Source organism: Shewanella donghaensis (genome assembly GCF_007567505.1).
GTDB classification, from domain to species: domain Bacteria; phylum Pseudomonadota; class Gammaproteobacteria; order Enterobacterales; family Shewanellaceae; genus Shewanella; species Shewanella donghaensis.
Genome location: NZ_CP041783.1, coordinates 3287273 through 3402615, shown reverse-complemented (window position 1 = coordinate 3402615; position 115343 = coordinate 3287273). Strand labels below are relative to the sequence as shown.

The window sequence follows — 115343 nt, the reverse complement described above, 5'->3', positions numbered from 1 at the left end:
GAGTGGGTTTTACCACGGTCATGATCAAAGAATACACCAGGAGAACGGTGTAACTGAGACACGATAACACGCTCAGTACCATTGATTACAAAAGTACCATTGTCAGTCATTAATGGGATATCACCCATGTAGACTTCTTGTTCTTTAATGTCTTTAACTGTGCCTGGTGCAGCTTCACGGTCATATAGAACCATACGCAATTTAACGCGTAATGGAGCTGAGTATGTAATACCGCGGATCTGACACTCTTTCACATCAAAAACTGGCTCACCTAGCTTGTAACTGACATATTGCAGTTCAGAGTTGCCAGAAAAGCTCTTGATGGGAAAAACGCTACGGAATGCGGCTTCGAAACCACGTTCACCCGTAGGATCTTGATCTGTGAACTTTTTAAATGAGTCTAATTGAATAGACAACAGATACGGAATATCCAAAACTTTTGGACGTTTTCCAAAGTCTTTACGAATACGCTTCTTTTCAGAATAGGAGTAAACCATGGGTTTCCTCTACTTACGAGATGTGACCAAGACTGAATTAATACAAAGATTAAAACAGCACGTTTGCCCATCACCGTTGATGGCAAGAACCTAACCAGTAATCTCTGCTAGGAACTGCTAAAACTGGCGACAAACGGTGAATAAAAAATCGCCTGCGCATATAGCGCAAAAAAGGCCGACGGTTAAAAAACCGTCAGCCTCCACCCGATCACTCGGGAGGTGGTAAGTTAAAGTATAACTTACTTAACTTCTACTTCAGCGCCAGCAGCATCTAGATCTGCTTTAAGTGCATCAGCTTCTTCTTTAGATACAGCTTCTTTAACTGCTACTGGAGCAGATTCAGCCATAGCTTTAGCTTCTTTCAGGCCAAGACCTGTAGCAGCGCGAAGTGCTTTAATTACAGCAACTTTGTTAGCACCGAAAGACGTCATTACAACGTCAAATTCAGTTTGCTCAGCAGCAGCGGCTGTATCACCACCACCAGAAACTACTGCAGCTGCAGCAGAAACGCCGAATTTTTCTTCCATTGCTTCGATAAGTTCAACAACTTCCATTACAGACATTTCTGCGAAAGCTTCTAAGATTTGGTCTTTTGTGATAGACATAACAAAAAATTCCTATTGTACTGAATTCAATTTAATTAAGCGGCTAATAAAATATTAAGCTGCTTCTTTTTGATCGCGAAGAGCGGCCAAGGTACGAACAAACTTGCCAGCAGATGCTTCTTTTAGAGTCATCATTAACTGAGCTAGTGCTTCGTCGTAAGTTGGTAATTTCGCTAAACGATCAATATCTGCTGCAGGGATTAATTCCCCTTCAAAGGCTGCTGCTTTAATTTCAAACTTTTCTTGCGTAGCAGCGAAGTCTTTTAATAGACGTGCTGCAGCACCTGGGTGCTCGTTAGAAAAGGCAATTAAAGTAGGACCTGTAAACGTTTCGCTAAGACACTCAAAATCAGTGCCAGCTACAGCGCGTTTAACTAATGTATTACGTACTACACGTACAAATACACCAGCTTCGCGAGCTGCTTTACGCAAACCGGTCATATCACCTACAGTTACGCCGCGTGAATCGGCAACAACTGCAGATAAAGCACCTTTGGCTGCTTCGTTGACTTCAGCAACAATCGCTTTTTTGTCTTCGAGTCTTAATGCCATTGGCTTTACTCCTGGATTCTACCTAGGGATATCCCTAGAATTTACCATGTTAAACACAAAGTGTTTAACGACTTACGGTGCAGATTTTCCAGCAGAACAAATCTATCTGGGGGGTCTGACACCGTCTACGTAGGAAATTAAGTAAGGATTAAGTCACACCTACGGTCTTGGACGGAAATCTAATTAATAAATGAACTAATAAATTAGTAACACATTTAGAAAAAAGACCTCAACCCACAAAGTGCGCGCATTATAGACTAATGCGCGAGCTTTGTATATTACTTAGCTTCTTCTAAGCTACCTTGATCGATAGTTACGCCTGCACCCATAGTGGTAGAGATAGTAACTTTCTTCAAGTAAACGCCTTTAGCAACTGCAGGCTTAGCCTTTTTCAGTGCCGCTACAAGCGATTCTAAGTTTTCTTTAAGCTGAACTGGTGTGAAATCCACTTTACCAATAGTAGTGTGGATAATACCGTTCTTGTCGTTACGGTAACGAACTTGACCAGCTTTGGCATTTTTAACTGCTTGAGCAACGTTAGGCGTTACTGTACCAGTTTTAGGGTTAGGCATTAAACCACGAGGGCCTAAGATTTGACCTAGCATACCAACAACGCGCATTGCATCAGGAGATGCGATAACAACGTCAAAGTTCATTTCACCAGCTTTAACTTGTGCAGCTAGTTCTTCCATACCAACAAGTTCTGCACCAGCTTCTTTAGCAGCTTCTGCATTTGCGCCCTGTGTAAACACAGCAACACGAACTTCACGGCCAGTACCATGTGGCAATACTGTAGCGCCACGAACGTTTTGATCTGATTTACGAGGATCGATACCCAAGTTTACAGCAACGTCAACACTTTCTACGAACTTAGCAGCTGCTAATTCTTGTAATAAAGCTAATGCTTCATTGATTTCGTAGCTCTTAGTTCCGTCTAATTTTTCACGGATTACGCGCATGCGCTTAGTTAGCTTTGCCATTATATTAGTCCTCTACTACCAAACCCATTGAACGTGCAGTACCTTCAATTGAGCGAGTCATCGCTTCAATATCAGCGCCAGTCATATCAGTAGCTTTTGATTCAGCAATTTCTTGAACTGCGCTACGCTTGATAGTACCAACTTTCTCGGTATTCGGACGACCAGAACCAGACTTGATGCCTGCAGCTTTCAATAATAAGAAAGATGCTGGAGGAGTCTTAGTTTCGAACGTGAAAGAACGATCGTTGTATACAGTGATAACAACAGGAATCGGCATACCTTTCTCGAACTTTTCAGTACGAGCGTTGAATGCTTTACAGAATTCCATGATGTTCACACCTTTTTGACCTAAAGCAGGTCCAACTGGTGGAGACGGGTTTGCAGCGCCGGCTGCTACTTGTAGCTTAATATAAGCATCAATCTTCTTTGCCATGTCGACATTTCCTCAGTTTGGGTTCAGACGCGTATCAGTTAAATACTGATAAGCTCCCCTTGAAAATTACGGGTGCGAATTATACTAAAATCCGCACCCGCAAACAAATACTATTTGTATTTAATTTAATCAGCTCTTTTCAACTTGATCGAAATCAAGTTCAACAGGAGTAGAGCGACCGAAGATCATTACTGAAACCTTAACGCGGTTCTTATCGTAATCAACTTCTTCGATAGTGCCATTGAAATCAGCAAATGGACCATCGTTAACACGAACAACTTCACCAGGTTCATACATAACGCGATGAGTTGGAGACTCAACAGTGTCTTGTAAGCGCTGAAGAATTGCATCCGCTTCTTTATCTGAAATAGGCGCTGGACGGTCTGAAGTACCACCGATAAAGCCCATTACACGTGGAATACTTTTCACTAAATGCCAGCTTTCGTCGTTCATTTCCATTTGGACTAATACATAGCCTGGAAAGAATTTACGTTCGCTTTTGCGACGCTGACCTGCACGCATTTCAACGACTTCTTCAGTAGGTACTAAAACCTCAGCGAAGTAATCTTCCATGTTATGCATTTTGATATATTCAAGTAGAGTCTTGCAAACACGGCCTTCATAGCCTGAAAATGCTTGAATCACATACCATCTTTTTTTAGCTTCTGTTGCTTCAGTCATGTAAATGCCTATACGCCAGTAATTAGGTTAACAACGCGCAATAGTACCCAGTCGAAACCCCAAAGGATAACGGCTACGACAGCTGTTGCAGCAAGAACAATGAATGTTGTGTTTAGCGCTTCTTGACGAGTTGGCCAAACCACTTTACGAACTTCAATGTGAGCTTCACGAGCAAAAGATAAAGCTTCTTTACCTTTCACAGTTTGCAGTGCAATAAACGCTGCAATAACAAAGGCAACAATTACGCCTAACGCGCGTACCACAACACTGGCTTCGCCAAATGCTTGGTTGCCAATAACAGCGGCGGCAACCAAAATAGCTGCTATGCCCCACTTAACAATATCCAGAGGATTAGTCTGGTTTTCAGTATTTGTTGTCATCGGTTGGTTCCGTTACTCACTAGACCTGAGCTTAAATTTGATAAAATGTACTATTATCAACCAGTACTTCCGAATTAATCCACGAAAAGCATCAGCTCAGGGTCAAAAATCGGCCATAGATTGTATTCTTATTCTACCCAGTTCGCAAGGTTGTCACCAGAGAACATCAGTAAAACAAGCAAAAAAAAACTAAAACAAAAAAAGGAAGCCGAAGCTTCCTTTTTAAAGTGTTAACTAAAGCGGCTATTAAGCAACGATTTTAGCTACAACACCAGCACCAACAGTACGACCACCTTCACGGATAGCGAAACGTAAACCGTCATCCATTGCGATTGGGTAGATTAGTGTAACAACCATTTTGATGTTATCACCAGGCATTACCATTTCTACGCCTTCAGGAAGCTCGATTGTTCCAGTTACGTCCGTTGTACGGAAGTAAAACTGTGGACGGTAGCCTTTGAAGAATGGAGTGTGACGTCCGCCTTCTTCTTTCGAAAGTACGTATACTTCTGATTCGAAAGTTGTATGCGGAGTGATTGTTCCTGGCTTAGCAAGAACTTGACCACGTTCAACATCTTCACGCTTGATACCACGTAGAAGAACACCACAGTTCTCGCCAGCACGACCTTCGTCAAGAAGCTTACGGAACATTTCAACACCAGTACAAGTAGACTTAGTTGTGTCTTTAACACCAACGATTTCTACTTCGTCACCTACTGTAATGATACCGCGCTCTACACGACCAGTAACAACAGTACCACGACCTGAAATTGAGAATACATCTTCAATAGGAAGTAGGAATGGCTTATCGATATCACGCTCTGGCTCTGGGATATAAGTATCTAGAGCTTCAGCTAGTTCAAGAACTTTAGCTTCCCAATCAGCTTCGCCTTCAAGGGCTTTAAGCGCTGAACCTTGGATAACTGGTAAGTCATCACCTGGGAAGTCATATTCTGAAAGAAGTTCACGAACTTCCATTTCTACTAATTCAAGTAGTTCTTCATCGTCAACCATGTCACATTTGTTCATGAATACGATGATGAAAGGTACGCCAACCTGACGTGAAAGCAAGATGTGCTCACGTGTTTGTGGCATAGGACCATCTGTAGCAGCAACTACTAAGATAGCGCCATCCATTTGAGCAGCACCAGTAATCATGTTTTTAACATAATCGGCGTGACCAGGACAATCTACGTGTGCGTAGTGACGGATAGGTGTGTCATATTCGATGTGAGAAGTATTAATTGTAATACCGCGCTCACGCTCTTCAGGAGCGTTATCGATTTGTGCGAAGTCACGAACGTCGCCACCGTATGTTTTTGCCAATACTGCTGAGATTGCTGCAGTTAAAGTAGTTTTACCATGGTCGACGTGACCAATTGTACCCACGTTTACATGTGGTTTGTTACGTTCAAATTTTTCTTTAGCCATGATATTGCCTCAACTGAGCGTCTTGGTAATGAAACACATATAGAAAAAATCCGATGCATAAATGTCATCGAATCGATTATTTAAATATTAGGTGATTAGTTTAGCATAAGACAGGAAGTGCTGATTTATTAGATTTGAATGACTCAATAATTCGCAATGAATTATTGAGTCACCAATTCGTACAGCAATTTGGAGCGGATGGCGGGAATCGAACCCGCGTTATCAGCTTGGAAGGCTGGAGTAATACCATTATACGACATCCGCGCAACCTGTTTAAGGCTACACAACTACCTTTTAAAAATGGTGGAGGGAGAAGGATTCGAACCTTCGAAGGCTGAGCCGTCAGATTTACAGTCTGATCCCTTTGGCCACTCGGGAACCCCTCCAGAAAAATGGTGCCGGCACCAAGAGTCGAACTCGGGACCTACTGATTACAAGTCAGTTGCTCTACCAACTGAGCTATGCCGGCTAATCATTTCGGAAACGGATATTAGGTAAATGTCGGCACAAGTGCAATAGCTAAATCATAAAAAAGCTAAAAAAAGTGTCAAATGTCGTTTTTTTCGTCTTAATTTAACAACTATGTCCAAAAAAAACTCTATTTATTGTAGCGCTATAACTAAGAGTACATTTGCTATTGTTCATTATAAAATGTTGGTGTACTGTGCCTGACCTAAGGTAAGGACGTTATGACAACAAATAAATCTATACATCAAGCTCTCTATTTTTCTTTTCAGCGCCAACAATGGTCTGAGTTGCGTAATTCAGTACCACTGACACTCCAACAAGAAGAATTAGAAAATCTTAGAGGGATGAATGAAAAGCTCTCTCTTGATGAAGTAACCGATATTTATTTGCCTTTAAGTCGGTTGTTAAACTTAATTATCAGCGCAAAACGTCAGCGTAGTGAAGTACTTGATCAGTTTCTAAATCATAAACCGACTAATACACCATATATCATCAGTATTTCTGGCAGTGTGGCTGTTGGTAAAAGTACCACTGCGCGTATCTTACAAACATTATTACAACGTTGGCCTGAACACCCGAAGGTTGAATTAGTGACCACTGATGGCTTCTTATACCCATTAGCTGAGCTCAAAGAACGAAATCTGCTTAAAAGAAAGGGATTTCCTGAAAGTTATGACATGAAAATGTTAATCGACTTTATTTCGGATATTAAATCAGGAGAAGAATGCGTCAAAGCACCTCTGTATTCACACGTCACTTACGATAGACTGACTGATTCAGTTCAAGAGATTAAACAGCCCGATATTTTAATCATCGAAGGTTTAAACGTTCTGCAAACATCGCTTGATTTGTCATCAGATAACAAAAGTAGCTTCTTATCAGACTTTGTTGATTTCTCGATCTATGTGGATGCTAACGAAACCTTATTAAAACAATGGTACCAACAACGTTTCTTACAGTTCCGTAAAGGTGCGTTTAGCGATCCAAATTCATTCTTTCATCATTATTCAGAGCTTTCAGACACAGAAGCTAATGAAACAGCGGCCAATATCTGGGATACGATAAACGGACCTAATTTACAAACCAATATTAAACCAAGCCGTGAACGCGCAAATCTTATTTTGAAGAAGGCGCAAAATCACTTAGTGGACCAAGTGCTTTTACGCAAATAACACATTTATTGTGGTCGTAAACTAATTTCCCCACCAACATGTGCAGAAACAGTCCCATCTATATCGAGTAAGACTGCACCTTGTTCATCAATGCCTCTATAAACACCTGATATCGATTTCGGCGACATAATCAAGTCCACTTTTTTATTGATAAATAAGTCATGCTGTTCCCATTGAGAAATAAAAGGCGCTAAGCCTTCTGCTTCAAATAAACTCAGATCTTTTTTTAATTGTTGATGTAAGTCGATTAACAAATCCGTTTTATTCGGCATTTCGCCGAGAGTACTTAAATCATTCCAAGGTTGATCGATATCTTCAGCATGCTTGTCTGACATGCTCATATTAATGCCAAAACCGATAACTAAATTACATTCATCAATCGAATGACCCGAGAGCTCAATTAGAATTCCGGCTAATTTTTTATTGTCTTTATAAATATCATTTGGCCACTTAAGACCTAAGTTTTCGACGCCATATTCCTGAAGTGTTTTCACAATAGAGCATCCCACTACCAGACTTAGTCCCATAGCAGCACCCATCCCTTGATTAAGTCGCCAAAATAAAGACGCATATACATGATGACCATATGGTGAAACCCAAAAGCGTCCCCTTCTCCCTCTGCCAGCAGATTGATATTCAGCAATACAGATATCGCCATTCTTTAGTTCATCTGCATGTTGTAGCATAAAAGCATTAGTGCTTTTTATTTCATCAAAGTAAAAACAACGGTTTTCAATCTTACTAATCAACTTAGTTTCATCGAATAAAGGTAGTGGGTTAGATAATTTATAGCCCTTTCCCTTAACTGAGAAAATATCGACACCGTATTCAGCTAATTGCATAACATGATTATTAATTGCGGTTCTAGATAAACCTATTTGCTGTGCAATTTGTTCACCAGAGAGGTATTCATCATGTTGGAGTAAATTTAAAATCTGTTTTTTTGTCACCCAATGATCATTCATCTTAAATACTCACCTCTCCTTGTGAACCGATTATTCTTGGCTCGGATTCCAATTGTATATTGAATTTTTCGTTTATTCTGTCCATTACGGTGTGCGCTAACATACATATATCCTCACCAGTAGCACCACCTAGGTTAATCAAGACTAAAGCTTGCTGGCTATGCACTGCTGCTTTACCAATTGAAAAACCTTTCAAGCCTGCTTCATCAATTAACCAGCCAGCTGCAATTTTAATACTACCGTCCGATTGAGCATAACCAACAAGATCGCTAAATTCAGCTAGTAATTCAACATATTGCTTAGCAGTTATTATCGGGTTTTTAAAAAAACTGCCTACATTTCCAAGCTTAGAAGGGTCAGGTAATTTGCTTTGTCTGACACTACAAACGGTTTCAAAAATGGTTTTCGCGCCAATGTCATCTGCTTCTAAATGTTTTAACGGTCCATAGTCAAGGTTAGGAATCCATTTCTTAGGAAGTTTAAATACAACCTCAGTAATGACGGCCTTGTTTCTTAATGCATGTTTGAAAATTGAATCTCTATAACCAAATTGACATTCTAAAGCTGAAATAACGTTTATTGTTTCCGATGTATAATCATAATATTCAACTTGGTGGCAAAACTTCTCAATTTCAACGCCATACGCGCCAACATTCTGAATAGGAGCAGCACCCACAGTGCCAGGAATTAATGCCATATTTTCGAGGCCATGCATCCCTCTTTGCAAACAATATTGCACAAATTCATGCCAGTTCTCACCCGCCTGCACAGATACGCTGTAATGATCAGAGTGTTCAGTAACATTAATCCCCTTCGACAAAACCTTTATTACAGTCCCGTTAAAGTCTGTCGTAAATACGACATTACTTCCGCCACCTAATATAAGCATAGGACTCGCAGACTTATAAACTCTAGTGACTGCATCTGTTAATTCTTGTTTTGAATTAACCTCAACATACGTTTCACATGACTGTGTAAGGGATAGGGTGTTATGGGGTTTTAAATTTACAGGCATAAAATGCTTTTTCTATTCGAAAATAATGGCTTCTATTGTACTGAAGATACCCACAAATGGCGAAATAAGTCTATTTAGAAGTTTAGGGACGAGAATAATGATAAAACTAATAGAATTAGATAAATAATCGATACATTATTAGTTTTTAAAAAACCGATAAAACGAAAAAGCCCGCTACGTTAATAACGGGCTATCTGCTCTCATTTAAGATGCTCTCATTTAAAAGATATAGGGCGCTTGGCGATGTTCAGCTGCGGATACATCCCCCGCGTTCCATGTCTGTATAAAGCGATTGCTTTATACACACGGACATGACACTCAGCTTTCACCGTATCTTGATTAAAAGCCGTAAACGAAAGAACCCCTGACTCGTAGAGTCAGGGGTTCTTCTTATTAGGCGCTTGGCGATGACCTACTTTCACATGGGGAGACCCCACACTATCATCGGCGCTATTGCGTTTCACTGCTGAGTTCGGGATGGGATCAGGTGGTACCACAATGCTATTGTCACCAAGCAAATTCTTGCTTCATTTACCGCAAACGCAGTAAATAATAATTCGGAAATCTGATACCTCTTTCGAGATTTTTTGAGTTCGCACTTCATTAAGCGCTTTATATTCGTATCTAAGTTCGACTTTTCAGTCTGTAATAAATCTAGTTACCACAACACACTCAGATAAAACTCATCTGGGTTGTATGGTTAAGCCTCACGAGTCATTAGTACAGGTTAGCTCAACGCCTCACAACGCTTACACACCCTGCCTATCAACGTCCTAGTCTCGAACGGCTCTTTAGAGAGATTAAATCTCTAGGGATGACTCATCTTAGGACTCGCTTCCCGCTTAGATGCTTTCAGCGGTTATCGATTCCGAACGTAGCTACCGGGCAATGCTATTGGCATAACAACCCGAACACCAGCGGTTCGTCCACTCCGGTCCTCTCGTACTAGGAGCAGCTTCCTTCAATCATCCAACGCCCACGGCAGATAGGGACCGAACTGTCTCACGACGTTCTGAACCCAGCTCGCGTACCACTTTAAATGGCGAACAGCCATACCCTTGGGACCGACTTCAGCCCCAGGATGTGATGAGCCGACATCGAGGTGCCAAACACCGCCGTCGATATGAACTCTTGGGCGGTATCAGCCTGTTATCCCCGGAGTACCTTTTATCCGTTGAGCGATGGCCCTTCCATACAGAACCACCGGATCACTATGACCTACTTTCGTACCTGCTCGACGTGTATGTCTCGCAGTTAAGCTGGCTTATGCCATTGCACTAACCGTACGATGTCCGACCGTACTTAGCCAACCTTCGTGCTCCTCCGTTACTCTTTGGGAGGAGACCGCCCCAGTCAAACTACCCACCAGGCACTGTCCCGAACCCCGATAAGGGGCCGCGGTTAGAACATCAAAACTACAAGGGTGGTATTTCAAGATTGACTCCACTCCATCTAGCGACGAAGTTTCAAAGTCTCCCACCTATCCTACACATGTAGGTTCAATGTTCAGTGCCAAGCTATAGTAAAGGTTCACGGGGTCTTTCCGTCTAGCCGCGGGTATACGGCATCTTCACCGCAATTTCAACTTCACTGAGTCTCGGCTGGAGACAGCGTGGCCATCATTACGCCATTCGTGCAGGTCGGAACTTACCCGACAAGGAATTTCGCTACCTTAGGACCGTTATAGTTACGGCCGCCGTTTACTTGGGCTTCGATCATGAGCTTCTCCGAAGATAACCCAATCAATTAACCTTCAAGCACCGGGCAGGCGTCATACCGTATACGTCATCTTGCGATTTTGCACAGTACTGTGTTTTTGATAAACAGTTGCAGCCACCTGGTATCTGCGACTCCCAACAGCTTAGAGAGCAAGTCTCATCACCGTCAGGAGCGTACCTTCTCCCGAAGTTACGGTACCATTTTGCCTAGTTCCTTCAGCCGAGTTCTCTCAAGCGCCTTGGTATTCTCTACCCGACCACCTGTGTCGGTTTGGGGTACGATTCCTACTAACCTGAAGCTTAGAAGATTTTCCTGGAAGCATGGCATCAACTACTTCATCACCTTAGTGACTCGTCATCAGTTCTCAGCCTTAAGTAAACCCGGATTTGCCTAAGTTTACAGCCTACAACCTTAAACGCGGACTACCAACGCCGCGCTAGCCTAGCCTTCTCCGTCTCTCCATCGCAGTTAGCAGAAGTACAGGAATATTGACCTGTTTCCCATCGACTACGCCTTTCGGCCTCGCCTTAGGGGTCGACTCACCCTGCCCCGATTAACGTTGGACAGGAACCCTTGGTCTTTCGGCGAGGGAGTTTTTCACTCCCTTTATCGTTACTCATGTCAGCATTCGCACTTCTGATACGTCCAGTGTGGGTTACCCCTTCACCTTCAACCGCTTACAGAACGCTCCTCTACCGCTTGCTAGTAAACTAGCAAACCCATAGCTTCGGTGTATTGCTTAGCCCCGTTAAATCTTCCGCGCAGGCCGACTCGACTAGTGAGCTATTACGCTTTCTTTAAATGATGGCTGCTTCTAAGCCAACATCCTAGCTGTCTAAGCCTTCCCACATCGTTTCCCACTTAGCAATAACTTTGGGACCTTAGCTGATGGTCTGGGTTGTTTCCCTTTTGACGACGGACGTTAGCACCCGCCGTCTGTCTCCCGAGTAGTACTCACTGGTATTCGGAGTTTGCAAAGGGTTGGTAAGTCGGGATGACCCCCTAGCCTTAACAGTGCTCTACCCCCAGTGGTATTCGCTCGAGGCGCTACCTAAATAGCTTTCGAGGAGAACCAGATATCTCCGAGTTTGATTGGCCTTTCACCCCCAGCCACAAGTCATCCGCTAATTTTTCAACATTAGTCGGTTCGGTCCTCCAGTTGATGTTACTCAACCTTCAACCTGCCCATGGCTAGATCACTCGGTTTCGGGTCTACGCCTTGCAACTAAACGCGCAGTTAACACTCGGTTTCCCTACGGCTCCGCTATTCGCTTAACCTCGCTACAAAACGTAAGTCGCTGACCCATTATACAAAAGGTACGCAGTCACGGTCTCAAGAACCGCTCCCACTGCTTGTACGTACACGGTTTCAGGTTCTATTTCACTCCCCTCACAGGGGTTCTTTTCGCCTTTCCCTCACGGTACTGGTTCACTATCGGTCAGTCAGGAGTATTTAGCCTTGGAGGATGGTCCCCCCATATTCAAACAGGATGTCACGTGTCCCGCCTTACTCGTTTTCATCTATGGTTAGTTTTCATGTACGGGACTATCACCCTGTACCGTTGAGCTTTCCAACTCATTCCACTAACACCCCATAGACTTAAGGGCTAATCCCCGTTCGCTCGCCGCTACTAGGGGAATCTCGGTTGATTTCTTTTCCTTCGGGTACTTAGATGTTTCAGTTCCCCGAGTTCGCCTCATACAGCTATGTATTCACTGTATGATGACCACTTATGTGGCCGGGTTTCCCCATTCGGATATCGTTAGCTCAAGTGCTTATTACTAGCTCGCCAACGCTTTTCGCAAGTTATTACGTCCTTCATCGCCTCTGACTGCCAAGGCATCCACCGTATACGCTTAGTCACTTAACCATACAACCCACATCAGTTTCATAAATGAAAACAAGTGTTGTTAAAGCGGGTAGCCTTAACGGTTATATCGTAACTAGCTGGTTTATTACATAATTTGCATCTCTTTCGAGTACACAAATTCGCCTTAGATTTTTAGAATATTCAAGACACTTAATAAAGTGTTTTGAGAACTCAATGTATTATTGAAAAAGGATTAATTTCTCAATAATACGATTTTGTAAATAACATAACGACAGACATCATCATGTTAAATACTATCAGCTTTCCAAATTGTTAAAGAACGGGCTAAAAAAAGCCAAAGATAATGTTTAGATTATCTTTGGCATCTCTTAATTGCATATGTCGACTCAAAATAATGAGAAGATGTAAATGGTGGAGCTATGCGGGATCGAACCGCAGACCTCCTGCGTGCAAGGCAGGCGCTCTCCCAGCTGAGCTATAGCCCCATTTACATGCAGTGAACAAATACGTTAATACAAAATCTTCGCTTAGGAGAAATGAAGATTTTGGTGGGTCAGAGTGGACTTGAACCACCGACCTCACCCTTATCAGGGGTGCGCTCTAACCAGCTGAGCTACAGACCCAACGTATATTGCTCTTTCTTTCTATCAAGTAATCTGTGTGAACACTCAACAAATATTGAGTTAGTCGTATAGGTAAGGAGGTGATCCAGCCCCAGGTTCCCCTAGGGCTACCTTGTTACGACTTCACCCCAGTCATGAACCACACCGTGGTAAACGTCCTCCCGAAGGTTAGACTATCTACTTCTGGTGCAGCCCACTCCCATGGTGTGACGGGCGGTGTGTACAAGGCCCGGGAACGTATTCACCGTAGCATTCTGATCTACGATTACTAGCGATTCCGACTTCACGGAGTCGAGTTGCAGACTCCGATCCGGACTACGACGTACTTTGTGAGATTAGCTAGACCTTGCGGCTTTGCAACCCTCTGTATACGCCATTGTAGCACGTGTGTAGCCCTACTCGTAAGGGCCATGATGACTTGACGTCGTCCCCACCTTCCTCCGGTTTATCACCGGCAGTCTCCCTAGAGTTCCCGCCATTACGCGCTGGCAAATAAGGATAGGGGTTGCGCTCGTTGCGGGACTTAACCCAACATTTCACAACACGAGCTGACGACAGCCATGCAGCACCTGTCTCACAGTTCCCGAAGGCACCAAACCATCTCTGGTAAGTTCTGTGGATGTCAAGAGTAGGTAAGGTTCTTCGCGTTGCATCGAATTAAACCACATGCTCCACCGCTTGTGCGGGCCCCCGTCAATTCATTTGAGTTTTAACCTTGCGGCCGTACTCCCCAGGCGGTCTACTTAATGCGTTAGCTTGGGAGCCCAGTGCTCAAGGCACCAAACTCCGAGTAGACATCGTTTACGGCGTGGACTACCAGGGTATCTAATCCTGTTTGCTCCCCACGCTTTCGTACATGAGCGTCAGTCTTTGTCCAGGGGGCCGCCTTCGCCACCGGTATTCCTTCAGATCTCTACGCATTTCACCGCTACACCTGAAATTCTACCCCCCTCTACAAGACTCTAGTTCACCAGTTCTAAATGCAATTCCCAGGTTGAGCCCGGGGATTTCACATCTAGCTTAATGAACCGCCTGCGTACGCTTTACGCCCAGTAATTCCGATTAACGCTTGGACCCCTCGTATTACCGCGGCTGCTGGCACGAAGTTAGCCGGTCCTTCTTCTGTAGGTAACGTCACAGCTAACGGTTATTAACCGTTAACCTTTCCTCCCTACTGAAAGTGCTTTACAACCCTAAGGCCTTCTTCACACACGCGGCATGGCTGCATCAGGCTTTCGCCCATTGTGCAATATTCCCCACTGCTGCCTCCCGTAGGAGTCTGGGCCGTGTCTCAGTCCCAGTGTGGCTGATCATCCTCTCAGAACAGCTAGGGATCGTCGCCTTGGTGAGCCATTACCTCACCAACTAGCTAATCCCACCTAGGTTCATCCAATCGCGAAAGGCCCGAAGGTCCCCTCCTTTCCCCCGTAGGGCGTATGCGGTATTAGCAGTCGTTTCCAACTGTTATCCCCCTCGACTGGGCAGATCCCTAGGCATTACTCACCCGTCCGCCGCTCGTCACCTCAGGAGCAAGCTCCCTTGTGTTACCGCTCGACTTGCATGTGTTAGGCCTGCCGCCAGCGTTCAATCTGAGCCATGATCAAACTCTTCAATTAAAGTTTTGTTAAAGCAACCATTCTTATAAATAAGAACGTCGCTTTGGCTCAATGAATTCTGATTTCGATTTAAAGACTCGGAAGAATCTCTAAAACGTTTGTTACATATTGCTATGAACACTCATCGTTACATTGAGTAAATAATTTTGATTGCTACATTCTTTTACTAGAAAGAAGTAAGCAATTTCGATTAACTCAACACCTGTGAATGTCCACACAGATTACTTGATAAATTGTTAAAGAGCGTGGAATCAATTTTTCAGACTCCGCCAGTAGACGCTAGGTCGTTGGCTTGGGATGCGTATTCTACGCAATTCCCTTTTCGCGTCAAGTCATTTTTAAACTTATTTAAAAACAATTTCAGCGTCACTTTACAGTGAACTGACTTGGCGTGTAACCCATGCTAGTGCGTGGTTTGCCGTGTCAGTGGATGCGCATTATAGGCAAATCCTAAAAGTGCGCAAGCGCTTTTTTAATAAAAGATTACCAAGCGAATATCTTTTGAGCGGATCGTTTTATTTTTAGCTGTTATGAGCATTTAAAGTGCACTTTTATCCTACAGTAACTATCACTATTGTAACTTTTATCATGTTTTGAGCTCATTTTTTCATCAGAGTATGGTGAAAGCTTCAATAATTCATTACCATAGCTATGTTTTTAACAGTTATTTATCATTTTTCATTTTTATTAGAGACAATCTTATGCAGAAGCCATTTGTTATTACCCTAGTCATTGCCCTTATAGGTGCAATTGTTATTTATGCTCTTTCAAGCGATGTTTCATTAGTCGTGTCATTTATTGCTGGTGTTATGTTAGCTAGCCTTGTATTTACTTTCGTGCCATCTTCTAGCGCAACGGATTCAAGTAAGCCTTATGTTGGACCAACAATGACTCTATATGTTGGTAACTTGCCATACCGTGTTCATGAAGGTGAAGTGAAAGCGTTGTTTGGTGAATACGGACCGGTTAATTCAGTTCGTTTAGTAAGAGATCGAAAAACTGGTCGTCGTAAAGGTTTTGGCTTTGTTGAAATGTCAGAATCTGGTGCGAAAAAAGCAATGAACAAGTTAAACGATTACAGCTTCCAAGAACGTACTTTGAAAGTTCGTGAAGCTAAATCACAAGAGTCAGATCCAGCAGAAATGAATAAAGAAGACTAAACCCTTCTATTAGCTAGCTACGGCAGTCTAAGCAATCGCTTAAAACCGTAGTTAGCTAATGTTATTTCTAACCCCTTATCAATATCCTTCGTATACCCTGCTTCCAACAATCCTTTTGAAGATACCCTTTTACGATCTGAACCATTTTCAATATTAACTAACGACAACACTCTTGCAGCAATCGCTTCTCCAGAATCAAGTAAGGTAATTGGTTGCTCAATACATGTTGCTATTTCTTGCTGTAATAGTGGAAAGTGTGTACAGCCTAATATAACGGTGTCGATATCAGTGCCATTGATGGGCGCAACGATCTGTTTAATCTTATTTATATCGATGTGTTTTCTTTCTGCTTTATCTTCTGCAATCATCACTAACTCAGATGAACCAATCAACATCACTTTACAGCCACCAGCAAATTCACTGATTAACTCTTTGGTATATGCCCTTTCAACAGTGCCGGGTGTCGCTAATAATGCAATATGTTTAGTCATTGATAATTGAGCTGCAGGTTTAATCGCAGGAACAACTCCAACTACAGGAATAGAAAGGTTTTCTCTAAGTTTAGGTAATACAAGTGTACTGGCGGTATTGCATGCCACTACGACCACTGATGCATTAAGCGCTTTTACTTGATGCGTAATCAATGCCACACAACCATCAATTAAGTCTTGCTCTGCAAGGTTTCCATAAGGTAATCGTGCATTATCGAACAAATAGAAAATATCTTTGGCAGGTATTTTTGAATGAATATGTTCTAAAACCGATAAACCACCAATTCCAGAATCAAAAATGAGTATAGGACCTGACAAAATCTTCTCCATTAAATGGGTTATAAAAAGGATATCGGCTAAATTAACAACTAATCTATTAAGAATACGCCAATCCACTGGACATCAGCGTTGTGTAGTATAATATTTGCGCCCTTAATTTACAGCCTATGGTGGAACAAAATGAATTTAGCTGCAATGGATCCTAAAAACTATGATGCGCAACTAGCAGAAAAGCGTATCAAGCTTGAACAGACCTTTGCCGAGTTTACTCCGCCTAGTTTAGAAGTGTTTGCTTCAGAGCCTGCCAACTACCGAATGCGTGCTGAATTTCGTGTATGGCATGATGATGAAGATTTATACTATTACATGTTTGATAAAGTGTTAGATCAAAAAGTACGCTGTGAACAGTATTTACCAGCGGGTAAATTGATCAATGAAATGATGACAGCATTAATGGAAGAGTTACGTCCTAATCCTGATTTACGTTTCAAACTATTCCAAGTGGATTTTTTAACAACACTGAGTGGTGAAATTTTAGTATCACTACTCTACCATCGCCAATTGGGCGACACTTGGATAGAGCAAGCGAAGTTAATGAAAGCCCGTTTAGCTGAAAAGTTTAACGTTAATATTATAGGCCGCGCTCGCAAGCTTAAAATCGATTTAGATAAAGATTTTGTTGTTGAAACACTGGATGTTGCTGGCCAGGTATTACATTACAAACAAATTGAAAACAGCTTCACTCAGCCCAATGCAAAAGTTTCAGTCAAAATGCTGGAGTGGGCTATTTCGGCGACAAAAGATAGCACTGGCGATTTATTGGAGCTGTACTGTGGAAATGGTAACTTCACTATCGCCTTGGCGCAAAATTTTGATCGCGTGTTAGCCACTGAACTAGCTAAACCATCAGTTGATGCCGCACAATATAATATTGCCATCAACGAGGTTGAGAATGTTCAAATCATTCGTATGTCAGCTGAAGACTTTAGTGATGCGATGGCGAAAAAGCGCACTTATAGACGCTTAGAAGGTATCGATTTAGATAGTTATAACTGTAATACCATTTTCGTTGACCCACCAAGAGCGGGTATCGATGATGACACTTTAGCATTAATGCAAAATTATGAACGTATCCTCTATATCTCATGTAACCCTGAAACGCTAAAAGTGAATCTTGAGACACTAGGCACTACGCATAAGATTACCCGCTTTGCACTATTCGACCAATTTCCTTATACCCATCATATGGAATCAGGCATATTACTAGAACGTAAGTAATACCACTAAACACGAATACAAAAAAGCCGTTATAAGTTGATTCTTATAACGGCTTTTTTAATTCTACGTCGAAATTGATACTGTCGAGAATAAGTAGATCGGCTTATCGCGTATCCACTTTATGTTGTAAAGCTTCGGCGCCCTTGGCCACCATTCGCAATTGCAGCACTAAGTGATCGGCTAATACCTTTCTATCTGCCCGCTTCATGTCTAAAGCTGATGCGCCAGCGTTAAAGACTAATGTCACTAAGGCTTCTGCTTGTACTCTTGCCAACATAGGCGTTCTGCCAGCTGTGGCTTCGGTATAATGTGAAAGCTCAGAGATAAAGTGTTCAATCTCTCTTGCCACTGCGGCTCTAAAAGCGGCAGAAGTTCCTGAACGTTCATGTAATAGAATACGAAATACGTTTGGGTTTGATTCAAGCACTTCGACAAAGGTATCAACTGAGATACGTATAACACTGCCACCAGCTTCTGCACGTTGGCGACCTTTACGCATCATTTGTCTAAGTGTTAATCCACCTTCATCAACCATTGTTAAACCAAGTTCATTCATATCTTTGAAATGACGATAAAACGAGGTTGGCGCAATGCCCGCTTCCCTAGCCACTTCTCGTAAACTTAAACTGGAAAAACTACGTTCTGCGCTTAATTGATTAAAAGCGGCATCTACCAATGCACGACGGGTTTTTTCTTTCTGTAATGCTCTTACACCCATGTAAAAATCCATATAGTAAATGTTAATGCACAGATAATACCGCTTTTAGCCCAAAAACACAGCCCTAGAAAACTTGACCCGATAAAGTTGGTAAGTTAAATTAGCGTACAACTGTACGCCCAATAAGATTCTTGGATTATCTTGATGAAAAAACCACCTATTATTTGGTTAAATACTTCTTTATTCGCTCTAACACTTCTAGGCGCACTCACTCTTGTGCCTTGGCGTGGATTAACCCACGGCTTTGAAGCGATTGAATGGATTGCTTTTGTGGTACTTGCCTTTGCCAGCGGACTCTCTATTACGGCTGGTTATCATAGGCTGTGGTCGCATAAAGCGTATAAAGCTCACCCTGTAATGCGATTTTTATTCGCACTGGGCGGTGCTTTAGCATTACAAAATAGTGCACTGCATTGGTCTTCAGATCATCGCATTCACCATAAACATGTTGATAATAACGATAAAGATCCTTACTCAGCTAAAAAAGGATTTTGGTATAGCCATATCGGTTGGATGTTGCGTGAATATCAAGCCAGTCGCTACCATGATTACAAAAATGTCCGCGACTTACAAAAAGACGCTATTGTGATGTGGCAACATAAACATTATTTGAGCTTAGTCCTATTAATGAATATCGGTTTACCTGCTTTCTTAGGTTGGCTAAATGGCGATATCATTTCAATGGTGCTAATGGCGGGTCTATTACGTTTAGTGGTTGTGCATCATTGTACTTTTTTTATTAACTCTCTAGCACATATCTGGGGCAGCCAACCTTATACCAATAAGAATACTGCACGAGATAACGGTGTTATCGCTTTGCTCACTTACGGTGAGGGATATCATAACTTTCACCACATATTTGAGAATGATTACCGTAACGGTATTAAGTGGTGGCACTACGACCCAACCAAATGGTTAATTAAGTCAATGCACTGGTGTGGTTTAGCAACCGACTTACGTGTTGTACCTCAAGAACGTATTGAAAGTGCCAAACTACAGATGCAACTTCTAAAAGCACAGAATAAGGTGGCTCATTTACCTAACTGTGATGAACTCATTGCTAACTTCCAAGCCGAGTATGACCTGATGAAGCAACATCTGATGGAATACTATCAAGCTAAGAAGGTGTTGTTAGATGCGAAACGTAAACAACTAAGTAATCAGCAATTGAAGTTGCAGGTACAAGAATTAAAAGCACGCTTGTTAGCCCAAAAGAAAAATTGGAATAACTTAACCGCCGCTTATTAAATTCTGCGTTAAATCATTATTATCAAACGGCTACCTTGCAAGGTAGCCGTTTGTGTTTATGATGGAATATCTTCCTTTCTTTGGATTTTCCTTCTTATGTCTGAATCGTCAGTAAAACTAACCGAATATAGTCATGGAGCTGGCTGTGGGTGTAAGATCTCGCCACAAGTTCTTAGCACTATATTGGCCTCTTCATTACCTTCATTTACTGACCCTAAGCTATTAGTAGGAAATCAAACCCGCGATGATGCGGCCGTTTATCAACTCAATGATGAAACAGGTATTATCAGTACCACTGACTTTTTCATGCCTATCGTCGATGATCCGTTTACTTTTGGTCGCATCGCCGCCACTAACGCCATCAGTGACATCTACGCTATGGGCGGTACGCCTATTATGGCCATTGCAATATTAGGTTGGCCAGTCAATGTACTTGCCCCCGAAGTCGCACAAAAAGTCATTGAAGGTGGGCGCCAAGCCTGTGCTGATGCAGGAATTATGTTAGCAGGCGGCCACAGTATTGATGCACCAGAGCCAATATTTGGACTTGCTGTGACCGGTCAAATCCCGCTTGAGCAATTAAAACGAAATAGCACAGCTAAAGCGGGGGATAAACTCTATCTCACTAAGCCAATAGGCATCGGTATTCTGACTACGGCACAGAAGCAGAAAAAGCTCACTAGCGAAGACAGTATGATTGCGATTAATGCCATGTGTCAGCTTAATAAAGTAGGACAAGATATCGCAGCTATTACCGGGGTCAACGCACTGACTGATGTCACAGGCTTTGGTCTAGCGGGTCACTTAATTGAAGTATGTCAGGGGGGCAATGTCAGCGCGAACCTTTCATTTAATAGCATCCCGTTATTAGCGCAAGCAATGCACTACTTAAACTTGGGTTGTACTCCAGGTGGGACACAACGCAATTTTGAAAGTTATCAGCAGTATTTACCTGAAATGAGCGAACAGCAACAAGCGATTCTGTGTGATCCGCAAACCAGTGGCGGCTTACTGATTTCTGTTAGCCCCGATTCAGAGCAACAACTCATTGCCTTGCTCAACAGTCAAGATATTGCCCCTATCTGTATTGGTGAACTCATTCCCCCTAATGACCAGACGAGTATGAGTAACACACTCATTGAGCTGAGTTGATAGCTTATTTTGCTAGCTAGAAGATTGCGTGCTTTAAATCGCTTTATCTAAGAGAGTGTCATATGTCAGATAACATCATTGCTAACACTGAGTATCAGCGTCTTTTTTTGGAGCAACGACCTTTAATCGATGTGAGAGCCCCGATTGAGTTTACTAAAGGGGCATTTCAGCATTCTTACAATTTGCCATTGATGAATGATGCTGAACGAACCATGGTCGGTACTTGCTACAAAGAACAAGGTCAAAGTGCCGCAATAGCTTTAGGTCATCAACTGGTTAATGGTCACACTAAGCAACAACGTATTGATGCTTGGCAGCAATTTATAGCGGAGCAGCCCAACAGTTACCTCTATTGTTTTCGCGGTGGTTTACGCTCACAGTTATCACAACAATGGCTCAAGGATAATGGTATTTCGATGCCTTACATTGAAGGTGGCTACAAAGCGATGCGCCAGTTTCTCATTAATGTCATTGAATCTTCGCCAGCCAAACAACCATTAGTCATTTTAAGTGGGATAACTGGGAGTGGTAAGACTGAGCTATTACAGCTACGCAAAGAAGCCATTGATTTAGAGGGTATCGCAAATCACCGCGGTTCAAGCTTTGGAAAGAACCTTGACCCACAACCGACACAGATTAACTTTGAAAATCAGCTCGCCATCAAACTGCTTCAACATAACCATCAACAGCACGATAAAGTCTTATTAGAGGATGAGAGCTTCTTAATCGGCCGCTCAGCCATTCCAAAGACCTTTTATCAAGCTATGCAAGCCAGTGACATTATTGTGTTAGAGGAAAGCTTACATAACCGCTTAGTCAGAATACATAAAGACTATGTCATCGATAAGTCTGCAGCGTTTATGGATCGATTTGAAGAGGCACAAGGCAAGATTGAATTTACGCAGTACTTACTAAATAGCATTAATTCAATTAAAAAGCGTCTCGGAGGTAAAAAGCAACAGCAACTTACCGCTATTATTGAACAAGCCATCAATCAACAGTTTTCTCAAAATGACCTCAGCGGCCATTTTGACTGGATTACCATCTTACTTGAACAGTATTACGACCCTATGTATCAATATCAAATGAGTAAGCATCAACAAAGGGTCATATTTAGCGGTGATAAAACCGCGATTCAGGCATATCTAGATCAGTGATTGACGTTAATCAGCAGACTGATTAAATAACCCTGTGACCTTTTGCTGTAGCCCATGTCTTCCCAGTTCAACACCATCAACAGGCTTATCAATATTAACCGTTACCTTTGACCAGAAACGCTTTGGCCTAGTCGTTAACGCATGACCGCCTTTGTGGCTAAAATAAGATCCCCACAGGCCTTTCAATGACATTGGAATAACGGTCACTGGATCACGAGATAGAATCGACTCTATACCGGGTCTAAACTCGGCAATATCACCGTCAACCGATAAACGCCCTTCAGGGAAAATACACACAAGTTCTTCATTACTAAGTGCATCATGAATTGACTCAAATGCTTGGTTATAAGTTGTTTCACATTTCTTTGGTGAACAAATAGGAATAACACCCGCGTGGCGGAATAGGTATTTCAATAACGGAATTTCACTAATAGATTTATCCATCACAAAACGGATAGGCCGTGAGGATGAGCCCATAATAATCAAAGCATCAACATAGCTCACATGGTTACACACAATCACCCCAGCACCTTGCTCTGGAATATTCTGACGCCCTTTTACTGTGACTCGATACATCAAGTGACTCAAAATGTAACTGACAAAACGTTGAGCAAATTCTGGCACTTGAGAATAAACATATAACGCGACAACGCTATTCATAGCAGCCAGTAATAAAAATAACTGTGGAATACTCCACTCTAAGAAGCCTAACAACACAATAGATAACAATGCCGCTATCACCATGAACAAGGCATTGATAATGTTATTCGCCGCTATAGCCTGGGCACATTCCCCTTCTGCTGCGCGAGATTGAATGAAGGCATACAAGGGAACAATGAATAAACCACCGCTTAAGCCAACAAACAATAAATCAAACATCACTCTGTAATGCTGCGTATCTGCGATAAATGTACTAAAGCTGTATACCAAGGCAGTATCCAAAGGTGCTGGAGGAATAGCGAATATCAAATCAACACCGAATATAGTTAAACCTAATATCCCAAATGGCAAAACACCTAGCTCAACACGGCCATAAGAAATTCGCTCACATACCCAAGAACCAATCGCGATACCAACAGAGAATAAGGCTAATAGCAGTGACACTACGGTTGCATCTGCGTGCAAATGTAACTTGGCAAAGTTAGGAAACTGGGTCAGATAAGTCGCGCCTAAAAACCAAAACCAGCTAATGGCGAGAATGGCCATCCAGATACTGGGCGTTTTTCTTACTTTAGCAATGCTGTGCCATGTACCCGTGAAAGGTGTGAAACGAATTTTACTGATTGTGCCTTGAGGTGGCAGTGATGGGATTGCACGACTCGATAAATAACCTGCTATTGCTAATGTCACTACCGTGATTGCCGCGCTCATTAAGCTGTTGCCACTGGCCACTAACAAACCTGCAGATAAAGTGCCTACAAGTATCGAAATAAAGGTCCCCATTTCCACCCAAGCATTGCCCTTTACAAGTTCATTTTCTGCCAGCGTTTGTGGTAACAAAGAATACTTAACAGGTCCAAAATAGGCGGATTGACTGCCAGTTAAGAATAGCAGCACTAACATCACCAAATAACTTTGCGACAAGATAGCTGCGGCGGCACACGACATTATGATCAATTCGAGTAACTTCAGTCGCCTTATGAGTAATGCCTTATCCATATTATCGGCCACCACACCAGCATGGGCTGAAAATAAGAAGAAAGGTAAAATAAATACCCCAGCAGCCAAATTGACAAACATATTTACACTAATAGGCAGTGCATCTACTTGGCTATATGTCACTAGTAATAACAGCACATTTTTGTAGATATTGTCATTCAATGCACCAAGGCACTGCGTGACGAAGTAAGGTAAAAAGCGTCTAGTTAACAGCATGAAACATCCTTATTTTTTGCCATTCCAGATAAGTAGCCTTGTATATGGCTCGTTAACATTTTCGGTAATTGGGTTGTATCGCTAAAGAGTTTTCCATCAAGGCTTAAACACGTTAATCCGTGAATACCGCCCCATAACACGCGGCTCATAAGTTCAATATCTTGCTCTATGGCCCTAGGAAATAAGCGACTTAATTCTAAAGCGACTAACTGAAACAGTTTATCAATTGTTGCTTGATGACTTGATGACAAAGCCATGTCTTCAGGTGTACTGAGTTCGAAGACTAATTTAAAACAAGCTGGATTTGATAAGGCAAACTGACTGTATTGCTGCGCTAAAACCTCAATAGCTTTGGTAGCACCCTGCAATGGTTGATCTTTATAGCAATCCGTTTGCTCATGAAGTGGATCGGTAGGTGAAGTGCTAGATCTTAACTCTGTCTCGAGCGCAGTCTCTAAAAGTGAGTACAAATCTTCTAATACTGTTTCAGATACACTCAATAGTAATTGTTGATAACTGCCAAAAATATTAATCAAAGTGCTCGGCGCATAACCAATGGTAGTGGCCACTTTCCGTAAGCTCAAACTCGCTAGTGTTGAAGTTTGCAAGTAAGCCATCACTGTATTAATCGCCATATCATGGAGTTGTGCGTGAGTGTGCTCTTTCCTTCTCGCCATTAAGATTGTCCCTTATCACAAGCTAGTTTCCAGTAATTGAACAATAAACTAACAGCAAACAAAATAAAAAACAATGTTCACAATAATGTTTTTGCTATTTATTTGCTCGCCTCTAGCTAGTTAAGAGATAATTTTTAGCCACTTTTTAAGTTAGTCTTGAAGTACTTTGGAATTAGTGCCGAAATACCGCTGCCACAAAAAAGCCCTCAATAGAGGGCTCTAATAAGACGTTTCTAAAATACTAATTAGTCAGTATATCGTCCCAAGGTAAGCTCGGGCTTCCTACAACAATAAAATTAGGATTTTCAAGTGTTTCACGTTCATTGTAAGTCATCGGCTGTAAGTTAATGTCCATTAACGAGCCACCCGCTTCTTCTAAAATGATTTGTGCTGCGCCAGTATCCCACTCACCTGTAGGTCCTAAACGGACATAACAATCAGCGCGACCTTCGGCCACTAAGCAACTTTTTAATGCTGCCCCGCCTAAAACAACCAATTCACAGCTACTTGGGTGATTTAGCAATTTCAATACTGACTGTGGGTCTTGACGACGGCTAACGGCAAGTCGTAAACCAGATGTATTAATATCGGTAATTGGATTACTGGTAATACGTACTTCATTCTTACTATCACGCTTATAGGCACCTAAGCCAGCAATAGCGTAGTAACACACTTTCGTCATTGGCACGTAAACAACGCCCATAACCGGTCGATTATGTTCGACTAATGCAATAATTACCGAGAAATCACCACTACCAGCAATGAATTCACCGGTGCCATCGAGAGGATCAACTAACCAATAACGTGGCCATTCCGAACGTTCGCTGAAGGGAATATCAGCAGCTTCTTCACTTAGAATTGGGATGTCTGGAGTCAATTCGGCAAGTGCAGCACAAATTATATCGTTTGCTGCGATATCTGCAGAGGTCACAGGCGTATTATCAGATTTGATTTCACGATCAAAATCGCCTTTCACATAGATATCGCGGATCTTCTGACCCGCTTCGCTCGCGATACTGATAACTTGTTCAATTACTTCTTCTGGCTTCATAACGACTCCAATCGCCAAATAATACTCTGAGTACTGTCACGTTAGATCAATTTAAGATTTTTTTGTAGTTAAATTAAGCGAGTAAGCTGAATTATTTTAATCTTCACAGGATAATTTTATAACTGACATCAATATCGTATAAAATTCGCCCTAAAAATAGCGATAAGCCTAACGCTGTAAATACTGTTGAGTTAAAAATAACGCACTTACGCTTCTCGATTCTGAAAAATCAACGTTATCCAACAATGCTTGCCAATCTTCTAATGCCCATGGAATGACGTCTATCGGTTCTGGTTCATCACCTTCAAGGGTACTTTCATATAAATCTTCTGCGATAAAAATTTGCATCTTACTGGCAAAATACCCAGGAGCTAAGCTTAACTCTTTTAATAACGTTAGCTTACGACTGCCAAAGCCAATTTCTTCTTGTAGTTCACGATTAGCAGCTTCAATTGCTTCCTCCCCAGGATCAATCAATCCTTTAGGGAAGCCAAGTTCATAATTATCGGTACCTGCGGCGTATTCTTTTGCTAATAGCATTTGGCCTTGATGCACAGGTACAATCATTACTGCGCCACGGCTTGCGCCACTCATTCTTTCATATTGACGTTCAACGCCATTAGAAAATTTTAAGTGCACTTGTTCAATCTGAAACAGTCTACTTTTAGCGACTATTTCACGATGAAGGATTTCGGGCTTGGGGTGCCGTGATGTCATTAAGACCTCATATATGACGAATTTAGTAAGACAAGTTACAATCTTACTACCCTAGCTATATTCTACAACCGGAATTTATATGTTTCCTTGGCATAAAATAGACACAGTTCTACTCGATATGGACGGTACCTTGCTAGATCTGCATTTTGATAACCATTTCTGGTTAACTTTGGTACCTCAACAGCTTAGTACACAAAAACAAATATCGTTAGCACAAGCACAGGCGCTAGTTGAAGAATCCTATCATCGTGTACTTGGAACATTAGATTGGTATTGTATTGATTTTTGGCAGCAGCAATTAGATTTAGACATTCTCACATTGCACTATTCATTAGTGGAACGTATTCAAATGCGCCAAGACAGCATGCCTTTTTTACAGGCGCTTGCCACAGTAGGCAAAAAGAGAATACTGCTCACTAATGCTCACCCAAAAAGCCTTGAACTTAAATTAGAACATACTGAGTTAGCGAGGGGCTTAGATGAAATGTTGTCGAGCCATGAAACCGGTTACCCCAAAGAGCATCCTGAGTTTTGGAGGCAAGCATTCGAAAAGTACGACTTAGATCCGAGTCGCTGTTTATTCATCGATGATAATGAAGATATTCTCGAGGCATCAAAGCTAGCAGGTGTTGGCTTTCAGTTAGGCATTAAAAACCCAGACAGTAAAAAGCCCCATAAAGACTTTGTCGATTTCCCCGCCATTGATGATTATCAATTACTTCATCAAGAGTTACTGAAAGTATCAAACAGCTAAAACGCATAAGTACCAGCCATAAAAAAGGCATCTGACGTTAATCAGATGCCTTTAAATTTTCAGTAGTACTAATCCATTACTAACTTAGCATTACATGCCAGGAATAGTACCTTGGTAATTAACGGGGTAATAACCTTGGCTGTCTTGCTGCCCCAAAAAGCTTAAGGCTTGAGTTAAATCCTTTGGCTGTTCAGGTGTCGGTTTAATCTTAGCACTGACGGTAATACTGTTGTTATCACCTAACGTTGCAGTACCTTGAATACCCATTTTATTCATCGAATCATCGGTATTCAATTGCACTTGGCCATCAATACAATTTAACCCTAATGCAATATCGCCCAAAGGATATTCACCGAATTGATTTTTAACATCAATTCGGTTTAAAAATAGTTTACCGGTTAACTGTTCACACCAGGGCGCACCTTGCTCTAGTCTTTCTACAATTAAACTGACATCACCATCAATTTTGGTTCTGAAAGGTAATCGAGCATTACCCAGTAAAAATGCATTGGGTGCTTCAAAGCGAAGATTATCGGCAGTGAGTCCCGACATAGACCAGCTAATATCACCTTGACCACTCACTGCAGTGGCGCGGCTACCAATTCGAACATCGACATTCACTTGACCAATAAACAGCGCCCAAGGATTTAAATCCCAGGTGACTTGTTCAATCACTCTGCGATCAATGGATACAACATCTGCAGAGCCTTGCCACAATGTGCCTGTCACACCGCTCACTTTAATATTATTCGGCAGCGGCGCAATGCCGACAACCCAATTAGCAGGGATAAATACCACCAAAAACACCAGGTAGATAAATACACCTAAAATAATTTTCTTAATCAAACTCACTACATTACCTACTTACTTAGATAGCTGAATACGACGCACTTTTACAAAACCAGCCAAATCAGACTCTGATAAATCAACGCTTTCAAGCGTTAAGCCCTTTTTTTCAACTAACTCGTGTAAATAATCAAGCAAACTATCAAACGGTACATCATCCATCCACAATTGGATTTTATCCCCTTGCGGTTGCATACGTGTAATTTCTAAATCGTATTGACCAGCCAATTGGTTCACGATAGAACTCAGGCTGCCGCTAGCATTTGGTCGAGAACCTTGCTGTTTTAAACCTGCAATTTTATTGGCAGATTGTTTTACGTAATTTAAAGTCTGCTTCGCTGCTTGATTATCTTTTTCGGCATTCTCAGCTGCATTAGAAATAGGACTCCATATTCCCCAATACAAAATACCAATCACCACAAACACACTACAGCTAGCGACTAACTGTTGCTCACGTTGCGCAAGACCACGCCACCAGATTTGCAAATTTTCCATCTTATTTGCCCTTCAATGTAATTGTAGTGGTCACTTCATTCTCACCGCTATTAATTGCACCCATATCAAATTGATATTGAGACTCAACAAGCTGTTTAAACTGATCCACTTGATCATAATTTTTAGCGGTAACTTGCATGCGCAGTTCATTACGACCAGCATCAAATCGAATTGAATTGGGTTTTAAGTCAGGTACTTTTTGAAATGACTCTCGTAATCCTTCAAGCATGCCAAAGAAAGCAGCTCCGCCACCCTGACCTTGTAAGCTACGTAACTCGGAATCAAGCTGAGAGCGAATATTAACAATACGGTTAGTGCGAGGACTGACCTTCTTAAAAATGGCCTCGCTTTGCTGTTTAATCTCTGCGGTTTGCTGCTCTAATTGGTGAATGGTTAAGCCTTTATTCACCAGTGAAAGCACTATGGCGATGACAGCGATAATGGCTGCATTCTTCCAAAGCATGAGATGTTTGCTATATTCACGCTTTGGCTCATAGCTACCGCTTAACAAGTTAATCGGTGCCTGCAGAATCCCTTTGGCTAAGACCATCATTGGAATGTCTAAAGGTTTAGCTTCAACTTCGGCATCCATAAAGACTAAGTCATCACTGTATGTCGCAATCTTTAATGGTGACTCGTGTTCTTTACTGCTAGACATGAGTTCTGGCAGTGCAAAATCAAGCCAAGTTTTAGGCAAGCTAACCCCACTACCTTCACCAGTTCGCAGTAATAGCTCATCACCCATATCGAGTGCAGCCCAGCGGCATTGTTCCAGCGGTAACGCTAAACAATCAGGGACAACCCGTTTCACTTTTATACCTGCTTCAACTAACCATGACAGCCAATCTTGCATCTGTTCATGCGCTACTGCAACCACATTAAGAAACTCACCATCACGCGGGCCAACCACAAAATGCATTGATTCAACATCAGATGCAATGGCTTCTTCTAACATGAACGGCAACGCTTTTAACGCTTGGCGCTGATTTTTTTCAGGCAATGCAATTTGAGTCAATGTCATACTTGCAGCAGGAACCAAAACATCAACCGGACGGTTGCCCGCACGCTCAGTTAAACTGGTTAAGCTTTTAGCATCACTTAACTCACCTGAGGCGATAATCTCTTGCTCTTGTTCTGACCACACTAGCCAAGAACAAGGACTTTCGGATGTTTTTCCTAATCGGATAAATAGCCGTTCAGACACTGTCATTCTCCACAAGCTTCAACATCACCAAGGTAAAAGTACCTATAGCTGATTGAAGCGGGTTGTTATCCATATTCATTATTGCTGCCCGCCATATTGCCTGGAGAGCACATCAAAACTATTATTACTTCTGAGTAATACGCTATCCATTCTAAACACCGCATTATCCACTTTAGCGCCAGCTTTTAATAAGAAGTAATTACTATCAACCACGATGCTCGATTTCATATTACTTTCAGTCGCTAAACTCGCTAAAGAGTTATTTTCCCAAAACTCTGCGGCAGTCTCAAAACCATCGGCAGGTCGTTGGTTAATTAAACTTTCCGCATCACTTAAACTAATTTTATTCTCTAGCATGCCGACTAACAAAGCGGCCTGCTCTAATTCAATGGTATTCACATTAAGCAATTGCTGATTATTACCCGGAATTGCACATACGTATGGCAATAACGTTAAATATACTTGTTGGTTATAACCTAATACAGCGCGTAATTCACTGTGGTGACTCATTAATGTGTTCGCTGCACGGTAAGGCACGTTTCTAGACTCATAATCCGCATCTTCTGCGCCGTATGGCATCGCGACGGTATCTTCATCAATGTAATCAATTAATGTATGAGTGAGCCGTTCTGCGCCAAAATCGTCCATGCCTAAGGTTATTAACATCGACATAAACTGAGTCCCCGCTAAAGATAGCTTGGGTTGACCATTTTCAACTTCAGTGGATTTAACTGATAAAGCATTGACGTTGAAACATGAACGCATGTCTTTCATTTCCCCGCCAATCTCACCATACTCTGCTGGAAAAACAACATCCGCTAATGCCCAATATTGCTGTAAATGAACGGTGCCATCAGCATCTTCCATATCTTGCTTTAAAATCTTTTTGGCTAATTCTTCAGCTGAAATAGCATACCAATAGGCTTGGTCATATTGTGCTAAATTTAACGTGCGGCGCATAGACAATTGATTACGACTAGTAATATTGGTGGCGATAATCACCACCAAAGCCACAACCAGCAATACCACTAATAATGCGACGCCTCGTTGCTTACGAAAGCCTGGTAATTGATATTTCATCATGTGCCATTACCCGTGCTAGAGCCATTGTTACCGCTGTTATTACCGCTGTTATTACCGCTGTTATTGCCGTTATTAGTGCCGTTATTAGTGCCGTTGTTATTGCCGTTGTTACCATTGGCACCACCGCTGCCGCCACTGCCACCTTTAGGCAGTAAGAAGCGACGCTCAATGATACCAAAGCCTTCGATTTCCAACTTCATTGCGATGCCAAGGGGTAGCTGCGAGGAATCAACTTTACGTTCCCATTTATCACCAACAAAGAATGAATATTCAATAGAAATCACATCTTTGATGATCAAGCTTTTTAACGGTTCAGCGCCCACTTCTGGTTCAGGGTAAGGATAATACCAACGCTCTAAGCGACCATCTTGAACCACATAAGATACTGACTGCAGGCTGCCTCTTGGCAACATGCCATCAGGATTCAACCAACCTAAACGAAAAAACACCAAGGCTTCGGTTTCTGAATCCAGCATATTATCGCCAGTTTGAAATACTGTTGTCGTACGCTCGCCATCTAATCCACGCTGTGTGCGGGCAACCATTTGGCCTAAATCTCGTTCGATAATGCCAAAACCTTGCTGTAATGCTTTTAGTCGAACCGAAAACTCTTTGGTCGCTTCATCATTTTTCATCACGGTTGATAACACAGAATTTGCTGCTAGCCCTATCATCGCGAAAATACCGATGGCGATCATCATTTCGAGCAAGGTGAAACCTGCCTGACGATGTTTTCTTGCGTCAGAATGATGAGTATGATGTCGGCCGTTAGCCTGCGTTATGAACATAACTACTCACTTGTGCAACGGTGCGTTTAAACCTGTCATCATCACTAACTAATATTCTGATCATTCTAAAATTGTCGTCAGTGGTTTTGATCACCTCTTGACGCCAATACCAATCTTTTTCAGCTAACTCGACCTGGCCAGTTTTAGTGCCAAGTTCAGGGAAGCTTTCAACCAATCTGGCTTCAACCATTTGGTTACTGGCAACCCATTGCGCTAAAGTTCGTTCTTCTAATATCGGCAGGTTTGCCATTTGATCGCCAATGCTTTTGGTTACTGCGACAGCCGCAATAGAAAACACTGCTAACGCTACGATGACTTCTAGTAAGGTCATGCCTTTACTGTATTTCATCAAAGCTCCCTATTGCTAACCGACCAAGCGCATCACCAACAACAAGCACTTCAATTTCTTTACCTTTGTCATCATCAAGTAAAAAGCTCAATTCGAAAGTCGACATTTCACCACTGGGGAAAAGTAATATCTGTGGCTCAGGGTTTTTCTTTTTATCTTCTTTTGACTCTTCAATTAATGGCTCATCAAACCAAGATTCATCATCTTCGTCTTCTTGGGTTAATGGCAAGCCATCCAGTAATAGACTCATGGTGACACCCTGCTCCATTTGCTTAGGAGCTAAGTGACGATCTTGCGTTACTGGATGCCATTTACTTTCTTTGTAATAAACGAATTGATATTCATCTTCTTCAACAACAATACCTAAAAATTGACCACTAAGAATGGCCTCTTCAATCACGAGTTCTGTCATTGCAATAAATTGACGAGCCGTTTTTTTTAACGCCTGTTCTGGTCCTGCTGTACTGGTTGTCATAGTAACGGCAGCCGCAGCGAGTCCCATCAGTAATGCAACTAATAGGACTTCTAGCAAGGTGAATCCAGATTGACGTTTGGTCATCATAATCGGTTATTAAACTCAGTAATGTTTACTGGAAGTTTTGTAGATTCCAGTTACCGATGTCATCTTCAGTGCCAACTTGTCCATCAGGACCTGCACTAAAAATATCAATACGACCATTCTCACCAGGGCTTAATAAGTAGTAATCATTGCGCCAAGGATCTTGTGGTAAACGTTTAATGTAGCCTTCGTCACGGTAATTACGTGGTTCAGGAGAAGATGTAGGCTTTTGAATCAGTGCATCTAGACCTTGATCCGTTGTTGGGTAAATACTGTTATCCAAGCGATACATATCTAAGGTGTTTTCTAAAGCTACAATGTCAGACACCGCTTTTTGAATATCTGCTTTATCTTTGTTACCCATTAAGTTAGGTACGACCATCGAAGCAAGAATACCCAAAATAACAATAACAACCATGACTTCAAGTAATGTAAAACCAGCTTGTTTACGACCAGTTTGATTTCGATTTGCTTGCATTAACGACTTCCTCCGACACACACAGTTAAAGTGCGATAAAAAATAAATATTGAATAATTAAATACTAAATAACTTGTTTAAGTAAACTAAACTACGCGCTGATTAAGTTATTCAATTCTAAGATAGGCTGTAAAATTGCCATCACGATAAATAACACCACAGAGGCCATACTGACGACCAACATAGGTTCAAATACCCCTAATGCAATGTTTACATTGGATTCAAATTCTCTATCTTGGTTATCTGCAGCACGTTCTAACATTTGCTCCAGTTGACCACTTTTCTCACCCGATGCAATCATATAGAGCATCATAGCGGGAAAAAGTTTGGTATTTGTTAGTGCGGCGCCCAAACTGGTACCTTCACGCACCCTTGCTGTAGCATCATCAACGGCTGCACGTACTTTGACATTTTGTAGTACTTCACTGGCAATATGCATCCCTTCTAATAAGGGAACTGAACTCGCTGACAAGATACTTAAGGTTCTTGCAAAACGCGCTGTATTAAGGCCTTTACTCACTTTCCCTATAACAGGTGCCTTTAATAACCACGAATCGTATTGCATTCTAAAAATAGGTTTTCTTAATAATTGCTTGAATAGGACAAAAAGGCCAACCATCGCGATGAGGACAAACACGCCATAGTTTTGCACGAAATCAGAAGCAAGAATGAGGAATTGTGTTGAACCGGGTAACTCTTGACCCATATGTTCAAATTGCCCAACCACCTTTGGTACGACTGCTGCTAGCAATACAGCAATAACACCGATCGCGACTGTGGTTAATACAATAGGGTAAATCATCGCTTGAGTGAGCTTAGATTTAAGTTGTTGGCGACGTTCGGTGTAATCCGCTAAGCGATTTAACACCACCTCTAAATGGCCTGACTTTTCACCTGACGCAACCATAGCGCGGTAAAGGTCGTCAAAAACATGAGGAAATTCGGCTAATGAGTCTGCAAGGCTATAACCTTCAACAACACGAGAACGCACAGCCATAATCAAACTGGCTAGACGATCTTTTTCACATTGTTGTCCAACGGCTTTAAGTGACTCTTCAATGGGTAAACCTGCAGCCACTAACGTTGCGATTTGGCGTGTTAGTAACGCGAGTTCAGCAACTGAAATACCACGTTTAAAAAGTGTCAGCCCTTGGCTCTTCGCTTTAGCCTCTTTTTCAGCAACAGGTTGCAGCTCTAGCGGCATTAACCGTTGTTCACGCAATTGACTGCGAGCATGACGAGCGGTATCTGCCTCTATAACGCCTTTCTGCTGCTTGCCATTACTATCAAGAGCTTTATATTCAAACGCTGCCATTGTTTATTCCTCGCGTGTCACGCGCAATACTTCTTCAAGGGTTGTAACCCCTGCAAGTACTTTGCTCATGCCATCATGACGAATACTTGGAATCGTTTGACGTACATATTTTTCAATGGCTAATTCACCACGGCCACCGTGAATTAATTCACGGACGCTATCATCAACTGTCAGCAACTCATGAATACCTGTACGCCCTCTATAGCCATTATGACCACAAGCTTTACAACCTTTAGCGCGATAAATCATTCGCGTATCATTTGCGGTAACGCCGAGTAATTCACGTTCACGTTCATCAGGTTCATGCGCAACCTTACACTCTTTACATAACGTACGGATTAATCGTTGCGCCAACACCCCAAGTAAACTTGAAGAAACAAGGAAAGGCTCAACACCCATATCTTGTAAACGGGTAATCGCACCCGATGCTGTATTGGTATGCAATGTAGAAATAACCATGTGACCGGTTAATGATGCTTGAACCGCGATTTGCGCTGTTTCTAAATCACGGATTTCACCAATCATGACCACATCAGGATCTTGACGTAATATTGCACGTAGTCCACGGGCAAAAGTCATATCCGCTTTAGTATTAACTTGTGTTTGACCAATACCATTAAGTTCATACTCAATAGGGTCTTCCACAGTTAAGATATTGGTATCTTTAGAGTTAATTTCAGTTAAGCCCGCATAGAGCGTGGTACTTTTACCTGAACCAGTCGGCCCTGTAACCAAAATAATACCGTGAGGCTTACGGATAAGTGATTCAAACTGATCTTGAATAGACGGTGTCATACCCAACAGTTTTAAGTCTAAGTTGCCGGTGTTTTTATCCAGTAAACGTAATACTACCCGCTCGCCGTGGCTTGATGGCATAGTTGATACACGAACATCGACGGCACGGCCTGCAATACGTAATGAAATACGGCCATCCTGAGGAACGCGTTTTTCAGCAATATCCAAACGTGCCATAACCTTAATACGTGAAACCAGCAATGAAGATAGTTTACGGTTAGGTTTTAACACCTCTTTAAGCACACCATCAATACGGAAACGAACGATGAGTTGTGTCTCATAAGTTTCAATATGAATATCTGAGGCTTCTTCTTTAATTGCTTCAGATAGCAACGCATTGATCAATTTAATGATAGGTGCGTCATCATCACCTTCAAGCAAGTCTTCAGTTTGCGGTAACTCTTCAGCTAACGTAAACAAGTCCATTTCATTACCAATATCTTCCATCAGTTGCTGTGCTTCTGATGAGTTGGCTTGGAATGTCTGGGTTAACTTGGCCTCAAAATCTTCTAGTGGCAACTTGCATAACACTAATTCTTCACCCGCATAGCGACGTACTTCGAGCATCGCATTTAATGGGGTGTTGCTGGTGTAATACAGCTTTAAAGCATCAGCTTCTTTGGCTAATGCCAAATTAAAACGATGTGAGAAAGCAAACGGAAGACGTTCACGGCTGTTCGAAAGAAAAACCTCATCACCCAGTTCTTCCGCCTCTAAACCTAAATCCGTTGAAACTTGCGCCAACTGTTCAGTCACTGCTTCACTCATTGGCATCATCTTCTTGGTTAGCTTCTGCATCTTCGGCTTCAGCGTCTTCGATTATGACATCATCATTATCTTTACTTTCACTAATGCGTTTAAGTGCAGGATCTGTTTCACGCATTCTAGTCTCTAGACTTTTACCTTCTTTATAACGATTAAGCACTTCGTTAACTTCATCTGGTAAATAAGCTTCTTGATCCCACTCTTGCAATATCGGCACATCAGTATTAGGCATTAAGTTTACACCGCGCTCTTGTTGCTCAAGTTGCAATGCGCGGAAGTAGTTATATTTACGACCTGCAATACCTTCCATCGTGATGCCATCACGGATAATGGTAGGTTTAATAAAGACCATCAAGTTCTTCTTTTTCGTACCGCTTGAAGAAGACTTAAATAAATGACCGATAATCGGTAAGTCACCTAGGAATGGCACTTTTTGAACTGATTCTTGCACTTCTTCGTTAATCAATCCGCCCAAAACTACAATCTGACCAGAGTCTGCCATTACCGTAGTAGTTAAACGACGAGTCGCGAATGTCACATCAACACCCGTTTTACCGTTAATACCTGAGACTTCTTGCTCAATGGTCAACTTAACTGCATTACCTTCATTGACCTGTGGGATAACTTTTAACTTCACGCCCACTTCTTTACGTTCAACCGTTTGGAATGGGTTACTGTTGCCGTTGCTAGAGTTTTGGCTACCAGTAAGAATTGGCACTTCGTCACCAACAATGAATGATGCTTCTTGGTTATCGAGAGTTGTAATAGAAGGTGTTGCAAGTACATTTGATTTGGTGTCACTTGATACTGCTTGAATCAATGCGCCGAAATCGCCCATTGCCACACCCCACGCCATACCGTTCACTTTACCTAACGATTGCGCCAGTAATGTAATATCACCTCGTGTATCCGGGTTTTCAGTACAGGTACCATTTTCGGTACATACTGTAGTGCCTTCTTCACCTTGTGCTTGCCAAATACCCGCACCAATTTCGCCAATAGTTGGACCTAAGTTATTAAACTGAGTACCACCACCAGAAGCTGACGCCCATTGAATACCAAAGCCAACATCATCACCTTCTGATACTTCAACAATAATGGCTTCAACCAATACTTGAGCACGGCGAATATCTAATTGGTTAATCACACTTTCAATAGTGCGCATTTGATCCGGTTCAGCACTGATAACCAAAGCATTGGTATCATCGTGAGCCATGATATTAATTTCTTTACGCTTGCTGCCCGATGACTTACCGGCATCTTGATCGCTGACTAATTGATCCGCAAAACCTGTTAACACTTCAACCAAGTCTTCTGCTTTGGCGTAGCGTAAATATCTTACTTTGGTGTTACCGGTATTCGCTTGTTCAGCATCAAGGCGGCGGATGAGTTCAACCACTCGTTGACGACTTTTTTCATCACCGCTAACAATGACCGCGTTCATACGTTCATCAGCAACCACTTTAGGCGCTTGACCTGGCATTTGTGCTTGATTTGCGGTTGAGCGATATAAGGTATCTACGATTCGAACAATTTCACCCGCTGAAGCATATTCAAGTGAAACCACTTCAACAGCTGTATCCCCTTGCTTATCAACACGGCGAACAATTTCAACCAGCTTATTCACAACCGCAGCGCGGCCTGAAATCATCAATACGTTAGACGGGTCGTAATTAACCACGTTACCGCCACCAGCATTATCATTTAACTGACGAAGCAGCGGTGCAAGTTGTTTAGCCTCGGTGTTATATAAAGCCACGATACGGGTGACCATTTCATCACCTAAACCCGGAGTGTCGTCATCTGCTACCCGAATCGCTGCCGTTTTAGCATCTTTATCTTTAATAACTTTGATGACACGGTTTTCCATTTCAACAACGGCGTAACCATATACCTGCAATACATTGAGGAAGAATTGGTAGTACTGTTCATCATCTAATAAATCATAGCTGCGGACATTAATTTTACCGCGAACAGTGGGATCCACAATAATGGTTTTATTGAGGTTTTTGCCTACAATATTAATGAATTCCTGAATATCGGTGCCTTTAAAATTGGCAGCATATTGTTCCGACCAAGCAACCTGAGAAACCAGCATGGCAAGTCCTGCAACCATTCCAGCTAATACCTTGCGTCGAATTCCATAACTCTTCATTATTTCCAATCCTCTACTGCCAATTCTATTCTGGCAAACTAAAAATTATTTCTACTAACTGTCCATCACGTTCAACCATGACGCCAATTTCTGTTAATTCTGGTAATTGCCCCATAACTTCTAACGACTGCCCCATGTCAGTTAAGTCGTATCCGTTTATGGATTTTGCTAAATCATTTGCTTTAAACCCTGCTGCCTTAAATAAAGACTTATCTTTGCCTGGATTTAAACGGTAGCCACTGACACCTTCAGCGCCTCGCACTGGTGAAATAGCAAGGAAATCGGTGAGCTTGCTTGGGTCGGCAAGGAGTTCGTCACGTGAGTCTGCCAACTCTTGCGTTATCTCGCTTCGCTGAACGCGCTGAACTGTTTTTTGTTGTTTTGCTTGTTGCAGTGATTCGTTAGCTTGGCTTTGAGTGGTGTAATTTAAACCATCAAGCATTAAGGTTTCATAACGGCCTGCGTTAGTGATAATAATACGATCAGCATAAACTTCTTTGAGTGAAGCAGAAGTGCCTTTAATTTTATCGCCTAAGCTATAAGTCTCTTGGTTACCTTTCGATTCAATAACAGCAAGGCCATGACTATCTAAAGTCGAAGCCACAACACCCGTTAATAAAATAGAGAGGTTTGTTTTTGGCGCATCGGTGATTTGTTCAACAGGTGCCGCTTTTTTCTGCTGTGCATCACTATTCGCACCTTTTGAGCCAAATAATGCTAATTTTTGCACACCACTAAGCTCAACCCGTTTAGCACTGGCTGCGGAAGTGGGAGAAGGTTGCCAAGCCACGGTCTGAGAATTAACCGGCATTAACTTCCATGTAATTTGAGCAGCGATGATAAGGACAATAACTAACCCTACCCAAAAAACGGCGGCGCTCAATGGCTTTTGGGGAATACCTGCAGCCTTGGTAATAACTTTATCTAATACATCCATATTCAGGTCTGACCCTCTTCACAGGTCGCTGTTCTTATTCTGTTAATTTAGGAATTACTGCATCATGCTAACTCACGCGGCTTATTGCAACAAGCCCATAGCATATCGATTGGCGAAATACAGCTGATTATGCTACATTTGCGCGCCTAAAAAGGCTGTGAGAAACGCCACTATTTGAGGTCTTTCCTCCATTTTGCATACGAAAAATGTCAACCTTGTGAACTCATACCACTTTTGGGGGTGTTCGATGAACCATGCTCAAGTTAAAACTATGTCCGTAAGGTTAGATAAATGGTTATGGGCTGCGCGTTTTTATAAAACTCGCTCTATAGCTAAAGACATGATCAATGGTGGAAAAGTTCACTATAATGGACAAAGAGCCAAATCGAGCAAGCAAGCGGAAGTCGGTGCAACACTCCGAATTCGCCAAGGGCACGATGATAAGGAAATTATTATTGTTCAATTGTCTGAACACAGACAAGGGGCAGCTATAGCGCAAACGCTATACCAAGAAACACCTGAAAGCATCACTAAACGTGAATTTAATGCTGAAGCAAGACGATTAAACATTTTAAATAATCCGGCACCAGAAAATAAGCCGGATAAAAAGCAACGACGCCAACTTATTCGCTTTAAAGATTACTAATTATTTTTAAAGTACAACAAACGAGAAACCGCATGAGCCAAGATCTATTACATCGCTACTTATTCGACAATGCCGACGTTCGTGGTGAAATGGTACAACTTGAACAAAGTTACCAAGAAATTTTAGCAGCACATGATTACCCAGTTGCACTACAGAAATTGATAGGTCAATTAATGGCTGCAACTTCACTGCTCACTGCCACTATTAAGTTTACAGGTGATATCAGTGTTCAGCTTCAAGGTGATGGTCCAGTATCATTAGCCGTGATAAATGGCAGTAACTTGCAAGCGCTTCGTGGTATCGCACGTTGGAAAGGTGAATTAGCAGATGACGCTTCACTTGCAGACCTTATGGGTAAAGGTATTATGGCTATAACCCTTACGCCTGATGAAGGTGAACGCTACCAAGGGATTGTGTCACTTGAACATTCAGATTTAGCAGCTTGTTTAGAAGAGTACTTTAATCAATCTGAGCAACTGCCTACCGTTATTCGTTTATTTGCTGACGGCAAACAAGCTGCAGGAATGCTGTTACAAGTATTGCCAACGGAAAATAGTGAAAACGAAGAGTTTGATCATTTAACTGCGTTAACCCAAACGATCAAACAAGAAGAGTTGTTCACTCTAAGTGCTGAAGATATTTTACATCGCCTTTACCATCAAGAAGAAGTGCTAATCTTCGACCCTATCAATGTGACGTTTAAGTGTGGTTGTTCAAAAGAAAGCAGCGCTAAAGCTATTGCAACTTTACAGCAGGCTGAAGTTGAAGCGATTCTTGCAGAAGAAGGCGACATTAAAATGGACTGCGAATATTGCCCAGCTATTTATACCTTTGATAGCATCGATATTGCTGCCATTTATGCTGGCAATATGGGTTCTGATCAACAGCAATAATGATCAGCATTACATGTTAACTTTCAAAAAAAGCGCTTAAGGCGCTTTTTTTATGCTTAAAAACTACCTTTATAATCGCCTTCAAACTAAAAAGACTGAATAATTACCAAAAAGTTACCAAAGTGTTAGTTACCTGTAATCCATATTACGTTACTATTACGGCGCATAGGTATTGCTAATTTAGCGTAAACCTAAGCATGTAACCCCCTTAGCAAGCGAAACGTAAGTCATCCTAAATATAAATCGGCAATATAGACCGATAAACGACCTATTTAAGACGGAGAACGACCCGATGGCAGATGGAACAAACAGCGTACACTTTAACCTTACTAGCGCTGAATTAATTGAACTTGCTTTACAACGTAATGAAGGCCAATTAACCGCAAATGGCGCGCTCGTAGCAAAGACTGGTGAAAGAACTGGTCGCTCACCGAATGATCGATTCATTGTTCAAGAACAAAACACTCAAGATGATATTGACTGGGGATCAGTCAATAAGGGGATCGCTGCTGATACCTTTGATGCACTTTGGGGCAGAGTCGAAGCCTACCTTTCTGAAAAAGACATCTTTGTTTCTGAATTAGAAGTCGGCGCTTCAGATGAACATTATCTACCTGTTCGTGTTACCACTGAATATGCATGGCACCAAGTGTTTGCTCGCAACTTATTTATTACCCCAGAAACCTATAACCGTGGTGATAAAGAACAGTGGCAAATAATGAATGCGCCAGATTTTGTCTGTGAGCCTGCTCGTGACGGTACTCATTCAGATGCGGTAGTGATGATTAATTTCTCTGCCAAAAAAGTTCTGCTTGCAGGTCTGAAATATGCTGGTGAAATGAAAAAGTCGATGTTCTCGGTACAAAACTTTTTGCTTCCCGCTAAAGGCGTCCTGCCAATGCATTGTTCTGCCAATGTTGGTTCTGACGGCGACACTACCTTATTCTTCGGTTTATCAGGTACAGGTAAAACGACATTATCAGCCGATCCTAAGCGTTTCTTAATCGGAGATGATGAACACGGCTGGGCACCAGGCGGTGTATTTAACATTGAAGGTGGTTGCTACGCTAAATGTATCGACTTAAGCCAAAAAAATGAGCCAGTGATTTGGGATGCTATTCGTTTCGGCACTGTGCTTGAAAATGTCATGTTAGATGATAGCCGTACCCCTGATTACACTAATACCACACTAACAGAAAACAGCCGCGCGGCTTATCCGTTAGAGCATATTGCGCAGCGTATTGAAGAAAACCGCGGCGCAGAACCTCATGCTGTGGTGTTTTTAACCTGTGACGTGTCCGGTGTATTACCGCCAGTCTCGGTATTAACCAAAGAGCAAGCGGCATACCATTTCTTATCAGGGTATACCGCCAAAGTTGGTTCTACTGAAATGGGCTCAACCTCAGCTATCCAATCAACATTCTCAACCTGTTTTGGTGCACCTTTCTTCCCTCGACCAGCTGGTGTTTATGCTGAGTTGTTGATGAAACGCATTGAATCATTCGGTAGCCAAGTGTACTTGGTGAATACCGGCTGGACAGGTGGACCACACGGTGTTGGTAAACGTTTTAATATCCCGACGACTCGCGCCATTGTTGATGCGATTGTGAGTGGTGAACTCAAAGACGTAGAAACCATGCATATTGATAAATTAAACCTCAATGTGCCGGTTGCTGTATCAGGTGTTGAAACGCAACTATTAAACCCTGTGAATACCTGGGCAGATAAAGCTGAATACGATAAGTTTGCTCAACAGCTTGCTGAAGAGTTCACGGCTAACTTTGAAAAGTATAAAGTGTCTGATGCAATCAAAAATGCTGGACCAAACAGCTAGTGTTGTTCAGGTGAAGCTAAAAAGCCTAACCACTATCAATTTCTATTTAGGCTGATAACACCAAGCCGCAAATTATTATTTGCGGCTTTTTTATAACAATAATTTACTTTCCATTAATCAGCATCAATCTGCTATTGCCTATAAAGAGAATTAATTTAAGATAAAATAACAAACTTTGGTCATATCATAGGGATATCTATGCGCCGCGCTATCATTGCGAGCCTTGTTATTAACGCCGTTTTACTTCTCAATGGACAAGCTTACGCAACCGAAAATCTTGCTAAGTATTCCGAAAAAACCATTGATGACCAACAAAATTCCACCGTTATTGATGTCGCTAAAAGTACCACCTTTGTTAACGACAGTATTTTACCTCCTTTGCCTATTTGGCAAGGTGCCAGTGAAGCATTAATCCAGCCAGCAACTCATCAATGGGCAACGCCTTTTGAACAAAATGGATTAACCACCAGCCCTAATTATCACGACACGCATCAATGGCTCACTAAACTCGTCGACAGCAGTAATTTATTGCAACAAGTCTCAATCGGTAAAAGCCCACAAGGCCGAGATATTTGGATGATAGTCGCCTCTAAAGAAGGCGCAGCGACCGCGACAGCTCTCAGTGACAATAATAAACCCACTGTGCTGGTGCAGGCTGGGATCCATTCTGGTGAAATTGATGGCAAAGATGCTGGCATGATGCTACTTCGAGACATGAGCCATGGTGATAAAAAAGCGCTATTGGATAAAGTAAATCTGTTGTTTGTGCCCATCTTGAGCGTAGATGCCCATGAACGTAGTGATGAGTTTAACCGTGTAAATCAACGCGGGCCTGTTGATATGGGGTGGCGAACCAATGCCAGAAACCTTAACTTAAACCGAGATTATGCCAAGCTAGATACCCTTGAACTGCAGCATATGATCCGCACCATTAATATTTGGCAGCCAGATTTATACATTGATGTCCATGTCACTGACGGTATCGACTATCAATACGATGTTACTTTTGGCTATAACGTTAAAGAAGGCTATAGCCCTGAAAGTTTCGCTTGGCTGGAAACCTACTATCGTCCAGAAGTAGAAGCGGCATTGACCAAGCAAGATCATATTCCGGGTAAATTGATTTTCGCGCTTGATAATGCTGATATGTATAAAGGGTTATCGAATTGGAACCCAAGCCCTCGCTTTTCAAATGGTTATGGGGATGCCAGACATTTACCTACGATCTTAATCGAAAACCACAGTTTAAAGCCTTTCAAACAGCGTGTACTCGGTACTTACGTCATGCTTGAACAAACCTTAAAAACCGTTGCAGAGCATGGAACTAAGCTAAAAGCCGCTATTTACGAAGATAAATATTTGCATCAACAACGCTTTCCGCTCACTTGGCAAAATGTAGAACAAGCTCAAGGTTGGGATTTTAAAGGTATTGAATATAGTGTTGAGCAAAGTGACATTAGTGGTGCTAACGTTGTCAGGTGGAATGGTAAACCTAAGCTTTATCCGAATTTACCGGTTATTGGTAACACCGAAGTGGATGTCATCACTCAGCGGCCTAAATTTTATTATATTCCATCTCAATGGCATCAAGTTATTGAACGCTTAGCAATACATGGCGTAAGAATGACCACCTTAGAAAAGCCAAAAACAATCAAAGCGGCGCAATATCAATTTACCAATCCAGAATTTAACACGGTAGATTATGAAGGTCGCCAGCGAGTGACAGCCACCAGCACTAAATTAAACATTGATACCACTGTGCCCCAAGGCACAATTCAAATTACCACCAATCAACCTTTAGGTGACTTGGCTATTTTACTGCTGGAACCAGAGTCGGTTGATTCATTCTTTCAATGGGGATTTTTCAATAGCATCTTTACACGTACTGAATATATTGAAGACTATGCCGTCGAGCCTTTAGCAGCCAAAATGCTTGCTGCAGACGACAATCTAAAACTGGAATTCGACAAAGCCTTAAAGGATGAAGCTTTTGCGGCCGATCCTAAAGCAAGACTAAGATGGTTTTACCAACGCAGTCCTTATTACGATGAACAGTATTTGAAATATCCAGTGCTGAGATCTCGCTAAGCTCACATAGCCTATTTATAAAGCCGCTAAATAAACCACTTAATATCTCAGTATTAAGTGGTTTTTTATATGGATTTTTGTTCCACAGAACCAGCAATCAAGGCTAACTTGTGACTACGAGACAACTTTTTAACGGCGATTTCTCGTTTTAATGCATGACTACGGTCAGTTAGGGTTTCTTGATACACCAAGGTTAACGGCCCTTTGCCTTTTAAATATTTGGCCGCCTTAGCCCCACCCGCTTGATGCTCAGCAAAACGACGCTTTATATCCGTTGTAACCCCAGTATAGAGATGACTATTACGGCATTTGATCATATATAAATACCAGGGTGCAGCGGGTATATCTGATTTTGTATCAGTAGATAAAGAACGACTTTTAGTCTCGCTGATATTTTCTTGGATGTTAGTCGACATCGATATAAAAAACCTTCGGTCTGATCATAGTTATCTGCTGCTATCATGGCATAATGCGGTATCAAATATGAATCTTATCACCTTGGGACTTCCTGAGGCGAACCAGTATATGGTGAAAGCCATGTGAGGAATACGATGTCAATTCAAACAGATGCCTGCGCACAACCGGAATTAATGCACCCTACTGACGCGATTAAAGCGTTACTCGATCAAGTTAGCGCCATAGAAGACAATGAAATGGTCGGCTTAAATGAAGCTGTTGGTCGGGTACTGTCTGAAGATTTAGCATCGTGTATTGATTTGCCGCCATTTGATAACTCATCAATGGATGGTTTTGCATTTCGCTATGAAGATTTAGCACTTACAGAAAAAGACACTGCTTTGACGGTTATCGGCACTTCGTTTGCTGGCCACCCATTTAAAGGTTCGCCTAAAGCCAATACTTGTATCAGAATTATGACTGGTGCCCCTTTACCGACTGGGTACGACACCGTACAAATGCAAGAAAAAACAACCACCAATGGCGACATCATCAATATTCAAGCCCCTAAAGCTAAGGGCGCCAATGTGCGTTATCAAGGCGAAGAGTTGGTTGCCGGTACCAAAGTATTAAAACGGGGTCTTCAGATTCGCGCGGCTGAAATGGGCGTACTCGCAACCATTGGCATCAGCCAAGTTAGAGTTAAACGTAAACTCAAAGTCGCTTTTTTCTCTACTGGCGATGAATTACGTCCAGTAGGTAGCGAGCTTGCTCCTGGTCAAATTTATGATTCTAATCGCTATTCAATTAAAGGGTTACTGACTCAAGCAAACGTTGAGTGGATTGATTTAGGTGTGATTGAAGATGATAAGGAAGCCATTAGAGGTGCATTCAGAGACGCATCTGACATCGCTGATATGGTGCTAACCTCTGGCGGTGTGTCCGTTGGCGACGCCGACTACACTAAACAAATCCTATCAGAAGAAGGTGAAATCACCTTTTGGCGCTTAGCCATTAAACCGGGTAAACCTTTTGCGTTTGGGAAATTGGGTAAAGCGGTATTCTGTGGCCTACCGGGTAATCCAGTGTCATCAATGGTCACCTTCTACAAATTAGTTTGGCCTATTCTGAACAAAATGCAGGGACTAACACCCAAAGCACCATTAATCGTGAATGCGAAGTTATCTACACCTATTCGTAAGCAGCCTGGCCGTGCTGAATATCAACGCGGCATTATTAGTCGTGATGATAATGGTGAGCTGGTTGTTGCTATTACTGGTAGTCAAGGTTCTGGCATGCTGACATCAATGAGTTTAGCGAATTGTTTTATCAACTTAGAACAGCAGCAAGGTGATGTTGCCGCAGGCAGTATCGTCAACGTTGAACCTTTTAATAGCGTGCTTTGCTAAGGACTATTGATGACTGCGAATAATGTAACTGACGCTGTTGTTAATGAGCTTCTCAGTGACGATATTCTTACTGATAACGAAATGCTGCGTTATAGCCGCCAAATTTCCATAAAAGCCATGGACATTGAAGGCCAAGAAAAGCTAAAACAAGCCAAAGTATTAGTTATTGGTGCAGGCGGCTTAGGTTGCACTGTGACCCAATACCTTGCTGTAGCCGGTGTTGGCGAAATGACCATTGTCGATTTCGACACGGTTGAGCTTTCAAATCTACAACGCCAAGTATTGCATCATGACGAGAATATTGGTCAGGCTAAAGTCGACTCTGCGAAGCAAACATTACAACAACTTAATCCGTTAATTGCCATTAACACTATTAATCAATTTCTTGATGAAGAAGCCATTGAGGAATTAGTTTCTGAGCATATGCTAGTACTGGACTGTACCGACAATGTGTTAGTCAGAGAACAATTAAACCGCAGTTGCTTCAAGCACAAAGTCAGTTTTATATCGGCTGCAGCCATCAGAATGGAAGGCACAGTTACAGTCTTTGACTATCAAGCTCTGTCACCTTGCTATCAATGCTACAGCAGTCTTTTTGGTGAACAACAGCTAACGTGTGTTGAGTCTGGAATATTAGCACCAGTAGTCGGTTTGGTCGGTTGTATTCAGGCTACTGAAGCGATTAAAGCGATAAGCGGTATGGGACAAGGTTTAAATGGTCGTATCTTAATGATTGATGCGATGACAATGGAGTTTCGTGAAATGAAGCTGCCTAAACAAAATCATTGCCCAGTTTGTGCAAGCGATAAATAAGTTATTCACTTACTCAGACATTTTTGACTATAGTTGAAGAAGAGATAAAACGGCTTAATAAACAGGGACTCTGTTATGTCTGCTCCTCTTCAACTCATGTTTAATCAAGTAGCTAACCACACAAAGCTAAGGCAACGATCAAATAGGTCAACTTTCTTGAGTGTGCCACTTATTGGCTTCACAACACTTTTGCTTTCTGCCTGTTCAGGCGAAGACATAACCCCCCTACATCAAACGAATCCCGCAGCAGATTATTGTATTAAGCTAAATGGGAGTTTAGAAACCATCAAACACATTAATGGCGATGTTTCACTGTGCACATTGCCTGATGGTGAAGTGGTCGATTCGTGGGAGTTATTTAGACGTGACCATCAAAAGTCTTGATGGCGTATTTCAATGTTAGATAGATCATTTTGCATTGTAAATATAATGCCTAGAACTAGCGCTTAGAGCATAACGTTAAAAAATCGCAATTAGAAACGAGACTTAACTTACTGCGCTTTCTAGTTCAATAACTGTTTCTGATATGGCACTGCTTTCAGTCGTGATGAGATCTGCTGTTGGTGCTTCAGTAAGTTTGGCTCTATCCGCCTTTGACACGTAAGCAGATTTACTACTGCCTGCTTTTTTTGCATTCGCCTTTTTAGCTTTCGCTTTAAGCGTTGAATTGATTTTTTTACGACGATTCATAGTATTCACTCTTAACTTTTACGCCGAAAAAATGTCAATATTTTTACTGCAAGGATTTATGGGAGGTGGATTCTACAATTGAATGATGCAAAACACCAATTTAGACAACAAAACAAAATTGGTATTTGTATTTTAAAGCCGCGCGTTACTCTTGAATAACAACCCAGATAGCATGCAGTACACCAGGGAAGAAGAAGAAGAAACAGAGAATAATATTAATCAGTAAATCTTTGCCAGCACCTTTTTTCAAAAATACTGTAACTGGTGGCAATAAAATCGCAAGAACAATCAGTAATAATTTATTGGTATCCATAAGCTTATAATATCCTTTTTTTGTATGAGTAAAACTAACCCAACCAATTACTTACAACTACAACAATTTGTGCATCAGGCTAAAAATTACTATGATGATTTGTTAAACCACTTTATTCTAAATTATTGATAACTTCAACGAAGGCTTCATGATAGAAAACAGTAGTAGCCTAATATTAATTCAAGTCATTTGTGTCTTGTGTATAGCAGCCACAGTCGCTTGGACCATAATGGTTGTGCCAATGCGGGTAGCACCCAGTGCTAGCTGGCGCTTCGCATTAGCAAACTTTTCTATCTTACTCGGCATGCTACTGTATATTCAGCGCACGGATGAGCCGAGCTATTTACATTGGCTGGTCGCTGACAATATTATCCTGATTGGTTTTTGTTTTTTACGCTGGGGGGCTCAGCGCCTATATCATCTAAAATCAAGCCATCGTTTTGATTTGATGATCTTATTAGTCACCATCACATTGATGCTACTGGTTAAACCGCAAACCTCTAGTTCAGCCTATTTAATGATCATTTTATCTTGCTCTGCAGCGACCTTTTTTTTCATGCTTGCCAAAGATCATTACGTGGCTTTTAAAGCCAATTTCACTGCATTTGCCACCTATTGGTTGGTCATTCCTATTTTAATTATTGGATTGATGTTCCTAACACGAGCATTCATTTTAATGGCATACCCAGATAACGTTGCCACTTATGCCGCATTCAATACTAAAGAGTCTATCCCAATTCTTTGGACCTATATCTTTCTTATTCTGATGGTCAATATTCTCATTATTGGCAATACCATTAATCGCTTAGTGGTAAAAATTATGACTCTAGCGAATAAAGACACCCTCACAGGGTTATGGAATAGAAATGCATTGCAAAACAAGCTAGATATAGAGCATGAACGCTGGCTAAGGGATCGAGTTAGCTACAGTGTCATCCTTATCGATTTGGATCATTTCAAGCAAGTAAATGACCAGTTTGGCCATGCTGCAGGTGATGAAGTACTTAAAGCTGCAGCTAAACAGCTCAGCAGCATTACTCGAAAAATCGATTACCTATGCCGCTTTGGCGGTGAAGAGTTTGTACTGGTTTTATCATTAACCGATGAAGAAAAAGCATTTAAAGTTGCAGAGAAACTCCAGCAAACACTGGCTGAGATAAAAATTAATTGGAATGGTGCTGTTATTGAAACACAAGCAAGTATTGGCTGCGTAACAATAAGTGAAGATATTGCCGCTGAAGATTTGTTACAACATGCAGATAAAGCCATGTATCACGCTAAAGCTAGCGGCAGAAATTGTATTAAGTCAGCCAATAGCACCAAGGCTCAAACTTATTCGATTTAGGGCGTTGTTCATTCAATTTGAAGCTTCTTTCAAATTATTTAGCCGCTGGCCAAGGTAAATCATTAGGACTCAGCCATTCGCCAGCCAGTTGTTCTGTCACTTTTTTATCACCAAATAACTCGCCAACATGCGGCGTCTGCATAAATTGATACTGCTCCCCTTGATACTCAAACTGCAGCGCCATTGCATGTAAATAGCACCTATCCGACGACTCGCCACCATAAAGCGTATCACCTAAAATCGGCACGGCTAAGCTCGCTAAAGCAACCCGTAGTTGATGGGTTTTCCCGCTCAGCGGCTTCAATAAATAAAGCCTGGTTCCAGCGGTAATTGAATGGGAGAAAAACTGAGTGATAGCTGGGTTTTCTGAGGTGCGTAATAACTTATACATACTGCGACGTGACTTGGCCATATCGCCAATAACCCAACCTTGTTTCTTCTTAGGTTTACCTTGAGCAATAGCGAGGTAATACTTTTGAATTTTATGTGCAGTAAACAACTCAGTAAATATCGCCGCGGCAGCTGAAGACTTAGCCAGAATCAATAATCCCGATGTTGGAGTATCTAAACGGTGAACTGAATAGAGTTTAATACCCAAATCTGCTTCGACTTGTGCGACAACGCCTGCTGCGCCATCTTGGCTATGAAAGTGAACCCCAGAGGATTTATTAATGACAATAAAGTCAGAGTGTTGTTCAACAATTTGATACATGGCTGGTCTACTAATTAGTGGCATTGACTGATCGATGAGTTGAATATTTCATTTAATCGGCGGATTAGCAGAGCTTGCGCTAAGCTTTTTTAAATTGTATATCGACAATCAAACCGGGATTATTGTCTAACAATTCAATTTTAGCACGGTGTCGTGACAAAATAGCTTTAACCATTGAAAGTCCTAAGCCAGTTCCTTGGTGATGTCGGCTCGGATCTAAACGCACTAATCGGTCAAATACGCGCTCTTTATCTTCAGCACTAATACCTGGTCCATTATCAATAATTTGTATCTGTCGGCCTTTTTGAACAATGCTAATTTCAGCATCTTCTGGTGCATACTTAATCGCGTTATCAACCAGATTAAACAGCGCTTGGAATAACAGATACTTATCGCCAGAAATAACTAAGTCATCTTCAACAACTAAGTTGAGTGTTTGTTGTTTGGATTCTGCGACCACTTCAGCCATTTCAAATAAATCTTGGCAAAGCTGCTGCAAACTCACCGATTGCATATCGAGAGTTTGCTGGCCTTCCTCAATACGCGTTAGCGATAGCATGGCATCAAACGTGGCTAGACAGTGATCGAGCTCTTCGAGCAATATTGCCGTCAGTTCAGGGATTTGTTCTGTGGGTTTTAGCGGCAGTTGTTCAATCCCAATACGCAGATGAGATAGTGGTGTCCGCAAATCATGGGCGATATTATCAGTCACACCACGTACTGACATTAAGTTATGTTCAAGAGTATCTAACACACGGTTAAATTGGCCTGCAAGCATATCAAATTCATCTTCATTGTCGCTCACAGGGAAACGGGTATCATATTGACCCTGTTCAATTTTTTCGCTTAATAAATTGTATTGCACCAGCCTTCGCAAAATCGCTTTAGAAAATATAAACCCAACAGCTAAGGTAATGGCTAAAGTAAATGCTACCGCCCAAAAAGCGGCATTAATGAATTTTTCAATTAACGCTGACAGGTTGTCGGTACGGGTTGCGATTAATACTGGGCCATAGTTTGTAATAACCAAACCGCCGGTCAGAATATGCAGTTTATCAGGGCCACCAGTGAGGATGGGGAAATCACGAGTGGCTGGCAGTAACGGCATATTATCAGGCACAAAGCTCAATGCGCCGACCATATCAACACTATTACGCCACGCAATCAAAGCGGTTTTAGGATCGGCTGCGCGAATTTGCGCCGCGAAACTACGCCGATCTAAAGTCAATGCAAGCTGCTGATAGCGCTGCATTTCAGTAGAAAGATGTTGTTCAACTTGGTTTTCTTGCTCAATGACTAGCTGGCGGTATAAACCAAATACCAGCATGACAATGAGCAAGGTCACCAAAGTAGAGAAGATTAGCGTTATGCGCCAAGCACTGCTCTGATAGGGTTTAATTCCCTTTGCAAAGGCGATATCCAGCCCCTCGAACCGTCTCAATGATCTCTGGATGACCTAGCTCTTCAAACTTACGGCGTAACTTAGCTATATGCACATCAATGACATTGGTACGTGGGTCAAAATGATAATCCCACACCGCTTCAAATAATAATGTCCGGCTAATGACCTGATTTGGATGTTCCATCAAGTACTTTAACAACTGAAATTCTTTTGGCTGAAGCATAAGCTCATGCTCATCCAGTGTTACCTTTCTTGTCAGTAATTCCATTTTCAAATTACCCACTTCAAGATCGGTATTATTTGGTGATGGCGCATTACGTTGAATCAGTTTTTCTGCTCTCACTTGTAGTTCAGCGAATGCAAAAGGCTTAGTCATGTAATCATCACCACCTGCACGTAAACCTTTAACACGTTCATCTACGTGGCTTAATGCTGACAAGATAAGAACTGGTGTTTGATTGCCATTATTACGCAATGCCGTTAATAACGTTAAGCCATCAATTTGTGGCAACATACGATCAAGAATAATGATATCGAATTGATTGTTTTTAGCTTTATAAAGGCCATCATGACCATTAGTGGCTGTATCAACTTGATATTGTTGAGCGGTAAACCCCTCAGCAACATACTGTAATGTTGTTGCGTCGTCTTCAACGATTAATACTCGCATAGTGCTATTCCTTGGTCTTACTGCAGTATTAGTCCCACTGCAATAAAGGTAATGGACGTAAATTCTCAATATCAAAAGCAATTGTATGCTTACTTGACACATTTAGTAGCTTTAACTCTAAATAGCTAATCGCTAAATCATGGTCTAATGCGGCTTCAATCAAATAGCCAGGCTGATCTTGGGTGGCTAATTTGACTAAATCAGTAAAGGTCATACCTTGGGCGATGACGATTCTAGCCGCTTTAATCTGATCTAAATCATCTGATTCAAAAACATTAAGTTTTTTGGTTACTAAGTTGCCATCAGTGGCATCAAACTCCAACTCAATAACTTCATTAGTATCGAGGTTCAGTATATCTATTTCATAAATTAGTTGACCGTTTTTAATATCCATATCAAATGAAGACACTAAGCCATCATATTCAGCTTCAACGCTTCCTATCACCACAATAGGTTCAACGTATCCACCTTGAGATAACAAAGTATGCATACTAGGCGTTGCCATCACCATTGAAGGAAACACCACTAGCAACGACAGAACAATACGGAACATGAGAGCCTCAAAAGAGTATTGATAATATGGACACTTTACCTAAGCCCTTTAAAAGACCCAAGCTTTGTAAGATTAATAATTGATCATGATTCTAGAATATGCACTTGCTCAGACTTCAATGCGATCGTGGTCGCTAAGCCTTTTTTTAACGATAGTTTAGTCGCTAAATGAGATGGAACATCCATATTAAACATCTCTTCAATACCCTGCATGCGCGCTTTAATTCTGACGGATTCACCCATCACCAATAACGAATCAATGACAATATCGAGCTTATTGATACTGCGGCACAAGCGGCCACTGGAAATAGCGCTAAATCGTATACCCTGATTTGGGATCACCCAGCGCACTTTCTGACCAACTTCACATGCTGGGGCGCTATCACTAGCGATAATTTGGTCACCCATTTTAAGCCAAGTAATATTAGCTTTTTCATCACGACCTGATACTTCTGCAGTAAAAATATTACGCAAACCCATTTGTCTGGCTACGGTTTCATTACGAGGATGCGACAGTACATCAAACGGTTTGCCTTGTTGCAGCATCTTGCCTTGGCTAATCAAAATCATTTTATCGGCGAGCAACAATGCCTCATTCATGTCATGAGTGACCATAATCACAGGGATGGAAAGCTGTGATTTTAACCGAGCTAATTCAATATATAACCGTTCGCGCGTTTCTCTATCAACTGCTGAAAAGGGTTCATCGAGTAACAATACCGACGGTTCTCTTGCTAACGCACGGGCGAGTGCCACACGTTGACGTTGCCCACCAGATAACTGCCCAGGAAGCCTAGCTGGCAAGCCATGCAAATTAACCCGTTCTAACCAATCTAATGCACGGGCTTTGCGTTCAGACTTAGGAATATGATCTAGCCCAGAAATAACATTTTCAAGTGTCGTTAAATGGGGGAAAAGGCCAAAATGCTGCGGTACATAACCAATATGGCGCTGCTGTGGCGATAAGTTTTTACCGCTTTGATGACTAAACCATACATTATCGCCACTTTGAATGATCCCTTGTTGCGATACGCTTAAGCCAGCTATCATCCTTAGTAACGTTGTTTTCCCGCCACCTGAAGGACCTACAACGGCTAACACTTCACCTGCTTTACAATGAAAGTCGGCTTCTAGCGGAATAGGTAATTGCTGTGATATCTGGCAATGCAGATCAACGTTGCGGGTTGGCATTCTGCCCTCCTAAACGCCTTGAAAGACTGGTAGTAATAGCAAGCACACTAACGGCAAATACCAGTAACACTAAGGACATTGTGCCAGCGGCTTCAAAATCAAAGGCTTGTACGCTGTCATAAATAGCAATTGAAATGGTTTTAGTTTCACCGGCAATATTACCGCCCAGCATTAACACCACCCCAAATTCACCTAACACATGTGAAAAACACAGCACGACAGCGGTTAGCACACCAGGCCAGATCATCGGCAATTCAATTTTGACAAAAATCCGCCACCAACTCATACCACAACAAGCAGCGGCATCGGGGATATCATGGGGAATGGTTTCAAATGCACGTTGAATAGGCTGCACAGCAAAGGGAATATTGACCAAGATGGAGGCGATAACTAGCCCAGAAAAATTAAACACTAACTGCACACCAAATAGAGATTCAACCCATTCGCCAATGACGCTTTGACTGCCTAGACCAACCAATAAATAATAACCAATCACAGTAGGCGGTAGCACTAATGGCACCATAATCAGCGCCTCGACCCATGACTTACCGCGAAATTGACGATAAGCCAGTAAGCGGCCAGCAATAATCGCCAGCGGCACTAAAATTAATACCGTGACGGTACTAAGCTTGGCTGATAACCATAGTGACTGCCAATCCATAAACTAATTCTCGACTTGCTTAGACGTTGTTGTAGACATTGCGGAAGACCCAGTTTTAGACCCAATTGTAGATATTGTTAAGTGAGTTGATTGCGGGAAGCCAAAACCAAATTTCGCGAGCACATCCTTCGCCGCCGAGGTTTGCATATATTGATAAAACTGCTGAGTCGTTTTACCCGCTTTTGGTGTCATTACCATCCGCTGATTGATCGGTTCATATAATGACTGGGGAATTTCAACATAATTGCCCATTTTACGAAACTGCGGCGATGATGCTAAAGATAACGCAACAATGCCACCTTGAGCGGAACCACTTAAGGCAAATTGAGCAGCTTGAGAGACATTCTCGCCCATAATAATTTTGGATTCTAACTGCGTCCACAAGCCTTTTGTCTGCAATAAGCTTCTGGCTCTTTCGCCATAAGGTGCATGCGCAGGATTGGCAATAACAAAACGGGAAATTTTATCGTCATTAAGCTGCTGTTGAAGGCCTAATAGCCCAGCATCTAATGTGAGAGAGGAGTTCTTGGGTGCAACTAGGGCTAACTTACCGATAGCGTATATCGTGCCATCAGAGTCTGTTATACCCAGTTTGTGCAGTTGCTGAATATAGAATTCATCGGCACTAAGCAACATCTCAAATGGGGCGCCGTGCTGGATTTGGGCAACAAAATTGCCTGAAGATCCATATGAGACTCTTACAACGAGTCCGGTTGTTGCGGTAAAATTTTTAACAATTTCATCAAGCGCGAATTTGACGTTAGATGCTGCAGCAATCGCTGGCGGTTTAGCGGCCAGCGATGAAAATGAGACTAACAATAACAAACTGCATAAAAACCCAATAAAACCTTTTCGACAACAGCGAAGCTGTCGAAAACTACGGCTAATAGAGCTTAACATCATAATGTAAGCATCCTTTGCTATTCAGATTCATTCCACATAGTCGCAGCTTGCTCATCTGAATCTCGGGCTTCAACCCAATTATTACCTTGTTCACCCGCTTCTAATTTCCAAAAAGGCGCTTTGGTTTTTAGAAAGTCGATCAAAAACTCACAGGCAGCAAAAGCGGCTTTACGATGGGCACTCGTCACACCGATAAACACAATTTGTTCACCCAGTTCCATACGCCCTACACGGTGAATAATCGTCACATAGTTCAGCGGCCAACGTTCATTAGCTTGCTCAGCTAATTGCACTAACACGGCTTCTGTCATTCCAGGGTAATGTTCAAGCGTTAAATCAGTAACGGCACTGCCATCATTAAAATCACGCACTTTACCTGCGAAAGTAACGACTGCACCGTCGCTATTATCTTGTGCAATGGCAGCGTACTCTTCAGCAACATTGAAGTCTTCAGTTTGTACTCTTACCACTTGTTTAGCATTCACTTGGCTCATGACTAGCCTCCTGTGACAGGTGGGAAAAAGGCAACTTCATCGCCATCTTTAACCGCTGCATCCCAAGAACTCATGGTTTGATTTACTGCTACTAACAATTTATCTGAGGTTAACACTTTTGCCCACTTTTCATCTTTAGCGGCTAATGCTTCACGCAGCTGTTCGGTATTCGTCACGCCTTCTGCGGCAACTTCAACTTTAGCGGTACCGAGTAGCTCTCTTACTTGTGCAAAAAAAAGGACTTGAATCATGACCATCTCTCGTCTTACAAAATTAAAAATTACCGTTCCTTGAAAAAGATTTTAGAGAAACATCTCTAGCAGCCCTTCTTCAAAGACTTTTACTAGCTTTCAGCTTGGAAATGACCTGACTTGCCGCCACGTTTCTCAAGTAAACGCACTTGCGAAATGATCATGTCTTTTTGGACCGCTTTACACATATCGTAAATAGTTAATGCAGCAACGGAAGCGGCAGTTAATGCTTCCATTTCAACGCCAGTCTTACCAGACAATTTACATAAGCTGGTTATTCTTACACGGTTAAGCTCAGGCTGAGCTTCAAGATCAACTTCAACTTTGGTGAGCATTAACGGGTGACATAATGGAATAAGATCAGAGGTCTTTTTAGCCGCTTGAATGCCTGCAATACGTGCAGTAGCAAATACGTCACCTTTATGGTGGCTACCGCTCATGATCATTTCTAACGTGCTCGGAGCCATTTCGATAAAAGCTTCTGCACGCGCTTCACGTTCAGTGACATTTTTTTCAGTAACATCGACCATGTGGGCATTGCCATCGGCGTTGATATGGGTAAAACAGTTGCTCATGCTTACTTGCCTTATAAAAATATTGCTATTAACACCGCGTTCAAACGTTAATGAACAACACCATTATCAAGAGGATTAACCGCCAATTGATGCCAAGTGTTTTGTCACGCCCGTTATCCCTTGGTGGAGATAATGCGTTTCTTTTTTCTGTGCAAGTTGACCGTGGAGCCTTTCGATAAGCTCAGGGCGCTGTGACTCATTCTGAAGTAAATCACGCAAATCGACACCGTTTTCAGTAAACAAACATAAGTGCAATTTACCTTTTGCAGAGACTCGCAAACGGTTACAGCTGGCACAGAAATTTTTCGCATAAGGCATAATCAGCCCGATGCGACCTTTATAATCTGGGTGGCTAAAGTTTTGCGCAGGGCCATCATCTACATCCGGCAAGTCATATAACCAACCTTCAGACTCGAGCTTTAATTTAATATCGAGTCCTGCAAGATGATGAGCATTGAAATAATCATGCCCTAAGCCCGTTTCCATTAATTCGATAAAGCGCAAATCAATCGGCGTGTTCTTTATCCAATGGAGAAAACGTGGCAAATCTTTATCATTTAAGCCTTTGAGTAGTACTGCATTGATTTTTATTCGCTCAAAACCTGCATCAAGCGCGGCATCAATTCCCCGCATGACTTCATCAAATTTGTTTTCGCCAGTAATCTGGTAAAACATTTTAGGGTCTAAGCTATCAACTGAGACGTTAATACGCCTCAATCCTGCGTCATACCATTCTTTAGCGTTTTTCTCGAGGCGATATCCATTAGTGGTTGTGGCAATGGTTTTGATATTGTCATTGTCAGCAACGATACGAATAATATCGGTGAAATCTTTGCGTAACGTCGGCTCACCACCTGTGATACGGATTTTTTGCGTACCGACTTCGCCAAAAGCCGCCACTAAATTTTCGATCTCATTCAGTGCGAGAAACTTTGGTTTACCTTCGGGTCTGTAACCGTCAGGTAGGCAATAGGTACATTTGAAATTACAAACGTCAGTAACTGACATCCGCAGATAGTGAAATCTTCGACCAAAACTGTCTTGTAGTTGGGACATGTTAACCTTTCCAAGTGTGGGAGGTAAGCGCATTTCTTTGCTGACCCCGGTGGCATAATTACCACGGCGAAATACCCGTATCTGTGGACGTAGGATATAAAGCTCGGAGAACCGTCAGACTTGATTATAGGCTTAAATTCACTCCAATCAGTATCTTTTTATGACATTTTGTCCCAGTTATTATGAAATCTGTAAATTTTTGCGAGCCAGCTCACGGGCTCAAAATCGCAGTTGCTATTGTGACCATTCACAATTTTAAGGTAAAGTGAGTAAAACAAAAAAACAACAAACCCGCCACAAACCGGGAATTAATCAAAGGTGAGATGATGGAACGCGAATCAATGGAATTCGACGTAGTAATTGTCGGGGCAGGACCTGCCGGACTCGCTACAGCATGTCGATTAATGCAAATATCACAAGATGCAGGCAAAGAGATGACCGTCTGCGTGGTTGAAAAAGGCTCAGAAGTCGGAGCTCACATCCTTTCTGGTGCAGTTTTTGAACCGAAAGTATTAGATGAGCTGTTTTCTGATTGGCGCGATTCAGATATCCCTCTCAATACTAAAGTTACCCACGATGAAATTTATTTACTCAGCTCTGACAGTAAGTCGCAGTTGATGTCTAATAGTCTCGTACCTAAAACCATGCACAATGACGGTAATTACATCATCAGTGTCGGCAACTTAGCCCGTTGGTTAGCCGAGCGAGCAGAAGCATTGGGGGTAGAGATTTTCCCAGGTTTTGCTGCAAGTGAAGTACTTTATAATCAAGATAATAGTGTCAAAGGCATCTTGATTGGTGATATGGGAGTTGGTATTGATGGCGAGCCTAAAGACAGCTATATGCCTGGTATGGAATTACATGCCAAATACACGGTATTTTCAGAAGGTTGTCGCGGTCATTTAGGCAAAGAGCTCATTGCTAAATATCATCTTGATAATGGTAAAACACCGCAGCATTATGGTTTAGGTTTTAAAGAAATCTGGAAAATTCCAGCAGAACAACATCAGCAAGGAAAAGTGGTTCACACAGGCGGTTGGCCTTTAAATGATGGCACTTCTGGTGGTGGCTTCCTTTATCATATGGAAGACAATCAAGTTGCTGTCGGTCTGATTATCGACCTTAACTATAAGAACCCACACATTAGTCCATTTGACGAGTTTCAACGTTATAAGCAACACCCCGTCATCTCGCAAACACTCACTGGTGGCGAACGTATCACATACGGCGCTAGAGCCATTGCCAAGGGCGGCTTAAATTCTTTACCCAAAATGAGTTTCCCTGGCGGATTATTAATTGGTTGTGATGCTGGTACATTAAATTTTGCCAAAATTAAAGGCACTCACACCGCGATGAAGAGTGGTGTAGTTGCGGCAGAAACCCTAGGCGAAGCCTTAATGGCAGGCGTTGAAGCGGGTAAAGATTTAGATTGTTTCCAAACACGTATCGAACAAAGCTGGCTTCATGAAGAGTTATTCAAATCGCGTAATTTTGGACCAGCTTTACACAAGTTCGGGACTTATCTTGGTGGCGCATTTAACTTTATCGATCAGAACTGGTTTGGTGGAAAATTCCCGATAACCTTACGTGATGAAAACCCAGATCATGCAGACATGGGGTTAGCTAAAGATTTTAAAGCTATTGACTATCCTAAGCCTGATGGGAAATTGAGTTTCGATAAATTGTCTTCAGTTTATTTGTCTAGCACTCATCATGAAGAAGATCAGAAGTGCCATTTACACTTGAAAGATCCTTCAATTCCTATCGCAGTGAACTTGGTTAAGTTTAATGAACCCGCTCAACGATACTGCCCTGCTGGCGTGTATGAAGTTGTGAGTGAAGGTGCTGAAAACAAGTTTGTGATAAATGCACAAAACTGTATTCATTGTAAAACATGCGATATTAAAGATCCTAGCCAAAATATCACCTGGGTAACTCCTGAAGGTGGCGGCGGTCCGAATTACCCTAATATGTAGTTTTGATTGATTAAAGCGCACAATTTATTGTGCGCTTTTTTATTGTTATAAATAGCTTAAAACATCGATAACAACACCAAATCAGTAACTTAAAAAACTCATAGAGAATAAATTCATGCTTAAATAAATATTGATATTCAGAAAAAGAATATTTGTCCGATATATTGAGTAATCAATTAAGAAGGCCTGCAGTAAATGAATGTATTCAGTCAGCTCACTATCAAACAAAAAATCCTCTACACCGTATCAATAGCAGTGTTGCTATCAACGATATTAGTGGGAGTATTAAGCCAGCGTAGTGCTAAATCTGTTGTTGAGCAACGAATGCTTAACTCAGAATTACCCAGCCTTTTATTACAAATACGCAATAAAGTTGAATTAGACATCAGTGCGTTAATGAATGCGGCACAACAGTTAGCCAGTAGCCGTATGTTACTCAACTGGCTTGAAGAAGGTCGACCGAATGACCAAGAAGCAGCTGTAGTAAGTCAACTTGGCGATATTAAATATCAATATGATCTTGCTCAAGCATCATTTGCAGATAGAGAAACCGCAGCTTATTACACCCAAGATGGCTTCTTGAGAGTATTAACTCCAGGACAAGATGACTGGTTCTTTGGCTATCGTGATAGTGGCCAAGAGCGAATGCTTAATGTATTCACTGAAACTAATGGTGAAGTAAAATTATTTGTTAATTACCAACAGCCCAATGGCCGAGGGTTAGTGGGTTTAGCTAAATCACTTGATGATATGGTGTCTTTATTATCGTCATTCAAAATTGAAGATAGCGGCTTTGTGTTTTTAGTTGATGACCAGGGTGAAGTTAAACTCCATCAAAATACTAATCAGATTGGCCAAGCAAATCTTACTAGTCTGTATACACAAACGAATACCCGACAGTTACTCGCTAAAAGCGATTTTAGTCTAATAAAAGCTGAAGTAAATGGGCAACAAATGCTCATTGCATCAAGCTATATACCATCAATGAATTGGTATCTCATCGCCCAAGTACCAGAAGCTGAAGTCTTTGCCTTACTCGATGAATCAGCCTATCAAATTTTACTTATCACACTTATCATTGCCCTCGTTTTTATTGCTATAGCCATTGCCGTTGCCGGTTCTGTAAGCCGCCCAATAGCCAAAGTTGCGGAGTTATTTAGAAATATTGGTGAAGGTGAAGGTGATTTACGCCAGCGACTTCCAGTTAATGGCAATGATGAAATTGCACAACTTGCACAAGGGTTTAATAGTTTCATCAGTAAAATCCAAGAGTCTGTTATTGAAGTTGCCCAAACCAGTGAACAACTAGGTTTATCAGCTAAAGATGTTTCAAGCCAAGCAAATCAGACTTTGGCAGATAGCCAATTACAAAAAGATCGCACTGTCATGGTTGTAACAGCGATTAATGAAATGGGGGCAACCGTTAACGAGATAGCCTCTAATGCGGCTCAAGCTGCCGTAACAGCAAAAGAAGCTGATACCGATTCTTCTGCAGGGCAAGAAGTGGTAACTCGAGCTCGTTCAACCATTAATTTACTGTCACACGATGTGGGGCAAGTAGGTGAAGTGATTGAGTCTTTGGCAACTCACACCAAGTCTATTGGCAGTATTTTAGATGTTATTCGCGCTATCTCAGAGCAAACTAATTTACTGGCATTAAATGCTGCCATTGAAGCGGCTCGTGCTGGTGAAGCTGGACGAGGGTTTGCAGTGGTCGCTGATGAAGTGAGAAATCTAGCCTCTCGTACCGCAGAATCCACCAACGAAGTACAAACCATGATTGATAAACTTCAATTTGAAGCAAGTCGAGCCGTAGAAGCCATGGAAACCTCACGTAATCGTTCTCAAGAGGGTGTCAATGCCGTTGATGAAGCGAGCCATTCATTAACCGGTATTAGCGAAAGCATCGCTTCCATCAGTGACATGAACATCCAAGTCGCTGCAGCAACTGAAGAGCAGTCAACAGTGGTCGAAGACATTAATCGCAACGTAACCGAGATCAATGACATTACCTTACGCACTGCAGATACGGCTCAAGCAGCAGCTCAAGCAAGTCAGTCACTAAATCAACTTGCAAGCAGATTAGATTCCTTGGTAGCTCGATTTAAAGTCTAAGCCTATGGTGATGGTACTCGATGCCTTATTTGCTATGAGAACCAAGGAATAAACTACAACAAAAAAGCCGCATTAAAGAATGCGGCTTTTTTACTTAGTGTTCAAATTAAGTTGTAAACTCATTCAAAGAACGGCTATTTAATAAAGTTAATCGTCAATGGGTAACGATATGCCTTTCCTTCTCCAGCTCTGATAATACCGATAATGGTACAAATAATGTCAAGAAGGCCTAGAACGACCAACAATAGTATCCCAATACCAACAAAGGCTAGTATCGTGCTAATCACGACATAAATAAGTAAGCTCAGTTTAAAGTTAAGGCAATTTTTCCCACACTCATTCACAAATTCAAATTCATCACGCTTCATTAGCCATACAATTAACGGCCCAATAATACTGCCTAGAGGAATGATGTAACCAGCAATGCTTGCCGCATACACCAATAAGCCCATATTACGTGCTTCTTTCTCGACAGAATCTACAGACTCGTTCATTACTGTTCCTATTTATATTGATTAATCTATGACGAAATATATGAATAAATGTAAGAAATGTCGTGGCTATTAAGCATTATCAGCGCCGTATAAACGGAACTGCCAGTTCTCAATTTTTTGGGTTTCAATACGCTTTTTCAGACTGTTGACCCAACTTTGTGCCAGCCCTTCACAATCCAATAATAACTGATATTGTTCTATATCGACTTCTGGTAAAAAGTAAATTTTCATCGCTTGGGCAATACTAATATCGGTTTTTCTTTCAATTAAGTGCACGTTATCATCGGCATTAATTTCGCCAGCTTCCAGCACTTTATAAAACCAGCCACACATTTTGCTTTCTTGCATCGCAAGCGCAAATTTAGGGTGACCAAACTGTAAATTAAGCTTGAAACAGGGTGAACGCGGTTGAGTCACTTGCAATAAGGTTGTTCCAATCTTAACGATATCGCCAATGTTCACTTGAGACTCATTAAGGCCAACAGTACTGATATTCTCACCCATGGCAGGAACATCTTTAAAGTTGGTAATCAAATCCCAGCGGCGGTATTGACCATAATGCTCACGGGGGAAATGATGTAAAACGCGCTCTTCACCGCCATGATGATTAAGATCAGCTTGCATATCACCGTTAACGCCTTGCTGATTAACCCGCAATTTTTTGGCTGCTAGCTTATTATCCATAGCGCTTTCAACCGTGCCCAAGGTATTTATCTGCTCGCCACAGTATAGACCTGATATTTTGCTTACTAACATCTGTTCTGCCATCAATACTTTCTCACTGCCAATTACTTGATTAATAACTTTGCCCATTAATACGACAATACCACTTGATTCCGTCCTTGTTCTTTAGCTTGATATAGCGCGATATCAGCGCGATTAATCAACTCTGCAGATTGTTCAGATTTACGATACTCTGCGACCCCGCAGCTTATGGTGATATTGATTTCATGACCATTTACACGGGTTGTTCGAGACGCAATTCCTGAAGTGAGTTTTTCAGCGATATTGTGAGCCTGACTAATATTGGTATTTTCCAGTAATATCAAAAACTCTTCACCACCCCAACGGCACACAAGATCCTCACTTTTAAGGTAAGACTTTACTTCATTGGCAACGGTTTGAATGACTAAATCACCAATATTATGACCATAGTTATCATTCACTTGTTTGAAGTGGTCAATGTCTAAAATAACCACGGATGTATGACTCGACTCGGCCATTGAGTGCGATAATGTTCGGCTAAAGTATTCTTCAAAAACTTGTCTATTCGCTACACCAGTTAACTTATCAGTCGATGCCATGTGCTCTAATTTACGCTGGTATTTACCTAACGTCATATTGGCAATGAACAGGATACTGAATGTCACCAGCAAACTTAGACCAATGTTAATCCAAAAAGTGGTCAGGAGCGTTTTCTCTGCCTGCACTTCATCTTGTTCGACAATTAAATACCATTTAAATTCTTCAACTAAACGGCTATTTAAATAAATGGTTTTACCGTCACGTTCATATGAGAAAGACGCGCTGGGACTGGTTAACACACGGGTCGAAAGGTTTTGTAACCCATCTGTTGTTTGTAAAGTTTTAGCGCCTTCGAAACCTGCACTTCTTAACGTTATATTACCTTGTCTATCAGTAAAATAGACTCTACGGTTATAACGTGATTGGTATAATTCGATTAAGGTTTTGACACTTTCAACCGCTAAGCCTACTCCGGTGACCCCGATAAAATTACCTTCAAAATCATAAACTTTAAAGTTCACGTAAATTACCGTACGATTTTTATCTGCGGTATCGGTATCAATATTGACTTCATAATCTTCATTTTGAGGTAAAGACCGCACGCGAAAATACCAGGCGTCGTCATTGGAGACATCTTCAATCTTTCTCAAGACGCCACTCGAGTGATAATAATTACGGCTGCCTTCTGATACAAAAAAGCTGGTGACAGTGTCATACTTTTGTTGAATTTCTCTTAAGTATCTAACCAGCTGTTCAGGATTTTCTTCGTTATTGATGGTCCAGTCACGTACGAAAGTGTCTTGCGCCATGAGGGAGGAAATGAAAATGGGTTTTAATAAGTCTTGTTGGATTTCAGAGTAGATATTGTCACTGGTCAAAGGCAGCGAATTATTCTCGATTTGTTCACTTAGAGAGTTGTGGGCAACTTGATAGCTAATACTACTAATGGCAATAAAAGCCGTTAATAACAGTAACGATAGAATCCAAATAAAGCGCTTTTTATCATTCCAAACTTTACTTCCCATAACGCTCCTACTTAACGACCAGTCTGATTAATATCAATCACAGCAAAATGTTAACTTGATGTAAATATTAACTGAAAAGCCCTTATCGCGCATCGGTTTTTGGCTACTTTTACTGAGCAAATTTTAAAGCGATTGAAAGTGACATTATGGAAGGGAAAAAAAAGACCCTGCAAATGGGGGTATACAGGGTCAGAATCTTACAAAGTAAAAAAATGAGGAGTAACGAGTATTGAGTAAGAGAAAGTGGTTTCTCAATCAAAAATGTTAATTAAAACAATTTGCTCTCAACAAATTACCGCGAAATTATAGTGTAGTCAGATGACAGTAGTAAGACACTTTTGTGATAGAAAAATGATCTCAGCTGGTAATTTATTTACTCTGAATAACAACGGCTATTCTGAAGCGTTTAGATATTTTTGTAATGCCACACCAGGGACAGAACTTGGAGTAGCAACTGCAAATGAGGCCCATCTAGCGCCCTCTTCCATTGCTTCTGTAATGGATTTATTCTGGCATAAGTAATGAATTAATCCTGCTGCATAAGCATCGCCTGCACCTGTAGTATCTACGACATTAGAATGAACTGCTGGTACATTAAAACGTTGATCTTTACTGTAAGCAACTGCGCCATGTTCACCATCAGTGACCACAAAATATTGTAACGACTCTCCAGCAATTTTTGCCGCGAAATCCCACTTATGACTATCACAACGATCCTGCATATCAGTAATCGATGCGATCAAAATATGACACGGTCTAGCACGTTCATCTTTAGCCAGTTGCGACACAACTAGGCTGTGTTCAAGTGCTGACTCGGTCCACCTACTGATGCCTTTTGCTGAAGAATTAGTATAAAGCGCATCCCAATGATGCCAGTTCGGCGGTGCACTTAATTCAAATAAGGGTCGTTGAGGTCGAATAATAGTGCGCTCACCATCTGGGGTCATCACCAATAACATTTCACAAGTTGCACCATCAAAACGTTCGACTAAACGGCAATCTAAACCTTGTGTACTGGCTTGTGCCAATATCCAATTGCCAATTTTATCAGCACCAACTTGACTCACTAATGACACATTATGACCAGCCCAAACTAAGCCAATACCGGTATTGGCACCGCCGCCACCCAGTCGTAAACCACCATCTTGGTAATGGAATCGTCCACCAGTTTGCAGCGGTTTATCTAATTCCAGTAAGCGGTCACAGTTGATGTTGGCAAGCAGTAAAATATTAGCCATAGCAGTCTCTTTATAACAATCTTATTGTTTGATTCATTCATATTGGTGCAATGCTGATGATGCATTCAAAACGAGTATACTGCAAATAACAAAAAAGGCAGTGACCATTATCACTGCCTTTCATTAACTTATTGATCTCAGTTGGAGACGTTTACATATCAGCAGCTTGTAATGGTTTACGTAATTGAGCACGAACATTATCCATTCCTGAATAAAATTCTTTCATCATTAATAAGCCCATCATTTTACCATTATCGGTCCAAATCAAGTTATCTGGATCGTTAGGGTCATTCTGGATCGCACCAATCGCTCTCATCGAAGCCATCTCTTTAAACAGTGCAGTATCTAAATTAACGCCGAAGGTTTCTCGGAAATATTTACGCGATAAACGCCCAGAGAACATACCGAGTAAGAAGCGGTATTGCATCACTTCTTTCTTGCCATATTTCTTTTGTTGTTCTACGCCCATTTTGCCATTAGCGATACGCTCTTGGTATTTTTTAAGCGAGAATGTATTCACATATAAGGTGTCATCTAGGAAACTAAATGAACCAGAACCTACACCTAAGTATTCATCATAATCAATAACGTACTCGTCAAAACCTTCGTTTTGCGCTTTACCAAATGCCCAACCAGATAGTTGAGTATATTGACCATTTAAAGTATTCAGAATTTGACGATATTGACGTGCCATATCACCATGTGGTGCAGCTAATTTCCCCTTAACACTCTTACGAGTTTGGTGGGTAATCATCAATGGATAAGTCGTAATTTGGCGAGGGTCTAGCTTAGACGCCATATCTAAATCATGTTGAATGACTTCGTCTGTTTGGCCGCGAAAGCCAAAAATCAAATCGACATTGATAATTGGGAACAATTCTTTTGCTGCCATAATTTTATCGAATGTTTGTTGACCGGTACCAAACTTCTCGATGCGGTCTGTCATGGTCAAAATGTCATCATTAAAACTTTGTACACCAATAGACATGCGGTCGACTAAGCCTTCTAACTGCTTAAAGCCTGGGCTGTCTAAGTGCTGAGGATCGGATTCACACGATACCTCTTTAATATTCGGGAATAAGGTTTTTGCGTGCTCAATAGTACGAGCAAGTTCATCTTCTAATACCGTAGTGGTGCCACCACCGATATACATAGATTCAAAGTCATAGCCGAGGTTTTTAACCATATCCATTTCTTTTCGTAAAGAAACGAAATAGCGGCGGGCTTTATCTTCATTAAATAAGAAGCGATGGAAAGTACAGTATGAACACAAGGTATGACAAAAAGGCACATGCGCATACAGCATGTATTTTTTACCCTCTACCGGTGCTGGCATCATTTCCGCTGAAACCGTGTCTAAACGCAAATTACGATCAACGTAAAATTGCATCACTTTTTCCATAGCACTGATCATCCAATCTGGCGTGGTGATATTGGCCTGATAAGGTGATTGAATAATTTTATCTGATGGGCGGATAATGGATGACATAGCAATTCCTATTTATAAAAGGGTCACGCAAGCAACGCTTATAAGCTGCAAGTCAGGAAGAATACTCTGAATCAAGCAACTAGAATGTTAACTATCTAGAAGTTGTCGATTAATAACAACCATATGAGTTGATTTTTACCATCGAGATCACAAATTAGCACTCATTAAATAATCAACTTCTAATGTAAACTATCACTTTGTTAAGCCTAAGAAAAACCTTTGTTAAAACATTGTTCTTTCAACGCCAGGTACAAAAACACCCCCAAAACCTAAGTTACTGGAGGTGTTTTTACTACGGTTCGTAATCTATAAGACTATTTAATCTTTATATTTTAGTTCGCCATTAGCTTTAATTTCATCATACCAAAGGTTGTGATGTTGTTTCGCCCACTGCTCATCACAGTAACCTGAAACCATACAATCCATACCACCTTCTGACATAGCGGTTGCCATGAAGATATGCACGATTGAGAAAGCACAGATTACGATAGCGCTCACTGAGTGAGTAACTAGTGCAATCAAGCTTAAAGTACGGCTTGGTTCAAATAAGTTCGGGAACAGTAATAACATTCCTGATACTGAGATGATTAAACCAAATAATGCGAATGCCCAAAACCAAAGTTTTTCACCAGCATTAGCAAAACCAGCATCTGGATGCTTACCTTTAAATGGACCGAAATTGATGTAACCACCAACAACCATCATCCATTTAATATCGTACATTTTTGGCATTTGGTTTTTAGCCCAAAGTCCAACCATTAACGCCCAACCCAACATGAATGGGATAGCCATATAATCGTGAATCTCTTTAGCAACATAGACTAAGCTAGACCACATTCCTTCACTAATATACGGTTGGAAGAAGTAACGGCCAGCCAATAGTACTAAACCAGTCAGAATCAATAACATGCATGGAATAGCACCAAGCCAATGAATTGATACATCAAATTTAGACCAACGATATACCATCTTTCCGGTGAAACCACCGTGTAGTTTTGAAATACCGTTTATTTTCATAAATAGTACAAAGATGATGATCATGCCAAATAACGACGCCAATAAAGCAGGCGCTAGTAAGTCACTACGAAGTTGAAATACACGCAAATCATAAGTATTGATTGGCTGTGCATGGAACTCACTTGTTGAAGTAGTGCGACCTTCTACACCGTCTTTAAGCTGTGCCCATAATTGCGCATTGCCATCTTGAACGGTTAAAGATTCTTCACCACTTGCATGTGCGAAAGTCATGACACTGAACATCAGTGCGATAACAACGCCAATTTGTTTGAACCACTTGTTCATATTGCATCCTCTATGCTATTCGATGCCTGAGTTGCCTCAGGCATCATAGCGAAGCTGACTAACAAGTTTGGAGATTACCCCCAAACTCCTTTGTTAGAACCGCGATAAGCCACACGCTCACGGAAGATTGCAGAAACAATTTCTGCATCACCAGCAAGAAGAGCTTTAGTTGAACAAAGCTCAGCACACATTGGAAGCTTGCCTTCTGCAATACGGTTAGCACCATATTTCTGACGCTCTTCATTAGAGTGATCAGCTTCTGGGCCACCAGCACAGAAAGTACACTTGTCCATCTTACCGCGAGCACCAAAAGCGCCGCCTTGAGGGAACTGAGGCGCTCCGAATGGACATGCATATAAACAGTAACCACAACCGATACAAGTATCTTTGTCGTGCAGTACGATACCGTCTTCTGTTTTGTAGAAACAGTTTGCAGGACATACAGCCATACAAGGTGCATCGCTACAGTGCATACATGCCACTGAGATAGACGCTTCTCCTGGTACACCGTCATTAATCGTTACTACGCGACGACGTTGAATTCCCCACTCTAAAGCAGAGTCGTTTTCGTTTTTACAAGCTGTGACACAACCATTACATTCGATGCAGCGCTTGGTATCACATAAAAATTTCATTGTAGCCATTTGGCAATTCTCCTAGCTTAAACTGCGGTTATGCTTTCTCAATTTGACAAAGCGAAGCCTTGGTTTCCTGCATTTGTGTCACAGGGTCATAACCGTAGGTCATTGCAGTGTTACATGACTCGCCGATAACGTATGGCACAGTACCTTCTGGGTAGTTAGGTGCTAAGCTTTCGCCATGCATTTCACCCGCGAAGTGATAAGGCATCCAAGTTACACCAGGCTTAACGCGTGGAGTGACCATAGCCTTAATCTTAATACGGCCACCTTCAGCGCCTTCTAACCATACTGTGTCACCATCGCGAATGGCGCGATCTGCAGCATCAGCTGGGTTAATTTCAACAAACATTTCTTGTTGAAGTTCTGCAAGCCAAGGATTAGAACGAGACTCTTCACCACCACCTTCATACTCAACCAGACGACCAGAGGTCATTGCTAGTGGGTATTTAGCTGAGTTGTCATTATCTTGAATTGACTTGTACAGAGTCGGTAGACGATGTACTTGCATATCAGCATAAGTTGGGTACTTAGATACAAGATCACGACGAGGCGTATAAAGCGGCTCACGGTGAACAGGTACTTCGTCAGGGAAAGTCCAAACAATACAACGCGCTTTAGCATTACCAAATGGAATACAGCCATGCTTAATCGCAACACGAACGATGCCGCCTGATAAATCAGTTTTCCAGTTTTTGCCTTCAGCTGACGCTTTCTCTTCTGCCGTTAGTTCATCCCACCAGCCAAGCTGTTTCAGCATGTCTGCAGAGAACTCTGGGTAACCATCTGCGATTTCAGCGCCTTTAGAGAAGCTGCCTTCAGCAAGAAGGTTTTGACCTTTGTATTCCACACCGTAACGTGCACGGAAGTTACCACCACCGTCTTTAACGTGTTTGCTTGTGTTATACAGGATTTGAGTGCCTGGATGCTTCTGCTCAGGCGTGCCCCAACAAGGCCAAGGTAAACCGTAAGTTTCGCCTTTAGCAGGTCCGCCAGCAGCTTCAAGAGTCTTGTTGCTGAACGTGCCCCAGTTTTGAGTGTGCATTTTAAGACGCTCAGGGCTTTGACCTGACATACCAATTGTCCACATACCGCGGTTAATTTCGCGAGTAATGTCTTCAATCACTAGTACATCGTTGGCATCTTTAGCGATACGTTTTGTGTACTCGTCTGCAAAACCAAGCTTTTGAGATAAACGGTACATGATCTCAAGATCGGTTTTTGATTCGAATAAAGGCTCGATAACCTTCTCACGCCACTGCTGACTACGGCCAGAGTTAGACACTGAACCTTCAGTTTCAAACTGAGTCGCAGCTGGAAGAAGGTAAACACCATTCTTACGACGGTGCATAACACCCGCCATTGTTGGGAAAGGATCCACAACAACTACTGTGTCCATTTTATCTAGTGCATCACGTACATCGCTTTGACGAGTTTCAGTGTTAACTGATTGACCCCAGAAGAAGCCCATGCGAACGCGATCTTTTTGAGCTAGCTTTTCAGGCGTTTCTAAAACACCGTCATGCCAACGAGAACAAGGAATACCAGGGGTATTCATTGGTACACGGCCCATATATTCGTTTTGGTCGAAACGTGATTTAACCCAATCTAAATCTAGGCTCCATACGTTTGTCCAATGTTTCCATGCACCAGAAGTTAGACCGTAGTAACCTGGTAAGTTATCAAATAACAAACCTAAGTCAGTCGCGCCTTGTACGTTATCGTGACCACGGAAAATGTTTGTTCCGCCGCCTTTAACGCCCATGTTGCCTAGCGCTAATTGAAGGATACAGTATGCACGAGTGTTAGCATTACCTACGTGATGCTGAGTACCACCCATACACCATACAACCGTACCAGGACGGTTATCAGCCATTAATTTAGCTGCTTGGTATACTTCTTCTTCGCTACAACCAGTAATGTCTGCAACTTCTTTAGGTGGGAACTTCTTCGCTTCTTCGCGGATAGTTTCCATTTCGAAAACACGTTCTTGGATGAACGTCTTATCTTCCCAACCATTTTCAAAGATGTGCCAAAGCATACCGTAAATGAATGGAATATCTGTACCAGGACGAAGACCACAATGTAGGTCAGCGTGCGCTGCAGTACGAGAGAAACGAGGATCTACAACGATTAATTTAGCGTTGTTTTTCTCTTTCGCAATAAGGATATGCTGCATTGCAACTGGATGCGCTTCAGCCGGATTTGCACCGATGAAGAAGATTGCATTTGCATTCTGGATATCATTGAAAGAGTTAGTTTGCGCACCGTAGCCCCAAGTGTTAGCAACACCAGCTACCGTGGTAGAGTGACAAATACGTGCAGAGTGATCGACGTTGTTCGTGCCCCACATTGCCGCAAATTTACGATACATGTAGCAGCCTTCGTTCGAAAACTTAGCACTACCCATAAAGTAAACAGAATCTGGACCAGACTCTTCACGAATATCCAGCATTTTGTCGCCGACTTCGTTATAAGCTTGTTCCCAAGAAAGTTTTTTCCACTTTCCATCAACCAATTTCATTGGGTATTTAAGACGCTTCTCACCGTGACCATGTTCACGTAAAGCTGCACCTTTTGCACAGTGACCACCAGCGTTGAATGGGTGATCGAATGCTGGTTCTTGACCAGTCCAAACGCCATTTTGTACTTCAGCGTATAAACCACAACCAACAGCACATGCAGAACAAACAGTACGTTTGATTTCAGTCGGTGCATCGTGCGGTACTTCTTGAGCTTCTGCTCTACGCATCATGCCTGTGCCCATTAATGAAGCAGCGGCGATACCACCAGTAGCAATACCTGCATTCTTCATAAATTGACGACGGTTGATACCGAGCGACTTGCTTGCAGCTTTAGGTGCTGCAGTAGACTTGCGAGTTAACTTCATCGCTTATTTCTCCTGAATTAGCCGCGTAAGCTATCGTAGTAGCTACGAATATGCGCAGTTTCTGTGTAACCATTAGAGTTTTTTGCACTAATGTTACTCTCGGTTGCTTTTGCCACACTTGCACCTGAAACAGCTAAAGCTGCGGTAGCTGCACTACCTACGGTGATGGCTTTCAGCAAAGATCTGCGGTTCAGATCAGGCTGTTGCTTCTTCATCTTTACTCCCGGTTTAATAAACACCTGCTAATCAAGCAAATGCCCTAATAGGCCTTTTTTGATACTTCAAAACCATTTGTTAACAGATGGTTAAGCTGAATATTAAAAAAGGTCAAAACACATATAAATGAATCTAGTCCATAATTAACAGGGCTAATATATAGAGAGATAGGGGGAAAAAGATTGATCTAGCACCAGTTCAGCAACCAAAAAATGCTGTCGATTTAGTAAAGCGTTAACTAGGTCATACTCTGAATATTGAAGAAGTGAAACTGCGCATTTTACACGCCGAATATTTGCAGATTTAAATGTTAAATTTTTTAACAAAACGATTGAGTTATAAGGACTTTATCTGATTTTGGTATTGAGAATATATGCTATTTACTTATTGCTAATTACTCTTAAAACCAGCTTTAATAGTACTATTAGTTATTAAGGGGTAATCACTATCGATTTATTAGTGCCAACTTTATAATTTAACAACCCACTTACTTCCATTGCAATAAACTCGTTATCGCCTTATTCAAATTACAGCCGTTATCACCGTAAAACCATCTCCCGCTTAAGCGGTCATCATTAGCTGATTTGTGGCCATCCAGCACATTTAAATACATAATTTAAGTCTTTCGCTAGAAACACCTTTGTTGAGCAGAATATGCTCTGAAATGAGGGGCCATAAATCAGCTAATGCAGATATTTTGTTGTTGTGCTTTTGGTATGTTTAAAGCGCAGATATAAAAACACCCCAACGAGTAAACTCAGTTGAGGTGTTTAAGGCGTTCACTTTATAATCTTAAGTAATTATTACTCTTGATATTTCAGTGTGCCGTTGGCTTTGATTTCATCATACCAAAGGTTGTGATGCTGGATTGCCCAGTTTTCATCACAATAGCCTGATACCATGGATTCCATACCACCTTCACTCAATGCTGTTGCCATCCAAATATGCACAATGGTAAATGCAATTAGGATTGCAGCACTAATACCGTGAATAAGTAGCGCGGCCATTGAAGCCTCACGCGGTAAATCTAAACCCGGAAGCACCAACATCATGCCTGAAACACTGATAAATAGGCCAAAGAACACTAATGTCCAAAACCACATTTTTTCACCAGCATTAGCAAAGCCACTATCGGCATGCTTACCTTTAAACGGACCAAAATTGATGTAACCACCAACCACTAAAAACCATTTTAAGTCGTACATTTTAATAGTTTGTAGCGGCATCCATTTAACGATACTCAGTAACCAAGATACGATAAACACCGGACCAACCCAATCATGCACTAGCTTGCAAAAGGCTATTATTCCAGCCCAAATACTCGCTCCGACATAGGGCTGAATAACAATTTTACCTAGTATGATGACTAAACCCGTAAGCATTAACGTTAAACAGGCAACAGCCATAATCCAATGCAGCCAAATATCTGCTTTAGACCATCGCTCAACCATCTTGCCTGAAAAACCCTTCGCCAATTTTGCTGGGCCATTTACAAAGTAGAATAGTAAAAATGCAGCAAATACACCCACGAGAGCTAACGCTACTCCAGGAGTAATATAGTCATCTCTAATTATTCGACCTTGATTGCCGGCAACATTAATCAGTACACCGGGTTCAATACCTTGAGCGGTTGTGAAGCCAGAGTCTCCAGCTTTAACTGCTCGCCATAAATCAGCCGGATTTTCTTTCCCTGCCTGCTGCTTACTTGATTGTTCATCTGCCGCTAAGGTTGAGGTTGCAAAACCTAACCCCATCACCAGAACCAACAGAGCAAACAAGCTACGCAGTGATTTGTTTAACTGTTTGTTCAACATTGTCACTCCTTGCTTGGTTACGGGCAAAGCCCGTAACCTTTGCACTGTCTAAACCATTTCACCCGTTTTAGGGTTGTAACCCCAAATCGTATTCGGGTTACCGCGTTTAGCCATACGTTCGCGATAAATAGTCGATACCACTTCGGCATCACCAGCAAGCAAGGCTTTAGTTGAACAAAGCTCAGCACACATAGGTAACTTACCTTCAGCGATACGGTTTGCACCGTATTTCTGACGTTCGGCTTCTGAATGGTTCTCTTCTGGGCCACCGGCACAGAAAGTACACTTATCCATTTTACCGCGGCTACCAAATGCTGTCTTTTTCGGGAACTGTGGTGCTCCGAAAGGACATGCATAAAAACAGTAACCACAACCGATACAAGTATCTTTATCGTGTAGCACAATGCCATCGTCGGTTTGATAGAAACAATCCGCCGGACAAACGGCCATACAAGGTGCATCTGTACAATGCATACAAGCAACAGAGATTGACGCTTCACCAGGTTCACCATCATTGATGGTAACTACGCGGCGACGCTGAATACCCCACTCTAAAGCGGAATCGTTTTCGTTCTTACAAGCTGTGACGCAACCGTTACACTCGATGCAGCGTTTGGTGTCACACAAAAATTTCATGACTGCCATAATGGCTTATCTCCTCATCAAGTTAATTAAGCTTTGCTGATCTGACACAAAGAGGCTTTCGTCTCTTGCATCTGAGTCACAACATCATAACCATAGGTCATTACGGTATTGGCTGCTTCGCCAATAATGTAAGGTACGGTTCCTTCTGGATAATTTTTCGCAAGACTCTTGCCTTCGAAAACACCCGCGAAGTGATATGGCATGAAACATTCACCAGCAATGACTCGAGGAGTCACCATCGCTTTAACTGTGATTTTAGCGCCTTCTGGACTGTGAACGAATACATCGTCACCATCACGTAAGCCGCGATCTGCTGCATCTGCAGGGTTAATCTCAATAAACATTTCTTGCTGAAGTTCTGCAAGCCATGGATTTGAGCGCGTTTCTTCACCACCACCTTCATACTCCACTAAACGACCCGTAGTCACTGCTAATGGGAAGTCTTTTGCAAAGTCTTTATCTTGAATAGACTTATACAATGTTGGTAGACGTGCAACCATGCGATCTTCGTAGGTTGGGTACTTAGAAACCAAATCACGACGTGGCGTGTATAACGGCTCACGGTGAATTGGGATATCATCAGGGAAGTTCCAAACAATACAGCGTGCTTTTGCATTGCCGTATGGCATACAACCATGATCAATCGCCACACGTTGGATACCACCAGAAATATCAGTTTTCCAGTTTTTACCTTCAGCGTGTACTTTTTCTTCAGCGGTTAAGTCATCCCACCAGCCAAGCTGTTTAAGCATGTCTGCGGTAAATTCAGGGTAACCGTCTTGGATTTCAGATCCTTTAGAATAAGAACCTTCAGCAAGAATGTTATTACCATCATGCTCAACACCATAACGAGCACGGAAGTTACCACCACCGAATTTAACTTCACGGCCAGTACGGTAAAGAATTTGCGTACCTGGATGTTTGTTTTCTGGGGTTCCCCAACATGGCCAAGGTAAACCGTAAGTTTCACCTTTAGCTGGACCACCTGGCGCTTCTAAGCTTTCAATATCGAACGTGCCCCAGTTTTCTTGGTGCATTTTCAAACGCTCAGGGCTTTGACCTGTGTAACCAATGGTCCACATGCCTTTGTTGAACTCGCGAGTCATATCTTCAATCAATGGCTCATCACCATTCACTTTAATATGCTTACAGAATTCAGCATCAATGCCCCATTTCTTCGCCAATTTGTACATGATGACGTGATCGGGTTTCGCTTCGAATAACGGTTCAATAACTTGAGAACGCCACTGAAGTGAACGGTTAGAAGCAGAGACTGAACCGTAGGTTTCAAACTGCGTTGCTGCAGGCAATAAATACACACCATCTGTGCGTTCATGCATGACACCTGCCATTGTTGGGAATGGATCCACAACAACTACCGTATCCATTTTGTTCAATGCTTCGCGAATTTCACGACCACGGGTTTCAGTGTTAACTGATTGACCCCAGAAGAATGACATGCGGATGTTATCTTGCTGTGCAATCTTAGATTTGTCTTCAAGTACACCATCATGCCAACGAGAACATGGGATACCTGTTGAGGTCATCGGATCTTGACCTAAATGTGACACTTGGTCGAAACGGCTTTTAACCCATTCGTAATCTAAGTCCCACACATTACACCAATGCTTCCATGAACCTGTTTTAAGGCCATAGTAACCAGGTAATGTATCAAACAATAAACCAAAGTCAGTTGCACCTTGAACGTTATCGTGACCACGGAAAATGTTAGTACCGCCACCTGAAACACCCATATTACCAAGGGCTAATTGGAGGATACAGTATGCGCGAGTGTTAGCATTACCGATGTGATGCTGAGTACCACCCATACACCAAACCACTGTTCCAGGTTTAGTTTCTGCAAGCAGTTTTGCAACACGGTGCATTTGTTCTGCAGGAACACCGGCAACATGTTCCACTTCAGCAGGAGTCCACTTCTTCACTTCTTCACGGATACGTTCCATGCCGTATACACGTTGGTCGATGAAAGTTTGATCTTCCCAACCATTTTCGAAGATGTGCCACAACAGACCATAAATGTAAGGAATATCCGTACCAGGACGAATATGCACGAACTCGTCAGACTTAGCTGCTGTTCGGGTGAATCGAGGGTCGACTACGATAATTTTCGCGCCGCGCTCTTTACCTTCCAAAATATGTTGCATTGCAACTGGGTGAGCTTCACAAGGGTTCGAACCGATAAACATCATCGCTTTCGAGTTACGCATGTCGTTAAAAGAATTTGATTGCGCACCATAGCCCCAAGTGTTTGCAACACCGGCTACAGTGGTAGAGTGACAAATACGTGCAGAGTGGTCGATGTTATTCGTGCCCCACATTGCCGCTAATTTGCGATACATATAAGATTGTTCGTTTGAAAACTTCGCACTACCCATGAAAAATACTGAATCAGGACCAGACTCTTGACGAATATCGAGGGCTTTTTGGCCTACTTCTTCAATGGCTTGTTCCCAAGAAAGTTTTTTCCACTTTCCGCCTTCCAGCTTCATTGGATACTTAAGACGCTTTTCACCGTGTCCATGTTCACGCAGTGCAGCACCTTTAGCGCAATGTCCACCAGCATTAAATGGGTGATCAAATGCAGGTTCTTGACCTGTCCAAACACCATTTTGTACTTCAGCGTAAATACCACAACCCACTGAACAGTGAGAACAAATAGTACGTTTTACTTCAGTTGGTGCATCATATGGCACATCTTTGGCTTCTGCTTTACGCATCATTCCAGCACCAAGCATTGATGCCGCAGCAATACCACCAGTGGCAAATGTAGCTGACTTCAAAAATTGGCGACGATTGAGTCCAAGTGCAGGTTTATCTGCTACTTTGACTTGATCTGTTTTGCGGGTTAATCGCATCACATATTCTCCTTAAATTACTTGCTACTACGTAAAGTATCGTAATAACTACGTACATGGTCAGTTTCTCTATAACCATCACTTTTACCTACAACGGGTGTAGCTTCTGGTGAGGCGGCTAGAGCTTGTCCGCTAACAGTCGCAACTGCGCCAGCGGCACTGCCGACGGCCAATGCTTTTAGCATTTGACGACGACCCATGTCGGAAGCTTGCTTCTTCATAGTCTCTCCTTAAAAGGTAACGTTTGTTATAAGGGTAAAATACCCTCTGTTTTTTTATGGAAGTTGCCTTCCTTTTTGGTCTATGTCGCTACGTTTAACCGTAGCGACATAAATCTTTGCGCCTACAACTTAACACTGCCTAAGAGGCAAGTTCGTTAGTCGTTGGCTCAATTTTTTCATCTGTATCTGTTGCCTGTGCGGCTTCTGAACCTGGGCAATTAACTGGAATATCTAAGCTTAATTGTTCAAATTCATTCGCTTCAGTTTCGAAAAACGCTTTCGCTAACTGGGCAACTGATAAATAAAACTCTGCACTTGGCGTTTTAGCTAATGTGTCACTGAAACGGCCAATCCAACTACCGATATGGCGTTGGTAAAATGCAAGTTGACGATAACCTGGTGCTTCTAAAATCAAGGTACCCATCACTTCACATAATGCAGCAACATGATCTTCTGGTTCTTTAACGTCATCTTCACGTGCAAAGCCCAATTGCATTAGGTCTTGGCGAAGTAGCGCCAATGGTTTATCCATTAGTGAACCTGTCATAAACCAACTTGCATACGGTAATACTTCACCACGGCCAACACCGAAGAAAATTTTGAAATACTCATCTTCAAGTTGTTCTTCTGAGTATTTAGTTGCTGATGCTTTTAGCGCAAGCCATGCATCAGTCATGGCATTACCTTCTTCAGCTTCAACTTCAATTTCAGCTAAAAAAGCCAGTAAATCGGCATTAGGATGGCGACGTAGCAAGGCTGCCAATATTTGATAAATATCTGCCCGTAGTTGATCGTTTTCTGAAATTTCTCTAACTAATTCGGTCATATCTAATCTCTTATCGAAGTTGCTTCTCAGGGTCTTCAAGAATGTCTTCAAACATATCTTTCACGCGGCAATCACCACACATTTTTAAACGCTCAATGTTGGCGTTAAATGCTGAATGTCCACCTATCATATCTATCATTCGATGAACCATCGATTGAGTAGCAAAAGCGGTTCCGCAACGAATACATTCGAACGGAGGCTCTTCTTTTAACGTTTGACGTTGTTGACGTGATACTTGATCCAAATTGATTTGCGGTGTCAGGCTAATCACATTTTCAGGACAAGATGCTTCACACAAACCACATTGCACACAGTCTTGTTCGACAAAATGTAATGCTGGAGAGTCACCACCATCAGTTAATGCTTGCGTTGGACAAGTCGACACACAAGACATACACAAGGTACATTTATCTACATCAACATTCACAACACCGTATGGCACATTGCTCATAGCGATACTGACGTCAGTGGCTGCGGCTTGCTCATTCAAATGATCAATAGCGGCATACAGGGTTTCACGCTTAGTTGTTGGCTCAAATGCTGCTGGTACTATCAATGGCCAATCAAGACTAATGGCTAATCTGTCATCTAAAGATGCTAAGGCTTGCGTATCAATCAGGCTAATACGTTGAGGCTGACCCATTTCATCTAAGATGCTATTAGCAAGTGCTAACTCACCATTTAACATTTGCGTTAATGTCGGTGCGGTTGCATCAGTATTAAGAATAAGCACCTGACGTGCACCCCATGCTAGGGCTGACATCCAATGGTCAATACTTGCTACCGTGATTTCTTCTAATTCCACTGGAATGATGTCACCAACGAGATCCGCGGTAATTAATTCTGCGCCTACAGCGCTATCGTGGAATAAAATAACCGGCGCTGCTTGAGCTTGGTCAAGGTAACGGCTTACTAATTTGTGTGTGTAACTATGCAGTGCTTGTGGCGTCGGTAAATCAAATGCAATTGCCCCTGTAGGACATGCATTTGTACAGCTACCCGCACCATGACAAAGGTAAGGATCGATTTCGATTTTGTGTGCAACACTGCTAATCGCATCTGCAGGACAGAAGTTTAAGCAGCGGTTACAACCATTAACGCCATTACGATTGTGAGCACAAATATCGCTATTCACTTTCACATAACGTGGCTTATCAAACTCACCCACTAAATCTGGGATTTGATCGATAGCATCGGCTAGCTTGTCTGCGTCTTGTCCTACATAGAAATAACCTGGAGGTAGCATTTCTAGGTTAAGACATGGCGTCATGCTCATGTCTAACACAATATCAAAATGTGGTTTACGAATGGCAACAACACTCAATTCAGTGGCAGCTTGCTCTTTATCAGAGCCTTCGTTCTCGACAGTCACTTGGAACTGACCTAAAAAGCCTTTTACTGAAATGAGTTTGTTGTAATAGCTTTCGCTATTAACGGCAGCGTTCATTACTGATTCAAGATGATCTTCATCTTGGCTGGTAATCGCTTCATTTGCCAAAATAACTGCATTGGCCATGTTTGACAGTTTTCCTGCAGCTAATCGAGCCAAATCTTCTGGGCCGATAACTAACACGTTGCCTTCCGTTGTGTAACTGACGGTAGGCGGAATCAAGTTTTGGATAACTTGAGTCTGTGCTAATACCTGCTGGCGAACTTGCTGTAGTTCTAGCGGGGTTTGACTATTGCTCACATTGCGTTCCTGAACAGTGTTTAGCGTGCTAGCGACTTATCTACGCTGTACTTCCCTTATATTCAGGCAAAGGCTTGAATACATCAGCTCGAAAACTATAAGTACGACATCTAGTACACTAAAGTAGTGGACATAAAAATTACTTGTTACGACTAAACCTTGGCGTTACTTGAAACGGAAGTTACCGTTTCTTCAGCCATCACCAGATCATCACTCTGGTTGAGGCTTTCGCCTTCTAGGTTAGTTGCAGACACTAATTCGCTCTTATCATCTATCGCTGGCGAGGCATCAGTTGCTTCAACAACTGTTTCATCTCCCTCACTAGCTAATAACTCTTGTTCTTCTTCCGTTTCATCTTTGTCTTTCATGACATGACGGAAGACTTTTTTCGCCAATTCAGCCGAGACTTCTGCAGACAGTTTCGGTTGGTTACTGTAATCAAGGGCATACTCTAGTAAACCGTCAATTTCGTTATACTGTGGCTGTTTCCATAATGCTTTTAACGCTGCTGATTTAGCTTCAGGTGATACATTGGCACCCATGAATGAAGCAAAACTGCCGCCAACTTGAATTTTCTCTGGATCAGGTAAATCTTCAGCTTCAAGAATTTTCTCTGGTTGAGTCGATTCTAGTGTTTCATCCTCTTGTGAGGTTTGCGCAAGCAGCTGTTCTTCCTCTTGCTTTTGAAGTTGCTCTTGTTGCTCAACGTCACGTGTGGCTTCAGCTTCTACTTGCTCACGTCGCTCAGTCCAACGAGAAAAAAATCCTTTAGGTTTATCGCTCATTAATCTCTCCGAAGGTGATCTGTGCTTGGGCCAGTATCCTTTCGGCGGTTAACATGCTTACGACGTTTAGCTGAAATTTCAACTTCGCCATGACGTGTTATAAATGCTTCCACCCAACAAGCTAGTGCTTGTGGCATTGGCAAATTTAGCACTGGGGTTTCTGACTCTAAGCATCCCGCGGCGACATTTTGGTCACATGAAATCATCGCAGGAACATAGGTACCATCTTCTAACTCATCACATACGATATATAACATGGTGTTTTCCATATCTAAGTTGATACGGTAACTGCCTCGTTCATCTTTATGTAATTCAAACAGAACTAACTTGGCACCTTCAGGCATGTCGTGCGTTGCAGGAAGTATTTCATCGACTTCCCATGTTACTGATGGCCAGCGGCCAATCATTTTTTCGACTTTTTTCAGCGAAACATACATAGGCCAAACATTTTCTGTGTGTTGCATATAAGCCTTGCCCTTAATACATGAATCAACGAGAAAAAAACAAACTACAACCAATACATCAACTTGATTAACAAAAGTTTGACTTAAAACAATGATTTAAGTTTTATTATTTCTCTTAACTATCTTTAATGTGCAAAAATAGTGCCAAGCCAAATGAAACCAAAAAGTAGACCTAGATCTCTTTATCTACATTAAGAGTAGGACAATTTGTCCATATTGCTACTTCAACTAGGACATAAGGCTACGTTAATTAGCGATTGCTGAACAACTTTTGTGCTAGATCACGCATTTACAAACTTCATTGTCGTCACAGGATTAAAAGTTGCTATGCTGATAGTTAATAACACTCTTTTAAAGTTCTCAACATGTGATGCGTTAATCGTCGTCAACAATGATATTTTCAGAGGCCACATTTCTAATGACCCAAACAAACGCCAATACCTCGCTTAAACTGGTCAAAACCAATACTGAAGTCCCTCTCACTATTGCTGTAAAAGCAATTAATGAGCAGGGTGAAACCGTTGATAAATTTGTGGCCTGTGAAAGACCCCTGACGGTTTATTTAAACTGGCAACCTATTGTGACCTTAATGACATTAGGCGCTAAGCCTGAATCTTTATCCTTGGGTTACCTTAAAAATCAGGGTTTTGTGAACGATGTTAGTTTACTTGAATCCATTATTGTTGATTGGGATGTCAATTCAGCAGCCATTATTACTAAAGAGCAAACCGCTGATTTAGATAAAAAACTATCTGAAAAAACCGTCACTTCAGGTTGTGGTCAAGGCACTGTGTATGGCGGTTTCATGCAAGGCTTAGATGACATTAAGCTACCAACACCTGAATTACTGCAATCGACGCTATACAGTTTGCTGAAAAATATCAGTGCTTATAACGAAACCTATAAAAATGCTGGCGCTGTGCATGGTTGCGGTATTTGTAAAGATGACAAAATCCTCGCTTTTGTCGAAGATGTGGGGCGACATAACGCTGTAGACACGCTTGCTGGTGATATGTGGCTAGAGGGTGAATGTGGTCATGATAAGATTTTCTATACCACTGGTCGCTTAACATCTGAAATGGTGATCAAAATCGCCAAGATGGGTATACCAGTATTGTTATCTCGAAGTGGTGTGACTCAAATGGGGTTAGAATTAGCTCAAAAACTTGGGATTACGATTATTGCTAGAGCGAAGGGACGTCACTTCTTAGTTTATCATGGCGCTGAAAATATTGAATTTGATGCAATGAAGGTGTAACTGTTGGTTTAAGTTTTGCCTTAGACTCAAAGTTAGGTTTAGATTTAAACAGCCAAACTGACTTTCAACTGATTGATAACAAGGTGAATATCACCTTGTTATCTTTATCCAACCGAGCCGATATTAAGCATTATTTCTGAATTTAGCCCACTGAATTCTTGTCGTTTCAGGCAAATAACTCCAAGCTAGTACTCGAGTAAATTTATTGCCTTGCTGCATCTCAATGGTTTTTACACAATCAACATTCAGCTGCTTTAATAATTTATAACACGGTTTTAAGTTTTCCGACTTAGACACTAATGAAGTAAACCACAGGCATTGTTGTGAAAAATGCTGGCTTTCATTGATCATATTTTCCAAAAACTGTTGCTCCCCACCCTCACACCATAACTCGGCTTTTTGACCACCAAAATTAAGTGAGGCTGCACTCTTGGTCGCTGCCTGTTTATCAGCATGCTTTTTAGCTCTGTTTGCTGCCAAGTTAGCATTTTTCTTCGCACTGCCCTTGCTAGCATCCTCAAGAGAACGATGAAATGGTGGATTACACATGGTGAAATCAAAGCGTTCATTGCTACCTATGATGCCGCTAAAAATAGCAGTGGCATTGGTTTGATGACGCAATTCTATTTTTGATGATAAATCAGGGTTATGGGTAATAATATCAGCAACATTTGCAATAGATACAGGGTCGATATCTGTGGCGACAAACCGCCAACCATAAGCTTTAGCGCCTAATAAAGGATAAATTCCGTTAGCGCCGGTACCGATATCTAAGGCGCGTACTTTGACGCCTTTAGGCACTTTGTTATTAACCGATAATAGGTCAGCAATGTAATGAATGTAATCGACCCGACCAGGTACTGGTGGGCATAAAAAACCAGTGGGAATATTCCACTGTTCAATTTGATAATCAGTTTTTAGTATTGCCGCATTTAGACTTTTAACCGCTTCAGGATCAGAAAAATCTATTGAAAGATTACCGTAAGGATTAGGTCTGACAAAGTGGGACAATTTGGGACACTTAGCGATTAAACCTTCAAAATCATAACCTTGATTATGCTTACTTCTAGGATGAAGGGTTTTTACCTGCGGTTTAGCTGCGCCTTTGGTTACAGGAGTCGTCGGCGCAGTGATGTTCTTACTCTTATGATGAGTTGTTTTACTGTTTTTCATTAAAGATATTCATTAGTCGTAAAGGTATTTAGTAAACAGAAGATTAACCACGAGTTGCTTGCCTGTTTCAGCTTCAAGTAGACGATTAACCGTTTCATAGCACTCACGACGAATGTCTTCTCTCCCAGTTAATGACTTCACTTTATCTTCAGCTTGATTACCTAAAACCTCAACAATAGCGGCGCGTAATAAAGGATCGTGATGCTCGATAAGCACTAAATGCTCAGGATCTTTTACCATTAATTCAACACTGATTTTTACAAAACCCAGTTTTTTACGGTTAGAGATGTAATTGGTGACGATATCAGGCTCAAAACCATAATAAGCAATGTTCTCTGTTCCTTTATCATCTGCACTATAGACGTTCATCGAACATAGCATTGAAAGTAAAACTGCAAATAGATACTTTGCCATAGTTAATCAAACTCCATTATTTAAACTTGCCGAACGGCATCCGCTATCCAGTAATTGCTCTGTCATGATAAACTGCACCCGTTTGAGTATATTGTAACCGAGTAATCAATGAATGTGACCAGTCTCAGCTTTCCATACGGTGAATCAATCCAGTGGTTTTCACCTGAAGTAATCAATTCTATGCCAAAAACAGCATTAAAAGAATGGTTACTCGCCACAGGCAGTTTAACTCAAAAGCTCAAAAGCTGTTGCCAAGATTTTGAAGTAAAGGTACTTGGTGAGCATCTCACGGTGCCTCTAGCGGGCGAATGCCCTCTACAAACTCAAGTCTGGGTGCGAGAAGTCCTCCTTTGCCTTGACGGTGAACCTTGGGTGTTTGCGCGTACATTAATCCCTGAAAACTTAGCTGATAAACAGCACAACTTTAAAGCTTTAGGTAATCGACCTTTGGGTGAGTTGTTATTTTCTAGTACTGATATCGTACCTGGAAAAATTGAAGTCGCAGAATTTGAGAGTTGTACCAAATTAGCCCAACTGGCGACAAGCCTTAGCCAGCCAGTAAATAAACCACTTTGGGGACGACGACGCTACTTTAATTTAGCCAATCAAGACATCATTGTGAGTGAAATATTCCTGCCTCACGCTGTTGAGAAAATTAATGCATTAGCGTTACAGCAATAACCATTGCTCAAGGCTCTATCGTCGTTACAAAAAACTAATAGATACAAAAACCAATGTGACAAAAAAGGCATGGAATTGACCATGCCTTTATTTATATTATCTTAGATTGATCGCCTTAACTAATTTTGCGATTATGTCTGCGATGAGCAAATATCCCGACAAACAGAATCGATAACCAACCTAAACTGCCACCACTACTCGTTGTTTTTTCTTCAGGTACAACTACAGTTTCATCTTCTAAGGTAAATACTGTAGCGCTGACAGCTTGATTACCTTTCTCATCGGTAACCGTTAAAAAGATAGAATATTGTCCTGCAGAAGCATAAGTATGATTCGTCGGTGATTTTTCCTTACTGGTTGAGTCATCACCGAATTCCCAAAGGTAGCTTACTGTGCCAAAACCACCACTGGAGTTATTGGTCGTTTTCACCGTTAAACCCTCATCGACTATGGCAATATCAAAGACAGAGCTCGGTTTAACAACCACTTCGATTTCATTACTCGCACTAACCGTATTCCCCTTCGCATCGGTAACCGTTAACGTCACATTAAAGGCGGCAGATGTCGCATACGTGTATGACGGGTTTGCTTCAGCACTGACAGCATTCGCCTCACCGAATTGCCATGCATAGGTATAGCCTTCAACACCACCTATGGCTACACCGGTAAAATCAACCGTATAATCGCTAGTAGCAGTGGTAAAACTAACTTCAAGTTCAGGTACATTTGGATCTGGTGTCACACTGCTGCGAGTAAATTCAACGGTAGCTGTTTCACTATTATTTGCCTGTGCAGTGACTTCCATGGTCAGCCTAAGTTGCGGTAATACCATGCCAGCTTGCGGCTTTAGTGGCGCACTGTAATCAAGGTTGTCATCAAAAAAGCTCACATTATTAAGGTGGCTATCTGATAAGTAAGCTGTTTGAGACTGCAAACTAAACGCGGCATCACGAATTTGTACGTCAGTATTCTGGTCGCCAATGAGATTTTGATCCGCATCAACAACACCAATCAAGCCATAACCAGCATGATCTGATACGTTATTGTCTGCATAATTACTGTTTTCAAGCCAAAGCAACACACCGGGTTCATATCCAATATTACCTAAACCACTATCGATACCTTGATGATTACGCAGCTGGACAATATAGCGCTGCGGCAAGCCTGGCTGGGTGTCACCAATGCGAGAAAATCCTGAGAAATTAACTAAGCCTTCAGTTTCAGCACCATCTTCATAGACAATATTACTTTGCTGAACAACGGTAATGTCATCTATTGCGATACCATAATCACCAACAGCTTGATCGGTAACATACTTAATTTCAACGGTCACGCTAGTGCCAGCATAGGCGGATAAATCAAAGCTTAATTCAACCCACGAAACGCTGTCGATTGAGTTTATATCGCTCGATTCCCCAGTGATAAAGTGACTGACATTACTATAATATTGATTACTGGCGGTGGTGTGATTACCCGCTATCGCAATGCCATTAACTAACACTTGCGCATAGTCATAATCTACCTCAATGTTCCAATGAGCTTGCATGCTTAGCGTTAAAGGTGATCCTTCAGGCAAAGTAAGCTCAAAATTCATTGAGTTTTCAATCTCATCTCCCTTACCTGAATAATATTGAAACTTACCATTAAGCGGTTGTTCAAAAGGAATTTCTGCAGCAGGAAGATCAATCGATAACTGGTTAATACCATCAGCATTTTCTGCGGCAACTAGATTTGCTATCAAACCTTCGTTATCGATATTATCAAGATTGATTTTTTGCTCGTTAACCCACTTTCCTTTGTATTGCTCTTGCAAGAAAGAGCGAGCATAAGGGCTGAAGCCTGAAGGTTTTGCACCAGCAATATACAGGCTACCTTCACCAGAACCGACCCAAGAACCTGCTGACATCAACGACCAACTTCCCACAGGGGAACCATCACCTACATTGGTTGTGTCATATTCATCCGGTAAGCCTAAATCATGGCCGAATTCATGAGTAATAACACCTGATGCTGAGTCAATTGGCTGAACGGTATAACCATAAACTTTTTTACTCTTGCCCGGAATTGTCGTACCCGGAATATTACTGCCATCGGCAGGGGTTTCAACAAAGAAACGATGCGACCAAATCGCATCCGTTCCTAAAACACCACCACCAGTTTCCTCACCGATACTAGAGTGAAAAATAACAATATGATCAATAACACCATCTGGCTCATCAGTATTACCGTTATTGTTTAAATCATATGGATCTTCAATATCAAATGGAGCAAGTTCTGCATCACTCATTCCAGCAGTCGCTTTCGCAACGGCTTCCATAACGAGATCAGGAACAGCGATATCGTTGTCATCATTATCTGCATCATTACCACCATAATCAGCAGCATTGTTGTCAGCTGTTACCCAACCTTTCACTTCACCATTAAAAAAGAAGCTGTCACCTGAGGCATCAGTAAAATACTGCGATGCAGTTTGTAAGTTCTCACCATTGGGGCCAGTGAAACCAGTGCGTGAAAATAATATATCCTGGTAATGCTCAACAGAGTAATCACTGTAAAACATCGCCGTATCAAATTTAGTCAGGCGATTGTCGTTATAAGGTAAATCTGGAAAATCCACCAACACAGCTAAGACATTAACCGTTTTAGTAATCTCGCTATCTGCCATGGCAGACATAGCAACCACTCTTTGTTGTGACGCTTTACTTTTAGCAAAACGATTAAGCATTTTAGTGTGACCCGCTGGCATAACACTATTGTTTGGCGTGGCTTTACGGGTATAAAGTGCAACCGCGGCATTTTTTTCTGCTTCGGTTGCATCTGCTTTAAGCTCACCACGTTTTGTTAACCAATAAACAATTTGGTCAGAATTAATCACACCGCCATCAGCTGGAGATGAATAGGTCACTGGCGCAGCCATAGATGGGGAGCTCAGTGCGACAGCCAGAGCGGCAAATAGTGTTGAGCGTAGGTGACGGACTTTAATTGTCATTGCTTACTTTCCTTGTTTACATTTTTTATAAGCATTATTACGCTTGGCAATATATGCATTTACGACATCTTGTTGTTCGGCTTCAGACATACTTTCTGAAAGGGTACCGTTTTTGAGTAAGTTAGCTCTAATACCTACGGTGTTTTGAAGAGGAGGAACTGATCCACACTGTATTTTAATCGGCTTATAAACTGTCTCTGCGGGTTCTGAGACAGGTTGATGATGGCTACAAGCAATTAATAGACTGCTTAATAGCATTGTGTAAATAATGCGCATAAATCAACTTTAAACAACAAATAATAACCAAACATTAACAGTCTTTACCTGACTGATACAATGGCAAAACTTGATTTAAAAGTCGCTTCCACCACTCAAATTGTTCACCATTTAAAACACACCAACAAATGCAATAAGCAACCCTATAAAAATCAACAAAATAAGCGGGTACAAAAACAAACAGATAATAAAAAAGGCCGCTAATGCGACCTTTATAGGGATGATAGAAGGTGTAAACTTTTAAACTAAGCTGTGCTCTTTAGGTAACTTGAAACCCCATCGAGGAACATTTGCACCGATATCATCACCAGTACCATACCCATTAAGCGCTCAACAGCCGTTAAGCCTTTTTCACCCAGTAAACGAGTAAACACTTTATAAAAGAGTAAAATTACCGCACTCACTCCCCAAGCTGATACTAATGCGATAGTCCAATCCGTCATTCTAGAGCTATCACTGTGGGCTAAAAGAATTAATGCCGCCAATACAGAGGGACCCGCCATTAACGGAATGGCCATTGGCACAATAAATGGCTCTTCACCTGCAGCCAGGCCAACCACGCCACCAGGTTGCGGAAATATCATTTTTATCGCAATTAAGAACAGAATTATACCGCCAGCGATGCTGACCGACTCTTGACGTAAGTTCAAGAAATTAAGTATCGACTCTCCGGCAAACAAAAACAGCAACATGATAGCGAGTGCAATCAGCAACTCACGTATTAATACTCGGCGGCGTTTCTTGGGTTCGATATGTCTCAAAATTGAAGCGAAAATCGGCAAGTTGCCTAAAGGATCCATGATGAGAAAGAGCATTACAGCGGCAGAAAAGATGTCCATTACATTATATCTATCAATTATTAACAACGAATGACTATTGTATACGTAATACTGTCATTTAGCAGAAACAAAGCACATTTTTAGCGCTGGTATTACCAATTACTGGCAACTTTACCGAGTAAATTATCGTAATGAGTAATATTCAATCGGTGTAACTATTAAGTAAATTGAAATACTGCGATATACTGCGTTGTTTTTTCCATTTCTTTGATTCTTTTGGATTCCATGCTTTATCTAGCTGCTAGTTGTATTGCACTATTATTCGGACCGCTTTTTTATCGCTACTTCTCATCGGGAAGTGGTCTACAAAAAGGCTTAGATGGATTTATCTTCGTCTCTTTAGGCGGATTGGTGCTTATCCATATTTTGCCAGAACTCCTTGAACATGGTGGTTTTATCACCTTGATCTTTGTGGTGCTTGGCTTATGGGGACCGACTGCCAGTGAGCGGCTATTTCATCGATATTCAGACATCACCCATAATGTCACCCTTACTTTAGGTATCGGTGGATTATTACTGCACACCATTACTGATGGTGGCGCAATGGTGTTGGCGCAACAAGAAGGCAATTCAAGCCTACTTGCACTTGGGGTAATTATGCACCGCTTACCTGTCGGTGTAGCCATTTGGTGGCTGTTAAAGCCCCAAGTTGGAACTCGCTGGGCCAGCATAGTATTAGCAGCAATGATGGTGCTAACTGGTGTAGGCTACTTTGCTGGTGAACAATTACTTAATAATCTCAGCTTAGATAATACCGTTTATTTACAGGCCTTTGTTACCGGTTCTATTTTACATGTGGTGCTGCATCAGCCTCACGGACAACACGAAGAAGATCACCAAGGTCGCTACCAGTATCAAGCTGGAATAGGCAGTTTATTGGGCGTCGCGCTACTAACCGTACTATTGGTGATGGACAGTGGTGGGCATGCCCATGAACACGCACATCATGGTCATGGATCAGATCAGTTTATGTCTTGGCTATTAACCATATCACCAATCTTAATCGCCAGTTACCTGATTGCAACGGCTCGCTTTAAAGCGGGCTTAACGCCTCAGGACAGCGGCTTATCCAGCCGTTGGCTGCAACGTTTAGCAGGCCCCGAAGCACTGCTCATTACCTTATTATTATTGGGCCCTTGGTTTGCGATATATCAAGCAATTTCATTGCTGGCGATTGGTACATTACTCAGTTTAGGAAAAGTGGAACTAACCGATCCGCACGAGAATTTACCTGATTCAGCTTGGCGATTTGGGTTCGCACATTTGGTGGATAGAAGCGCTCCTTGGATTGCGCTTAGTTTAATTCTAGCCAACCTTATTGGTCACCCGTCGGTACATTTAGAACACCCTGCACTGCAAGTACTCATCTTGTTAGCGGTATTTTTACCCATGCGTTTTTGTAATTTGGGTGCTGCTGTATTGGCGTTATCATTGGCCTATAGTGGCTGGAGCAATGTCGCCGTCGCGTTTGCGCTTATTGCTGCGCCAGTATTGAGTATTAGCCAATTAAAGCTGATGAACTGGCCGATGCGCCTTTCTTTATCCGCAGTATTAGCGGTAGCACTGTTATTCGCCCAGCAATATTTAGTAGACTGGCATCAATTACTCACCTTGCCAAATAGCGTTAATATTGCCGCTCTCGTGATTGTTGGATTAATTTTCAGTGCCAGCTTATTACGCTTGGGACCACGCAAATTCTTAAGCCGCCTAATGATGAAGTTTAAAACTCACTCCCATGATCACGCACATACTGAGCACACACATGATCATATAAATGAAACGCAATCGAGTACAGATCATAAGCACAGTGAACACAAACACTCAGAACATAAGCACCCGCATTAAAACTGCACATTAGGCTGACACACTAAACTCGTGTTCGAATCGAGTGTGCTAATTAAATGTAAGCAGACCAATCTCCAAATGGCACTACTGTCAGGCTCGAGTTATTCAGGTTATGATGATTTATCATCGACTGAATAACTGAGCCTACAAGCCTATGTGTATTTTATTTATTGCTGTAGACATGCATCCTCAATGGCCACTCATTGTGTGTGCTAATCGAGATGAGTTTCATCATCGCGCCACTGAAGCTGCACATTTCTGGCCCGCTCCTCATAACAGCCAATCACCAAACCCTAATCAAATACTTGCAGGTAAAGACCTCCAAGCTGGCGGCACCTGGCTTGGGGTTAATCAATCGGGTCATTTTGCAGCGTTAACCAATATTCGTAATCAACAAGCTGAAGGACTAAGAAGTCGCGGTGAACTTGTCCTTAAAGCATTAAAGTCTGATGCTGAGTTCACCCTAGAGTGGTTACAACAACATAGTGTCAATTACAGCCCGTTCAATCTTGTTTACCAGCAGCAGGGACAACTTTTCTGTTTTAATAGTGTTACTGCTGAAAATACCCAACTGACCCAAGGTTTCCATGCGGTCAGTAATGGCGCTGTTGATGATATTTGGCCTAAAATGGCAAAGGGACAACAAGCGCTAGAGCAGCATTTATTAAATACTAAAGAACCAGACATTGAAAAAATGTTGGCGTTTATGCGCGATGAATCCCAAGCTGAAGATAGCAGCTTGCCAAGCACAGGTATTGGTCTTGAGTGGGAACGATTATTGTCATCAATCTTTATTCAACACCCAGAATACGGTACTCGCTCAACCAGTATCGTGATGCAAGATAATCAGGGTAATACTGATTTTAATGAAGTCAGATATGACGGAAAAGCCAGAAACTTGGGACAACAACACTTTGTAATATCAAGGAAGTGAGTAATGAAGATAAAATCAAAACTTGGGAAAATAGGCTTGGTATTACCGGGAAAGTGAGTGATAAAAGTAAAATTACAAACTGAGGGAATTAGACTGGTGATATCACAAATTTAACCCCTAAGCTCATAATATATAGAACAATTAATCTGATGAATGATCGTGAGTAATAACCCATTTATCGTCTATACGTTCAATTAGTAATGTAAACACACCACTCGGTTTATCTTTGGTGCGCTCTAACTGCCATCGACCAACAACCAATGCAGAATAGTTACTCAACATCTTAATTTCTTTGACATTAAATGATAGCTTTCCCATCCGTGCAGAATCAGGATAGCTTTTTTTATAGCTCGTTAAAATAGAGTCCCAGCCATAGCTGAATTTGCCGTTTGACACAAAACGCAAGCTATCACTTTTCCAGTAACCTTGCATATAAGCGTCAAGGTCACCGCTATTCCACGCCTTTTCTTGTTGAGATATTACCGCACGGATCCGATCCGTTGGTATTGCACTATTCACATTTACTTCGCTTAAAGACACCGATTGGCTATCAAGCTCCATCGCGGTGATAGCTTGTTCTATTGGCCTATATTCGTCCTTAACAGCCTCTACATTAGCCGTACTTTCTTCATTAACAATGACCGCTTCAGTAATTACGTCCTCGTTAGTATTAACCACAGCTTCTGCTACCGCTGTTTCCGCTGTTAATACTTGCTCAGCTGAGTTATCGATAGATGCAATAGGTTCAATAACGCCAACTTGGACTTTAGCGGATGAAGTAGGTTTAAGCGGTGCAACTTTTAGCTCAACCTGTTTAAGATCAACATCTGAGGCTGCCTGAGCCGTTTCTAGCTTAGCTTCAACCTGAGCAGCTTCTGACTTAGATTCTAAATTAGATTCTGACTGAGCTTCTTGCTTAACTTCTGATTGAACTTGGGCAATGAGCATTGTGGAATATCCACTCAGCAATACTGCAAATAAAATAGCTATAGGGTGCTTCACACACTCTCCTTTTAATACCAAGATTGAAATGACTCAGCACAATGCTAGAGCAGCTTTAATCTTGATACTTTTGTATTACATGATTTATCAGTTATGTTATTTACATCGTTTCTACTCAAGACCTTGGATTATCAGAGGCAAAAAGTACGATTCATAACTAAAATAATATAGAAATTCATTCTGTTATCGTTAGATTCTAGCGTAACAGAATCAAATAAACTGGAAAATAGTGCATGTTTAATAAATTTTGTTTATGGCTACTGACCATCAATGGCTGGAAGTTTAAGGGAGAAGTCTCTGCAGATGGGCAATTCATTATGGTTGTTGGCCCTCACACCAGTAATTGGGACTTTGTTATTGGTATTGTTGCTCGGTTCGCATTGGGAATTAAAATTAACTTTTTAGGTAAGCACCAATTGTTTATTCCGCCATGGGGTTGGTTTTTTAAAGCCTTAGGTGGAAGCCCTGTCGACCGACGCAAAAACAATAATATGGTCGATACTGCGGTGCAGTTATTTAGCGATAACAACCAATATAAATTAGCCCTTGCGCCAGAAGGAACAAGAAGCCCAGTAACACGATGGAAAACAGGTTTTTATCATATTGCCAGTAAAGCCAATGTACCGATAATTGCTGTAGGAATCGACTTTAAAACCAAATCCATTGTACTCAATCAGCCGATACAACCAAGCGGTGACATGGCGACTGATATCAATACACTATTAGATTTTTTTCGTGAAATTACCGGGCGTCACCCCAAGGTTGTCCCGGTTTATATTCCATCAGCCGTCAATAAGCATTAATTCGCTAATTCACTTATTCGCTAATTCACTCATGCGCTTTAATACTACGAATATCCTCACCCGTTGGCTGTTGAAATGCACGTAATCCAAACTCGGGTAATATGGCAAAGATATGGTCAAATATATCAGCTTGAATGCCTTCATAAAATGCCCAGCGAATATCATTAGTAAACACATACAGCTCTATTGGTAAGCCTTCAGGGGTTGGAGCAAGTTGCCTAACCATCAAAGTCATGTCTTTGTGTAGCTTATTATTTTGACGCAAATACGCATCTAAATACGCCCTAAAAGTCCCCACATTGGTTAAGCGTCTGCCATTAACAGGCATATCAATATCATTGACTGTTTCATTAGCATGGCTAATCTCAGAACACACTTTAGGAAAGTAATCTTTTAAATAATTAACTTTCGACAAACGAACCATATCGTCTTCAGTCAGAAAATGAATACTATTCACATCAAGGTTAATCGACCGTTTAATTCGACGGCCGCCCTTTTCAGACATTCCACGCCAGTTTTTAAAGGCATCAGATACCAGCGCATAAGCAGGGATCATGGTAATGGTATTATCCCAATTACGCACTTTTACCGTATTAAGTGACACTTCATCTACAGCACCATCGGCGCCATATTTGTCCATTTGAATCCAATCGCCTTTACTGACCATACGGTTAGCAGCTAATTGAATACCAGCAACAAAACCTAAAATGGTGTCTCTAAACACCAACATCACTAAACCCGTTGCGACACCTAAACCACTGAGAAAGTAAATAGGTGACTCATCAGCAATCACCGAGATTGAAATGATAAAACCGATAAAGAAGAGAAACAGCTTAAATAGTTGTACAAAACTTTTAACCGGTAATCGACGACTGATCAGCCTAACATCAGAAATTTCATTAATGGCATCTAGGCAGGAATAAATGGCGCGGATAACAAAAATGACCACCAGCACACTTAGGCCACGGTCTATAATAGTGCCCAATAAATCCTGGTGAGTTAAAATAATGGGGATTAATAAATCCAAGGTCATTATCGGTACTAGTAAGGCCAACTTTTCCAATACGCCGTAACGCATGAAAATATCATCCCAAGTGACTGTAGACTTACGGATCATTGCATTAACGGCTTTTACAAAGACTTTGCGAGTAATGTAATAAGCGATGGTTGCTATGATAAAAATAGCTAATAGTAAAATTGACGTCGCAACACCATCTGAGGGCTGACTATTCACCCCAGCATCTAGCAACCAACTTGCGATATCCGCCCGTAATTCATTATCCACGCTATAATTCCTTAATCACTTAACCGATTGAAAAACTCACCTCTACAATCACCGCCCACAATTTACTGTGAGAAGCACTTAATGAGAGTGGTATAAAATATCATATTTATCCATTAATTAGCGGATATTCAACTCACTGACATATTCGTTGTCAAATTAGCACAGCAAACAAACAACACCACAACATTTAAATGCTTTTCAGTGTCAATACCAGCAAATTTAAGCGCACTTATTGACCTACAAGCCGCATAGCTTACCATTAAGATATTAAAATCAATTGAGGTTCCTATGAAACAGTTCTGGCTTGCCATTATCATGACTTTTAGCCTAGTTACAGTAAGCAACAATGCGCACGCTATCGTGGCTGAAGAGCAACAATTTGAACCCTCGGTTGCTTTGTTAGTGGATTATATCGACACCAGAGGCGATATGTTTGGTGTTACCCTCGCGGTAAAACACTTCGACCCTGACTATGCCAATTGGGGCTATTACGTTGGTTACGCTTGGGGAAGTAAATACGATCTTGATGTACCAGAACCCGGTGAAGGCAATGCTAAAGAATACATGTGGCGCTTTGGCTTAAGCTACAGCTTAACTGAAGACCTCAGTGTATATAGCGGCGCTACCGCATTCATTTATGAAGAAAACACTACCAATAACATCGTTCATCCCATTGAAGGCGCTGAACCTGTATGGGAGCGTGACCGTCAAAAAGAATGGGGTGTCGAGTTTGGTATTCGATACACCATCATGAATGGTTTCGTTATCGGAGCTGGTTACGATACCACTTCTGATGCCGCAGTATTCTCAATCGGTGTCACCATGTAGTATTGATTTAGCGCTGATTTAATTCATATAAATGACTCATATAAAAAAGGACCCGAAGGTCCTTTTTTATTGACTAACAGCCTTAACTATCAACCATCGCTATCAGCAGTAGTTATCATCAATCGCTATCTAAAAAAGCAATTAAAGCAGTCTAGCCACGTTATTAGCTAAAGCTACTGAACATGCCTTTCGGTAAATAGGCATTGAAACTCGCGCTATAAAGTAGATCGGTTGCCGCTTCAATATCAGGAGCAAAGAAGCGATCTTTATCGTAGTACGCGACCACTTCACGTAACTCAGCTTTGGCTTTAGTCACTGCCTCACTTGGCATTAGTGGAGTACGGAAATCTAACCCTTGCGCTGCCGATAGCAATTCAATCGCTAGCACACCACGGGTGTTTTCTGACATATCACGTAAACGACGCGCTGCAAAAGTTGCCATAGACACATGATCTTCTTGATTCGCCGATGTAGGCAAACTATCCACAGAAGCTGGATGAGCAAAGGTTTTGTTTTCAGATGCTAATGCTGCTGCCGTTACCTGAGCAATCATAAAACCTGAGTTAACCCCCCCATTATTGACTAAAAATGGCGGTAATTTCGATAAACTAGAATCAATCAGCAACGCGATACGACGCTCAGCAATCGAGCCTAACTCTGCAATGGCGATAGCTAAATTATCGGCAGCCATCGCGACAGGTTCAGCATGGAAGTTACCACCTGAAATAATATCGCCCGTGTCTTGGAACACTAATGGATTGTCAGTTACGCCATTTGCTTCTACTGCCAACACATCACTGGCATGGCGAATTTGCGTTAAACACGCACCCAACACTTGTGGTTGGCAGCGCAGAGAATACGGATCTTGCACTTTTTCACAATCTACATGGCTTTGGCTGATTTCAGACTCATCACCGAGTAAGTAACGGAAGATTGCCGCTGAATCAATTTGGCCTTTCTGGCCACGTGCCGCATGAATACGCGCATCAAATGGACTGCGACTGCCCATGGCAGCTTCAACACTCATTGAGCCAATAACTGAACTCGCCGCAAATAAATCTTCAGCGTGGAATAAACCTTCAAGTGCTAATGCTGTAGAAGCTTGCGTGCCATTAAGCAATGCTAACCCTTCTTTTGCCGCAAGCTCTATTGGTTTTAGCCCCGCAATTTCAAGGCCTTCAGCAGCAGTAATGATTTGACCTTGGTAGCTCATTTCACCTTCTGCCAGCATAGGTAAACACATGTGCGATAACGGCGCTAAATCACCTGATGCCCCCACAGAGCCTTTTTCAGGAATACACGGATAAACACCCGCATTAACCAACTGAATTAGGAAGTTAATCACCTCTAATCGAATACCAGAAAAACCACGGCTCAACGAGTTAATTTTCAACACCATCATTAAGCGCACAGTGGCATCTTGCATGTATTGGCCAATACCTGCTGCATGGGACAATACAATTGAGCGTTGTAATAGCTGCAAATCTTCAGGGGCAATTTTAGTGTTAGCGAGCAAACCAAAGCCAGTATTAATGCCATAAACAGTGCGGCCTTCATCTAACACTTGTTGCACGATCGCGGCACTAGTATTAATTTCAGGTATCGCTTCTTCTGCTAATGTTAGATGAACTGAACCACGGCCAATACTGCGTAATTGCGATAACGTTAATGTGCCTGGTTTTAGTAACAGTTTATAAGGTGTGGCAGTCATTATTTTGCTCCTTGCATTGGCAAATCTAGGCCTTGTTCTTCAGCGCATTGTTGCGCAAGTTCATATCCAGCATCAGCGTGACGCATTACGCCCGTCGCAGGGTCATTCCATAAAACCCGACCTAACCTAACGGCTGCATCATCGCTACCATCAGCAACAATTACTACACCAGAGTGCTGACTAAAGCCCATACCTACTCCGCCGCCATGGTGTAATGACACCCATGTCGCGCCACTTGCGGTATTGAGTAAGGCATTCATTAATGGCCAATCCGATACCGCATCAGAGCCATCGAGCATTGATTCGGTTTCACGATTAGGACTGGCAACCGAGCCAGAGTCTAAATGATCACGCCCAATAACAATCGGCGCTGATAGTTCGCCAGTTTTAACCATCTCGTTAAACGCTAATGCTAAACGGGCACGATCTTTTAATCCCACCCAACAAATACGTGATGGCAAACCTTGGAAGGCAATACGCTCTCGGGCCATATCAAGCCAGTTATGCAAGTGTGGATTATCAGGAATAAGCTCTTTCACTTTGGCATCAGTTTTATAAATATCTTCTGGGTCGCCCGATAATGCCACCCAGCGAAATGGTCCAATACCTTCACAAAATAGTGGACGTACATAAGCTGGTACAAAACCAGGGAAATCAAAGGCGTTTTCAACCCCTTCCTCAAAGGCCATTTGACGAATGTTATTTCCGTAATCTGTTGTGGCTGCGCCAGCAGCTTGCAGCGCCAACATTGCTCTAACTTGCACCGCCATTGACTGCTTGGCCGCTTTAACCACTGCTGCTTCATCCGCTTTACGCATTTCGGCAGCTTGCTCTAATGTCCAGCCTTGAGGTAAATAACCATTGAGAGGGTCATGGGCAGAAGTCTGATCGGTCACCACATCAGGGGTAATACCACGCTCAACTAACTCAGCAAAAATATCGGCTGCGTTACCCAGTAAGCCAACGGATACCGGCTTACCAGAAGCATTAGCCTCATCAATCATCGCTAATGCTTCATCAAGAGTGGTGGCTTTCTTATCGACATATTGAGTCCGCAGACGAAAATCAATACGGGTTTCATCCACCTCACAGGTTAATACTGAATAACCCGCCATGGTGCCCGCTAATGGCTGCGCGCCGCCCATGCCGCCAAGACCACCGGTTAGAATCCACTTACCCGCAGATGAACCGCCAAAGTGTTGTTTTGCCATGGCGACAAATGTTTCGTAAGTACCTTGAACAATGCCTTGTGAGCCAATATATATCCACGAGCCCGCTGTCATTTGGCCATACATAGCCAAACCTTTTTTATCCAGCTCGTTAAAGTGCTCCCAGTTGGCCCAATGTGGTACTAGGTTGGAGTTAGCAATAATTACTCGCGGTGCATTACTGTGGGTTTTAAATACCCCTACAGGTTTACCCGATTGCACCATCAAGGTTTCATCTTCTTCAAGACGTTGTAGTACTTCAATAATTTTGTCGTAACATTCCCAGTCTCGCGCAGCACGACCAATACCGCCATAAACCACTAAATCTTCTGGTCGTTCAGCCACATCAGGATGTAAGTTGTTCATTAACATCCTCATTGGCGCTTCTGTCATCCAGCTTTTACAACTCAATTTACTGCCATGAGGGGCAATAATTCGGCGGCTAGGATCATGTCTTTTACTAATGGTGTTATCCATATTTTCCTCTTCAACTAACTAGGTCAGTTTGGTTGCTATGATATTTATTCTTATGTTGGTATTGGTATTGCTGTTGTTGGTATAGCTTTCTTGCTGTTACATTCGGTTCAATTTCGCCTGACTGACAGCCACTAAACATTAGCCATTAAACGTTAAATGTCCACCTAAGCTGAACTTGCTGCCAGGATGAACGAGACGAGCAAAGCTCACTACGCCTTTTCGAGACCAGGTGCGGCGTAAAATTTGTAAACAGGGCTCAGTTGGCTCAATCGTTAATAATTGCTGCATTTGCTCGCTGGCAATGATGGCTTCGATACGATGGCGGGCTTCGGTTAAAGGCGCCACCTCAGATAGATATTCATGAGGAGTTAACTGGGTAAAGTCTTGATTAAGATAGTCAGGAACAAGCTCTGGGTTCACAAAACGCTCTTCAACTTGTAATGGCGCATCTTGCTCACAATGAACGAGCACAGAGTAATACACTGAATCGCCAATCTCTAAACCTAATGCTGTGGCAACAGGTCTTGAGGCCGCTATTTTAGTCAGTTTGAGTTGTTTAACACTGTAACCATGACCACGGTCTTTTATCTCGTCAGCAATATTTCGAATGGCGAGTAAAGATGACTGAGACTTAAGCCCAGCAACAAAAGTACCAAGACCTTGAGTCCGCTCTAAAACGCCCGCTTCGACCAATTCAGTCAATGCCCTTCTTGCCGTCATGCGGCTACAAGAAAATGATTCAGCTAATTGATTTTCTGAAGGAACTTGATCATTCTCTTGCCACTCTCCGGCTTCAATTCTAGCCAGAATTGATTGCTTTATTTGTGCGAATTTTGCCAACACTATCTTCACCCATCATCTGATGTGATTAAAATCTCTACATTAACCTTACCTTGTATATACAAGTGAAAACAAGTATTGTTTTATGATAAAGTTTATACAACAAGTCATTTTCAGGAGCAGTCATGTCGTGGGATCACGTTTGGATTGATGTCAACTTAGCTACAATGGATCCAAGTAATTCAGAAGCTTACGGAGCGATTACTGATGCAGCAATTGCGGTAAAAGACGGTAAAATAGCTTGGATGGGCCCTCGAAAAGAAATGCCTGAATTTGATGTATTCGAAATGCCTGTTTATCGCGGCAGAGGCGGCTGGATAACACCCGGCCTGATAGATGCCCATACCCATTTAGTCTTTGCAGGTAACAGAGCCAATGAATTTGAAATGCGCCTCAACGGTGCCAGCTATGAAGATATCGCCCGTGCTGGCGGTGGGATTATTTCAACCGTAAAAGCGTGTCGAGAAGCTGATGAAGCCGAGCTATTTGATCTTGGCAGGCAAAGATTAAACGCCCTAGCCAAAGAAGGTGTCACCACAGTCGAGATAAAATCTGGTTATGGTCTCGATACTAAAACGGAAATCAAAATCCTTAAAGTGGCCCGCGAGCTTGGCCGCAACCATCATGTGGATGTAAAAACCACTTTCTTAGGCGCGCATGCGATACCAGCTGAATATAAAGATACTAAAGGCAGCACTGAAAGAAGTGACGCCTATATCGATTTGGTCATTAACGAAATGCTACCCGCTGTAATCGAGCAAAACCTTGCAGATGCCGTTGATGTCTTTTGTGAAAACATTGCCTTTAACCTTGAGCAGACGGAGCGAGTATTAACCGCCGCAAAAGAGGCTGGATTAGATATCAAACTCCATGCAGAACAAATGTCTAACTTAGGCGGCTCAGCAATGGCAGCCAAACTTGGGGCTAAATCTGTCGACCATATTGAATATCTCGACGAAGAAGGCGTTATTGCACTAAGTCAAAGTGGTACCTGCGCCACATTGCTTCCTGGCGCTTATTATTTCTTGCGTGAAACTCAGATGCCGCCAATAGAGCTATTGCGAAAGCATAATGTGCCAATGGTGGTTGCCAGTGACTTTAACCCAGGTTCATCGCCTATTTGCTCGACATTATTAATGCTCAATATGGCCTGTACCTTATTCAAATTAACGCCTGAAGAAGCATTGAAAGGGGTAACGATTAATGCCGCTAAAGCCTTGGGTATTGAAAATGAAGTAGGCAGTTTAGCCATAGGAATGACAGCCGATTTTTGTTTATGGAATATTAGCACCCCAGCACAATTAGCTTACTCTTACGGCGTTAACCCTTGTAAAGACGTGGTGAAGAATGGTGTGCTAGTACATCAGTAAATAACGATTATCCATACTGGTTGCGATCAGACAAAAATACAGAAAAAAGTGCTTAGCCCTCAACAGGCTAAGCACTTTTAGTCATCAACTGCCACCTAACTTAGATAAAAGCTTTAATCCGTTTGATGACGTTTGCCCTGTTTATTTTTCATCGGGTCGCCTTCATAACCTAGTGCCTGCCAGTCAAGACGTTCGCCTTTGTTATGACAATCGCTGCACTTCAGAGCTTGTTCTTTTGGCGAAACCATGTGGTTGATACGCCACCACATTTCAGTTTCAACAAAACCATGCTTGCCGCTATAACTTAGGCCTTTTTCTATCATGGTTGGGTTGGCTTCCATACCTAACCTTGCCGCTAAACCCCAGTCAAACTTGTCCCAATAACCATTTTTACCAAACACTTTTGGGGTAATTAAGATATTGAGTTTAGTGTCGTAGATTTGCTTCCCTGTATGCACTTTAAAAGGATATATTTTGGCTTTAGTATCGCTAATATCACCTAAAGGATAATTCAGTTTTACCACTTCACTTGGGTCAAGCTTATCGCCTGCCATGTAGGCATCAGCACGGCCATTAAACCAAGCATATTGTGGTGGCACCATTTTTTGCCAAATGAAACTGCCCTTCTTATTCATGAAAGTATGTTTGCCATTTTCATCAGTATCTTCAGCGAGTTTTTGACCCGCTGTAGACCAATCCCAACGCATTTTTGTTGGCTCATTGCGAGCAAAAAATGGAATGTGACAGGTTTGACAGGCAACGGCTGCAGTATGGGTATTAAGTTTTTTATTCTCGTGAGGTGCACTGTCATGGCAGTTTTCACAACCAATCGGTGTTTCTCCACCCGGTGAAACCCCCATCGCATTACCGGTAATTTGATGACTTTCGGTGGTGTGACAGGTCTGACACTGAAAATCATTGCCATCAGTATCCATGTGCACGTCAGTATCTTTTTCTGGGTACGACATAGAAGAATCTAAATCACCATGCTTAACCGCATCACCGCCGCCCCCATAGAAATGGCAAGTACCGCAGTTATCCCGCACCGGCTGGCCTACATTTTGAGCAACTCGCATGAGATTAACTTTCGCTAAGGGTTCACCTGCACCTTTGGGATCTTTGACATAAGTCCCCGTAGTGTCATGACACACTAAGCAATCTACCTTGGTCATGTCGGCAAAATCAAAACTATTATCTTCCCAGCCATAGCCAGCATGACAACTGGTACAGCGAGGTTCATTGCCGCTAATAGAAACACAAAAATTATTGATACTATTCTTTTTACCGCGCATGACGGTACGTCCTGGTAACTCTTGTTCTAACTCCCAAGTCCAATGGGAAGACTTCATAAATTCTTTTGCATGGTCTTCATGACATTCAATACATTGCTCAGTCACTTCAGTCCCTTGGGTAAAAGGGCCAGTTAGCACTTCTTTATGATCAAACTCTGCATGGGCCATCTGACTGAAAAAGACTAACCCGACAGTCATCATCATGGTTTTCATAATAAACTCCTTGCCCCTGCACCGCAGGGGCGTCACGGTTAGAAATTAACAGTTAATGATGCATTAACATCATAAGCAGTATCGACTACAGGCAGCATTGAATATGAAGTACCCGCAATAACATCATCCACTTTTTGCGGCGCGCCCACTGGCGTACCACTGCCGGTATATTCATAGTCGTAATAAAGTCCGGCTAACTTGATGAACATGCGGGGATTAATATCAAAGATGTAATAGGCTTCAGCCACATGACCACGGGTGGCTAATTTACTGCCAATAGGATCATCCTGTGCTTGAGTAAATGGAGTCCAATATTCAGAACCATAGTTATACTCTAAGCCAAATTTTCCCATTGGAGCCGGCATTTGAAAGCCTACATATAAGCCATAACCATCTTTAGACGATGCATCATCTGCAACGGTTGGCATCATAATGATTTCGGTACCCGTACTGTTAAGTTGAGCTTCAAAAACAGCATCAGATAACATGCCACCAAACATACCGCTGTTGCCATTTGACTCAGCGCGTGTCCAACCCAATGAAGCAAAAGCTTTAAAGTCATCATCTGATTCATAGGCGTAACCCAAACCACCTAAGTACATGTCACCAATCACACCACTGGGCTGTACGCGAGTGACAAAGTTAAAATTGTCGAACTTTTGCATATCTTGGTACATTGTTGGGGCAAAAATACCCGCTAACTGAGTTGGGAATGCCATAGTGCCTTTAAAGCCGTCATTAACATCTTTAGCACCAAACATGGTTAGTTGTAAGAAATGGTTGCCGTCATTGACTACATCAATATTGAACCCGCCGAGATGCGTATCTTTGGTGACGATATCGCCAAACATTTCACCATTGCCCCATTGAGACTCAAAACCTTGACCGTAACAAAAGCGCACCACTTGTCCTTCGATACCTGTTAGTTCACCTAACTTGTATCCCAAGGTGGCACCATCAAAGTTAAAATTAACCAAATGGCCTGATGGCGTACCGCCACGCATTTCATTTTCACGGTAATGACTTGGAGGGCCATAAGTTGACGGACGTCGTCCAATAGATAAGTAAGTTTGGCTGCCGCCGATATTCCGCCAGTCAAAGTAGGCTCTTTCTACTCTTAACCAGTCGCCACTGGTATTACCGCTACTGGTGCCATCCATAGTAAATGAGCGCCATGAGTCAAATACTTGAGTTCCCGTTGAGTCACCCCAGTTTTTATACATAGACAATCGACCTGCAAAACTGACGTTATCCCACACTTTAGCTTTCATATTTAAGCGCAAACGAGTGGTATAAAGTAAGTCGTTATCGATATCTTGAACGGTTTTAGGGGCAAGTACATAAGGCATAACACCTTGTAATTGACCACTTTGAAATGCTTGAGCCAAAGCAGGATTCATTGCCATCATTTGACCGAGTGGCGAGTCGGCACTGTTGGGATCACCAAAAGCACCTGACATTGCTTTAGCGCCAAAATCAGAAAAATTAACATTAATTGCGGGATTCCATGTGACATTTTGATAATGCAATGAATGCACCTTGGTTCTAAAATCACCGGTTATTGTTAGTCTATCTAAAGCGCTATGACGCTCTGTTTTATCCACCCGAGAATTTAGATCATCTAACTCTTCTGTTATCTCGGTTAATTGCTGCTTTAAATCTATCATTTTCTGAGCATCATCACTTGGGTCTGCCGCCAGTGCGGCACCGCTAAACGCTAAGGCATTTGCTACGAGTATTGATATTAAAGTACGCATAATTTGTGTTCCTTATATTTAACCAAGCCATAAATTTCAGCAGTTTGGTTAAATTTTTGGTGCAGAAATCCCTGAGCTATTCGCACATTTTTTCTGCTTTTAAATTTGATTAACTAATGATGGTGCTGACTTAAGTTAAAACCTTCATCAGGATCAGCACGTTATCTTTACCCGCACGTTTGTGGCTGGTCAGAATCTGCTGCATGGTCATAGAGAAACTGTTGAATATCTTTAAGGTCTTTTTCGGATAACGCTTTGAATACTTCTGGCTTACCTTTATGTTGATCACGCTTGAAAAAACGATCCCATTGGCTCATGGTTTTGGCCATGGGTGTTAATTCAGGCCCTTCACTACTGACGCTATGGCAGCTTTTACATTGCTTTTTATAAAGGTGTTTTCCTTTTTTAGGGTTACCACCATCAGCAGCAAAGCAGTTACCAGCCAATAAACACATCACCATTACACCCACTGTCATCATTATTTTTGTTTTCATCATCTTTACCTCATCCATTCTTAATTTAAATTTTTAAGACAAATTGCATTTTTAATGCCTTGTTAAATATGTTACCCAAAAGAGGTAGATGTTTTATTGATATTGATCACAATCATTAGATTAATCTAATTGATAAAAATATTATTGAACAAAATCTAATTGATCGACGACTTCTTAAATGGCTTAATAACTAGCGCAACAGCACGAAGAATAAGTTGTGCATCATGCAAAGCAGGTTTAACGTCTTGTATAAGCTAGATAATGTCGATGAGGTATAACATAAGAAAGGAATGAAAATAACGAGAGATGCTGGCTAATTAATACCATAGTGAGCGAGAAACAAAAAAGTCGCCAATGCAGGCGACTTAACAATAAAGCGATACTGGATAATTAATCCTCAGTCAGCTCGCTCATTGGCAGCCAATGCACCTTAACGCCCGCTTGTAAGAACATATCCTGGCTAACTTTAATTTTGTCACCCCAACGAGACAGAAAATCTTCACTTTGTTCAGGGCAATACACCCCTGTGATACCGGTTTGAATAATCTTTGCAGCGCAGTTAGGACAAGGAAAATGCGTCACCCAAATATCACACTCACCTAAGTCTCTTTTGGCAAATAAAATCGCATTTTCTTCAGCATGCAGGGTTTTTAATAACTTCATTTCACGATCATCAGTTTCTGCGCTGTCAGAAATCCCATGGGGATAACCATTAAACCCAACTGAAACGATACGATTATGCTTGGTAATCACCGCCCCCACTTGTGTCGAGGGGTCTTTACTCCAAGAGCCTACTAGTTCCGCCATTTGGAAAAATCGTTTTGCCCATTTTGAGATCATAGTAATAGCCTTTTAAGGTGATGGTGTTTTTACCTAAGTAATTGAATTCATCATACCTAATGTTGTAGTCATTCTCACCTATTCTGCAATAAGTTTATTAAATGCTACGGGTATTGCTAACGCTTATTTAGCTTTTAACCATATAAATGCCAGCCAAATCTAAAGCCCTTGCGTGGATTTGAGAATTACTCAGCCACAAGAGGCTTTTTTGACTAGCCAATAGCCCCAATAAAGCTTAGGATCTTGAACAAGCAAATTTAAGGATTGGAGTACATATTCATTATGGGTATTAGAGCGATTATCGTAGATACAGCGGGCACCACCACTGATCTAGATTTTATTCAAGATGTACTATTTCCTTATTCAAAAAAGGCGATGGGAGATTTTCTTGAAAAGAACCAACACAACCCATTAGTTGAATACTGTATTAGTGATGTACGTGACTTAGCATTAGAAGCTGATGCTTCAATTGAACGTGTTACTGAAATCCTTTCTCAGTGGATTGATGAAGACCGTAAAGCAACCCCATTAAAAACCTTACAAGGTTTGATTTGGAAGCAAGGTTACGCCGCGAATGAATTCACTGGCCATATCTACCCAGACTTTATCGAAGCTATGCCACGCTTTGAAGCAGGCAATATCCGAATTTATAGTTTCTCTTCAGGTTCAGCCGAAGCACAAAAACTATTATTCAGTCACAGTGACGCTGGTGATTTAACCCCTAAGTTCAGTGGCCACTTTGATACGCGTACTGGCAACAAGTTAGATAAGCAGGCTTACTGCAATATCCTTAACACCATTAGCTTAAGCCCTAAGCAGGTATTATTTGTATCTGATGTGGTTGAAGAATTAAAAGCCGCTGAATCTGCAGGGTTACATACTCGCCAGATGGTACGTTTTGATAATCAGCGTACGGCTAAATATGCTCAAATAAAAAGTTTTGCTGAGTTATCATTTGATTAACTCGCAATCAATGCCATAAAAAACGACCTGCTGGTCGTTTTTTTGTATCTGAAATTTATCCAAGCTAAAAAAGCGACATATCAACGCGGTTAAGAAAAGTGGTTATGAACAGTGGTTATGAACCATAGTAAGACTCAGGAAATGCAGGGGAAATGCACTGCTTTACCACGAACGTATAGCCATACTTACCTGTTTCATCAGCCACTATCTCTAATATTTCATAATCATTGAGTTCAACTACCTTGCTACCCGCAGCAGTATGACAACGAGAATATTGATTGGACTCTAAGTAAAATACAAATTCAGCTACCAGCTTTCTAACTAATACACGGTATGCTTCACGGATCAGGTCATATCGACGTTCAGTTTTACTATCTGTAAAACTAATATTCAAAGAATCATCAGCTGTAATTTCAGCAACCGATTTTCCGGTAATATCTTTAAGTAATTGCTCCGCTTCTTCAGGTAGTGGCTCTTCTTCAACCGTTACAGGTACAGCTGAAGCTGTTGAATCTGAATTCGGGAGACTCTCCTGACTTTGTAACTGTTGCTGGGCTTCTTCCTTTAATAAACTCGCCATTCTGGCCTGTGGATCAATGCTCTCAAAACTATTTTCAAAATCACCCAACATAAACAAGTTTGTCAGTACCACAAACGCCAGGACAACCCGAACAAACAGAGTACGCTTGCGGTAATACTCACCCTTAGTGAACCGGATAGCTTTTACACCAACCAATTTAAGAAATGGCAATAATAAAAAATACACCATGATCGCTGGTTGTAACAACATCAATGCCATACCACTGATCACGACAAACCACACTGGCATATATAATAACACCACTAAATTATGGGTATATGTTAAATGTTCCGCAGAAATACCAGTGACTTCATTGACCACTGAGCCAGCCCAGACGAGAGAAAAGTTTGCTATCACGGCATAAAACAATAATAAAAATGCTTTACCCGCTAAGCTTTCCCACGCTTTAGTAAACATCGGCCAAAACTCTATTAGCATCGCGAACATAGCAATGACGCCCACTAAGGCGGAACCATCAAAACTCAGCATCATAATAAACGCAATAAAGTACAATTTTTGCGCCACGGTGAGTCTACTGATAACCGTTTGACAGGATGTCATGATGGCACTTGGCAGCGAACGCCAGCTATTAATAGGCTTATTAATTAGCTGCATTAATCGAGGATAGTTTAAGGATTTCAAATTAAGCGCATTCCGTGGCGATAACATCTATATGGATCATCAAAACATATTGCCTAATTGATAGCAAAAATTAGCTGCACTTGTTGATTGTTCGCTGTGCTGATACTCTGTAAAAATTCAAACGAACGTTTAAATGAAGTGGTGTTATGGAACAGTTTATTGCTCAACATTCAATTATTACTGAAATCCCTGTTGCATGGGGTGAAATGGATGCACTTAACCACGTTAATAACGTCGTTTATTTTCGCTATTTTGAAACTGCTAGAATCGATTTTTTCAATCAAATAAACATGTTGAAATATCTAAAAGAAACCTCAATTGGTCCGGTGCTTAATGAGACTCAGGCGAGATTTAAGCGCCCTGTTACCTTCCCCGATACCGTTCTGGTAAGCGTCAGTATTAGTGATATTCAGCAAGATCGTTTTGTCATGCATTACCGTATCTTTAGTAAAGCACAACAAGCCATTACCACCACAGGCAGCGCTAAAGTGGTGATGTTTAATTTTAAAACAGGGCAAAAAGCCACTCTGACACCGGAACTATTAACCGCCTTAGAGCAGCATTCACAATAATCGGGTTATACGCCTCGTTTTAACTTAAACTGCTGGGCCGGTTAGTGTTGCTAATTGGCCCTTAACGGCATCAGTCATCGGTTTACTTTTCTCAGCTTGGTAATCGTAATGCACCATGGTGGTTTTGGCTTCGGCTGTTTGACGACCATTTTGCCAACAGCTTTGGGCTATTTCAAAACTACTATTTCCTACGCGACTGATATGGGTTTTGACTGTCACTTCAGCACCATAAAAAGTCGGCGCGTTAAAGGCAATGGTAAAACCTGCAATAATCATGTTCCACTTTGACAAGTCTTGCCCAGGGTTCACAATCTCAAAAATAGGATCACGCGCAGCCTCGAACCACACTGGAATAACCGTGTTGTTGATGTGCCCTAAAGCATCGGTTTCACAGAATCGTGGAGTGAGGTTCATACTGAATTGAGTGTCTGACACAGAGGAAGTCCTTTTTATTTTTTGAAGCTGCTGTTTTAAGATGCTGTTTTTATCGGATGTTGTCATCACAATGAATGGCAATAGCTTAAGCTACCTTGATAAGAGAGTCACCTTTAAATATCATCGAAAAAGTCTTTGTTACGGATGTATTTATGCATGTAATGAAATGCAAAGGGCGATGCTATCCAGCTAAAAATACTCAATAAAAATCGCTTTACGGGTGGGGTATTTTCGTAAACTCGTTCATTATGAAGCCACAGCATTTTCCCCACATGAAAGAATATCCCTGGCAATGGCGGCAAAAAAGTGACCACATCAATATCACAACAAATTCGATAAGTACGTCGATGTAATAAATACGCTTTTTGAAAACTTTTAAAACCAGGTGAAGGCTGACCAAAGGTCACTACCCGTTTAATTGAATGAGGATACAATCGCTCGAGTCGATCAGCTGCCAGAATGGCCATAGCACCACCTGAGGAATGGCCTGTTAACGACACTCTTTTACCCGCTTGAATCAATGGATTCAGAATCGATGCTAACTGCGAGAATAGGCTCACATCAGACTTATAATCGGGGGCGATAGGATTGGTTTGTTGTTCTAATAAATAATCATATCCAGCATGAACATTATACTGACAACCTACAAATTGCTTAGACTTAGGCCAGCACTGACAATTGATCAACCACTCATGAACGGTTTGCGATCCACGAAACACCACCAGCACTTCTTTGTTGTCATCACGCCATAATATGCGGGCACATACATTACCCCAGCGATTAGCAATTTCACGATAATACTCGGCTGAAAAACCTAATTTTTCAGGTTTAAAATCAGCTTTATACGTCACCTTGCATAACACGGCATAACGTTCGTATTGATAGCGTTTCAGTTTTTTCAAAGGTAGCAAGTTCAGTTAGGCAAACTGAATTGAGAATATAGGCCTTTTATGACACTACTGTGATGTTATCTTCTGCTTTTTGATTATCGCTGGTAAGGCGACCGAATGAAGACCGATCCTATTAAAGAGCTTCTAGCGTTCAAAGACACCTTTGATCCTGAGCAAATAGATTGCTCTGTTTACCCAAGACCATTAGTGTGTGAGATGCAAAACTAAAGTTTTAGGTTTGGGTTTGTTTTTAACAATTGGTCTTTGGTTATAGATGTATTATTTTCATCGGCCAAGAAAAGCCAAGCTTCATTATTATGATAAACAAATGGAAATCTTAGGTTTCGTGTTTTAGGCTGGAAATAATAAAACGAATCATCTAAATTTGTTAAAATATTCATAGGAGTCGCTAAGTCTATGGACGGAAAAACCACAACATAAAAATGTCCTTTATGCTTATTAGGTGTCAACGAAGTAATTTTAGAAATATAGGGACTAACGTAACCATTCCCAATACATTGGTTTTCATTGTTAATACTGTATTTTTGATTAAACTCAGTAGTGTAAAGTGAAGAATAATGTAATTGTTTCTGTTTACACCCTTCACCCTCAAAAATATTGTAAATATGACCACCTCTTGAAATATGGTGACTATAAATACTGTTTAATTCATTAGATGTTTTGTCATTGATCTTTTTAACGGCAAACTTAATGGCATCTTGTGGGCTACTTGAAGGTACATAAGAAATCAAAAGGCCACGATTCAGAGGTGCAGTACCTTGGTTAGTGCCTAACATACTCAAGAATGCCCCACCAATACCTCCACCACCAAAACCAATGACACCATCAGCAATGTAATCCATTGTGCCAGCAGTCGTGTCAGCATCTTTAGGTCGGTTAGCGTCACGTAGGCCGTTGTGAAAGCCCAAACTGCCATCGACTACATTCATTGCAAAGCTCATGTCATTGTCGTAAACGAAGTCTTTATCACTTTCAGGCGTGTATGGGTCAGTTGAAGCACAACCAGTGAGTAAGCTGGTGGCTATTAATGTTGTAGTGAGTATTTTCAGGGTAATTTTCATTATTTTTTCTCGTGATTAATTAATCTGGTTACTTATTGTCAAGATTCAACACTTATGCGACTAACTGTTTTGATTACATATTTAGCAATACCATCGTACCCCATGCGCAATAGTTTTTTTGTCTAAAAATACCCCATAAAAAAGGACACCCTAAGGTGTCCTTTGAATAATTTTCTTCACGATTCACGTAATTACTTAGCTTGCTCGCTATTTTGCGTACATAGCATCAATTTCGCTGATGTACTTAGAGTAAATCTTCTTACGGCGCAGTTTCATGGTTGGGGTGATTAACCCTGATTCCATTGAAAATGCTTCAGGCAGCAGGGTGAACTTTTTGATTTTTTCAAATCCTGCTAACTCATGTTGTAACTCTTTTAAGCGCTGTTCAAAATGCTCAATCACATGGGTGTGACGCAGTAATTCAAGTGGCGACTCATAAGTGATGCCTTTCTCTTTTGCCCATGCATCTAATGATTCAAATGCCGGTACAATTAAGGCTGAAACATAGTTACGCGCATCAGCGACAATGGCCACCTGCTCGATGAATGGACAACAGCTGACTTTACCTTCTACACGCTGCGGTGCGATGTATTTGCCATTTGACGTTTTCATCAACTCTTTAATACGATCGGTAATGTATAAGTTACCTTCGGCATCTAACATGCCTGCATCACCGGTTTTTAACCAACCATCTTCAAACGCTTCTTCGGTATCTTGTGGGCGATTGTAATAACCGCGCATAACCGTATCACCACGGACCAAAATCTCGTTGTTGTTACCGATTTTGACTTCCATTGCTGGTAACGTTTTACCGTTTGAACCAGAAACGCGATTACTTAGGGTATTACAAGTTACTGTTGCGCTGGTTTCAGTCATGCCATATCCACATAGGATTGGCACCCCGATACTATGAAAAAAACCACCAACATTCACGTCTAACGCTGCACCGCCGACAGGCATAAATTTCAAACGCCCGCCCAATACATTCTGCAATTTACTAAAGACTAATTTATTTGCTAACTTCCACTGTACTGATAAAGCAAAACTGGCACGCTTGCGGCCTTGTCCCACTTCAAACTGGCGCGAACCGACACCAATAGCCCAGTTAAACAGTTTTTGGCGTATTGCTGGGGCACTGTTCACTTTGTCATGCACGGCGCTATACACTTTTTCTAAAAAGCGTGGCACAACACATAATGTGTGCGGTCTAACTGCAGCAATGGCTTCTTTAACGCGATTAGTATCGTTTAAATATACATTATGGCCACCACGACAAAGTACGTAGAAACTCCAACCACGCTCAAATACATGGCTCAAGGGTAAAAATGCTAACGATACATCACCTGGTTTAAAGGCAATTTCAGCATCATGCTGTTCTACCATAGAAGCGATATTGCGGTAATCCAACATCACGCCTTTAGGGTCGCCAGTGGTACCTGAGGTATAAATAAGGGTCAGTAAGTCATCTAGGCTGGTTTGCGATAAACGTAATGTTAACTCAGCTTCACTTGCAGGCGTTGTCTCTGCAATAAGTAAGTCATCAAAATGGAAATGCTCGTCTGATGCTAATGATACTTTGCTATCAAACACGATAATGTGTTCAACACTAGGACACTGGGCTTGAATTTTACAGGCTGTTGCATACTGACTGTCATCACCAGCAAAAATAACTTTGGCGCGGGCATCATTAACAATAAACACCGCTTGTTCCATTGGGCTTGTAGGATACACAGGCACAACAACGGTACGGGCTTTTAATGCACCAATGTCTGCACAGCTCCATTGAGGGCTATTCTGCGCAACAATAACCACTTTATCTTGTACTTGTAGTCCAAGATCAATCAAATGTTGGGCAACTTTATTGGTAATAGTATCAAATTGACTCCAAGAAACTTTATTCCATGGAGCGGCGGTCTCAAATCCTTCGAGTGCGACATTATCTGTTAATGCCTGGCTTTGCTGCTGTAGCAATCTTACGATATGAAATTTTTCAAGAGACATGTCTATTTACCTTTAAGCTTACAAGTGTTCCGCTTTTTACATTCTACTTTAACGAATAAGGAAAAATAAGATTTTTTAATCTAAATTGGCACCAATTCGCAGTTTATTACTGTATTTTACAAACTAGCAACACAATTTTTCCATAGTTTATCTTTGCTGATAACGAGTAAAAGGCCCATTAACAGTAGTAACCCGAGATCTCCCCAGTAATATCCAACACTTATCATACCTTGTTCACGCAGGCTTACTAACGATGTAGATACCCATATAGCACTGCTAAAAACAACGAGCATAGACCAGCAGATGTTCAGGGTTGAACGACTCATCGCGCCAAACGCCAATGCCAAACCTGACGCCCAAGTGGTACTGGCGACAATATGTAAGCCGACCATCAGGGTTATTTGCGAATTAAACTGAGCTGATAGCAGGATAATCAGTGACATAATCACAATAACGATGCCGATTAAGCGTAATTGTGATTTAAAAAATGCCTCCACCAAACCTGTTTTACCGCTAAAGCTTGGCAGCATATACAGGGTCTCAGCGGCGCGCCAACGCTGAACACGTGTCCAGTGAATCAATGCACACACCATAATCATCAATTGTGAAAGCACCATTAAAATGGGAACGTCGACATTTATGTATGCCGCAAATAACACCCCAACTACACTGATAATAAATGATGCAATCAATACCATCCCGAGCATAGGACCAATAAAAAAGCTGGCAGGATGTAGGTAACGACTCAGCTTAATAAACCAAGGGTGTTGCCCCATTATTGGGCCAACCATCCAACCTGTTTCCTGACCATTCAAATATATGGCTCGAGCGTCCTCATTCCAGCAAAAGCGCTTAAGTTTTCTATCGATCAACACACCTAATAACACCGGAATCAATACGATAACGTCAGCAATAACTTCAGGAATATACTGAACAACTTCCGGTGTTATAGGCAGGACTAAAAACACCAGCATAGAAAAGTTAAATCGCTGGGGTTTGATTAAACAGGCATATATAAAGCCCATACCAATACTGGTAAAGAGCATCAATGACACAATACTTGCCTGGTCGTTTAGCTTAAACGCCACACAACAGAGCAATAACGTTATTATCCACACGCTGGTAGCCTGGGTTATGACCTGTTGACGATAATGGGGAATAAGCCCAAAGCATTCACTGGCCGATAATTTAATAAACTGCCACGCAACTGAAGTTGAGATTGATAAAATCGTCATGCCTAAAGCAAGATTTATCACGTCAACTTTTTCAGGGTTAGTCAACATCGTTAGTATTGTCAGAACGCAACCAAGCAAAGCGACCATCAAGAAACTCAGACAGCCAAAATCACGCAGCCACAGTGAATAAAATCCCATAAATGGATTGCGAAAAGCGCTTTTGCTCGCTGTAGTTGTTGGTTGAGTTGGGGTGTGTGAGCTTTTCATCGATGCAATTCCATGAATAGTTGCTCAAGGTTCAGCGAAGTCGTATTAACCACACCAGCAATATCAATC

The 115343-nt window shown here is 41.8% G+C and carries 106 protein-coding genes, 5 tRNA genes, 3 rRNA genes and 1 riboswitch (2 of these 115 running past the window's edge); of the genes, 26 read left to right on the top strand and 88 right to left on the bottom strand.

Annotated elements, in window-relative coordinates; translation table 11 throughout:
* From rpoB to FPK91_RS14515, 11 genes are all read right to left on the bottom strand, one after another.
* Window positions 1-497, bottom strand: partial view of a DNA-directed RNA polymerase subunit beta gene (rpoB, locus tag FPK91_RS14565; protein ID WP_144211915.1) — the 5' portion only. Its footprint begins 3535 nt before the window's first position; 497 of the gene's 4032 nt are visible here — the first part of the coding sequence; the start codon lies at window positions 495-497; its stop codon lies beyond the left edge, outside the window.
* A 239-nt stretch (window positions 498-736) separates the two neighbouring features.
* On the bottom strand, window positions 737-1102 hold the full coding sequence (gene rplL, locus FPK91_RS14560) for a 50S ribosomal protein L7/L12 (RefSeq protein WP_144211914.1): 366 nt from the start codon (window positions 1100-1102) through the stop codon (window positions 737-739).
* Window positions 1103-1156: 54 nt separating this feature from the next.
* Entirely contained in the window at window positions 1157-1654 is a 498-nt protein-coding gene (rplJ, locus tag FPK91_RS14555; RefSeq protein ID WP_144211913.1) for a 50S ribosomal protein L10, read from the bottom strand.
* 278 nt (window positions 1655-1932) lie between these two features.
* A complete protein-coding gene (gene rplA, locus FPK91_RS14550; protein WP_144211912.1) occupies window positions 1933-2634 on the bottom strand; it encodes a 50S ribosomal protein L1 in 702 nt (233 codons plus the stop codon).
* A 4-nt stretch (window positions 2635-2638) separates the two neighbouring features.
* Window positions 2639-3067 (bottom strand): 50S ribosomal protein L11, encoded by a 429-nt coding sequence (gene rplK, locus FPK91_RS14545; RefSeq protein ID WP_144211911.1) that lies wholly within the window; start codon window positions 3065-3067, stop codon window positions 2639-2641.
* A 129-nt stretch (window positions 3068-3196) separates the two neighbouring features.
* The gene (nusG, locus tag FPK91_RS14540; protein WP_144211910.1) at window positions 3197-3748 is read right to left on the bottom strand and encodes a transcription termination/antitermination protein NusG; all 552 of its coding nucleotides are present in this window, start codon (window positions 3746-3748) and stop codon (window positions 3197-3199) included.
* 8 nt (window positions 3749-3756) lie between these two features.
* Entirely contained in the window at window positions 3757-4128 is a 372-nt protein-coding gene (gene secE / locus FPK91_RS14535) for a preprotein translocase subunit SecE (protein WP_144211909.1), read from the bottom strand.
* A gap of 246 nt (window positions 4129-4374) precedes the next feature.
* Window positions 4375-5559, bottom strand: a complete 1185-nt coding sequence (tuf, locus tag FPK91_RS14530; RefSeq protein ID WP_144211908.1) for an elongation factor Tu — start codon at window positions 5557-5559, stop codon at window positions 4375-4377.
* A 190-nt stretch (window positions 5560-5749) separates the two neighbouring features.
* A tRNA-Gly gene (locus tag FPK91_RS14525) sits at window positions 5750-5823 on the bottom strand.
* A gap of 37 nt (window positions 5824-5860) precedes the next feature.
* Window positions 5861-5945, bottom strand: a tRNA-Tyr gene (locus tag FPK91_RS14520).
* A gap of 7 nt (window positions 5946-5952) precedes the next feature.
* A tRNA-Thr gene (locus FPK91_RS14515) sits at window positions 5953-6028 on the bottom strand.
* A 220-nt stretch (window positions 6029-6248) separates the two neighbouring features.
* Here FPK91_RS14515 and coaA point away from each other — a divergent pair.
* Window positions 6249-7199: a type I pantothenate kinase gene (gene coaA, locus FPK91_RS14510; protein WP_144211907.1), complete on the top strand. Its 951-nt coding sequence runs from the start codon at window positions 6249-6251 to the stop codon at window positions 7197-7199.
* A 5-nt stretch (window positions 7200-7204) separates the two neighbouring features.
* Here coaA and birA read toward each other — a convergent pair whose 3' ends face one another.
* From birA to FPK91_RS14475, 7 genes are all read right to left on the bottom strand, one after another.
* The gene (gene birA / locus FPK91_RS14505; RefSeq protein ID WP_144211906.1) at window positions 7205-8164 is read right to left on the bottom strand and encodes a bifunctional biotin--[acetyl-CoA-carboxylase] ligase/biotin operon repressor BirA; all 960 of its coding nucleotides are present in this window, start codon (window positions 8162-8164) and stop codon (window positions 7205-7207) included.
* 1 nt (window position 8165) lies between these two features.
* Window positions 8166-9179 (bottom strand): UDP-N-acetylmuramate dehydrogenase, encoded by a 1014-nt coding sequence (gene murB, locus FPK91_RS14500; RefSeq protein ID WP_144211905.1) that lies wholly within the window; start codon window positions 9177-9179, stop codon window positions 8166-8168.
* A gap of 399 nt (window positions 9180-9578) precedes the next feature.
* Window positions 9579-9694, bottom strand: a 5S ribosomal RNA gene (rrf, locus tag FPK91_RS14495).
* Window positions 9695-9875: 181 nt separating this feature from the next.
* Window positions 9876-12769, bottom strand: a 23S ribosomal RNA gene (locus FPK91_RS14490).
* Window positions 12770-13139: 370 nt separating this feature from the next.
* A tRNA-Ala gene (locus tag FPK91_RS14485) sits at window positions 13140-13215 on the bottom strand.
* Between the two features lie 61 nt (window positions 13216-13276).
* Window positions 13277-13353: transfer RNA gene (locus FPK91_RS14480), tRNA-Ile, on the bottom strand.
* Window positions 13354-13426: 73 nt separating this feature from the next.
* Window positions 13427-14969: ribosomal RNA gene (locus FPK91_RS14475) — 16S ribosomal RNA — on the bottom strand.
* The 16S, 23S and 5S rRNA genes sit together here with 2 tRNA genes alongside, the layout of an rRNA operon.
* Before the next feature lie 701 nt (window positions 14970-15670).
* On the opposite strand from FPK91_RS14475, the gene FPK91_RS14470 reads away from it, so the two are divergent.
* Window positions 15671-16129: an RNA recognition motif domain-containing protein gene (locus FPK91_RS14470; protein WP_144211904.1), complete on the top strand. Its 459-nt coding sequence runs from the start codon at window positions 15671-15673 to the stop codon at window positions 16127-16129.
* A gap of 17 nt (window positions 16130-16146) precedes the next feature.
* Here FPK91_RS14470 and murI read toward each other — a convergent pair whose 3' ends face one another.
* Window positions 16147-16938, bottom strand: a complete 792-nt coding sequence (murI, locus tag FPK91_RS14465; RefSeq protein WP_144211903.1) for a glutamate racemase — start codon at window positions 16936-16938, stop codon at window positions 16147-16149.
* Between the two features lie 141 nt (window positions 16939-17079).
* Between murI and trmA the strand changes: the two genes are divergently transcribed.
* A complete protein-coding gene (gene trmA, locus FPK91_RS14460) occupies window positions 17080-18177 on the top strand; it encodes a tRNA (uridine(54)-C5)-methyltransferase TrmA (RefSeq protein WP_144211902.1) in 1098 nt (365 codons plus the stop codon).
* 103 nt (window positions 18178-18280) lie between these two features.
* Here trmA and fabR read toward each other — a convergent pair whose 3' ends face one another.
* Window positions 18281-18895 (bottom strand): HTH-type transcriptional repressor FabR, encoded by a 615-nt coding sequence (gene fabR, locus FPK91_RS14455; protein WP_144211901.1) that lies wholly within the window; start codon window positions 18893-18895, stop codon window positions 18281-18283.
* Between the two features lie 144 nt (window positions 18896-19039).
* Between fabR and FPK91_RS14450 the strand changes: the two genes are divergently transcribed.
* The 3 genes from FPK91_RS14450 to mnmH all read left to right on the top strand — a co-directional run bounded on the left by FPK91_RS14450 (window position 19040) and on the right by mnmH (window position 22452).
* Window positions 19040-20143 (top strand): acyl-CoA desaturase, encoded by a 1104-nt coding sequence (locus FPK91_RS14450; protein WP_144211900.1) that lies wholly within the window; start codon window positions 19040-19042, stop codon window positions 20141-20143.
* A 96-nt stretch (window positions 20144-20239) separates the two neighbouring features.
* A complete protein-coding gene (selD, locus tag FPK91_RS14445; protein ID WP_144211899.1) occupies window positions 20240-21295 on the top strand; it encodes a selenide, water dikinase SelD in 1056 nt (351 codons plus the stop codon).
* Window positions 21296-21357: 62 nt separating this feature from the next.
* A complete protein-coding gene (gene mnmH, locus FPK91_RS14440) occupies window positions 21358-22452 on the top strand; it encodes a tRNA 2-selenouridine(34) synthase MnmH (protein ID WP_144211898.1) in 1095 nt (364 codons plus the stop codon).
* A 6-nt stretch (window positions 22453-22458) separates the two neighbouring features.
* On the opposite strand, the gene FPK91_RS14435 is transcribed toward mnmH, so the two are convergent.
* The 4 genes from FPK91_RS14435 to nudE all read right to left on the bottom strand — a co-directional run bounded on the left by FPK91_RS14435 (window position 22459) and on the right by nudE (window position 26772).
* Window positions 22459-24327, bottom strand: a complete 1869-nt coding sequence (locus FPK91_RS14435) for an MFS transporter (protein ID WP_144211897.1) — start codon at window positions 24325-24327, stop codon at window positions 22459-22461.
* Complete coding sequence (locus FPK91_RS14430; protein ID WP_144211896.1) at window positions 24318-25004, bottom strand: TetR/AcrR family transcriptional regulator; 687 nt, start codon at window positions 25002-25004, stop codon at window positions 24318-24320. The genes FPK91_RS14435 and FPK91_RS14430 overlap by 10 nt, the downstream gene beginning before the upstream one ends.
* Window positions 25005-25245: 241 nt before the next feature.
* Complete coding sequence (cysQ, locus tag FPK91_RS14425) at window positions 25246-26055, bottom strand: 3'(2'),5'-bisphosphate nucleotidase CysQ (RefSeq protein WP_144211895.1); 810 nt, start codon at window positions 26053-26055, stop codon at window positions 25246-25248.
* A gap of 168 nt (window positions 26056-26223) precedes the next feature.
* On the bottom strand, window positions 26224-26772 hold the full coding sequence (gene nudE / locus FPK91_RS14420; protein ID WP_144211894.1) for an ADP compounds hydrolase NudE: 549 nt from the start codon (window positions 26770-26772) through the stop codon (window positions 26224-26226).
* A gap of 79 nt (window positions 26773-26851) precedes the next feature.
* Here nudE and yrfG point away from each other — a divergent pair, with 79 nt between their 5' ends.
* Window positions 26852-27526: a GMP/IMP nucleotidase gene (yrfG, locus tag FPK91_RS14415; protein WP_144211893.1), complete on the top strand. Its 675-nt coding sequence runs from the start codon at window positions 26852-26854 to the stop codon at window positions 27524-27526.
* A gap of 90 nt (window positions 27527-27616) precedes the next feature.
* On the opposite strand, the gene FPK91_RS14410 is transcribed toward yrfG, so the two are convergent.
* The 12 genes from FPK91_RS14410 to gspC all read right to left on the bottom strand — a co-directional run bounded on the left by FPK91_RS14410 (window position 27617) and on the right by gspC (window position 39295).
* Window positions 27617-28378 carry a type II secretion system protein N gene (locus tag FPK91_RS14410; RefSeq protein WP_144211892.1) on the bottom strand — a complete coding sequence of 254 codons (762 nt, stop codon included), beginning with the start codon at window positions 28376-28378 and terminating at the stop codon, window positions 27617-27619.
* 12 nt (window positions 28379-28390) lie between these two features.
* Entirely contained in the window at window positions 28391-28867 is a 477-nt protein-coding gene (locus FPK91_RS14405; RefSeq protein ID WP_144211891.1) for a type II secretion system protein M, read from the bottom strand.
* Between the two features lies 1 nt (window position 28868).
* Complete coding sequence (gene gspL, locus FPK91_RS14400; RefSeq protein ID WP_144211890.1) at window positions 28869-30071, bottom strand: type II secretion system protein GspL; 1203 nt, start codon at window positions 30069-30071, stop codon at window positions 28869-28871.
* Between the two features lie 78 nt (window positions 30072-30149).
* The gene (gene gspK, locus FPK91_RS14395; RefSeq protein ID WP_144214447.1) at window positions 30150-31151 is read right to left on the bottom strand and encodes a type II secretion system minor pseudopilin GspK; all 1002 of its coding nucleotides are present in this window, start codon (window positions 31149-31151) and stop codon (window positions 30150-30152) included.
* The gene (gene gspJ, locus FPK91_RS14390) at window positions 31151-31855 is read right to left on the bottom strand and encodes a type II secretion system minor pseudopilin GspJ (RefSeq protein WP_264371794.1); all 705 of its coding nucleotides are present in this window, start codon (window positions 31853-31855) and stop codon (window positions 31151-31153) included. The genes gspK and gspJ overlap by 1 nt, the downstream gene beginning before the upstream one ends.
* 67 nt (window positions 31856-31922) lie before the next feature.
* Complete coding sequence (gene gspI / locus FPK91_RS14385; protein WP_144211888.1) at window positions 31923-32291, bottom strand: type II secretion system minor pseudopilin GspI; 369 nt, start codon at window positions 32289-32291, stop codon at window positions 31923-31925.
* A complete protein-coding gene (gspH, locus tag FPK91_RS14380) occupies window positions 32278-32853 on the bottom strand; it encodes a type II secretion system minor pseudopilin GspH (RefSeq protein WP_144211887.1) in 576 nt (191 codons plus the stop codon). Before gspH ends, gspI begins: the two co-directional genes overlap by 14 nt.
* Window positions 32854-32878: 25 nt before the next feature.
* Window positions 32879-33328: a type II secretion system major pseudopilin GspG gene (gspG, locus tag FPK91_RS14375; protein ID WP_144211886.1), complete on the bottom strand. Its 450-nt coding sequence runs from the start codon at window positions 33326-33328 to the stop codon at window positions 32879-32881.
* 91 nt (window positions 33329-33419) lie between these two features.
* Window positions 33420-34643: a type II secretion system inner membrane protein GspF gene (gspF, locus tag FPK91_RS14370; RefSeq protein WP_144211885.1), complete on the bottom strand. Its 1224-nt coding sequence runs from the start codon at window positions 34641-34643 to the stop codon at window positions 33420-33422.
* 3 nt (window positions 34644-34646) lie between these two features.
* Window positions 34647-36206, bottom strand: a complete 1560-nt coding sequence (gspE, locus tag FPK91_RS14365) for a type II secretion system ATPase GspE (RefSeq protein WP_405127366.1) — start codon at window positions 36204-36206, stop codon at window positions 34647-34649.
* A complete protein-coding gene (gspD, locus tag FPK91_RS14360; protein WP_144211884.1) occupies window positions 36199-38358 on the bottom strand; it encodes a type II secretion system secretin GspD in 2160 nt (719 codons plus the stop codon). Before gspD ends, gspE begins: the two co-directional genes overlap by 8 nt.
* 25 nt (window positions 38359-38383) lie before the next feature.
* Window positions 38384-39295 carry a type II secretion system protein GspC gene (gspC, locus tag FPK91_RS14355; RefSeq protein ID WP_144211883.1) on the bottom strand — a complete coding sequence of 304 codons (912 nt, stop codon included), beginning with the start codon at window positions 39293-39295 and terminating at the stop codon, window positions 38384-38386.
* A 247-nt stretch (window positions 39296-39542) separates the two neighbouring features.
* Here gspC and hslR point away from each other — a divergent pair, with 247 nt between their 5' ends.
* The 4 genes from hslR to FPK91_RS14335 all read left to right on the top strand — a co-directional run bounded on the left by hslR (window position 39543) and on the right by FPK91_RS14335 (window position 44756).
* On the top strand, window positions 39543-39941 hold the full coding sequence (gene hslR, locus FPK91_RS14350; RefSeq protein WP_144211882.1) for a ribosome-associated heat shock protein Hsp15: 399 nt from the start codon (window positions 39543-39545) through the stop codon (window positions 39939-39941).
* 32 nt (window positions 39942-39973) lie between these two features.
* A complete protein-coding gene (hslO, locus tag FPK91_RS14345; protein ID WP_144211881.1) occupies window positions 39974-40834 on the top strand; it encodes an Hsp33 family molecular chaperone HslO in 861 nt (286 codons plus the stop codon).
* 292 nt (window positions 40835-41126) lie between these two features.
* Window positions 41127-42668, top strand: coding sequence for a phosphoenolpyruvate carboxykinase (locus FPK91_RS14340; protein ID WP_144211880.1), 1542 nt, complete (start codon window positions 41127-41129; stop codon window positions 42666-42668).
* A 198-nt stretch (window positions 42669-42866) separates the two neighbouring features.
* Window positions 42867-44756, top strand: coding sequence for a M14 family metallopeptidase (locus FPK91_RS14335; RefSeq protein WP_144211879.1), 1890 nt, complete (start codon window positions 42867-42869; stop codon window positions 44754-44756).
* A 65-nt stretch (window positions 44757-44821) separates the two neighbouring features.
* Here FPK91_RS14335 and FPK91_RS14330 read toward each other — a convergent pair whose 3' ends face one another.
* Complete coding sequence (locus tag FPK91_RS14330) at window positions 44822-45172, bottom strand: GIY-YIG nuclease family protein (protein WP_144211878.1); 351 nt, start codon at window positions 45170-45172, stop codon at window positions 44822-44824.
* Window positions 45173-45307: 135 nt separating this feature from the next.
* On the opposite strand from FPK91_RS14330, the gene moeA reads away from it, so the two are divergent.
* From moeA to FPK91_RS14315, 3 genes are all read left to right on the top strand, one after another.
* Window positions 45308-46561 carry a molybdopterin molybdotransferase MoeA gene (gene moeA, locus FPK91_RS14325; protein ID WP_144211877.1) on the top strand — a complete coding sequence of 418 codons (1254 nt, stop codon included), beginning with the start codon at window positions 45308-45310 and terminating at the stop codon, window positions 46559-46561.
* Window positions 46562-46570: 9 nt separating this feature from the next.
* Entirely contained in the window at window positions 46571-47374 is an 804-nt protein-coding gene (gene moeB / locus FPK91_RS14320) for a molybdopterin-synthase adenylyltransferase MoeB (RefSeq protein WP_144211876.1), read from the top strand.
* 75 nt (window positions 47375-47449) lie between these two features.
* A complete protein-coding gene (locus tag FPK91_RS14315) occupies window positions 47450-47758 on the top strand; it encodes a putative hemolysin (RefSeq protein WP_227006581.1) in 309 nt (102 codons plus the stop codon).
* A gap of 102 nt (window positions 47759-47860) precedes the next feature.
* Here the strand turns inward: FPK91_RS14315 and FPK91_RS14310 are convergent, their stop codons facing one another.
* Together FPK91_RS14310 and FPK91_RS14305 are read right to left on the bottom strand one after the other, a co-directional pair.
* Window positions 47861-48064, bottom strand: a complete 204-nt coding sequence (locus FPK91_RS14310; protein WP_144211875.1) for a DUF2986 domain-containing protein — start codon at window positions 48062-48064, stop codon at window positions 47861-47863.
* A gap of 145 nt (window positions 48065-48209) precedes the next feature.
* Complete coding sequence (locus FPK91_RS14305) at window positions 48210-48377, bottom strand: YqaE/Pmp3 family membrane protein (protein ID WP_144211874.1); 168 nt, start codon at window positions 48375-48377, stop codon at window positions 48210-48212.
* Between the two features lie 148 nt (window positions 48378-48525).
* On the opposite strand from FPK91_RS14305, the gene FPK91_RS14300 reads away from it, so the two are divergent.
* Window positions 48526-49722 carry a GGDEF domain-containing protein gene (locus tag FPK91_RS14300; RefSeq protein ID WP_144211873.1) on the top strand — a complete coding sequence of 399 codons (1197 nt, stop codon included), beginning with the start codon at window positions 48526-48528 and terminating at the stop codon, window positions 49720-49722.
* A 34-nt stretch (window positions 49723-49756) separates the two neighbouring features.
* Here the strand turns inward: FPK91_RS14300 and FPK91_RS14295 are convergent, their stop codons facing one another.
* From FPK91_RS14295 to moaA, 11 genes are all read right to left on the bottom strand, one after another.
* Window positions 49757-50434 carry a TIGR01621 family pseudouridine synthase gene (locus tag FPK91_RS14295; protein WP_144214441.1) on the bottom strand — a complete coding sequence of 226 codons (678 nt, stop codon included), beginning with the start codon at window positions 50432-50434 and terminating at the stop codon, window positions 49757-49759.
* Between the two features lie 79 nt (window positions 50435-50513).
* Window positions 50514-51761 carry a sensor histidine kinase gene (locus tag FPK91_RS14290; RefSeq protein ID WP_168926957.1) on the bottom strand — a complete coding sequence of 416 codons (1248 nt, stop codon included), beginning with the start codon at window positions 51759-51761 and terminating at the stop codon, window positions 50514-50516.
* Window positions 51762-51828: 67 nt separating this feature from the next.
* The gene (locus tag FPK91_RS14285; RefSeq protein WP_144211872.1) at window positions 51829-52506 is read right to left on the bottom strand and encodes a response regulator transcription factor; all 678 of its coding nucleotides are present in this window, start codon (window positions 52504-52506) and stop codon (window positions 51829-51831) included.
* Between the two features lie 28 nt (window positions 52507-52534).
* Window positions 52535-53059 carry a PepSY domain-containing protein gene (locus FPK91_RS14280; protein WP_144211871.1) on the bottom strand — a complete coding sequence of 175 codons (525 nt, stop codon included), beginning with the start codon at window positions 53057-53059 and terminating at the stop codon, window positions 52535-52537.
* An 83-nt stretch (window positions 53060-53142) separates the two neighbouring features.
* The gene (locus FPK91_RS14275; protein WP_144211870.1) at window positions 53143-54249 is read right to left on the bottom strand and encodes an ABC transporter ATP-binding protein; all 1107 of its coding nucleotides are present in this window, start codon (window positions 54247-54249) and stop codon (window positions 53143-53145) included.
* Window positions 54230-54910: a molybdate ABC transporter permease subunit gene (gene modB / locus FPK91_RS14270; protein WP_144211869.1), complete on the bottom strand. Its 681-nt coding sequence runs from the start codon at window positions 54908-54910 to the stop codon at window positions 54230-54232. Before modB ends, FPK91_RS14275 begins: the two co-directional genes overlap by 20 nt.
* 3 nt (window positions 54911-54913) lie before the next feature.
* Entirely contained in the window at window positions 54914-55810 is an 897-nt protein-coding gene (modA, locus tag FPK91_RS14265; protein WP_144214437.1) for a molybdate ABC transporter substrate-binding protein, read from the bottom strand.
* A gap of 20 nt (window positions 55811-55830) precedes the next feature.
* Window positions 55831-56307, bottom strand: coding sequence for a molybdopterin synthase catalytic subunit MoaE (moaE, locus tag FPK91_RS14260; protein ID WP_144211868.1), 477 nt, complete (start codon window positions 56305-56307; stop codon window positions 55831-55833).
* Window positions 56308-56309: 2 nt separating this feature from the next.
* A complete protein-coding gene (gene moaD / locus FPK91_RS14255) occupies window positions 56310-56558 on the bottom strand; it encodes a molybdopterin synthase sulfur carrier subunit (protein WP_144211867.1) in 249 nt (82 codons plus the stop codon).
* 92 nt (window positions 56559-56650) lie between these two features.
* Entirely contained in the window at window positions 56651-57133 is a 483-nt protein-coding gene (gene moaC, locus FPK91_RS14250) for a cyclic pyranopterin monophosphate synthase MoaC (RefSeq protein ID WP_144211866.1), read from the bottom strand.
* A 75-nt stretch (window positions 57134-57208) separates the two neighbouring features.
* Complete coding sequence (gene moaA, locus FPK91_RS14245; protein WP_144211865.1) at window positions 57209-58189, bottom strand: GTP 3',8-cyclase MoaA; 981 nt, start codon at window positions 58187-58189, stop codon at window positions 57209-57211.
* Window positions 58177-58310: riboswitch (molybdenum cofactor riboswitch) on the bottom strand. Its footprint overlaps the gene before it by 13 nt.
* A gap of 205 nt (window positions 58311-58515) precedes the next feature.
* On the opposite strand from moaA, the gene FPK91_RS14240 reads away from it, so the two are divergent.
* Together FPK91_RS14240 and FPK91_RS14235 are read left to right on the top strand one after the other, a co-directional pair.
* Window positions 58516-60165, top strand: coding sequence for an electron transfer flavoprotein-ubiquinone oxidoreductase (locus FPK91_RS14240; RefSeq protein ID WP_144214435.1), 1650 nt, complete (start codon window positions 58516-58518; stop codon window positions 60163-60165).
* 195 nt (window positions 60166-60360) lie between these two features.
* Entirely contained in the window at window positions 60361-62280 is a 1920-nt protein-coding gene (locus FPK91_RS14235) for a methyl-accepting chemotaxis protein (RefSeq protein WP_144211864.1), read from the top strand.
* Between the two features lie 134 nt (window positions 62281-62414).
* On the opposite strand, the gene FPK91_RS14230 is transcribed toward FPK91_RS14235, so the two are convergent.
* The 17 genes from FPK91_RS14230 to FPK91_RS14150 form a co-directional block, all read right to left on the bottom strand.
* Complete coding sequence (locus FPK91_RS14230; protein WP_144211863.1) at window positions 62415-62774, bottom strand: DUF4870 domain-containing protein; 360 nt, start codon at window positions 62772-62774, stop codon at window positions 62415-62417.
* A gap of 69 nt (window positions 62775-62843) precedes the next feature.
* Window positions 62844-63587, bottom strand: coding sequence for an MOSC domain-containing protein (locus FPK91_RS14225; protein ID WP_227006579.1), 744 nt, complete (start codon window positions 63585-63587; stop codon window positions 62844-62846).
* Complete coding sequence (locus FPK91_RS14220) at window positions 63587-65044, bottom strand: sensor domain-containing diguanylate cyclase (RefSeq protein ID WP_144211862.1); 1458 nt, start codon at window positions 65042-65044, stop codon at window positions 63587-63589. Before FPK91_RS14220 ends, FPK91_RS14225 begins: the two co-directional genes overlap by 1 nt.
* Before the next feature lie 392 nt (window positions 65045-65436).
* Window positions 65437-66282 (bottom strand): PfkB family carbohydrate kinase, encoded by an 846-nt coding sequence (locus FPK91_RS14215; RefSeq protein WP_144211861.1) that lies wholly within the window; start codon window positions 66280-66282, stop codon window positions 65437-65439.
* A gap of 151 nt (window positions 66283-66433) precedes the next feature.
* A complete protein-coding gene (locus FPK91_RS14210; RefSeq protein WP_144211860.1) occupies window positions 66434-67771 on the bottom strand; it encodes a coproporphyrinogen III oxidase family protein in 1338 nt (445 codons plus the stop codon).
* A gap of 318 nt (window positions 67772-68089) precedes the next feature.
* Window positions 68090-69073, bottom strand: a complete 984-nt coding sequence (locus FPK91_RS14205; protein ID WP_144211859.1) for a formate dehydrogenase subunit gamma — start codon at window positions 69071-69073, stop codon at window positions 68090-68092.
* A gap of 74 nt (window positions 69074-69147) precedes the next feature.
* Complete coding sequence (gene fdh3B, locus FPK91_RS14200) at window positions 69148-69717, bottom strand: formate dehydrogenase FDH3 subunit beta (RefSeq protein WP_144211858.1); 570 nt, start codon at window positions 69715-69717, stop codon at window positions 69148-69150.
* Window positions 69718-69745: 28 nt separating this feature from the next.
* Window positions 69746-72601, bottom strand: coding sequence for a molybdopterin-dependent oxidoreductase (locus FPK91_RS14195; RefSeq protein ID WP_144211857.1), 2856 nt, complete (start codon window positions 72599-72601; stop codon window positions 69746-69748).
* A 17-nt stretch (window positions 72602-72618) separates the two neighbouring features.
* A complete protein-coding gene (locus FPK91_RS14190) occupies window positions 72619-72816 on the bottom strand; it encodes a formate dehydrogenase (protein ID WP_144211856.1) in 198 nt (65 codons plus the stop codon).
* Between the two features lie 804 nt (window positions 72817-73620).
* Window positions 73621-74631, bottom strand: coding sequence for a formate dehydrogenase subunit gamma (locus FPK91_RS14185; RefSeq protein ID WP_144211855.1), 1011 nt, complete (start codon window positions 74629-74631; stop codon window positions 73621-73623).
* A 48-nt stretch (window positions 74632-74679) separates the two neighbouring features.
* Window positions 74680-75276: a formate dehydrogenase FDH3 subunit beta gene (gene fdh3B / locus FPK91_RS14180; protein WP_144211854.1), complete on the bottom strand. Its 597-nt coding sequence runs from the start codon at window positions 75274-75276 to the stop codon at window positions 74680-74682.
* A gap of 26 nt (window positions 75277-75302) precedes the next feature.
* Window positions 75303-78152: a formate dehydrogenase subunit alpha gene (locus FPK91_RS14175; protein WP_144211853.1), complete on the bottom strand. Its 2850-nt coding sequence runs from the start codon at window positions 78150-78152 to the stop codon at window positions 75303-75305.
* 17 nt (window positions 78153-78169) lie between these two features.
* Entirely contained in the window at window positions 78170-78373 is a 204-nt protein-coding gene (locus FPK91_RS14170) for a twin-arginine translocation signal domain-containing protein (protein ID WP_102435964.1), read from the bottom strand.
* 139 nt (window positions 78374-78512) lie between these two features.
* A complete protein-coding gene (locus FPK91_RS14165) occupies window positions 78513-79199 on the bottom strand; it encodes a TorD/DmsD family molecular chaperone (protein WP_144211852.1) in 687 nt (228 codons plus the stop codon).
* A 10-nt stretch (window positions 79200-79209) separates the two neighbouring features.
* Window positions 79210-80889, bottom strand: a complete 1680-nt coding sequence (locus FPK91_RS14160; protein ID WP_144211851.1) for a 4Fe-4S binding protein — start codon at window positions 80887-80889, stop codon at window positions 79210-79212.
* Between the two features lie 152 nt (window positions 80890-81041).
* On the bottom strand, window positions 81042-81674 hold the full coding sequence (locus tag FPK91_RS14155; RefSeq protein ID WP_144211850.1) for a DUF3306 domain-containing protein: 633 nt from the start codon (window positions 81672-81674) through the stop codon (window positions 81042-81044).
* Window positions 81674-82138, bottom strand: a complete 465-nt coding sequence (locus FPK91_RS14150) for a DUF3305 domain-containing protein (RefSeq protein WP_144211849.1) — start codon at window positions 82136-82138, stop codon at window positions 81674-81676. The genes FPK91_RS14155 and FPK91_RS14150 overlap by 1 nt, the downstream gene beginning before the upstream one ends.
* Before the next feature lie 418 nt (window positions 82139-82556).
* Here FPK91_RS14150 and FPK91_RS14145 point away from each other — a divergent pair, with 418 nt between their 5' ends.
* Entirely contained in the window at window positions 82557-83396 is an 840-nt protein-coding gene (locus FPK91_RS14145) for a formate dehydrogenase accessory sulfurtransferase FdhD (RefSeq protein WP_193559169.1), read from the top strand.
* Between the two features lie 123 nt (window positions 83397-83519).
* Here FPK91_RS14145 and rlmF read toward each other — a convergent pair whose 3' ends face one another.
* Window positions 83520-84569, bottom strand: a complete 1050-nt coding sequence (rlmF, locus tag FPK91_RS14140) for a 23S rRNA (adenine(1618)-N(6))-methyltransferase RlmF (RefSeq protein WP_144211847.1) — start codon at window positions 84567-84569, stop codon at window positions 83520-83522.
* Window positions 84570-84581: 12 nt separating this feature from the next.
* A complete protein-coding gene (locus tag FPK91_RS14135; protein ID WP_144211846.1) occupies window positions 84582-84983 on the bottom strand; it encodes a flagellar basal body-associated protein FliL in 402 nt (133 codons plus the stop codon).
* Between the two features lie 108 nt (window positions 84984-85091).
* Between FPK91_RS14135 and FPK91_RS14130 the strand changes: the two genes are divergently transcribed.
* Window positions 85092-85664, top strand: a complete 573-nt coding sequence (locus FPK91_RS14130) for a chorismate--pyruvate lyase family protein (protein WP_144211845.1) — start codon at window positions 85092-85094, stop codon at window positions 85662-85664.
* A gap of 115 nt (window positions 85665-85779) precedes the next feature.
* Here FPK91_RS14130 and FPK91_RS14125 read toward each other — a convergent pair whose 3' ends face one another.
* The 3 genes from FPK91_RS14125 to FPK91_RS14115 form a co-directional block, all read right to left on the bottom strand.
* Window positions 85780-88653, bottom strand: coding sequence for an immune inhibitor A domain-containing protein (locus tag FPK91_RS14125; RefSeq protein WP_144211844.1), 2874 nt, complete (start codon window positions 88651-88653; stop codon window positions 85780-85782).
* A 3-nt stretch (window positions 88654-88656) separates the two neighbouring features.
* Window positions 88657-88929, bottom strand: coding sequence for a hypothetical protein (locus FPK91_RS14120; protein WP_144211843.1), 273 nt, complete (start codon window positions 88927-88929; stop codon window positions 88657-88659).
* Between the two features lie 245 nt (window positions 88930-89174).
* Window positions 89175-89768, bottom strand: coding sequence for a YhgN family NAAT transporter (locus FPK91_RS14115; protein WP_144211842.1), 594 nt, complete (start codon window positions 89766-89768; stop codon window positions 89175-89177).
* Window positions 89769-89993: 225 nt separating this feature from the next.
* On the opposite strand from FPK91_RS14115, the gene FPK91_RS14110 reads away from it, so the two are divergent.
* Entirely contained in the window at window positions 89994-91613 is a 1620-nt protein-coding gene (locus FPK91_RS14110) for a metal transporter (RefSeq protein ID WP_144211841.1), read from the top strand.
* A 154-nt stretch (window positions 91614-91767) separates the two neighbouring features.
* Window positions 91768-92547 (top strand): NRDE family protein, encoded by a 780-nt coding sequence (locus FPK91_RS14105; protein WP_144211840.1) that lies wholly within the window; start codon window positions 91768-91770, stop codon window positions 92545-92547.
* Between the two features lie 141 nt (window positions 92548-92688).
* On the opposite strand, the gene FPK91_RS14100 is transcribed toward FPK91_RS14105, so the two are convergent.
* Entirely contained in the window at window positions 92689-93108 is a 420-nt protein-coding gene (locus FPK91_RS14100; protein WP_144214430.1) for a YybH family protein, read from the bottom strand.
* A gap of 674 nt (window positions 93109-93782) precedes the next feature.
* Between FPK91_RS14100 and FPK91_RS14095 the strand changes: the two genes are divergently transcribed.
* Window positions 93783-94352, top strand: a complete 570-nt coding sequence (locus FPK91_RS14095) for a lysophospholipid acyltransferase family protein (RefSeq protein WP_144211839.1) — start codon at window positions 93783-93785, stop codon at window positions 94350-94352.
* Window positions 94353-94377: 25 nt separating this feature from the next.
* Here FPK91_RS14095 and FPK91_RS14090 read toward each other — a convergent pair whose 3' ends face one another.
* Window positions 94378-95637 (bottom strand): mechanosensitive ion channel family protein, encoded by a 1260-nt coding sequence (locus FPK91_RS14090; protein ID WP_144211838.1) that lies wholly within the window; start codon window positions 95635-95637, stop codon window positions 94378-94380.
* Window positions 95638-95925: 288 nt separating this feature from the next.
* Between FPK91_RS14090 and FPK91_RS14085 the strand changes: the two genes are divergently transcribed.
* Complete coding sequence (locus FPK91_RS14085) at window positions 95926-96465, top strand: TonB-dependent receptor (protein WP_144211837.1); 540 nt, start codon at window positions 95926-95928, stop codon at window positions 96463-96465.
* 163 nt (window positions 96466-96628) lie between these two features.
* Here the strand turns inward: FPK91_RS14085 and hutH are convergent, their stop codons facing one another.
* The 3 genes from hutH to hutC all read right to left on the bottom strand — a co-directional run bounded on the left by hutH (window position 96629) and on the right by hutC (window position 100707).
* Window positions 96629-98176, bottom strand: coding sequence for a histidine ammonia-lyase (gene hutH, locus FPK91_RS14080; RefSeq protein ID WP_144211836.1), 1548 nt, complete (start codon window positions 98174-98176; stop codon window positions 96629-96631).
* On the bottom strand, window positions 98176-99849 hold the full coding sequence (gene hutU / locus FPK91_RS14075; protein ID WP_144214428.1) for a urocanate hydratase: 1674 nt from the start codon (window positions 99847-99849) through the stop codon (window positions 98176-98178). Before hutU ends, hutH begins: the two co-directional genes overlap by 1 nt.
* A gap of 150 nt (window positions 99850-99999) precedes the next feature.
* Window positions 100000-100707: a histidine utilization repressor gene (gene hutC, locus FPK91_RS14070; protein WP_144214426.1), complete on the bottom strand. Its 708-nt coding sequence runs from the start codon at window positions 100705-100707 to the stop codon at window positions 100000-100002.
* 119 nt (window positions 100708-100826) lie between these two features.
* Between hutC and hutI the strand changes: the two genes are divergently transcribed.
* On the top strand, window positions 100827-102071 hold the full coding sequence (hutI, locus tag FPK91_RS14065; RefSeq protein WP_144211835.1) for an imidazolonepropionase: 1245 nt from the start codon (window positions 100827-100829) through the stop codon (window positions 102069-102071).
* A 113-nt stretch (window positions 102072-102184) separates the two neighbouring features.
* Here the strand turns inward: hutI and FPK91_RS14060 are convergent, their stop codons facing one another.
* The 4 genes from FPK91_RS14060 to FPK91_RS14045 form a co-directional block, all read right to left on the bottom strand.
* Window positions 102185-103576, bottom strand: coding sequence for a tetrathionate reductase family octaheme c-type cytochrome (locus FPK91_RS14060; protein WP_144211834.1), 1392 nt, complete (start codon window positions 103574-103576; stop codon window positions 102185-102187).
* Window positions 103577-103614: 38 nt separating this feature from the next.
* On the bottom strand, window positions 103615-105333 hold the full coding sequence (locus tag FPK91_RS14055; protein WP_144211833.1) for a DUF3373 domain-containing protein: 1719 nt from the start codon (window positions 105331-105333) through the stop codon (window positions 103615-103617).
* A gap of 167 nt (window positions 105334-105500) precedes the next feature.
* Complete coding sequence (locus FPK91_RS14050; protein ID WP_144211832.1) at window positions 105501-105830, bottom strand: c-type cytochrome; 330 nt, start codon at window positions 105828-105830, stop codon at window positions 105501-105503.
* A 387-nt stretch (window positions 105831-106217) separates the two neighbouring features.
* Window positions 106218-106667 carry a dCMP deaminase family protein gene (locus FPK91_RS14045; protein ID WP_144211831.1) on the bottom strand — a complete coding sequence of 150 codons (450 nt, stop codon included), beginning with the start codon at window positions 106665-106667 and terminating at the stop codon, window positions 106218-106220.
* Window positions 106668-106949: 282 nt separating this feature from the next.
* Between FPK91_RS14045 and mtnC the strand changes: the two genes are divergently transcribed.
* On the top strand, window positions 106950-107630 hold the full coding sequence (gene mtnC / locus FPK91_RS14040) for an acireductone synthase (protein ID WP_144211830.1): 681 nt from the start codon (window positions 106950-106952) through the stop codon (window positions 107628-107630).
* Window positions 107631-107745: 115 nt separating this feature from the next.
* Here the strand turns inward: mtnC and FPK91_RS14035 are convergent, their stop codons facing one another.
* Complete coding sequence (locus FPK91_RS14035) at window positions 107746-108852, bottom strand: hypothetical protein (RefSeq protein ID WP_144211829.1); 1107 nt, start codon at window positions 108850-108852, stop codon at window positions 107746-107748.
* Between the two features lie 146 nt (window positions 108853-108998).
* Between FPK91_RS14035 and FPK91_RS14030 the strand changes: the two genes are divergently transcribed.
* Window positions 108999-109424 (top strand): acyl-CoA thioesterase, encoded by a 426-nt coding sequence (locus FPK91_RS14030; protein ID WP_144211828.1) that lies wholly within the window; start codon window positions 108999-109001, stop codon window positions 109422-109424.
* Window positions 109425-109448: 24 nt separating this feature from the next.
* Here the strand turns inward: FPK91_RS14030 and FPK91_RS14025 are convergent, their stop codons facing one another.
* From FPK91_RS14025 to FPK91_RS14000, 6 genes are all read right to left on the bottom strand, one after another.
* On the bottom strand, window positions 109449-109859 hold the full coding sequence (locus FPK91_RS14025) for an acyl-CoA thioesterase (protein ID WP_144211827.1): 411 nt from the start codon (window positions 109857-109859) through the stop codon (window positions 109449-109451).
* A gap of 113 nt (window positions 109860-109972) precedes the next feature.
* Window positions 109973-110761 (bottom strand): lipase family protein, encoded by a 789-nt coding sequence (locus FPK91_RS14020; protein ID WP_144211826.1) that lies wholly within the window; start codon window positions 110759-110761, stop codon window positions 109973-109975.
* A gap of 212 nt (window positions 110762-110973) precedes the next feature.
* A complete protein-coding gene (locus FPK91_RS14015; protein ID WP_144211825.1) occupies window positions 110974-111831 on the bottom strand; it encodes a hypothetical protein in 858 nt (285 codons plus the stop codon).
* Between the two features lie 207 nt (window positions 111832-112038).
* Complete coding sequence (locus FPK91_RS14010; RefSeq protein WP_144211824.1) at window positions 112039-113832, bottom strand: AMP-dependent synthetase/ligase; 1794 nt, start codon at window positions 113830-113832, stop codon at window positions 112039-112041.
* A gap of 116 nt (window positions 113833-113948) precedes the next feature.
* Window positions 113949-115274 carry a hypothetical protein gene (locus FPK91_RS14005; protein WP_144211823.1) on the bottom strand — a complete coding sequence of 442 codons (1326 nt, stop codon included), beginning with the start codon at window positions 115272-115274 and terminating at the stop codon, window positions 113949-113951.
* Window positions 115271-115343 carry the final stretch of an ABC transporter ATP-binding protein gene (locus FPK91_RS14000; protein ID WP_144211822.1) on the bottom strand. Its footprint extends 773 nt past the window's final position, so the window shows 73 of its 846 coding nt (coding positions 774-846); its start codon lies beyond the right edge, outside the window; its stop codon occupies window positions 115271-115273. The genes FPK91_RS14005 and FPK91_RS14000 overlap by 4 nt, the downstream gene beginning before the upstream one ends.

Excerpts from the sequence above, each read along its gene's own strand:
- FPK91_RS14085 (WP_144211837.1), top strand. The coding sequence starts at position 95,926 with ATGAAACAGTTCTGGCTTGCCATTATCATGACTTTTAGCCTAGTTACA.
- FPK91_RS14330 (WP_144211878.1), bottom strand. The coding sequence starts at position 45,172 with ATGTCGACTAACATCCAAGAAAATATCAGCGAGACTAAAAGTCGTTCT.
- birA (WP_144211906.1), bottom strand. The coding sequence starts at position 8,164 with ATGAATGATCATTGGGTGACAAAAAAACAGATTTTAAATTTACTCCAA.
- FPK91_RS14290 (WP_168926957.1), bottom strand. The coding sequence starts at position 51,761 with ATGCTGGTATTTGGTTTATACCGCCAGCTAGTCATTGAGCAAGAAAAC.
- hutH (WP_144211836.1), bottom strand. The coding sequence starts at position 98,176 with ATGACTGCCACACCTTATAAACTGTTACTAAAACCAGGCACATTAACG.
- modB (WP_144211869.1), bottom strand. The coding sequence starts at position 54,910 with ATGGATTGGCAGTCACTATGGTTATCAGCCAAGCTTAGTACCGTCACG.
- FPK91_RS14005 (WP_144211823.1), bottom strand. The coding sequence starts at position 115,274 with ATGAAAAGCTCACACACCCCAACTCAACCAACAACTACAGCGAGCAAA.
- FPK91_RS14120 (WP_144211843.1), bottom strand. The coding sequence starts at position 88,929 with ATGCGCATTATTTACACAATGCTATTAAGCAGTCTATTAATTGCTTGT.
- hslR (WP_144211882.1), top strand. The coding sequence starts at position 39,543 with ATGAACCATGCTCAAGTTAAAACTATGTCCGTAAGGTTAGATAAATGG.
- FPK91_RS14110 (WP_144211841.1), top strand. The coding sequence starts at position 89,994 with ATGCTTTATCTAGCTGCTAGTTGTATTGCACTATTATTCGGACCGCTT.
- yrfG (WP_144211893.1), top strand. The coding sequence starts at position 26,852 with ATGTTTCCTTGGCATAAAATAGACACAGTTCTACTCGATATGGACGGT.
- FPK91_RS14195 (WP_144211857.1), bottom strand. The coding sequence starts at position 72,601 with ATGAAGTTAACTCGCAAGTCTACTGCAGCACCTAAAGCTGCAAGCAAG.
- FPK91_RS14210 (WP_144211860.1), bottom strand. The coding sequence starts at position 67,771 with ATGTCATCCATTATCCGCCCATCAGATAAAATTATTCAATCACCTTAT.
- FPK91_RS14010 (WP_144211824.1), bottom strand. The coding sequence starts at position 113,832 with ATGTCTCTTGAAAAATTTCATATCGTAAGATTGCTACAGCAGCAAAGC.
- fdh3B (WP_144211854.1), bottom strand. The coding sequence starts at position 75,276 with ATGGCAGTCATGAAATTTTTGTGTGACACCAAACGCTGCATCGAGTGT.
- gspK (WP_144214447.1), bottom strand. The coding sequence starts at position 31,151 with ATGAAATATCAATTACCAGGCTTTCGTAAGCAACGAGGCGTCGCATTA.
- gspI (WP_144211888.1), bottom strand. The coding sequence starts at position 32,291 with ATGAAATACAGTAAAGGCATGACCTTACTAGAAGTCATCGTAGCGTTA.
- FPK91_RS14280 (WP_144211871.1), bottom strand. The coding sequence starts at position 53,059 with ATGTTCCGTATTGTTCTGTCGTTGCTAGTGGTGTTTCCTTCAATGGTG.
- fdh3B (WP_144211858.1), bottom strand. The coding sequence starts at position 69,717 with ATGGCTACAATGAAATTTTTATGTGATACCAAGCGCTGCATCGAATGT.
- FPK91_RS14405 (WP_144211891.1), bottom strand. The coding sequence starts at position 28,867 with ATGGAAAATTTGCAAATCTGGTGGCGTGGTCTTGCGCAACGTGAGCAA.
- FPK91_RS14230 (WP_144211863.1), bottom strand. The coding sequence starts at position 62,774 with ATGAACGAGTCTGTAGATTCTGTCGAGAAAGAAGCACGTAATATGGGC.
- moeA (WP_144211877.1), top strand. The coding sequence starts at position 45,308 with ATGTCAATTCAAACAGATGCCTGCGCACAACCGGAATTAATGCACCCT.
- hutI (WP_144211835.1), top strand. The coding sequence starts at position 100,827 with ATGTCGTGGGATCACGTTTGGATTGATGTCAACTTAGCTACAATGGAT.
- FPK91_RS14240 (WP_144214435.1), top strand. The coding sequence starts at position 58,516 with ATGGAACGCGAATCAATGGAATTCGACGTAGTAATTGTCGGGGCAGGA.
- gspG (WP_144211886.1), bottom strand. The coding sequence starts at position 33,328 with ATGCAAGCAAATCGAAATCAAACTGGTCGTAAACAAGCTGGTTTTACA.
- rlmF (WP_144211847.1), bottom strand. The coding sequence starts at position 84,569 with ATGAAAAACAGTAAAACAACTCATCATAAGAGTAAGAACATCACTGCG.
- moaA (WP_144211865.1), bottom strand. The coding sequence starts at position 58,189 with ATGTCCCAACTACAAGACAGTTTTGGTCGAAGATTTCACTATCTGCGG.
- nudE (WP_144211894.1), bottom strand. The coding sequence starts at position 26,772 with ATGACATCACGGCACCCCAAGCCCGAAATCCTTCATCGTGAAATAGTC.
- FPK91_RS14115 (WP_144211842.1), bottom strand. The coding sequence starts at position 89,768 with ATGGACATCTTTTCTGCCGCTGTAATGCTCTTTCTCATCATGGATCCT.
- FPK91_RS14155 (WP_144211850.1), bottom strand. The coding sequence starts at position 81,674 with ATGAGCGATAAACCTAAAGGATTTTTTTCTCGTTGGACTGAGCGACGT.
- nusG (WP_144211910.1), bottom strand. The coding sequence starts at position 3,748 with ATGACTGAAGCAACAGAAGCTAAAAAAAGATGGTATGTGATTCAAGCA.
- gspH (WP_144211887.1), bottom strand. The coding sequence starts at position 32,853 with ATGATGACCAAACGTCAATCTGGATTCACCTTGCTAGAAGTCCTATTA.
- mnmH (WP_144211898.1), top strand. The coding sequence starts at position 21,358 with ATGTCAGATAACATCATTGCTAACACTGAGTATCAGCGTCTTTTTTTG.
- FPK91_RS14285 (WP_144211872.1), bottom strand. The coding sequence starts at position 52,506 with ATGCGAGTATTAATCGTTGAAGACGACGCAACAACATTACAGTATGTT.
- rplK (WP_144211911.1), bottom strand. The coding sequence starts at position 3,067 with ATGGCAAAGAAGATTGATGCTTATATTAAGCTACAAGTAGCAGCCGGC.
- FPK91_RS14045 (WP_144211831.1), bottom strand. The coding sequence starts at position 106,667 with ATGATCTCAAAATGGGCAAAACGATTTTTCCAAATGGCGGAACTAGTA.
- FPK91_RS14470 (WP_144211904.1), top strand. The coding sequence starts at position 15,671 with ATGCAGAAGCCATTTGTTATTACCCTAGTCATTGCCCTTATAGGTGCA.
- trmA (WP_144211902.1), top strand. The coding sequence starts at position 17,080 with ATGAATTTAGCTGCAATGGATCCTAAAAACTATGATGCGCAACTAGCA.
- gspE (WP_405127366.1), bottom strand. The coding sequence starts at position 36,206 with ATGAGTGAAGCAGTGACTGAACAGTTGGCGCAAGTTTCAACGGATTTA.
- modA (WP_144214437.1), bottom strand. The coding sequence starts at position 55,810 with ATGTTAAGCTCTATTAGCCGTAGTTTTCGACAGCTTCGCTGTTGTCGA.
- cysQ (WP_144211895.1), bottom strand. The coding sequence starts at position 26,055 with ATGAAGCCAGAAGAAGTAATTGAACAAGTTATCAGTATCGCGAGCGAA.
- tuf (WP_144211908.1), bottom strand. The coding sequence starts at position 5,559 with ATGGCTAAAGAAAAATTTGAACGTAACAAACCACATGTAAACGTGGGT.
- FPK91_RS14340 (WP_144211880.1), top strand. The coding sequence starts at position 41,127 with ATGGCAGATGGAACAAACAGCGTACACTTTAACCTTACTAGCGCTGAA.
- murB (WP_144211905.1), bottom strand. The coding sequence starts at position 9,179 with ATGCCTGTAAATTTAAAACCCCATAACACCCTATCCCTTACACAGTCA.
- FPK91_RS14220 (WP_144211862.1), bottom strand. The coding sequence starts at position 65,044 with ATGGGAAGTAAAGTTTGGAATGATAAAAAGCGCTTTATTTGGATTCTA.
- fabR (WP_144211901.1), bottom strand. The coding sequence starts at position 18,895 with ATGGGTGTAAGAGCATTACAGAAAGAAAAAACCCGTCGTGCATTGGTA.
- gspC (WP_144211883.1), bottom strand. The coding sequence starts at position 39,295 with ATGGATGTATTAGATAAAGTTATTACCAAGGCTGCAGGTATTCCCCAA.
- gspD (WP_144211884.1), bottom strand. The coding sequence starts at position 38,358 with ATGAAGAGTTATGGAATTCGACGCAAGGTATTAGCTGGAATGGTTGCA.
- FPK91_RS14225 (WP_227006579.1), bottom strand. The coding sequence starts at position 63,587 with ATGGGCAAAGTTATTAATCAAGTAATTGGCAGTGAGAAAGTATTGATG.
- moaD (WP_144211867.1), bottom strand. The coding sequence starts at position 56,558 with ATGATTCAAGTCCTTTTTTTTGCACAAGTAAGAGAGCTACTCGGTACC.
- FPK91_RS14175 (WP_144211853.1), bottom strand. The coding sequence starts at position 78,152 with ATGCGATTAACCCGCAAAACAGATCAAGTCAAAGTAGCAGATAAACCT.
- selD (WP_144211899.1), top strand. The coding sequence starts at position 20,240 with ATGTCTGAATCGTCAGTAAAACTAACCGAATATAGTCATGGAGCTGGC.
- FPK91_RS14015 (WP_144211825.1), bottom strand. The coding sequence starts at position 111,831 with ATGAAAATTACCCTGAAAATACTCACTACAACATTAATAGCCACCAGC.
- FPK91_RS14145 (WP_193559169.1), top strand. The coding sequence starts at position 82,557 with ATGACCCAAACAAACGCCAATACCTCGCTTAAACTGGTCAAAACCAAT.
- FPK91_RS14060 (WP_144211834.1), bottom strand. The coding sequence starts at position 103,576 with ATGAAAACCATGATGATGACTGTCGGGTTAGTCTTTTTCAGTCAGATG.
- gspF (WP_144211885.1), bottom strand. The coding sequence starts at position 34,643 with ATGGCAGCGTTTGAATATAAAGCTCTTGATAGTAATGGCAAGCAGCAG.
- moeB (WP_144211876.1), top strand. The coding sequence starts at position 46,571 with ATGACTGCGAATAATGTAACTGACGCTGTTGTTAATGAGCTTCTCAGT.
- FPK91_RS14205 (WP_144211859.1), bottom strand. The coding sequence starts at position 69,073 with ATGAACAAGTGGTTCAAACAAATTGGCGTTGTTATCGCACTGATGTTC.
- FPK91_RS14315 (WP_227006581.1), top strand. The coding sequence starts at position 47,450 with ATGTCTGCTCCTCTTCAACTCATGTTTAATCAAGTAGCTAACCACACA.
- FPK91_RS14050 (WP_144211832.1), bottom strand. The coding sequence starts at position 105,830 with ATGATGAAAACAAAAATAATGATGACAGTGGGTGTAATGGTGATGTGT.
- FPK91_RS14095 (WP_144211839.1), top strand. The coding sequence starts at position 93,783 with ATGTTTAATAAATTTTGTTTATGGCTACTGACCATCAATGGCTGGAAG.
- FPK91_RS14030 (WP_144211828.1), top strand. The coding sequence starts at position 108,999 with ATGGAACAGTTTATTGCTCAACATTCAATTATTACTGAAATCCCTGTT.
- FPK91_RS14130 (WP_144211845.1), top strand. The coding sequence starts at position 85,092 with ATGAATGTGACCAGTCTCAGCTTTCCATACGGTGAATCAATCCAGTGG.
- FPK91_RS14150 (WP_144211849.1), bottom strand. The coding sequence starts at position 82,138 with ATGCAACACACAGAAAATGTTTGGCCTATGTATGTTTCGCTGAAAAAA.
- rplL (WP_144211914.1), bottom strand. The coding sequence starts at position 1,102 with ATGTCTATCACAAAAGACCAAATCTTAGAAGCTTTCGCAGAAATGTCT.
- hslO (WP_144211881.1), top strand. The coding sequence starts at position 39,974 with ATGAGCCAAGATCTATTACATCGCTACTTATTCGACAATGCCGACGTT.
- FPK91_RS14135 (WP_144211846.1), bottom strand. The coding sequence starts at position 84,983 with ATGGCAAAGTATCTATTTGCAGTTTTACTTTCAATGCTATGTTCGATG.
- mtnC (WP_144211830.1), top strand. The coding sequence starts at position 106,950 with ATGGGTATTAGAGCGATTATCGTAGATACAGCGGGCACCACCACTGAT.
- FPK91_RS14275 (WP_144211870.1), bottom strand. The coding sequence starts at position 54,249 with ATGCCAACCCGCAACGTTGATCTGCATTGCCAGATATCACAGCAATTA.
- FPK91_RS14300 (WP_144211873.1), top strand. The coding sequence starts at position 48,526 with ATGATAGAAAACAGTAGTAGCCTAATATTAATTCAAGTCATTTGTGTC.
- FPK91_RS14105 (WP_144211840.1), top strand. The coding sequence starts at position 91,768 with ATGTGTATTTTATTTATTGCTGTAGACATGCATCCTCAATGGCCACTC.
- FPK91_RS14185 (WP_144211855.1), bottom strand. The coding sequence starts at position 74,631 with ATGTTGAACAAACAGTTAAACAAATCACTGCGTAGCTTGTTTGCTCTG.
- FPK91_RS14295 (WP_144214441.1), bottom strand. The coding sequence starts at position 50,434 with ATGTATCAAATTGTTGAACAACACTCTGACTTTATTGTCATTAATAAA.
- FPK91_RS14310 (WP_144211875.1), bottom strand. The coding sequence starts at position 48,064 with ATGAATCGTCGTAAAAAAATCAATTCAACGCTTAAAGCGAAAGCTAAA.
- FPK91_RS14125 (WP_144211844.1), bottom strand. The coding sequence starts at position 88,653 with ATGACAATTAAAGTCCGTCACCTACGCTCAACACTATTTGCCGCTCTG.
- coaA (WP_144211907.1), top strand. The coding sequence starts at position 6,249 with ATGACAACAAATAAATCTATACATCAAGCTCTCTATTTTTCTTTTCAG.
- moaC (WP_144211866.1), bottom strand. The coding sequence starts at position 57,133 with ATGAGCAACTGTTTTACCCATATCAACGCCGATGGCAATGCCCACATG.
- FPK91_RS14165 (WP_144211852.1), bottom strand. The coding sequence starts at position 79,199 with ATGACCGAATTAGTTAGAGAAATTTCAGAAAACGATCAACTACGGGCA.
- moaE (WP_144211868.1), bottom strand. The coding sequence starts at position 56,307 with ATGAGCCAAGTGAATGCTAAACAAGTGGTAAGAGTACAAACTGAAGAC.
- FPK91_RS14235 (WP_144211864.1), top strand. The coding sequence starts at position 60,361 with ATGAATGTATTCAGTCAGCTCACTATCAAACAAAAAATCCTCTACACC.
- gspJ (WP_264371794.1), bottom strand. The coding sequence starts at position 31,855 with ATGATGATCGCCATCGGTATTTTCGCGATGATAGGGCTAGCAGCAAAT.
- FPK91_RS14190 (WP_144211856.1), bottom strand. The coding sequence starts at position 72,816 with ATGAAGAAGCAACAGCCTGATCTGAACCGCAGATCTTTGCTGAAAGCC.
- rplA (WP_144211912.1), bottom strand. The coding sequence starts at position 2,634 with ATGGCAAAGCTAACTAAGCGCATGCGCGTAATCCGTGAAAAATTAGAC.
- FPK91_RS14170 (WP_102435964.1), bottom strand. The coding sequence starts at position 78,373 with ATGAAGAAGCAAGCTTCCGACATGGGTCGTCGTCAAATGCTAAAAGCA.
- FPK91_RS14100 (WP_144214430.1), bottom strand. The coding sequence starts at position 93,108 with ATGGAGCTTGATAGCCAATCGGTGTCTTTAAGCGAAGTAAATGTGAAT.
- FPK91_RS14305 (WP_144211874.1), bottom strand. The coding sequence starts at position 48,377 with ATGGATACCAATAAATTATTACTGATTGTTCTTGCGATTTTATTGCCA.
- FPK91_RS14335 (WP_144211879.1), top strand. The coding sequence starts at position 42,867 with ATGCGCCGCGCTATCATTGCGAGCCTTGTTATTAACGCCGTTTTACTT.
- FPK91_RS14435 (WP_144211897.1), bottom strand. The coding sequence starts at position 24,327 with ATGCTGTTAACTAGACGCTTTTTACCTTACTTCGTCACGCAGTGCCTT.
- FPK91_RS14055 (WP_144211833.1), bottom strand. The coding sequence starts at position 105,333 with ATGCGTACTTTAATATCAATACTCGTAGCAAATGCCTTAGCGTTTAGC.
- FPK91_RS14215 (WP_144211861.1), bottom strand. The coding sequence starts at position 66,282 with ATGGCTAATATTTTACTGCTTGCCAACATCAACTGTGACCGCTTACTG.
- FPK91_RS14430 (WP_144211896.1), bottom strand. The coding sequence starts at position 25,004 with ATGGCGAGAAGGAAAGAGCACACTCACGCACAACTCCATGATATGGCG.
- rplJ (WP_144211913.1), bottom strand. The coding sequence starts at position 1,654 with ATGGCATTAAGACTCGAAGACAAAAAAGCGATTGTTGCTGAAGTCAAC.
- secE (WP_144211909.1), bottom strand. The coding sequence starts at position 4,128 with ATGACAACAAATACTGAAAACCAGACTAATCCTCTGGATATTGTTAAG.
- FPK91_RS14450 (WP_144211900.1), top strand. The coding sequence starts at position 19,040 with ATGAAAAAACCACCTATTATTTGGTTAAATACTTCTTTATTCGCTCTA.